The organism is Corynebacterium aquatimens (assembly GCF_030408395.1).
Classification (GTDB): domain Bacteria; phylum Actinomycetota; class Actinomycetes; order Mycobacteriales; family Mycobacteriaceae; genus Corynebacterium; species Corynebacterium aquatimens.
The window spans coordinates 1-115,343 of the sequence record NZ_CP046980.1 but is presented as its reverse complement, the minus strand read 5'-3'; the positions used below and the strand labels follow the sequence as shown (position 1 = coordinate 115,343).

The following is a 115,343-nucleotide window of genomic DNA, read 5'->3' as shown; positions in this document are numbered from 1 at the left end:
TCGAACAGGAACGCGGTCATGGCGGGCTATGGCGGGCTCAGCGGAACGGAAGCTCACCGATCGCGCGGCGCAGCTTGCGGGTGCGCAGGCGCTCGGGGTGCTTGGCCAGGCGCTCCATCGCGCGCACGGCGCAGATCACGTGCGCTTGCTTGGAATTTGAATAGAAGGCCTGGGCTGCGGCCGGCAGCTTCGGCACCGCATGCAGGGGAAGATCGGATACCGCCAGCAGGGTTCCGTAGGGCACTCGGTAGCGGTAGCCGTTGGCGGCGATCGTGCAGGATTCCATGTCCACGGCCGCGGCGGTGGAGCCGCGCAGCCACTCCCACAGCTCCTTGGGCGAGTTCCATTCCCAATTGCGGTCACCAGTAGACAGCACCGTGCCGGTGCGCATGAGTGATTCTTCTTCGTCCCCGTAGATCTTCTTCACGGATTTTTCCAGGGTGCGCTGGATCTCTGGGACAGCGGGAATCGGCAGGTCAACGGGTAGATGACTGTCCAAAACGTGGTCGTGGCGCTGGTAGGCGTTGCCGAGGATCAGATCGCCGATGCGCATGCGCGCGTCCAGTCCGGCGCAGTGGCCGATCATGATCCACGCCTCCGGGCGCAGCACCGCGAGGCAGTCCGTGATTGTCTTCGCGTTCGAGGGGCCCACACCGATGTTGATCATGGTCACCCCGTCACCGTTCGGCGTGACCAAATCGATGCGCGGCATCTGGTACTTCGACGCGATTCCCACGTCCTTGAGCTGCTGGGCATCCACGCCTTGGAGGTCCCGGGCGGTAATTTTTTGGGCGTTGGGGAGTTGCAGGGCGGTGTAGCGGGAGTCGTCGTTAAGCAATTGCTCTATGCCGAACGCAACGAATTCGCGCACGTGCATGTCGTAGTTGGTGAAGAGTATGAACTTTTGCACGGTGTCGACTGTGATGCCGGTGTAATGCTGGATGCGAGCGCAGGCGATGTCGAAGCGCTGCGGGCCGAAGTGGAAGAGTGGTTTTTCAGCGGCGTGGAAAACGTCCCAGTCACCGTCAACGATCGCGTCGTGGACCTCGTCGAGGGTTGGGCGCGGGATGCTGGCGGCACTGGACACGCTCCGGCGAACTTCCGACAGCCCCTCAACGCCGTCGATGTATTCGGGCGGGATGCGGGTGTCGGAATAGCCGACCTCGATCTCGCAGTCGTAGTTATTGGTCAGGCACTCGAGCTGTTTGCGCAGGTAGCTCTGCATCAGATCCGGCCGCGAGAGCTCCGCGGAGTACACGCCAGCCTCATCGACGTACCCGAAAGGCTCGGCGCGATCGATCGGGTGCCACTGCTTCACCGTCACGGAAATCTTGGGGTAGCGCACCTGTTCATAGTCCTCAAAGGCACCGGACTGAAGCACCTCACGCGCCTTCTCGCAAGACGCGGAATACAGAGCAATGAGCTTATCGACGGCCGCCTCAACCGAATCCGCACGTTCCATACTTTTCCACCATATACATTCGCGATAAGCTGAGTGATCGTGAAAAGACAAGGGCAGCACATTCCTCGCGCGATCGGTGCCGCGCTGCTTGCTCTCATGCTGCTTGGCGGGTGTGCTTCGACCGAGCAGGCCGCAGACCCAGCGCGCGTGGCTGCCCCGAAACCGGCGCTGGGCATCGATGCGGGCGAATTAGACGCAGCCCTGGCCAGCATCGCGCAGGAGACGAACACGACCGTGGCGCTTTCTTTATGGGACGGCACGAATGAGATCCGCGGCGGAACGTTGCGTTCACTGCCTGCGTGGTCGACGGAAAAGGTGCCGATTGCTTTGGCGGCGCAAGAGCACTGCGCGCTGGATCGGGCGATGCTGGATCAGCTGATTACGAATGCAATCACGATGTCCGATAATTCCTCAACCGATCTCTTGTACGGGTGCTTGGGTGATTCGATGACCGCGGCGCGACTGGTGGGGGAACAGGTTGGGCGAAGCGGCGCGGACGTGTACATGGACCCGATGTGGGGAGTCACGCAGTGGCCGATCTCTTCCCAGGCGCATTACGCCTACTACTTGTCCACGTTGCCTGCGGACAACCTGGTCACGGATTCAATGAGCAAGGTGGTGCCACAGCAGTCGTGGGGCTTAGGCCGCATTGAGGGAATGCACTTTAAAGGCGGGTGGAACGATTCCGAGCTGGACGGCGGGTACGACGACCGGCAGATGGGTTTTTTCACCGTCGCGGGATCGACGTATGGCGTGTCCATTGGCGCGCGCTCTGAGGCGGGGTCCATGACGGACACCGTTAAAGCGTTGAACAAGATGGCGGCGCTGATTGTTTCGTGGGACTCTTCCTTGCAGTTCAAGCACTTTGATCCGGAGTCACCGCCGTGGTGGGAGGAATTTAATGAGTGAGGCTCAATTGGAAGACCAGGCCGTTGATCTGCTCGCGCGCATGGTGCGCAACGGGTGCGTGAACGACCTGACCGCGGACTCCGGCGAGGAAGTCCGCAACGCGGAGACCTTGGAAGAGTTCTTTGCGGCTGAGATCGCCGATGGAACCGTCACTCACCAGCGCTTTGAGCCGCACCCCGGCCGCGTGACCGTGGCGTTCACCGTTAAAGGCAGCGATGACAACGCGGAACCTCTTACTCTGCTTGGTCACACAGACGTGGTTCCCGTCGATGAGCCGAAGTGGACCCGCGATCCGTTTGGCGCTGAGATCGTAGACGGCAAGATGTACGGCCGCGGCACGATGGACATGCTCTTCATTACCGCCGCGATGGCGGTGGTCACCCGCGATGTCGCACGCTCGGCGACCCCGCCTCGGGGCACGCTGACGTTCGTTGCCTGCGCCGACGAGGAAGCCCGCGGCGGCCTGGGCGCCGGCTGGCTGGCACGCAATCACCCAGAGGCGATTAGCTGGAAGAACTGCCTGTCCGAAACCGGCGGCTCCCACCTGCCCGTCAACGACGGTTCCGACGCGGTGATCGTGGTCGTGGGCGAGAAGGGCGCGGGTCAGCGGCGTCTGAGCGTTCACGGGGATGCCGGTCATGGTTCTGCGCCATACGGGCGTGAGCTCACCGTGGGAAAGATCGGGGAGGTCGCCCGGCGCGTCGCCGCGGTAGAGCCCGACGTCGTGAGCGATGACATTTGGGAAGGCTACGTCAAGGCGTTTCGCTTCGATCCGGAGACGGAAGCGCAGCTGCTCCGCGGGGAAAATTACGAGGCACTCGGAGGGCTCGCGCGGTACAGCCACGCCATGAGCCACCTGACCATCGCGCCGACGGTGTTGCAGGCAGGTGGGGCGATTAATGTGCTGCCTTCCGTCGCTAAGCTTGAGCTCGACGTTCGGCCCCTACCAGGACAGAGCCAGCAGCTTATCGACGAGGGGTTGCGTGCGGCTCTGGGGGATCTCGACGTGGAGATCGAGCATCTGATCACAGAAGACGCGACGGTTTCGCCGACCTCGGGGCCCTTGTACGACGCGATGGTGGAGACCATCCATGAGTTTTTCCCTGAGGCGACGATCGTTCCGACGATTGCTGCCGGCGGGTCTGATTTGAGGTTTGCCCGGAATTTGGGTGGTGTGGGCTACGGTTTCGCCCTGCATGAACGCGAGCGATTGTTCGGTGATGTGCTGGACCAGCTGCACTCCCATGATGAATACGTGGACGTAGCGGATGTGAAACTGACAACTCGGGCATATCGTTTCCTCCTAAAACGCTTCCTTGGGGCGTGACATCCGCGTAACATCTAGGGGCATGACTACCAGCCTGAACACTGAGACGATCACCATCAAAAGCCCGGCGACCGGCAAAGTCGTGGGCACCACCAACTACTACGACGCCGAGGTTGCGCAGCAGGCAATCGAGCGCGCCCGCGCCAAGCAAGGCGAGTGGGCGAAAACCCCGATTGCGGAGCGCAAAAAGATCTTCCTGCGCTTCCATGATTTGGTGCTCAAGCACCAGAAAGAGATGCTGGACATCATCCAGGATGAGAACGGCAAGAACCGCCGCTCCGCGTTTGAAGAGATCCTGGACACCGCGCTGACCGCGCGCCACTACGCGTACCGCACCGCGAAGCTGCTGAAGCCGAAGAGCGCAAAGGTGGCGTTGCCCATTGCAACGAAGACGCAGGTGCAGCACTCCCCCGTCGGTGTGGTGGGCATTATCGCACCGTGGAACTACCCGCTGTCCCTGGCCATTTCTGACGCGATTCCCGCGCTGCTGGCCGGCAACACGGTAGTGCTCAAGCCGGACTCCGCTACCCCGATGTCCGCGCTGCGTGCCGCTGAGCTGATGGCTGAAGCTGGGTTGCCGAAGGACGTGTTCCAGGTCATCCCGGGCTCCGGCCGCAAGGTGGGCCAGGCGCTGGTCAACGGCGTGGATTACCTGATGTTCACCGGTTCTTCCGAGACCGGTTCGCAGCTGGCCGCGCAGTGCGGTGAGCGGCTCATTGGCTTCTCCGGTGAGTTGGGCGGCAAGAACCCGCTTATCGTCACGGCTGATGCGGACCCGGAGAAGATTGTCAGTGGCGTGCGCCACGCGTGCTTCTCTAACACCGGCCAGCTCTGCATCTCCATTGAGCGCATGTACGTCCACCGTGACGTGGCGGACCAGTTCATCCCGGCGTTCATCAAGTCCGTGGAAAAAATGCGCATCGGTGCTGGCCACGACTGGGATACGGACATGGGCTCGTTGATTAGCGAGGACCACGCGGACCACGTTGAGGAGATGGTGAACGACGCGGTGGCAAAGGGCGCGACCGTTCTTACGGGTGGTAAGCGCCTCCCGGAACTGGGCCCTGCCTTCTTCGCGCCGACCGTCCTCAAAGACGTTCCGGAAGACGCCGAGCTGTACCGCGGCGAGGTCTTTGGCCCGGTCGTGTACATCGAAGTCGTGAATTCCCACGAGGAAGCTATCCGCCGTGCAAATGACACGTCCTACGGCTTGAACGCCTCCATCTTTGGCAAGCCATCCACAGCGCGCGAGATTGCGAGCCAAATTGAGGCCGGCACCGTGAACATCAATGAGGGCTACGCGGCGGGCTGGTCCTCCATCGGCGCCCCGATGGGTGGCTGGAAGCGTTCTGGTGTCGGCCGCCGCCACGCTGACGGCGGTCTGCTCAAGTACACCGAAGCCCGCACCGTCGCCGAGCAGCGCATTGTGCCGATCTCCGGCCCGACCGCGCTTGACCCGGAGAAGTGGGCTGGGCTGCTCACCGTGGCCCTGAAGTACGGCCGCGACCTCATGCGTTAACCCCGTTTACGGCGTCCACTCGTAGAGCGTCTCACCGGCGGAGTGGATGCGCACACCAGGCGCCGGAGACAGCCAGAGGTCTACCTGCATCTCATGGCCGTCGGCGTGGAGCCGGTAGCTGATTGTCTCATTGGTTTTGTCCAGCACGTCGACGGTTGCGGTGGTGAGCCATTCGTTGCGTCGGCGCAGGCCAATGAGACCTTGGTATTCGCGCTTGACCCACTGCCCTAGCGGGGACAGCTCGTCTGGGGTGGCGGGCAGAGGTGGGCGCACCGCGTCGTCCGCGGCAAAGCCTTCACCGCGAATGCCTTCGAAGCCCTGCTCATCGCCGTAGTAGATGCTGGGCATTCCGGGCAGGGTGAACAGGATCGCTGCAGCCAGGATCGCCTTGTCGTGGCCGACCTTGCTGGCGATGCGGTCCACGTCGTGGTTGCCAATGAAGGTGTTGGTCAGAAGCTGTTCGCTGACCGCCTGGTGACGGGTCAGGGCGTGGTCCAGTTCCCAGAAGTTTTCATCATTCAGCGAGCTCCAGATCGCTTTCCATAGCTCGTACTGCGTGACGGAATCAAGCGTTCCGTCGCTGGCAATCTGGGCGTAGTCGCCGTGGATGACTTCGCCCAGGAACAGCGCGTCGGGGTACTTCTCGCGGACTCGGCCGATGACGTCGCGCCAGAACTCCGGTGGCACGGAGTAGGCCACGTCCAAGCGCCACCCCGCGATGCCCTTGGCCAGCCAGAACTCCATGATGTCAACCACCATGTCTTTCACGCGCTGATCATCGTGGTGAAGGGTCGCCAGCTCACCATGACCCTCCCAGTTGGTGTTACCAGCCAGCCCCTCGGCCACAGCAGGGTGGCTGTCGGCGACGTGGTTGAACACGCCATCGAGCATCACCTTGATACCGCGGGTGTTGCATTGTTCGACCAGCCAGTCGAAGTCCTCGTTGGTGCCTAAGCGGGAATCAATTGAGTAGTGGTCAAGAGTATCGTAGCCGTGCGCTACTGACTCGAAGATCGGGGCGAGCAGCAGACCATCGCAGCCGAGTTCGATCAGGTAGTCGAGCCACGGCTCCAGTGCGCGAAGCCGGTGGTCAGAATCGCCTTCGGGCCGGTTGCGAATGGGGGCACCGGTGGCGCCGAGGGGGTAGACGTGCCACCAGATGGTTTTGTATTGAGTCATACTCAATACTCTACCGGTTTCCGGTAGGATATGCCGTATGGCATCCCGCACACGTACCCGCTTGACGGTTGAGCAACGCCGCGCAGAGATCTTAGACACCGCCGCGAGCATCTTTGACGCTGCACCGTTCAATGAGATTTCAACGACTCAGATCGCTACGCAATGCGGGATCTCCCAAGGCCTCATCTTCCACTATTTCGAATCCAAGGCGGGGCTCTACGCCGCGGTGTTGGAGCAGCGGTTCGCTCACCTGCGCGCCAGCATCGCCCAGTGTACCGAGGGCCTTCCACCGAACACGCCCGCGCGGGAAACCTTAAAGGCGGCCGTAGGGGTCTACCTGGACTACATTGCCCAACGTCCAGCGGCCTGGGTGGCGGAGACGCGGGGCAATGACATTCCGGCGGAGGCTTTGTTCGTCCGCATTGATCAACGGGATCGCAGCGTTTCCCAGTTGCGCGAGCTGCTTTCGGGCGCGATGGGACACCCGCGCGCGGAATTCGCCGTGACCGGGTTTTTCGGTTTCGTTGACGCGATCTGTGTTGATTGGGCGGACGCCGGGTGCCCCGTCGATAAGCGTCATGCCCTCATTGAGACCGCCCTGGGCGCGCTTGAGGGCGCGTTGGGCGACTGGGGCTAACCTTCTTCCTCTGAGTTCGCCATGAGCGGCTTGAGGCGCTGGGTGATGCGCTTGCGCCAATCGCGAACGGCCTGGTCATAGTTGCGGTCGTGGGGTTTGAGCCCGCGGTGGGTGACGCGAACGCGGGTGGATCCGTCGTCGGCTTCTTCCAAATCAAAGATGATGTTGGTGTCGCGCCACTCTTCATCCTCATTGGACTCGCCGGACTGCTCCACGCTCCAGACCAGGCGCTCGCCCTCGTCGGCCTCTTGCACAACGTAGAGGTTCGAACCATCCTCGGTGTCCATCTGGAACTCGGCGCCTTGCTCGTCCGCATTGCCTTCGACGGTAGAGTCCTGGTTCTCTTCATCCCACCAGTCCTTCGGGTGCGCGATCGCCTCGTAGGCATCCACGGCGGACACGGGAACGGTGAAGGATTCGGAGAAGTCTTTCACGCTTTCCGCATGCGTGCCGTCAGAGAACTGGTAGTCCGGCAGCGCGGAATCCGGGTCATAAATAGCCACGTCAAAGCCGTCCTCACGGAATTGGCGCAGGCCCTCTTTGACCAGGCGCCGCCCCGCGGGGTTGAACGACGTCACGTTCGACACATCCAGGACGAGTTTTTCACCCACCAGTTTGCGTTCCACCAGGTCATGCAGGATGTTTTCAGCGGCGGTGAAGTTGATCATGCCCTGGAGCTGGACCACGTTCGTGTCCCCGTGGCGCTCCACCGAGCGGATGCCCGGCGCGGCGTAGAAATTAGAGCTCATCATGTGCAAACCAAGGGTCTTGGACATCCGGCGGAAGATCTCGACGCCGCGAACGGAGTTCCCCTTGTCGTTGAGCCGGGGGCTCAAGCTCGCGATGCCCAGCTGGCCGGGCAGCGTGCCGATGAGGCCACCGGCCACCCCGGATTTCGCAGGGATGCCCACCGAGGACATCCACCGCCCCGAGCCGTCGTACATTCCGGATGAGGCCATCACGGCGAGAGCTAAACGGCAGGCTTCGTTGCTGAGCACGCGCTCACGGGTGATCGGTTGGATTCCACCCGATGCTAAGGTCGCGGCCATGATCGCGAGGTCTTTCACGGTCACCAGCACGGAGCACTGGAAGACGTAGGTTTCCACCGCGTCGTGGACGCTGTCGCGCAGGATGCCGTATTCCTTCAGCATGTGCGCGAGCGCCATGTTGCGGTCCGCGCTGGAGAGCTCGTCGGCCTTCACCGTCTCGTCGATACGCATTTCACGCCCCGCGAGCTGCGAGAAGTAGTCGAGGATGCGGGCCCCACGCTTCTCGACGGTCGCGTCAACGCCTGCTATCAACTGATTCACCGCGATTGCCCCAGCGTTGATCATGGGGTTTGCTGGGCGCTTCGTTTCCTCATCGAGCGACAGCTCATTAAACGCTTCACCGGAGGGTTCCACGCCCACGACCTCGTGGACGCCGAGCACCCCTACCTCGTCGAGTGCGAGCGCGTAGATGAAGGGCTTGGAAATCGACTGGATGGAGAACTCATAGCTCGTGTCCCCCACGGCGTACAGGTGGCCGCTGCGCGTACACAACGCCAAGCCGAGCTTGTCTGGGTCAGCGCTTTTCAAGGCCCCAATGTAATCGGCGACCGCACCGCTATCGTTGTCACGGACTTCATCCAAGATCGCGGAGAGGTAGGACGAAATGGGAGAGCGCATGCGAGCAAGCATACGTCCTAGGTGCGACGACGGCGCGGTGAGACCACCCTCTGGGGTTGCGGATGAGCGGCGCGGCGCGGGCCGGAGGTTTTCACCGGTTCGTGAGCCCGGCGCGCTTCAACCGCCGCGATGAGTGAGACCAGGGCACCTTGGCACACCACGGTCTTGGGGTTGTCGAGCTGGGCGACGGGCCCGATGTCTTTGAGCTTTTCCTGTAGCAGCGGAACACGGGAGGTGCCGCCAGTGAGGTACAACGCGTGGAGGTCATGCGGGGTGAGGCCGGCTTGCGCCAGTGCCGCGCGCGCGAGCCCCACCGCGCGGTCGACGCTGGGCGAAATCAGGTCCTCAAACTCACCCCGAGTGATCTGAACGCGGTGGGACTTACCGTCCACGTCAACGGGGATGACGGCCCGGTCAGTGTCGGACAACAACTCCTTGGCGTCGGTAATGCGTTGCTCAAGTTTGCGCTGCTCATCAAACGTTGCGTGCCTGCGCAGGGCGTCGAGGACATCCGGCTCATCCTCGTCCAAGTGGCGCTCCAACCAGCGACGAAGCAATTGATCAAAACTTCGCCCGCCGATGGAACCATCGCCTTCCGCAGCAAGAACGTCATACGCCCCGGGTGCGCGGCAGTTCAGCACCGCGATGTCGAGCGTGCCACCGCCGATGTCAAACACGGCGATCTTCTGGCCGGGCACTAAAGCGCGGTCCTGGGTGTAGTGCGCGATCGCTGCTTTCGGCTCGGACAACGTGGCCACAGCATTCGGCGGCATACCCGCGTCCGCCGCCGCCTTCTTCAGCACCGCGATCTCATCGGGCGACCACACCTCCGGGTGCGTGACCACGAGGTATCGCGGCGGGAGGTTATTGTGGGCGCGCGAGGCGCGACGGATGGTTTCCCGAAACACCTCGCTGACCATCGACTGCACGGCAACCTGGCCCCCGCCGAGCCACGCCGTATCCTGCCCAATGAGCCTCTTCGGTGAGCGGATGAAGCCTTCCGGAAAACCCTCCGCATTCGCTAACGCCACCGGACCAGCGGAGATTGCTCCCGTATTGCTCACCAGCACGCTGGACGCCATGGAATGGTGGTCGTCGCTCAGCGTCGCTGGCTCCACCGTGCCCTTGAACGGATTGGTGTGTGCCGCGGACGTGTTGGACGTCCCGAAGTCAATCGACAAAGCCCAGTGACTAGACATAACCCATGCTCCACGCCCCCGCTGCCACCACCAGAATCACAACCACCAGAATCACAATAACGCGCATGGTCATGTTTTTCTTCGGCTTCGCCTTCGGCACCGCTGACCGCGCCTTCACACTCGACGGAAGAGCAGCAGGCTTATCGACGCCCTCCTGCTGCTGCGCCACCACCACACGCCGCGACACGGTGGACGCTGGCGGGGCCGGGCGAGACTCCTCGACCGGTTCGGACAGTTCACGAACTGCGTGGGAGCGCGAGACCCGGCGCAGGAGCATCGCCCATTCCTCGAAACTGGGCACAGCACCGTCGGGTTCGAGCGCCCGGGTAAGCAGCGCCCTGACTTGCTCAGGGGTCTCAGCCGGGACGTCGGCGAGGTTACGCGTCACTTGATCACCGGCCAAGGTACGTAGCACGATCAGCGCGTATTTGTACTGGTCAGATTCGCGCGTGCCCTTTTCCACGAAGTCGGGGGCTTCCCAGCTCGCGGTCTCAATACTGGTTGGATTCGGGCTCACTGCGATGCTCATTGAGTCGCAGTCAAGAAAGAAGACGTCTACCCCGCCGCTGCGTGCGGTGGAAAACAACAGGTTCTTCGGGGAGACATCCCCTACCGTGACCCCGGCACCGTGCAGGATGGCGAATCCCTCCGCGATGGCTGCCAGCACTTGGTAGCGGTCTTTGACCGTCAGAGTCAATCCGATCCACTCCGCCCGGTGCGCTGGCTCAAACAGGTACTGGATGTCCCGCGGGCCTGACACGAAGCCGTCCTTGGACGGGAAGTCATGGAAGAACCGCGAGGGAATGCGCGGCATGATGAAGCCCGCGACTTCCTGGTCTGAGTTGAGCACGAGGCACGTGGGCCACGCGGAGTGGGACAAAATCCACGAGCGGACCTGCGGGGGAAACGAATACAGCGCACCGGTGAGCTTAGCCAAGTGGTTCTGGGACACGCGGGAGGGAACGGTGTGGTACTTCTTCAGCACCGCAGCCTGGCCCGTGCTCAGCGCGCCTTCAAGCTCATAGATTGCGCCTTCGCCGCCCTTGCCCAGCTGTTTGCCGGTGCCGCCCAGCGCGGATTCTTGGATCGTCTGTGTACGCCCGCCCGCCATCGCCTAGTTCTCACCCGTGTCGTAATAGACGTGCTGGGGCCAGACCGCGATCAAGCTGCGGTCATCATCGAATCCCACCTTGGTGAAGTCCACCAGGTGAGCGAAATCCAAGATGCTTGGCTTGCTGCGGTACAGCATGTCAGACAACAGCATGGTCAGCGGGCCACCGCCGCCGCCAAGAGGATCACCAATCCCGTCCGAACCAACCAACAAGACCTCATCCGCCGACGCGGTGAAAGCGTGGATTTCCAGCGACTCGGGGAGGAACGGCAGTGGGTGGACGCGGACGTTATCGATTCCTTCCTCCGATGCCTTTCCCCTGGTCACCTGCACCAGCGCGTCATCAGCACCAAGCAGCCAGGCGCCGGAATCTCCCACGGAGACCACGTGGCCAACCATGCCATCGGACGTCGCCGTGATTGCGGCGCAGATCAATGTGGTGGACAGGTCCTCTGGCGCCGCGGAGGCACGTTCGGCGCGCTGGGTGATCTCCCAGGATGCGCCCTTGACCAAGTCCCATCCATTCTTCTCATCAAAGTCCAGCGTGTAGCTTTGGGAAAGATAGGACACAGCGTACTCGGTGGCGGCCTGCGCCCCCGCGTGCGCAAACCGCGCGGAGGACACCCCATCCGCGACGGCGATGAACAACTGCTGGTCATCCTCACTGACCTTCACCGCGAACGCGTCCTGGCGCGGCTGGCCGCCGTGCCTGTGCATGCGCCCACGGATCGCTGCCGCACGAACCCCAAGAAAATCCCCGTCCCAGCCGTCCACAACGGTGTCGGGCACCTTGTTGCCCGTGCGGTAGCTGGCATGAACCGGCTGCGGCGCAACCTCCACCGCGGGTTCACCGATAACAATCCGGAAGCGGGACGCGTCCACCGTGTATGGATCCTCAGAATCAGGCTTCGCGTGAGTCATGGCTCACCTAAACCTCGTCGGCGGAAATAGCAACGAAGCCCTCTGGGATCTCCGGCTGAATCATTCCGCGGCCACTGCCAATAGCGGTTCCGGAGCTAATCACGGATTGCGTCAGGCTGCCCATAAACTCCGTGAGCATCCTGCCCGTATCCGCACCTTGCGCTGCGATGAACGCGTATCCCGGCTGCGTCGCCAGGCCGGAAATGATCTGCGGATCCGCGTCACCAATACCGAACGCTAGGATGTTCGGGCGCGCTGGTAAGGACATCAGGTCGTCGAGGGCCTCGCGCCATTCGTCGTCTTCCATGGGGTAGCCGTCGGTAAGCAAAAAGACCGTCGGCCGGTTCACGCGGTAGCCCTCCGCCTTCAACGCCGCGACGTTGTCTGGAATGACCTGTGCGAGCATGTCTAACGCCGCAGAAAAATACGTCGCCCCCTGCGCAATAAGCGACGGCATTTCACGCACGTCGCGCAGGTCAACGATGTTGAGGTACAAACGCGCCTCTTCATTAAAGCCGATGACGGAAAAGCGCACTGACGACGCCGCGAATGGCTCGCGTCGAATTTGGTCTAACAGTGAGGCCAAACCGTCCGTGAGCTGGCCCACGTCCGGCGCCATCGAACCGGACTCGTCCGCGATGAAATAGATGGGTAGAACATTTCCCCGTGGCTCAAAGTTCTGCACCTGCTGCCTCCTAACTATTCGCTCACGTTACTATCATCGTCGACAAGCTCCGTGTCTACGTGCCATTCGAACACCGTCGTTGGCGCATCTGCGGCAAACGCTGCTTCACGCGGGCCGCGAGTGACGGCCACCGTGGTGCGCGCGACGAATTCTTCATTAGACAGCATGTCTCAACACTACGGCTAACCACGCCCTACGTCACGGCTTCCTGGGTACTATTGAAGAATGCTTTTGTTTAAGAAACGATTTAGCAAGGTTCCAGCCAGCGCCGTCGAAAGTGCCTTGAGGGGAAATTATGCGGTGGTCACAGGCGCCGCCTCGGGGATCGGCAAAGAGGTTGCGTTGCAACTAGCGGCGAAGGGCTGGCGCGTGGCAATCACCGACATTAACGCCGAGGGGCTCAACGCCACCGTGAAGGAAATTCGGACCAGCCCCGGCGAGGTCATCGACGCCACACCCGTGGACATCTCCGACCATGAAGCGGTGGATACATGGGCACGCGCGCTTGAGGAACGCTTCGGCGCAGCACACACCATCCACCACGTCGGGGGCATTTCCATGTGGGGCGCGGTTGACCTGTTCCCACTGGAGAAATGGCAGAAGCTTATCGACGTCAACTTGATGGGCACCGTCCACGTCATTCGCGCGTTCACACCGTCGATGATGAAGGCCGGCCCAGTGGACAAGGACACGAAACGCGCGATTGGCCCCCGTCGATTAGCGTGTGTGTCCAGCTCCGCTGGAATCATTGGTCTGCCCTGGCACGCCGCTTACTCTGCCTCCAAAGCCGGTGTGCTGGGAATGTTAGAAGTCCTGCGCTTTGACCTCGCGCCCTACGGGATTACCGTCCATGCGGTCGCGCCCGGCGCGGTCGATTCCCAGTTGGTCCACTCCATTGACATCCACGGCATCGACCAGAGCCAAAAGCGCGTCCGCCTTGCAAAAGAGGCCTTCCAACGCCACGCGATTTCCCCCGCGAAGTGCGCAGAGATCATCTTGCGCGACGTGGACAAAGGCAAGTACCTGATTGCCACGAGCGCGGACATCAAAGTCGGCCGCTGGGCACAGGTGAACGCGCCGTTTGCGTACAAAGCCGTTCTGACCGGAATCAATAAAGCCTTCCAGTGGGCCGCGAAGGACGCGTGGATTGAAAGCCCCTAGCGGGGTTCATCCAGCGGGATGTTTAGGACGTCCATCACCGTGGCCAGCCCGTCATAGTTGGTCACCAGCAACAGCAGCGCGGTGATCTCCTTATCGCTCAAGCGGTCGGCGAGCCGCGCCCATACCTCGTCGCTCACCTGGCGGTAGCGGACAACGTCATCCGCTGCGTCAAGCACCGCTTTTGTGCGACCGTCGAAACCGTGCTCCTGGCGTTGCACCCGCGCAATTTCGTCATTGCTAAGCCCGGCTTTCTTGCCCAACTTTTTGTGATGCTCAAGCTCATACGTCGCCCCGCGCAACGCCGCGACACGCAAAATGATTAGCTCCGACTCCTTGCGCGACAAAATCCCAAACGGCATCAGCATGCCGGAGTAGAGCAACCACGGCAGGAAATTGCGCCGCGCCCGGCCGATTGCTGGAAACAAGTTCAGTGTCTTACTGCCCTGCACCAGCCCACCGATCTTGTCCGCCACCCGCGCCAACACCGCGATCTCTTTACCGCGCCCCGGGCCCGGCCGCGTTGATGAATCCACCGGCAGCTTCGCCAAAGGGAAATCCGAGCCCAAATTGTTTTGCTCAAAAAACTGCATGGGCCCACAGTACAACCATAAACAACTCAAAACAACTGTAAACAACTACAAACAACTATTCTGACCTGCACATACTGCTTCTTTTCCACTCAAAGTGTTTCATAGTTGTTGCAAGAGTTGTTTTAAACAACTTCCTGGGGTTTTGGTAGTCTTCAAACTATGAGTGAGCGGGAACTAGCAGCCATTTATGCAGCTCTTGAGGCCATTAGCGCTGGCGCGACTGGGGACAGCCAGGAATCCGAGTGCCTGGAGTTCAAAGAAGACCCAGCCGTACACCCCAACAACCGAAACCCTGACGCCATCCTCGCTGATGTTCTTGCCGATGAAGCCGTGTGCTTTTCCAACAGCGAAGGCGGGATTTCTTACATTGTCGTGGGCGTTTCCGACAAGAAGTCTGGAGCGGAGGCTTTCACCGGCACCAATCGCCGCACGGAGTGGTTTGAGAAGAAGATCTTCGATAACACGCGCCCCAGTATCAGCGTGGAAGCTACCGAGCTAACCTGGGAAAACACCCGCCTCGTGGCTCTTCGCGTTCCCCGGGGTCTTGCCCTGTACACACGACGAAAGGGGCAGGCGGGGAAACGAGTAGGTAAGAATTGTGTTTCCCTGACTGAAGAACAAAGGCGGGATATCGTATTTCGCCGTGCCAACCCGGACTTTTCTGCGTTCCCATCGGCTCGGCCAATGTCAGATATTGAACCCTAGCGGTCGATCAAGCCCGCCAGCTTCTAGCCTCCCGGAAAGCACTTTCAGGAAACGCGCTCCCCGCCCCGAACACTACAACTGAGCTTTTACATGAACTCGCGCTGCTGACTCCGGATGGGGCAATCAGCTTCGCCGGGGAAGTGCTCTTCATGAACCCTCCGCACGGACGCATCACGGTCCAACACCAGCTCCGCACAGTGCCTGGCGGCGAGCCCAAGATTTCTAGAATCTCTGCGCCGCTAGTGACTGCCTTTTTACGGCTCGGCCCTTTGATTGACACCAACGCGAGCAGGGAGGTTGCAACGATCTCCCTTTCTAACGGCCAAGAAGTCATCATCCCCGCTTTCCCTGAAAGCGCGGTTGATGAGGTAATCGCCAACGCGGCCGCCCACAGGGATTGGGATGCCACCTCCCCTATCGTGGTCGAACAATCGCCCACCGAACTCAAGGTGTGGTCTCCAGGCTCTCTCCCGGTGGGCGTGACAGTCGACAACGTTCTAACAATCCCGTCAGTACCCCGCAATCCCACGCTGATGACGGCACTTCGCATGCTCGGATTAGCAGAGCAGGCATCTCGCGGATTTGACCGAATGTGGGCGTCAATGCTGTCAACCGGCCGTACTCCACCGACAGTAAATGCGAGCGAGAACTTCGTTGAGGTTTCTCTTTCTTCCGGCAACGTCGACCGGGATTTCGTCATCGGCCTTGCGAACTTGAGAGAAGTGTATGGCCATGAGCTTTTTGACAGCGTCAACGGACTGGTAATCGCGCGTCATCTCATGCATAACCCAATCCTCACCGCGTCTACTGCAGCCCATCTCATGCAGCTCTCTCTCGATCAAGCCGAAGATGTTCTGGCGTTTTACGCCAATGCCGGATTCATTGAGCAACTGCGGGATGCCCCAGAATGGATTCTTTCTGAAACAGCCCGTGAAGAAATGAAGCCAGGTGAGGAAGGGATGATCGCTACCGTCACAATCCAAGAATGGATCGAAACCCAGCTACGAGAGGGCAAGTCTTTGTCTTCCCGTGAGGTAGCGGAAGAACTCGGAGTCGACCGGACCGACATCACCCGAATCTTGAGCCACCTTCGTGACCTGGGTCGGGCAAAAATCGACCCATCCGGGAAATCGCGTGGACCAAGCGTCCGGTGGATCGGGATTTAACAACTTCAAACAACTATCCTGACCTGCTTTTTTAGGGCCCAAAGCCAGTTAGTTGTTGTGGGAGTTGTTTTAAACAACTCTGCAGGGCCGGGAGTAAAAGAAGAAGTCCCGTGACACCGTAGGAACGATGTCACGGGACTTCCGACCGTGCCCGGGGGGGGACTTGAACCCCCACGTCCTTGCGAACACTGGCACCTGAAGCCAGCGCGTCTGCCAATTCCGCCACCCGGGCGGGCTAAATAAACATAGCACGGCGGAGTACTCAATCACCAAATCCGTCTACTACCTGGGATTTTCCTATACGTTCACAGGAGATTCGCGCCAGCGTGTAGGTGGATGTCGTTTACACCTTTATACTGTCACAGGAGTAATCCCACGGAACACGCAGAAAACGCTTCGACCCGTGGGATAACGCTGTATGCAGTTGAGGCTTATTTGGAAGGAGGTGAGGTTCGTGGCGATTATGGAGCGCCTGGCCAAGCTAGACAGTGCGATGCAGCGCGGGCTGGATAACGGCTTCGCGGCAGTGTTCGGCGGACGCGTGGTTCCTGCGGAAATCGAAGAGATCTTGAAGCAGGAGGCCCAAGACAGCATTGTCACCAATGAGTATGACGAATTGGTGGTGCCCAACGTCTACGCCGTGGGTGTTTCCAAGAAGGATCTAACCAACCTGTCCCAAGACACGAACCTTCCCTCCCACCTGGCCTCACAACTCACACGCTACGTCCGCAATCAAGGCTGGAGTCTGTATGGCCCCGCCGTGGTGCGTGTCGCGGAAGAATCCGGACTGCGAACTGGTCAGCTGCGGGTTTCTTCCTATATTGATGATGCACCTGATGTAGACAGCGGATTCGACGTAATTAATTCTGAAGCGCAGGAAGGCTCAGCTATGCAATTCCCACCGGACTCCCGCATGCCGCACGCGCCTGCGCAGCCGACTAGTGGCGGCGGCGCCAATGTGATCCTGATCCTCCAGGATGGCTCCTCGCGCAGCTACCAGGTCAAGGAAGGATCCACGATTTTAGGCCGCTCCAACGATGCGGACTTCCGCGTGCCTGACACGGGTGTCTCCCGTCACCACGCGGAGATCACCTGGGATGGTTCAGTGGCGGTGCTGGTGGATCTGCAGTCCACGAATGGCACGACGGTGAATGACCAGCAGGTGGACAACTGGATGCTCGCGGACGGGGACGTGATCTCTATGGGTCACTCAACGATCGAGGTACGGATCGTGGAACCGCGCCAGGGCCAGCCGGCACCGGCGGCGCAGCAGGCGCCAGCCGCGCCCGAAGGTGAAATCCCGGAGTTCTGGCGGTAGGCAGGAGAGACGCGTATGGATGCAGCACTAATGCTGGCCACGAGGTTTGGCCTCCTTGCCCTGCTGTGGCTGTTCATCTTCCTAGTGATGATGGCGCTGCGGAGGGACGTCAAAGCCGCTGCGGGAGCACCGCGCCAGGCGGCTCCGGTTCCCAGCCAGGTTCGTAAAGAGAAGGCGCGGGAAATCGTGGTGGTCGATGGCCCGCTGCGCGGCTCACACATGGAGATCGCGCAGCTGAACGCCTTCACCCTTGGCCGTTCGCAGGAAAATGACTTTGTGCTCGGCGATGATTTCACGTCGTCAAGCCATGCCCGCCTGTTCCGTCGCGGTTCCGATTGGTTCGTCGAAGACCTGGATTCCCGCAACGGTACGTTTGTGGCGGGTAACCGCATTGACCAGCCGGAACGGGTATCGGTGGGAACTGACATCAAGATGGGCCGCACGATCGTGAGGTTGATGCCGTGAGCGATCAGAACGTGAAATACCAGCTCAACTACGTGGCACTGTCTGACCGCGGGCTGGTCCGCGGTAACAACGAGGACTCCGCGTACGCAGGCCCGTACCTGCTTCTGTTGGCTGACGGGATGGGCGGCCATGCTGCGGGTGAGGTCGCGTCTCAGATAATGGTCGAGCGCATGGAGCACTTGGACCGCAACCCCGAGGACGCGGACCTTCAGGCGCTCCTTGGTGCCGCCGCTGATGACGCCAACGCGGCTATTGATGCAGCCATTGATGAAAACCCTGCCTACAACGGGATGGGCACGACGCTCACGGCGTTGATGTTCAACGGATCTCAGCTGTGTTTGATCCACGTTGGTGACTCGCGCGGGTACCGTCTGCGCGACGGCACGCTCAGCCAGATCACCGTGGATGACACTTTCGTGCAGTCGCTTGTCGACGAAGGGAAGCTCGCGCCCGAGGATGTGTCGACGCACCCGCAGAAATCGCTGATCTTAAAGGCGTACACCGGTCGCCCCGTAGAGCCGCACTTCGAATACTTTGATGCGCAGCCGGGCGACCGCTACCTGCTGTGCTCCGACGGGTTGTCTGACCCGGTTACCGCGGAGACCATCGAGAACACCCTGGCTGGAGGCACCCCGCGTGAGGCCGGTGAGAAGCTCATCGAACTCGCGCTTCGTTCCGGTGGGCCCGACAACGTCACGGTCGTCGTGGCGGATGTTGTGGACTCTGGCAACGATGAGAAGGCGCAGTTACCGAACAAGCCGGCACTAGCCGGGGCGCTCGCCTTGACCACTGAGGATACCCACCCGGACACGGCAGCTTCGCGCGCAGCAGCTCTCGTGCGACCACGCGCGAAGGAGGAAAAGCCGGATTCCGACGAGCCCGACAATGAGCCGGTTGAGGACGAAGCGGTCGAAGAGACCGTCGATAAGCGAACTGCTCCTCGCTGGCTGTGGCCCGCTTTGACCCTAGCTGTGGTCGTTGTGATGGTGCTTGGTGGCGCGTGGGCGTGGATGAATAGCGCGAAGGAAAACCGCTACTTCATCTCCACGAATGAGGAAAATGAGTTTGTTATTGAGCAGGGCTTTGACAGCTCTGTGCTCGGTTCTGGGACGCACACGCCAGTGCAGAAAGTGTGCATCAATAAGGACAACGAAATTCGGACTTTCAACATCGACCAGCAACCCGCGGACTGCCAGGTGTTCACCGTCGATGACCTGCCTGAATCCGCGCGCGGTGCCGTGGACAACCTCGAAAGCGGGGACTACAGCGTAGTCACGAGCCAGCTTGAGCGCATGGGCCAAGAGGCGCTTCCGGTGTGCGTGGACGGCGGTGCCGATTCCTGCCGGGAGGAAAAGTAAATGCGAAAACTTTTTACCCGCGGCCGCGAACTCTTCCTGCTGATTTTTTCCGCCGTCCTGCTTTTGATCATGCTCTTAAGTTTGGAGCTGTCCCAAGGAAATGCCCCTGGGATTGAGATTGTGTATCTTGCCGGCGGCTTCGTGGGCGTGTTCGCGATTGCGCACCTAGCGATGTGTTTCGCCGCCCCTAGCGCGGACCAGGTGTTGCTGCCGGTTGCGGCGACGCTGAACGCGATTGGGCTGGTGATTGTGTATCGCCTTGACCTGGCCCGCGATAGCGGGCTTGCGGAACGGCAGGTGCTGTGGTCGTTGGTGGGCGTGGTGCTGATGACGGCGACGTTGCTGATCGTGCGCGATCACCGTGAGCTTTCACGCTTTTCGTATCTGCTTGGGCTTTTAGGCCTCGTGCTGTTGGCGCTGCCGCTAATCGCGCCGCAACCGGCTGATGCGGATGCACGGATTTGGATCAAGCTTGGGCCGTTTTCTGTGCAACCTGGTGAGTTCTCCAAGATCTTGCTGCTGCTGTTCTTCGCGCAGCTGCTCACCCAAAAACGCGCGCTGTTCACCGTGGCGGGGTACCGGATCTTTGGGCTGACGCTGCCCCGCTTGAGAGACCTCGCGCCGATCTTGCTGGTCTGGGCGATCGCGCTGTTCATCATGGCTGCGACGAATGACTTCGGGCCGGCGCTGCTGCTGTTCACCACGGTGCTGGGCTTGGTGTACTTCGCCACCGGCCGGACAAGTTGGCTCGTGATCGGCGGTGGACTCACCGCTGTGGGTGCGTACGCGATTTACCAGATCTCCGACAAGATCCAGACCCGTGTGGCCAACTTCCTTGACCCCTTCGCGGACATCAACGGAACGGGCTACCAGGCGTCCCAGGCCCTGTTTGGTTTGAGTTGGGGCGGCGTGACCGGCACCGGCCTTGGATTCGGTTACCCGCAGGTCGTGCCCGTTGCGTGGTCGGACTACATTCTCTCCTCCATCGGTGAGGAACTCGGGCTCGTCGGCGTGGCCGCAGTGTTAGTGCTCTACGCCATCTTCATCACCCGCGGGTTTGCCACCGCGCTGACGGTGCGCGACGCATACGGCAAGTTGGTTGCCTCCGGCCTGGCCCTGACGATTGCGGTGCAGGTCTTCCTCGTCGCCGGTGGTGTCAGCGGGTTGCTGCCCATGACCGGTATGACCACCCCGTTTGTGTCCGCCGGCGGTTCGGCCGTCATGGCCAACTACATCTTGCTGGGTCTGCTGCTGCGCATCTCCAACAACGCTAACCGGCCAATCGACCACGATCCGGCGGCCAAGGCGCCGCAGCTGGAGGTGGCGCGATGAATTCGTCCATACGCGTTGGCGCCATCGGCTCCCTTCTCCTGACGCTGATCTTGCTGCTTAACTTCTCCTGGGTTCAGGTCTTCCACGAAGATGAATACGCAGGTCACCCGGAAAACCGCCGCAACAACTTTGAGGCGAAGAAAGTGGACCGCGGCAGCATCTTCTCTGGCGAGACCATCCTGGCGGAATCCCACCCGGATGAGAACGGCAACTTCCACCGCTCCTACCCCAACATGCCAGTGTCTTTCGCGCCTTTGACCGGCTACATGTCGGACATCTACGGCACGGCTGGCCTAGAGGCCGGATTCAATACAGAACTCAGCGGGGAATCTTCGCTGGCAAGCTCACGGTTCTTCCGCACGAGCAAAGAAACCCGGGTAGGTAACTCCGTTGAGCTCACCATTGATCCGCAGCTCCAAGCAACGGCCTATGACCAGTTGAGCAACTCCGGTTACAACGGTGCTGTGGTAGCGATCCGGCCGTCGTCAGGCGAAGTGCTCGCGATGGCGTCGAACCCTTCTTACGACCCCAACGCGATCTCCAGCGCGGACGACGAAGTGGCCAAGAAGGCGTGGGAAGCCACGACGAATGATCCCGGAAAACCGCTGGTGAACGTCGCGGCGCAGGACCAACTCCCGCCCGGATCAATCTTCAAAATCATCACCACCGCCGCCGCTTTAGACAACGGTTACCGCGCAGAATCCCCGGTGACCGGCGCGCCGTCGATCACGCTTCCCGGCACAAACCAGCAGCTGACCAACTATGACGGCCAAGGCTGCGGCGGCCAAACGACGACACTACGCAACGCGTTTGTGAACTCCTGCAACACGGCGTTCGTAGAGATCGAGGAGAAGATCGGCTCGGAGGAGCTTGAGAAAGCCGCGACGAAGTTTGGCGTCGGCGAGAAATACGATTTAGGCATCAACTCTTCCGCGGGTTCGCTGGGCGATCTGCAGGATCCGGCACGCGCGGCAATGTCTGCCATCGGCCAGGCTGATGTCACGATGACCGCGTTGCAAGCTGCGGTCATGGCGGCGACGGTGGCTAATGAGGGCACTCGGATGAGCCCCTACATTGTGAAACGCGTAGTCACCCCGGATTTGAAGACCTTGCGCCAGACGCGCCCGAATGAGGCGGCGAAGGCACTGAAGCCCGAGGTAGCCAAAGCAGTGACAGACCTGATGTACGGCTCCGAGTCCCAGACCTGGGGCTACGACGGCAACGGTTTCGCGTCGAAGACCGGCACCGCCGAGCACGGCGAGGGGCTTCCACCGCACGTCTGGTACGTGGCCTTCGACCCTGACAAGGACGTTGCCGTAGCAGTGGTGGTGAAAAATGGTGGCGGCCTAGGGCTCAAGGCCACCGGTGGTCAGGTCTGCTCTCCCATCGGCCGCACCATCTTGCGCGCCGCGCCCGCCGCAGAGAAGGGAGGCGACGGTGAACACCGATAACCGACACGAGCTCCAGCGCCTCATCGGCGCGGACTATCAGCTCCAGTGGGTCGTGGGTCAGGGCGGAATGTCCACGGTGTGGCTTGCCGACGACAAGGTCAACGACCGGGAAGTCGCCATCAAGGTCCTACGCCCTGAATACACAGGCCATGAGGAATTTCTCACCCGTTTCCGCAACGAGGCCATTGCGGCTGAGGGCATTGAATCCGACAACGTGGTTGCCACCTACGACTACCGCGAAGTGGACACCACTGAGGGTTTCTCCATGTGCTACATCGTCATGGAATACATCCGCGGTGAATCGCTGGCCGACATGATTGCGCGCGAAGGGCGTCTCACAGAATCCTTGGCGCTCGACGTCCTGGCGCAGGCCTCCAACGGCCTCGCGGTGATCCACCAGATGGGTCTTGTCCACAGGGATATTAAGCCCGGTAACCTCATGATCACCCAGAACGGCCAGGTCAAAATCACCGACTTCGGTATTGCCAAAGCAGCCGCGGCCGTCCCATTGACCAAAACCGGAATGGTGGTGGGCACGGCCCAGTACGTCTCCCCTGAGCAAGCGCAAGGCCTGCCGGTGACCGCAACTTCTGACGTGTACTCCCTGTCCGTCGTCGGCTACGAAATGCTGTGCGGACGCCGCCCTTTCACCGGCGAGTCCTCCGTCTCCATCGCGATGGCCCACGTCTCTCAGACACCGCCGCCGATGTCGACGGCGATTTCCGCACCGTCGCGCGAACTAATTGGCATTGGATTGCGCAAAGATCCTGCAACCCGCTACGCCAACGGCAGCGAATTCCTCCGCGCGATCCGCCAAGCCCAGGCCGGCGAGCGCCCCACCGCCCCACGCCCAACGACGACGCGGACGCCGGCCCTGCCCACCAGCGTGGCTACCGGCGAATTGCCCCGCCAGCGCCCGCCACAGCAGCAGCGCCCGCCGCAGCAGCTTCCGCCGCAGCAGCGCCCGCCACAACAGCGCCGCCCGTACCAACCGCCACCGCCACCCCCGGAAGAGAAAAGCAGCACTGGCCTGTGGATTGGTGCTGGTGTCTTGGCGTTGCTCTTGCTCGGCGGCGGTGTGTTCGCCTACTCGCAGGGGTATCTCGGCGGGACGGGTACGGAGTCGTCGACAAGCGAAATGCCCCCGGCCCCCGAACCGACGCAGGAAGAGCCGACGGTGGAGCCGGAACCCGAACCGGAACCGGAAGAACAGCCGCGCTACACGCCACCGGAGAGGCCTTCAGTGCGTGAGCCGGAGCCAGAAAGGCCGACGCCACGCGAGCGGGAATTGCCCCGCCGCACGCAGCCGGCGCCTCAGCCGGATGTCGAGGACAACCAGCCGGTGCCAACACCAAACCAGGACCCCCCTGCCATGCCATTCCCCCAGTTAAGAGAAGATGTATTGGGAATAGGTACAAAGATCGGTGTAGTGAACTTAGACCAAGGAGGAGCGTAAATGACTCTCGTTGGAGACCGCTACCAACTAGGAGACATGATTGGTACCGGCGGGATGTCGGACGTTTATGTCGCCACGGATACCCTGCTGGGGCGCGAAGTCGCCGTGAAGATGCTCAAAGTCGACATGGCCCGCGACGAGAACTTCCGCGAGCGTTTCCGCAAAGAAGCACAGAACTCTGCGCGGTTGAACCACCCCAACATCGTGGCTGTGTACGACACAGGGGCCACGGAAGTTGATGGCATTAGCGTGCCCTACATCGTGATGGAGCACATCAAGGGCCGTAACCTGCGCGACATTGTGCGCGAGGACGGTCCGCTGCGCCCGGAGGAAGCCGCGGCGTTGATGATCCCGGTGACTGCGGCGCTTCAGGCAAGCCACGACGCGGGCATCATTCACCGTGACGTGAAGCCGGCGAACATCATGGTGACTAACACCGGCGAAGTGAAGGTCATGGACTTCGGTATCGCGCGTGCGCTGGATGATTCCACCGCCGCGATGACGCAGACCTCCGCTGTGATCGGCACCGCCCAGTACCTCTCCCCGGAGCAAGCCCGCGGCAAGAACGCGGACGCACGCAGCGACATCTACGCGTTGGGCTGCGTGATGTACGAAGCCGTGACGGGCACGCCGCCGTTTTCTGGTGAGACCCCCTTCGCGGTGGCGTACCAGCACGTTCAAGAAGACGCGGAGCCGCCGAGCAGCCACATGGGGGAGCTGAACCTCACCGACACCCAGGCCGTGAACGTTGATGCGGTGATCCTTACCGCCATGGCAAAACACCCCGCTGACCGGTACCAATCAGCGGATGAAATGTCGGAAGACCTGCAACGCCTTGAGCGCGGGGCTGTAACCAAGGCCGCGCGCAACCACGTTACTGAGTCCGAGCCGACTACCCAGGTGGTTACTCCTGCTGCCACTGTCGAAGGCAGCTCAACGCGCGTGGTGAGCGCAGCCGAGCAGCCCGAGGAAAGCGATCAAGACGACTACGACGAGTACTACGACGAGAACGGGTACTACGACGAAGACGGCAATTACTACGAATACAGCGACGAGTACGACGATGAGTTCGGCGCCTACGACCCGGAGTATGACGAGTACGAAGAGGCCCCGCTAGCTAGCGGCGAATCGCGTTATTCCCAGCACCGCCTCGCGCAGAACCGCAAGAACGGCTCCATATGGAAGTGGCTGCTAGCGGTACTCGCTGCGCTGGCGATCGTGGGCGGCAGCCTGTACGCCATCAATGAATTCGGTGGCAAGGAAGAAGAGGTGGAAAATAACGTCGTCACCGTCCCCAACGTGATTGGAAAGCCACGCGAGGAGGCAATTCGATCGATTGAAGCTCTAGGCCTCCAGGTCAACATCAGCGAGAAACCATCGCCTGACGTGCCGCGCGGCGAGGTCATGGCGGTCAACCCCAACGCCGGCTCGCAGCTCAAGCCCGGCGCGCAAGTCACTCTGACCGTGTCGTCCGGCCGCGAAATCACCGACGTCCCTGACATCACCGGCAAGACGCCGCAGGAAGCGAAGGATCTACTGAAGAAAGCGGGGCTCACGCTTAACGACGACATTGAGCGCGATTCCAGCGACAACGTCGAGGAAGGCAAGATCATTTCCCAAACTCCGGTGGCAGGCTCCCAGCTGTCGAAGGGCTCCAAGGTCTCCATCAAGGTTTCGACGGGTAAAGAGAAGATCCGTATTCCGTCGTTAAGCGGCATGAAAGTGGATCAGGCCCGCGCGACCCTGTCCTCGCTTGGGTTGGAAGCGACCGTCACCGAAATCGACTCTGAAAACCCCAAGGGTGAAGTCCTCGCCGTCGCGGATGAAGGCAAGGAAGTCACCGAGGGAACGAAGGTTAACCTGCAAGTTTCCAACGGAATCCTGATGAAGATGCCGAACCTGGTGAAAATGACCAAGTCCCGCGCTGAGGAAACCCTGCGTTCCCAAGGCTGGTCCGGCAGACTCCGTGAAGGTGAGCGATTCAGCACGTTGGTGCCGGACGATCACGAGCGCATCTCCGGTTCCCGACCGGGCGCCGGTGAAACGATCCGCAAGGACCAAGACATCACCGTCGATGTTTGGGAATTAGGAGTTCGGGACTTGCTGCCCTAACTGGTAGAGTCCCAGCACAGTAACAACTACTCACAAAGGACGATAAACGTCATGCCAAAGGCAAAGGTCTCCAAAGACTCGGTCTCTACCCCGCTGACCACGTCGACGGGCACCACCCGCACCCCGGTGAAAATCAACACCGGCGGCACCCCAGTCTGGTACAAGGTCATCATGTTTGGCCTCATGCTGTTTGGCCTGCTGTGGCTGGTTGTCAACTACCTGGCGGGCCCGAACATCCCGTTCATGGTGGAGCTCGGCCCGTGGAACTACGCGATCGGCTTCGGCGGCTTCATCCTGGGGCTGCTGATGACCATGGGGTGGCGTTAGTAGCTACACTGGCGTGCATGGCTAACAACATTTCTACGCAAACAGCTACTCTGCACACCAACCACGGTGACATCGTCATCGAGCTCTTTGGCAACCACGCCCCGGAGACCGTGAACAACTTCGTGGGCCTGGCCAAGGGCGAAAAGGACTACTCCACGAAGAACGCTTCCGGTGCGAGCGAAGGCCCGTTCTACGACGGCGCAATCTTCCACCGCATCATCCCGGGCTTCATGATTCAGGGCGGTGACCCGACCGGCACCGGTACCGGTGGCCCGGGTTACCAGTTCGGCGACGAGTTCCACCCAGAGCTCTCCTTCGACCGCCCCTACCTGCTGGCCATGGCCAACGCCGGCCCAGGCACCAACGGCTCCCAGTTCTTCATCACTGTCGATGCCACCCCGTGGTTGAACAACCGCCACACCATCTTCGGCGAAGTCACCGATGAGGCCTCGAAGAAGGTCGTCGATGAAATCGCTGGCGTTCAGACCGGCCGCATGGACCGCCCAGTCGAAGACGTTGTGATCAACTCCATTTCCGTGTCTTAACGCACGACCTCCCCACGGAGACCCTCAGGTCCTGCCCAACTCCTTATCTGGGCGGACCGGTGGGTCTCCTTTTTTAGGCCCAGGCGCGCTTGACCCGATTCGCGAAATTTGTATCCAACTTTCGATAGCGCTTCTAAAACACCTGGTCACGGCCTTGCGGCTTTATGGTGATAGTTCAACAAAGCAGAATTTCGCGTATCGCCCTCAACGACGGGGCCCGCGCTGGGCCTGCGCGGGGCCCGGGCGAGCCCGCGCGGGGCTGGAACGGGTCAAGGCAAGGCGTCGAAGACTTCGCGGGCGACGGGCTCGGCGGCGGCGCGGTCGGCGGCGACGAAACCAACGCGGGTGCGGCGGTCGAGGATGTCGTCCACGCTGCGGGCGCCTTCATGGGTGACGGCGTAGGAGATCTCGGCGCGCGTGAGGTCCAGGTCCGCGACGCGGTCTGCGCCGTTAGGGATGATGCTCGCAGCCAGAACGTTGCGGGCCTCGGCGCCGTAGCGGGCAACCAGGGATTCCGGTAGTTCTTCCGCGTTCGCGCCGGTGGAGGCCCAGGCCTCGTGCGGGGAGCGTTCATAGGATGCACCGACCAAGGGAATGCGCTTGGTCTGGCACTCGGACGCGGGGGAGGTGAGGTTGGTGGAGATGGATTCGTCGTTAAGCATGGCGTCGACCGTTTGCTCCGCCATGAGTCGATATTCCGTGAGCTTGCCACCTGTAACCGTGACCACGCCATCGGTGGTGAGGATGAGGTGGTCGCGGGAGAGGTCGGAGGTTTTGATTTCTTCCTCGGCAGAGCTTTCGCCGTCCCCGAACTTCACTAGCGGGCGTAGGCCGGCGAAGGCGCCGATGACGTCGTCGCGGGTGAGTTTGGTCTCAAGGCCGCCGTTGACCACGTCCAGGATGAACGTGATGTCTTCTTCGGGGACGGAAGGTTCGTCCTCGATTGTCGCGAGGTCGTCGGTGATTCCCAGGTAGCAATGCCCCATTTGAGCTGGGAGAATGAAACAAAACCTAGTTGGTGATCCCGGCACGGCGACGGTGAGTGCGCCTGTGGGGTTGCCTACTTTTTCGGCGTCGATCACCAGGTGCGTGCCGCGGCTGGGGATGATGGTCACTTTGTTTTCAAGCTCGCCGGCCCAGACGCCGGTTGCGTTGACTACGCCGGCGGCCGCCACGTCGATGGTCGGAACGTCGATAGTGCGGTCGTCGATGTCGAGTGTGACAACCTTCGCGCCGTCGCGGCGGCCCGGGGCGACGCTAGCACGCGCGCCGAGGAGGACGTCCGCGCCGTAGCCCATGGCGGTGCGGATGACGGCGGTGACGAGGCGGGCGTCGTCGATAAGCTGGCCGTCGTAGTTAAGGAATCCCCACTTCACATCCTTGCGCACGGTGGGGCAGAGTTCTTTGACCCGCTCGGCGGAAATCACGCGGGAGCGAGGGAGCACGCTTGACGACGTCCCGGCAGCGACGCGTAACGCATCGCCGGCCGCGAAGCCGAGGCGTTGCAGCACGGCTTCTTTGTTCGCCTCGGTGAGAGGAACCACCTGCGGCAGCGCGCGGACCAGGTGGGGGGCGATGGTGTCCATGAGTTTGCCGCGTTCGATTGCGCTGCGGCGAGCCACACCCGCGCTGCCGGTGGCGAGGTACCGCAACCCGCCGTGGGCTAGTTTCGACGACCACCGCGACGTGCCAAAAGCAATGTCGCGCGCTTCAACAACCAGGATTTTTAAACCACGGCTGGCGGCGTCAAGGGCGACGCCAGCGCCGGTGATGCCGGCACCGATGACAATCAGGTCGTACTGATCCTGGCCTTTTGTGAGCGAGCTGAGGAGCTGCTCACGGTAAGCGGGAGAAAGGATGGTACGCGCGGGATCAAAGGCGGGTGTGTTTGACATAGGAACAGTCTAGGCGAAAACGGCAACGCAAAACCCCGCCGGTGCAGGACAATTAGGTCGAGCGCCAGCGGGGCTTCGTGGTGGTTTTTTAGAGGCCGGAGACAACCTCGTCGCGGGCGGCGACCATGTTGGTCAGCGACGGCTCGACCTCGGCGTAGCCGCGGGTCTTCAGGCCGCAGTCCGGGTTGACCCAGAGGCGGTCGGTCGGCACGTTTTCCAGAGCGGCCTTGATCAGCTCGACCATCTCTTCCTTGCTGGGCACGCGCGGGGAGTGGATGTCCCACACGCCCGGGCCGATTTCGGAGTGGAAGGTCTCATCGATGTCTTCCAGCAGTTCCATCTTGGAGCGCGCTGCCTCGATGGAGGTAACGTCTGCGTCCAGGCCGGCGACGGCCTCGATGATCTGGCCGAACTCGGAGTAGCAGAGGTGCGTGTGGATCTGCGTTGAAGGCTGTGCGTTCAACGCGACCAGGCGGAAGGCGCGCACGGCCCATGCCAGGTACTCCGGGCGTGCGTCGGCGCGCAGAGGCAGGAGCTCGCGCAGGGCGGGCTCGTCGATCTGGATCACCTGGATGCCAGCAGCCTCCAAGTCAGCGACCTCGTCGGCGAGAGCAACACCGATCTGGTCAGCGGAAACGGAGACCGGCACGTCATCGCGCTTGAAGGACCAGGCCAGGATGGTCACCGGGCCGGTGAGCATGCCCTTGACCGGCTTCTCGGACAGGGACTGCGCGAACGCGGACCACTCGGTGGTCATGGCGTTCGGACGGGAAACGTCGCCGACGACGATCGGCGGGCGGGTGCAGCGGGAGCCGTAGGACTGGACCCAGCCGTTCTCGGTGACCACGAAGCCGTCGAGAAGCTCGGCGAAGTACTGCACCATGTCGTTGCGCTCCGGCTCGCCGTGAACCAGAACGTCGAGGCCGAGGCGCTCCTGCAGCTCGATGACCTGCTTGACTTCCTGCTTCAGGGCCTCGGTGTACTGCTCATCATTGAGCTCACCGTTCCGGTGCGCGGCGCGGGCCTGGCGGATCTCGGTAGTCTGCGGGAAGGAACCGATCGTGGTGGTCGGCAGAGCCGGAAGGCCCAGAACCTCACCCTGGATCTTCTTGCGCTCCGCGAATTCCGGCGCACGCTTGACTTCGCCAGCAGGAAGCTTATCGACGCGAGCAACAACGTCCGCGTTGTGAATCTTCGTGGACTCGGTGCGGGTGCGAACAGCACGATCGGAACGGCCGAAGGCCTCCGGTGCGTTCTCCTCGCCAGCAACGAGGGCCTTGATCTCGCCGATCTTCTCATCGGCGAACGACAGCCAGGTAGCAACGTCGACCGGCAGGTTCTTCTCCGCGTTCAGCGTGTGCGGAACGTGCTGCAAAGAGGTGCTGGTGCTGACGGAAATCGGAGCATTTCCGTCAGCAGAAAGGGAGTTGAGGATCTCGGCCTTGGTGCGCAGGTCGGCAGCCCAGACGTTACGGCCGTCGATAAGACCAGCGACGATCGTGGTGTCGGTGCCCTCGAATGCAGCGGCCACGCGTGCCGGGTAGTCAGCATCGGCGTCAAGCGTCCACGGGGACAGGTCCACGTGCACGGCCTCCGGCTTGACCGAAGCCAGAGCCTTCAGGCCCTCGCGCGCAGAACCGTACGGCGTGGTGATGTAGACGTTCGGGCGGTTGTCGGCGCCCAGAAGCGTGGACCATGCCTGCTCGGTGTACTTAGCCAGGTCCGCGTCCGGGGTGGACAGGTCAGCAACCAGGGCCGGCTCGGCGACCTGGACCCACTCAACACCAGCGTCGGCAAGCGCGGCAAAGACGGTTGCGTAGGCGTCGACAAGCTTGTCCAGCAAGGAGAAGTCCGCGGGCTTGGACAGCGCCAGAATCGTGATCGGGCCGACCAGCACTGGGCGGACGGCGTGGCCAGCCTCGCGGGCTTCCTCAACCAGGCGAAGGACGCGCTCCGGGGCCGGGGTGATCTCGGTGACGCCCTCAAGCTCCGGAACGAGGTAGTGGTAGTTGGTGTCAAACCACTTGGTCATCTCCAGCGGCACGCGGGTGTCGTTACCGCGGGCAAGAGCGAATTCCTCGTCCAGGTCCGTGCCGCCCGGGATAAGACCCACGGTCAAGCCGGTTTCCAGAACCTGGTCGTAGTAAGCGACGTCAGCCGGGATCGCGTACTCCTCATCCAGGCCCAGGTCACGCAGGTGGTTGTAGGTGTCGATGCGCAGGGCGCGGGTGGTGGAACGGAACGTCTCAGCGTCAATACGTCCAGCCCAGTAGGACTCAAGCGCGCGCTTGAGCTCGCGGTTAGCGCCGATACGCGGGTAACCCTCGATTGTTGCTTTAGGGAAAGTAGCCATCCGGTTTCTATCCTTCTCGTGTGGTTTATTTCGGTTCGATGCCGCAGCGCGACAGGAGGTCTGCCGTTACTGCAAGATTATTGTGCGTGTAGATGTGCAGGCCGCCCACCCCGGCGTCGAGAAGCGTCTGCACGATGTCCGTAGACATCTGCATGCCTACCTCATACTCTTCTTCCGCGTCGGAGCACGCCTCGAAGGCGTCGCGCACGTGCGCAGGCACCTCGATCCCCGACAGTACGCCCATGCGCTCAACCCGTTTCAGGCTTGTCATGGGCATAATCCCGGGGATGATGGGGATCCGGACGCCCGCCATGCGGGTTTCTTGCGCAAAACGCAGGAAGTCCTCGGCGTCGAAGAAGAGCTGGGTGATCGCGAAATCCGCGCCGAGGCGCTGCTTGGACAAAAGGACGTCCAAATCCAGGTCCGGGGTCGCGGACTCCGCGTGCCCTGACGGGTAGCAGGCCACCGACAGCGCCAGCTTGCCCGCCGCCAGCCGGTAGGCGTTTTCTTCTTCGATCTCGCGGATGAGCACCAGCAGCTGCGTCGCGTACTGGAGGTATCCCTCCGGCAGATGGTCTTCGCCTTCCGGCAAGTCACCGCGCAGCGCCAAGAATCCGCGTACGCCCGAGTCAATGAGCCGGCGGATCCACTCGGACAGCTCCTCTTCGGTCCCCGCCGTGCACGCGAGGTGCGCGATCGTGGGAAAGTTCGTGGTGGTGCTCAAGCGCTCGATGAATTTCGCTGTGCCTTCCAGCCAGCCGGAACGCCGTGAGCTCGTCACCGCAAGGTAGTCGGGGTTGTAGGCCGCCAAGCCCTCGATTAGCTCGGTTAATTTCGCCTCGTCCGCGTCGTGGCGCGGGGGGATCATCTCAAAACTCAGCGCCGTGCGGGCGCGCCTTGGACGCCGGTTTGCTTCCGGCGCCTCGTCGAGGGAATCCAGTGGCGCGGAAGCTGAAAGGCGGGACAACCTCGACGATTCAGTTCCTCCTTGCACGAAGGAATCCTTTCGTCGTTAAGCGTGCTGTACTTAAAACACGCGATCGGGTGGCTGGGCTCAGCGCTTTGGGTTCAATTCAGTTACGCAATGTAACGAACGGTCCGCGGGCTTAACAAGTCACTGCCTCGCGCGGCGCTGAATCCGCAGGACATCGCTTCACGACTACGTGAATTTAAATGCCCCGTCGAAACAGAAAATGAACAGAGCTGTCCACTAAGTCCGTTCATTACCACTACGCTGGTGGCAACACGATTTCCAACGAAAGGCACCAGCATGAACCTCCGCACCGCCCGCATGGCGTACCGCCTGGCAAGCATGGCATACGGCCGCTACCGCAACCTGGACAAAGAGAAGCAGCGCGACCTGTACGAAGCTGTGCGCGCGATGGCGCTCAACGAGGGCCGCGCCCACGAGGACGAGGAACGCGCGGCACAGATCGCTGCGTTGAGCTCGCGCACGCCGAAGCGCGGCAAGAAGGCGCGTGAAGCAGCTGCTGCGCGCCGCCAGGCTGGCGCCGTGACTCGCGCCGCGCACGACCGCTTGGACGAGCGCCGTCTCGCATTCGCGCAGGCTGTGCAGGACAAGAAGGTCGCCGCCAAGCTGGAGAAGAAGGCAAGGAAGGAGCAGCGCAAGCAAAAGAGCACCAAAGTGGGCGCTGGCGTAGGCATCCTCGCCCTGTTGTCCGCGATCGCCGCGGCGGTCTACTACTTCTTCGTGCGCGATGACCGCAAAGATTCCGCGCCCAGCTCTGCGCCGACGCACGAGCGCAAGAATCTGAACCCCGCGCCTGTGAAGCCTGTGAAGAACGCGCCCGTGAAGAAGGAGCCCACCCACGGCCCGCTGAGCGAGGAGCCGGCCGAGCGCGATGAGGCCTTGCTGAGCTCCATCGAAGACCAGTTGTCCACCCTGGACACGCTCGACGATGACCAGCGTCAGGCTACCGATCCGCGCCACTAGTTTGTGCAAAGAACCAGTTAGTGGCTCAAAATCGAACTAACACTTATGGCCGCGGAAGGCTAAGTTGTAGGGCGTAGTACTAATCAACCTTGGGGAGGTTGGTCCAGTGGACCCCGTCTTACGAGTGCACGACTTGGCTGTGACCAAGACCGGCTCGTCCTACGCCTTCGATGCAGAAGAAGGCCTCAACATTTTGATCAATGACCGCGAGGCAGGCTCTTCTACGCTTGCCCTCGCTCTCGCCGGGCGTTTCCGCCCCACCGCTGGGAGCGTCGATCTGCTCGGAAGCCCGTCCACGCCCAAGGAGAGGTTTTCAGCTGTCGCTCTCGCGGGCAAGGAGCTTATCGACGACCTGGATCGGCTCGTCCCCGTCCGCGACCTAATCCGGGAACAAATCTCCTGGTCCCAGCGCTTCTTCGTGCCGGTTCCCCGCCACGATCTCCTTCAACACTCCCGCCTTGCCCCATGGGTCGAGGACCTCGAATTATCTGACTTAGACGTCAACGATAAGGTCGGCGACCTCCACCCCACCACGCGCCTGCAGCTGCGTGTCCTTTTAGCTCTGGTGGCGCGACCGGACGCGCGCCTCCTCATCGTCGACGATGTCGACCAGCTGCGCAGCCTGGAACTACGCGACCAACTTTTGGGCAACCTCTCCCGCATCGCGGAAAAAGTCCCAGTATTGGCCCTGACCGTCAACGACGTACCAAAAGAATTTCCCGGCGAAGCCCCGGTTAACGTGATCGACCTCCGCGGCCACCACTGGTCTACGGATGAAGAGGAGCTGGCATGATCAGCGGAACTTACATAGGAACACACTTCAAACGCCTGCTTCACGGCACTCTCCCACCGCTGGCATTGGTAGCCATCACGATCCTGCCACTGCTTTTCGGTGGCCTGTTCGTGTGGAGCTACTACGACCCAATCGGCAACCTGAACAAGGTCCCCGTCGCGCTGGTCAACTCCGACAAGGGCGCACCAGGCCCCGATGGGGAGATGCTGTACGCGGGAAAGGAGGTCGAAGAGAAGCTCTTAGAGGTTCAGCCCATGCACTTTGAGCTGGTCAGCCCGGAAGAAGCCAAAAAAGGCATCGCCGACGGCACGTACTACCTCGGCGTAGAAATCCCCACCGACTTCTCCGAGGCCGTCACCAGCGTGCAAGAAGACGACCCCCATCCTGCCAAACTCAACGTCACGCTGAACAACACCAACGGCTTCATCCCCACCATGCTGGGAAATCAGGTCACGCGCGTGATGACGAGTGTGATTAGTGAAACAGTCGGTGAGACAATCACCCACCAGCTCTTCGTCGGCTTCAACACCGTGGGTGAGGGCATGGATCAGGCCTCCGACGGCGCAAATAAGCTCCACGACGGCACGAGCAAAGCCAAGGACGGCGGCGTGAAACTGCGCGATGGTGCTGGCCAGCTCAACGAGGGTCTGAACACCGCGAACGACAAAATCCCGGAGCTCGTCGGCGGCATTGAGAAGCTGGACAACGGTGCTGGCCAGCTCCACGACGGCGCGGCCCGGCTTAACGACGGCCTGAGTCAGGCCTCTGACGGCGCTGACCAGCTGGCAAACGGACTCGGTGCTCTTAAGGGCGGGGCCGATCGCCTAGGTGATGGCGCAGGCCAGATCGCTGGCGGCGTGGACAAGATCGCCGGCGTCACAGACCAGCTCGCCGCCGTGGCAGGAGCTCTTGGCCAGGTCAACGTCCAGTTTGAACAGGCTCTGCGTGATCTGGAGGCCTCCCCCGTTCCGGCGGCCCAGCAGGTCGCCGCCCAGATCCGTGAACTGCAACGCCAGCTGGCTCCGAGCGGCGAGTTCGCTGCCCTCGGCCCCGACGTCTACGCGCAGGTCAAGGCGCTCCAGGACGGCACGCATGAGCTGGCGTACCAGCTGGGCGACCCGGGCAGTGACTTCCGTTCCGGCATCGCGCGGGCGGGCAACGGCGCCGACACGCTCGCTCAGGCCCTCCACCAACTCTCTGACGGCTCCGGCCAACTGCTCGCCGCAACTACGCAGCTCAAAGACGGCACGAGCCAGCTCGTCGTGGGCGCACGCACGCTTGCCGACGGCACCTCACGTCTCGCCGATGGTTCCGACCAACTGGTTGTCGGCGTGGACCAGCTCAACGACGGCTTGATTCAGCTTGACGACGGCTCCGGCGAGCTGGCTCTGAAGATCACCGAGGGCGCTGAGGAACTCCCCCGCTGGCACGGCGAACGTCTAGACAAGGCGTCTGAAGCAGCCAGCTCCCCCGTGCGGATGGTCAACACCGGTGAAGATGTCACCACCTTCGGCCAGGGTCTCTCCCCCTTCTTCCTCTCCCTGTCGCTCTGGTTCGGTGGCCTGATCACTTTCATGATCTACAATCCACTGACCCGCCGCATCATCGATTCCGGCGCGAACCCGGCGCGCATGATGATGGCCAACCTGATTCCGGCCGTCCTGATCGGCGCGGTCCAAGCATTCAACCTGTGGTGGGTGCAAACCCTCCTGCTCAAGGTGGATCCCGTCCACCCTGCAGAAATGCTGGGCATCCTAGTCTTCGTCTCCGCGGTGTTTATGACCCTGATCCTGGCGCTCAACTCCCTCCTCGGTGCCGCCATCGCCAGGTTCTTAGCAATGATCCTGATGTCTTTGCAGTTGGTCTCTTCCAACGGCCTCTATCCGCCGGAAGTCCAGCCGAAGTTCATCCAGTGGATGCACACCATCGACCCGATGCGCTTCTCCGTCGACCTTGTCCGCTTCTGCCTCTTCGGCGGCGCCGAAGGCAACCACCGTCCCCACCAGGCGTTAATCATCCTGGCCATCATCGGCGTCCTGTCCTTCATCGCCGGCAGCATTGGCTATCGCCTGCAGCGCACCGTACGCATGAAGGACATCCACCCCGAGCTGCAGGTATAACCCACAGCCCGCGGTGTACCCGCCGCTTCTCGCCGCCCAATGCCGATTTCGCTGAGTGGCCACGCCACTCAAGAGAATCAGTCGGCCACGACCTGCAGGTTTCCGTGTCGACTAGCGCTGAGTGGCACCACTCAAGGGTCTAACCCATCACGCGCTGATCGAACAAGCCGTTCACCGCGGCGATCGAGCCGTTGACCGCGGCGATCGAGCCGTTGACCGCGGCGATCGAGCCGTTGACCGCGGCGATCGAGCCGTTGACCGCGGCGATCGAGCCGTTGAACTTCCGCAAAATCTGACCTGGAGTTTTGCAGGCTACGGCTCGATCAAAAACTCAACGGCTCGATCGCCGCTTTAGAGGAATGGAGCCGGACCGGGGGGTTAAGTAGCAAAATGTGTGTCCGCTCGGCGTGTCGTGGGGCGGGCACACCGTTTGTTATTTCATGGGGCCTTTTCTGATTCCTATCGAGTGTTCGTATTCGGTTGGGATAGCGTTGTCGTAGAAGGCTGGTCGTCCTGTTTCCTGGTCGGCTTTGTTGTGGTCTTCTTCGGCAAGATCGTTGACTTTGACGAGTTGATCTTGGCCAAAATCGCACTGCCTGGCGATGTCTAGTGGGTCGTCAGGCAGTTGCTTTTTGGTGTGGAGGTACCACTCGAGCATTTTCCGTTGACGTTCTCCGGACCCGCACCTTTTCGTAGAGGTTTTTGGCGAAGTGGGTGCGACAGCGCTGCCACGACGCATCAGGCAGCACTTCAGAAATGGCGTGCTGGATGCCCTCATGAGCATCACTGGTGATAAGGAAGACCCCGCAAAGCCCGCGGGCCTTGAGGTCTTGGAAGAAGCCCTTCCACGACGCGTTGGATTCCGCAGTGGCAACGTGCATGCCGAGCATTTCCCGGTAGCCGTCGGCGTTGACCCCGGTAGCTAGCAGCACGCAGCATTTGACCACACGTCCGCCTTCACGCACTTTGATCGTGAGTGCGTCACACGACAGGTAGGCGTACCCGCCGGGGTCGAGTGGGCGGTTTTTGAAGTCTGCGACCATCTCGTCAAGTTCTTCCGACATCCGCGAGACTTGCGATTTCGACAGGTTAGAAATCCCAAGGGTTGCCACCAGATCGTTCATTCGGCGGGTGGAGACCCCTTTGAGGTAGCACGTCGCGATCACGGTCGACAGCGCGCGTTCTGCTCGTGAGCGGCGCTCTAGTAGCCAGTCGGGGAAGAACGCGTGCGTGGCGCAGTTTCGGCACTGCCACGTCGATCGTGCCGACACGGGTGTCGAGGTCGCGGTGGCGGTACCCGTTGCGGTGGTTGACCCGCTCGGTGGAAGCAACGCCGTATTCGGCGCCGCAGACGGTGTCGGCCTGGGCGGAGAGGATCTGGTTGATAAACCCTTGCAGCATCTGCCGCATCAGGTCAGGGGAGGCTTGGGCGAGCAGATCATCCAAGTAGGTTGCAGGGTGACGGGCGTTTCTTTTCGGTACCGGTAGGGCGGTATCGGGTACCGGGGTGTTGGTGGTTGCCGGTACCCGTTTTTTACCCCCGGTTACGGCTTCTGGGGTTGACGCAGCCGTTTGGGTGTGGCAGGGCCCATCCTTTCTTGTTTGATGTCGTTGCGGGTTCGCATGTCTTCTCCCGTCAGGGTGAGTTTCGAGCCGTGGTTGGCAAGACGGGACATCACCGCGTCCGCCAGTGCTGCCTCTGAGAAGACGTCGTACCAGTAATCGGGTTCGTGCTGGCTGGCGATCACGGTAGAGGCATGCTCACGCCCGACGAGCAGGTTGAACACTTGGTTCAACGCGTGCGCTGAGACATCGGTGGCGAGGAAGTCATCGATGACGACAAGTGCCGGGGCCTGCAAGTCGGCGAGGAGTTGTTTGCGGGCCTGGGGATGCTCAGCCGCAGCGTCGAAATCGTTGGCCAGGTCGTTGAGCCTGTAGTAACGGGCGGTGAGCTTTTTGCGGCACGCCGCGACGGCCAGGGCTTGAGCGAGAAAACTTTTACCGGTGCCGGTAGCTCCCACGATGATGAGGTCTTTGCCGTAGTCGACCCATTCGCAGGTGGCGAGCCGGTCGATGCGGTCTTGGGTTACACCGCGGCCGGGATAGGCATCGAAGCGCTCGAGTGCGGCGGTTGAGCCAAGGAGTTTCGCTTCACGCAACCTTGTCTGGATGACCTTGTTGTCGCGGGCGGTGAGTTGGGCTTCGAGGGCTTCTTTGATCTTGTCTTCGAAGGAGTCGTTATCGCGCGAGGGGTCGTTGACGATCTCTTGGATCGTCGCGGCGAACACGCGCATGCCGCGCAGCGAGCCGAGCTTGTCGAAATCTTCATCGGTTAACGCCATGATGCTTCTACGCCTCCTCACCGAATTCAAGCTCACTGAACTCGAACGCTGCTTTGCCCCGTACATGCGACACCTGCGCAGCTGGAGCGCGACGCGCCACCGGCCTAGTTGACGCAGCAGATGATGTTGGTGATTGCGCACCACCTGTGGCAGTGGCGGTGCGAGTTTCGAGGTCTTTGATGGTGTCGTGGACTTTGCGCACCGACGGCACCATGCGGGAAATTGCTGAGCCCGGTCGGTTGGTACCGGTGGTTTGCGTAGGTGGTACTGGTGGCTTCTGTGTTGTTGGTACTGGGGTGGCCGGCGCTGGTTGTGCGCCGGCTTGTGCGGGGTGGGTTAGTTGGTGGGGTGGCTGAGAGCTTTTCTCATGTCGTAGTCGCCTATGTCGATTCGTAGGCCTGTGTTGAGTCTGCTTACGAGGGACTCGGCTGCGATTCTGTTCGGCATGGTTTGCACCCAGTACGCGGCGGTGGATTGGGAGGCGATGATGGTCGGCAGGCGCCCGTCTCGCTCGATTACGATTTTGGTGAGGTCCTCTTGTCCACGCAGGTCGATGCTCATGGTGAGAAAGTCGTCGATGATGAGGACATCGACGTTAATGAGCTTTCTCATCAGGGCGGTGTAGTCGGGGTGTGTGGTCGGGAGGACTGCGAGCTTCGCGGTGAGTTGGTCGAGCCGGAAGTAGGCGACGCTGTGCCCGGTGTGGCAGGCTTCGACGCCGAGTGCGCAGGCGATGTAGGTTTTTCCTGCACCAGTGGGTGCGAGGATGTGTATGTTGGTGGGCTCTTCGCGCCATTTGGTGGCCGCGAGGCGTTTGAGTTGCCGCTCGTTGATGCCGCGTTCGCTTGGGCGGGAGATGTCTGCGATGGTGGCGTGCGGGTAAAACAGGTGGGCTTGGGCGATTGCTTTAGCCACGTTGCGTTGCCGGCGTTGTTCGAGTGCCTCGTCTACGGCGGCGAGGAAGATGTTTTCGGGAAGCTCGTCTGCGTTGGCGTCGTCGTTGAGGAGTGCGAAGTAGATGTCAGCGAAGGTTGACAGGCGCAGGGCCCGCAGTTTCACGCGTGTGGTCTCGTCGATGTCGATCATGGTTGGTTAGCCCTCCTTTGTGGTGTCGTAGTAGTCGGCTGGGCGGATGAACACCGAGTCGGCGACTGCGGTGATGTCGACGATTGGTGCTGCGGGTGCCGTCCCAGGATGTGCTTGATGCCGTCCATGTCGACACCAACCGCCATATAGCAGGCTTTGTTGACCACGCGGTGGCCGTCACGGATTTTCACGCGTAGCGCGTCGAGGAAGATCACCGGGTAAAACTCGTCGAGCTGACGGTTTTGTCAGATCATGACCTCGTCTAACACCGCATCGGTAATGGTGCTGATCGTATCCGGGCTCATATCCACCCCAAGGGTGGTCGCGAGGTGATGCTGGATATCGCGCACTGTCATCCCGCCGGCGTAGAGCGAGACGATCATGTCGTCGAGTTCTGTGAGCCGGTGTGCGCCCTTGGGCACCATCCGGGGAGTAAACGTGCCGGCACGATCCCTGGGCACGGTCACTTCCACCGCGCCGTAGCCAGAATTGACGGTCTTGGTGTACGACCCGTTGCGGTGATTGCTCTCCTGCGCGGTTTCCACCTGGGCTTTGGCCTTGCGGTCGGAATGGCTATAGCCCAAATGCACATCCATCTCTGCCTTAATACCAGCGTTGATCGATGCCTGCAACAAGCCTTTGACCAGCTCGCTGGCATCATCAGCAGTGGTCGACAGCTCGCTGATCAGGCTGGCGAGCTCAGGATTTTCCATCAGCTTCTCGCTGATCTCGTTGACCCTCGCCGGGTCATGGTTTTTCTTCGGTGACACCGTAGTCATTATCGGTGAAACTCCTTCTAGATCAGAGCCTCACACACAAACTTCCTGACACCCTTCAGGAATGACAGGCGAGGAGCAATCCGCGGGGACGGATAAGGCCACAGCGCGTTCAAATGTCTCACATGAGTGCAACGGTGAGGGGTGTAGAGAACGCACGGTGGGCGGTTGCGAATAAGTGACCACGCTGGCAGCCAAGAGGTACGAGCGATGAAAGATCAGCTCGAGCATTAGCGAACGTACTGACGTCGCTTTATTAGGTGTACTGACCGGGTACGTTGCGGGCACGCCGGTTCGGCGCACCGCCACAGCCGCTTGCGCCACACCAGCAGCACCGGCCGCCCCGCCGAGGGGATGTCACGCACCAGATGCTCACGCCGGCCGTGGGCCACCGCGACCACCCCGCACCGCGGGCACCCGGTCACCGACTCGGAGGTCTCCACCAACAGCTCCAGCTCACCGCCGTACTCACCGACGGCAAGCACCACCAACCCCGAGATGCCGAGCATCGCAGCGGGCAGGACGGTAGCCTCAACACTCACCTGGGACTCCTCTCGATCCGTTGCTTGGTCGCTACGAATCGTGGAGTCCCAGGCCCGTCTTCACCAGCCCAACCCGGTCAGCGCGTCGCAACCCGGCTACCACGCTTGGTGAGGAAGAGCTGCTAACGTGGTTAGGCGACGGCCCGGGCACGTCCTTGTTCCTAACCGTCGTGCGCTGGGGTCCGCGTGGACCGCTCGGCCAGCGTCCATCCAGTCAGGAGGCAGTCAGCAGATGTTCGGCGACAACGGCTCATTCCTACTCGCCATGTTCGAGTTCTTTATCTTCTTCGCATGGTTCATGTCCCTGTGGTGGATCTTCGGAGATCTCTTCCGCAGCAAGGACCTCGGCGGCTTCGCGAAGGCGCTGTGGGTGGTGTTCATCGTCGCGCTGCCGTTCATCGGAATGCTCGCGTACCTGCTTGTTCGAGGTCGGGGGATGACCGACCGCGCGGTCGAGGCGCACCAGGAGCTCCAGCAGCGGCAGGATGAGTACATCAAGTCCGTCGCCGGCGGCTCCGCCGGATCGAGCCCGACCGATGAGATCGCCTCGGCGAAGGCCCTTCTCGACTCGGGAGCGATTACCCAGCAGGAGTTCGACCAGATCAAGGCAAGGGCGCTCTCCTCGGTCTGACCCTGGTCCGCTCCCTCGCCAGCCGCAGCGTCGCGGTCCGAGGGCGGCCATCCGGCGCGGCCTAGGTATTCGCCAAGTGTGCGGCTTGCGCGCGCGAGCAGGCGCATACCGGGCAGAGGGTGTCCGATTGTTTGTGTGCGGGGGGTGGTTTACAAGTAGTCCGCGAATCGGTCGGGGTAAGCCACGGCTAGTTGGTTGATGGCTTGTTTCCACCCGGTGGCTTTCGCTCCTTCAATATAGCCGTTGCATTCAATGTCGCGCTTTGCTTTCTTCGCCCGCTGGGCGGCACGCTTGTTCGATGTTGCAGATCATCAGCCACAGCGTTTTCTGCGCCGCGGTATCGTTCGGGAATTGGCCCCTGTTGCGGGTAGCTTTACGCAGTTCAGCATTCAGCGACTCGATTGAATTGGTGGTGTAGAGCACCCGGCGTGCCGCCGGCGGAAACTGCAGAAACGGCACGAACCGCTCCCAAGCGTCGCGCCAGACTTTGACCGACTGCGGGTATTTCCGGCCCAGTTCACTGGCTTCGAACGCATCCAAGGCGGCACGGGCGGTGTCCTCGTTTGCGGCCGTGTAGACCTCACGCAGCGCCCGGGAGACACCTTTGCGGTCCTGATACGACACCCACCGGTTCGCAGCCCGAATCAGGTGCACAATGCAGGTCTGCACCATGGAATTCGGCCAGGTTGCCTCCACGGCTTCCGGCAAGCCTTTGAGCCCGTCACAGCACACAATGAACACGTCCTGGACACCGCGGTTGGCCAGATCCGCGCACACCGATGCCCAGAATGCAGCGTCTTCATTGTCGGCGATCCACAATCCCAGGATGTGCTTGATGCCGTCCATGTCGACACCAACCGCCATATAGCAGGCTTTGTTGACCACGCGGTGGCCGTCACGGATTTTCACGCGTAGCGCGTCGAGGAAGATCACCGGGTAAAACTCGTCGAGCTGACGGTTTTGTCAGATCATGACCTCGTCTAACACCGCATCGGTAATGGTGCTGATCGTATCCGGGCTCATATCCACCCCAAGGGTGGTCGCGAGGTGATGCTGGATATCGCGCACTGTCATCCCGCCGGCGTAGAGCGAGACGATCATGTCGTCGAGTTCTGTGAGCCGGTGTGCGCCCTTGGGCACCATCCGGGGAGTAAACGTGCCGGCACGATCCCTGGGCACGGTCACTTCCACCGCGCCGTAGCCAGAATTGACGGTTTTGGTGTACGACCCGTTGCGGTGATTGCTCTCCTGCGCGGTTTCCACCTGGGCTTTGGCCTTGCGGTCGGAATGGCTATAGCCCAAATGCGCATCCATCTCTGCCTTAATACCAGCGTTGATCGATGCCTGCAGCAGGCCTTTGACCAGCTCGCTGGCATCATCAGCAGTGGTCGACAGCTCGCTGATCAGGCTGGCGAGCTCAGGATTTTCCATCAGCTTCTCGCTGATCTCGTTGACCCTCGCCGGGTCATGGTTTTTCTTCGGTGACACCGTAGTCATTATCGGTGAAACTCCTTCTAGATCAGAGCCTCACACACAAACTTCCTGACACCCTCTACTGGGCATCGTGGTCTGTTTTTACTCACCCGGAAAGCACACCAACCCCCGATTAGCACATGCGAGTGCCATTCCGGTGGATTGAACACAAATCGGGCGGATATAAGGTCTTGCTGCTTATATCCGTCCGATTTACCTAGACTGATCAGCAAGAACGCCGAAACTCAGACACACATTTTGCTACTTAACCCGGACCGGGCATACGCCGTCGGGCATGCGGCAGCGGGGATGCGCCCCCAAAAGCAAAGAGCCCTGCTAGGACCAGGTCATCACCAGGTCACTAGCAGGGCTTGCGCGTTGCTATTTACTTCTTGTTCCTCGCCTGCTCGATGGCGTGGGATGACGTGAACTCCGGCTTGCCGCAGTTCTTCAGTGCCAGATCCATCATGCCCAGCACGTAGGCGATAACCGCGAAGGAGCCGAGTCCGAGGCCAATCGTGCGGCCGTCGATACCAGCAAAGAAGTTGCCCGCTGCCTCAGCCTTCCGCTGATCGTAGATGCCGACGCCGCGCTGCAGATCGTCGTTGAAGCGGCGAATGCCCTCGCTGATGAACTCCAGGCCTGGGATACGCACCTGGGACAGGATTGCCACTGGGATCAGGAACAACAGCGGAGCGAGGAGACCGATGATCGGGCCGATGCATTCGCTCCTGGAGGATTGTTCGCTGTTGACGCTGCTTCCGTTGTTGTTGATGACTTGGTTGAAGTTGTTGGTGATCTTTTTGTCGCCGCCTTCGCGCACACCGTTAATGAGCACGTAGAAGGTCACGTTGCCCTGCTTGCCCTCCTTGTAGCGGATGGTGAGCGAGCCGTCAGGGTTCTTGATCACGTCGACCAAATCGCCGCCGGTGGTGAACTCGACGTCTATCTTGCCGCCGCCCGGGTTGGTGACGGTCCAGGAGCCGTTCCCGTTGTCCTTGATTTCAACCTTGCCGGAGCCGTTGGATGGGTTCGGGGTGGGGTTCGGGTTGGGGTTGGGATTGGGGGTGGGGGTGGGTTTCGGCGCAGGTGTGTTTACCTGGGTGATGATGATCTCGTATCGCTTGACCACGACGCCCCATGGGTTGCGCTCAACCAACACCGTGGTGCCCGGGTTCTTAGCAGTGATGATGTAACCGCCGCCCGTGTTGGAGATGGACACGTTGCCGCCGCCACTTTCAACGGTGAGCGTGTGTTGGGAATCGATGTTCACGTTCACGGTGGATCCGACAGTGACCTGCTGGGACACCTTCGGTGCGTTGTACGGGGTGATGTGGAAGGTGTACTTGTGCTTGCCACCGTTGGAATCCGTCACCACGATCACGGCGGTGCCATTCGCACCATCAACCGGGCGAACGACGATCTTGCCGTTCTCCAGCTTCACGGTAACCAGATTGCTGCCCTGCGTGACCGTGTAGTTAGTGGTGTTGAAATCGATGCGGACCAGCTGGTTGGTGTAGATCGAGTACTCGTGCTCACTGCCAGTCGTCGGCGGGGTGACCACCGTGCCGCCGCCGTTGTTGCCGCCGGTGCTGCCGCCGGTGTTGACGTTCACATTGTTGTTCACGGTGACGTGGACCTGAACGGTGCTGCCGTCGGCCGCCGTACCTTCAACAACCACCACGCCGCTGGTGCCGCTGCCCGGGTTCACAACCACGTTGCCCTTGCCGTCCTGGTTCACCTGGACATTTCCACCACCATTGTTGACCACCACGAGATTGGTGACGTTCACGCCAACGTTGACAGAGACCGGTTTGTTCGGCTCCGTGGTGCCACCGTTCACGATGGTCACGGTGTTCGTGTTCGTGTTGGTGTTCGTGTTGGTGTTCGTGTTGGTGTTCGTGTTGGTGTTCGTGTTGGTGTTCGTGTTCGTGTTCGTGTTGGTGTTCGTGTTGGTGTTCGTGTTCGTGTTCGTGTTCGTGTTGTCGGTGCCGCCGCCGGTGTTGTTCCCGCCGCCAGTGATGGTGATGCCCGGCTGGTAGATGGTGATGATGCGCTGGGTCGTTTTCTTAGCGTCGCGTGGGAAGGTGGTGTAGCTCTTCGGGACGAGGACGGTGAGGTACTCGGAGGCGCCGACGTTTTTGGTCACGGAGTCGAAGTTGCGGTTCTTCACAAGCTGGTGGTTGATCGCGTAGCGGTCGCGGTCCGCCCTGGTTAGAGATTCCTTTCTGAAGATGTCGAAGCCGGTCCAGGCGCGGAACTCTTCGTAGGTGGGCTTGTCGCGGAAGGACTGCCAGCCGGGCTTGCCGTTGTGCTGGATCTCGTAGCGAAGGTTGTTGAGGTGTCCGCCCTCGTTGCCCAACAGGGCTTGGAGGGTTGCAGTCTTCTTCTTCACGCCGTCTAGGTCGCGGTTGTTGTAGTCGACCTGGAGGAGTTTCATCACAGCGATGGCGGACTTGAGAAGGTCCGGCTCGATCCTGGTGGTGCCAGGGGTGTACCAGCGGCCGGAGGCGCCGGTGAGCTTCGCGGGAACGTACTCATTGGTGCCCGGAGTGGGAACGCCGGCATCGATACACCAGCCATTGCCCAGGCCGGGGACTTCAAGAAGGTTCGAGTCGTTGACCTTGGGGGTCTGCATCAGCAGGGAGGTGTCGACGGAAGAAGGCAGGGGCTCGTAGCTGCTCAGGTCCGCGTTAGCCACGGCACTCCGCGCCGCAGCGACAGGCGTTGTGGGCCCGACGGCGACAGTGCCACTGACGGTGAGGCAGCCAGCCAGTACGGCCGCAACCAGCTTGCGCGATAGGCGCGGCGCCAGCGGCGAGGTCGATTTGCGGTTCATTTTCGGTATTCCCTTTCACTCACGTGAGCATCCCCTAGCGCATTTTATGCAGCTGTGAGGATTTTCTTACTAAACCCACATTAGGACTTAATGTTTTCTAAGTTCTGGTTAAGAATGTAGAGAATCGTCAGGGAATTTCAAAGGTCTAGGACACTCAGGGCCCGCCCGTACCGCCGGGGGCAGGCAGGGCGTCGGTCAGAGCAGAGCGAAAATGCAGGGCAGGTTGCGTAGTCGCAGGCACAAGTAATCACCAACATCTAATATGTGATTTGCCTCACATGCTGAGGTACACGGGACTTACTCAGCCAGAAGTGTGTCAAAGATCTGCTTTTCGACCGATGCAAATTCCCGGCTCGCCGTGTCTTCAATCGACCGCGGTCGCGGCAAATCCACGTCAATAATCCCGCGGATACGCGCCGGGCGCGGGCTTAACACAATCACGCGATCGGACAGCGCGACAGCCTCCCGCACATCATGCGTAATCAAGATCGCCGTCCAATCATTTTCAGCCCACACGCCCTGCAACCACGCGTGAAGCTGTTGGCGGGTCAGGGAATCCAAGGCGCCAAACGGTTCGTCGAGAAGCAAGATGCGACGATCTTGAACCACTGTGCGTAGCAGAGCCGCGCGCTGACGCATACCGCCGGAGAGCTCAAACGGATGAGCGTCCTCATAACCCTCAAGGCCGAAGCGCGGGAACCACTCGCGCACCCTCGCGCGTGCCTCCTGGCGATTCATCCCCTGCACCTCAAGGCCCAGCGCAGCATTCGCGGCGATGGTGCGCCACGGGAAAAGCAAGTCTTTTTGTGGCATGTACGCAGCGTGTTCGGTGCTGCCTGTCGCCTCCCGGCCGTCGATAAGCACGCGGCCCGACGTGGGCGTATCAAGGCCCGCGATGATGTTGAACAGCGTGGATTTGCCCGCGCCCGAGGGGCCGACGAGGGAAATGAACTCGCCCGGCGCGACATCGAAAGAGATGTCATCTAACACAAGGCGCCGCTCATGCTTATCGACGACAAACTCTCGCGTGATTCCGTCCACCCGCAGACGGGGAGTCGAACCTGTGTCAGACATTGCGCGCCCGCCTCTCTTTGATGTGCCACGGGATTGTGGCGCGTTCCAGCAGGTAAGTAGACATGTACAGCAGGATCGAGATGAACGCAGTGACCGCGACGGCTGCGAGAACAAGGTCCGTGCGGAACGCGTTTTTCTGCACGCTCATGTAGATGCCCAGGCCCCGACGCGCGCCCACATACTCCGCGAAAATCGCGCCGGTCATCGCGTAGGTAATGCCAATGCGTAACGACGTGAAGAATTGCGGCATCGCCGACGGCAAGCGCACATAGAGGAATTCCTTTATCCTTCCCGCGCCCATGGAACGCAGAAGATTAGACGATTCCGCGTCCGCGCGGCTGAAACCTTCCACCAACCCGACGGTCATGGGGAAGAACGTCACAAGCGCAACGACCAGCATCTTTGGCACGAGGCCGAAGCCGAACCAAATAATCATGAGCGGTGCGATGGCGACGACGGGAATGGTCTGCGACGCCACCAGAATCGGAATCAACCCGCGGCGCAAGGCCGGCGAGAAGTCAATGGCGATGGCGATGAGCCACGCCAAGATCAACGACAGCGTGAAACCGGCCAGGGTGACCTGGATTGTGGCGAGTGCGTGTTGGCCGATCACCTCACGCTGCGACCATCCGGCTTCCACCACGCGGCTTGGGGCAGGCATCACCTGCGGGCGCACCCCGCTTGCGCGGACGGCTATCTCCCAAATGACCAGTCCGATGGCGAGGAACACCACCGGCACAATGATGTTCGATGCCGTGTCCCCGCGCAGGATCCGGGTGCGGCTGGGCCTGGGGGCGGTTTTAGTCGGCGAGGTACTCATTGGTGAAGAAGTTCTTCCACTCCGGCTGGTTGGCCAAGGGCTTACCGTCACGGTCTACCAGCAGATTGTTGTCGTATAAGAAGGCACCCAGGTCTGCCCACTGCTTTTCGGTTTGACGGCCGAACTTGCCGTCGGCGTCTCGCATGAACTCACCGGAAAGCGTCTTTTGACTCTCAATTAATAGGTCCAGGTCTGTGAGCAACTCGGGGTTTTCCTCCTGGAGGATCTTCGCAGCGTCTTCCGGGTTGTCGATGGCGTACTGGTAGCCGCGCTGCACTGCCTGGACGAATTTTGTTGTTTCTTCTGGGTGCTGCGCCATCCAGTCCTGGTTGCCAAAGATGATGATCTGGTAGTTATCCGGGAAACCGAAGTCCGTATAGCGCCAGCCTTTCAGATCGATGCCGCGCTTTTTAGCCTCAATGGACTCCCAGGCCACGTACGGAATGGTGAAATCCACTTCCTTGTTGTACAGCGCTTCATAGGCGTTGGTGTTTAGCACCACGGAGTCGAACTCGCCCTTGCCGCCAGCGGCCTGGATGACGCCTTTGAGGATTGCTTCATCCGCGGGTTCACCGAAGCCGCCGAAGGTCTTTCCGTCCAGGTCTTTGGGGCTTTTAATATCAGCCCGGTCTGCCAAGACCGCGATCTCGGTTGCCCAATGCTGCTCAACTGCCATGACCGACTTGATGTCCGCCCCCGCAGATTTGGCAATGGTCAATCGATCCTGGGTTCCCATCCCGAACGTCGCCTGGCCGGAGTCCACCAGAACATCGGTGCCGGCTTCGTTGTACGGCAGGATCTCCACGTCGATCCCGGTGTCTTCGAAGAATCCCTTCGCCTTGGCCACGAATAACCCGGTCTGGTTCGTGTTCGGCGTCCAGTCCGGAGCGAAGAGGATCTTCTCCCCCTCGCCCGCGCCGCCGTCGCTGCACGCCGCGAGTGTTGTCGCGAGCGCCGCGACGGTGAGCAGCGCCATCACCATGGCAAAGAACTGGGATACCCGGGATCTCGTGTGAGTCATGGCTGCATCCTATCGGCCGGGGGTGACACCACCGGACACGTGCCTAAGCACTTATCCACAGGGCAGACATTTGCTCAGCAACACCCCGGGGATCTTCTGCTGCACAGATCGCGGACACCACCGCCACCGCGTGCGCTCCCGCCTGGCGAAGGCCAACGATGTCTCCGGCACCGACACCGCCAATCGCCACCGTCGGCACCGGCGCAATGCGGGTGAGCTCGCCGAATCCCTCGATGCCGAGCGCCGGCGGGTGGTTTTTCTTCGTCGCCGTCGGCCGGATAACACCAACACCGACGTAGTCCACCGTTCCGGCAGGCCAGGTGCTGATCTCAGCGAATTCCTCCCGGTTGCTCGCCGACAGGCCCACGACAGCGTCCGGCCCGAGATGCGCACGCGCCACCGTTGCGTCCTCATCGGATTGGCCTACGTGCACACCGTCGATAGGAATGCCCCGACGACGCGCTTCCACCGCAGCGTCTAAGGCGTCATTGACCACGAGCGTTGCGCGGCCATCAATTACGCCCGCCAGCTCCTCGAGTTGGCGCACAAGATCATCGCGGCCTGCATCTTTATCGCGCAGCTGTACCGTGGTCACCCCACCGTCAACGGCCAGGCGGACCGTCTCCACAACGCCACGCTCACCGCATAAAGCCTTGTCCGTGACCAGGTAAATACCTTCTGGAATATTCATTAGTTCTCACTCGTTGTCGTTGCGCTGATGCTCGTCACCGCGGCGAGGTCATCCGGGGTCACGGACGACAATTCGTCGATAAGCGCGACTGCGAACGTGCCGGGGCCGTGAGCCTTCGCCGCGGCGCGCTCCGCGACGAGCGAGTAGAACGCGTGCGTGGCCGCAACCGCCTCGAGCGCCGAAGCCTCACCGCGGGCCCCCAAAAATGCCGCGATCAGCGCGCCGAGCGCGCACCCGCCGCCCGTGACCTTGGTCAATAACTCACTACCGCCATCTACCCACACCGCGTTCTGACCATCAGTGATGAAGTCTTTCGGTCCGGACACCGCAACGACCGCGCCGGACTGCTGCGCCAAAGCGACGGCGGCCTCCACCGCGGCATCGACCTCATCGGAAGACTCCACGCCGCGGCCGCCCGCGCCCGCACCTGCAAGCGCCATGATCTCGCTGGCGTTGCCACGAATCGCCGTCGGACCAGCCGCGACCAGCTCGCGGGCGAGCTCCGTACGCACCGGCAACGCGCCGACAGCCACCGGGTCCAGCACCCACGGTGTGCCCGCCTCCGCGGCACCCGCCACTGCCTCACGCGACGCCTCCCGCTGCTCCGGCGTCGGCGTACCCAGATTGATCAGCACACCGCTAGCGATACCCGCGAACAGACCCGCCTCCCCCACGATGTCCGTCATCGCCGGCGCCGCACCCGACGCCAACAGCACGTTCGCCGTGAAATTGGTCACCACCGAGTTAGTAATGCACTGCACCAAAGGGGTCTGCTCCCGCACTGCTGCCAAAAGCTGCGCCGCACCCGCATTTGTCACCGTCATTTGCCGCTCCCATTCTTCGTTCGATTTCTTAAACGCCAACGAAGAAACGCGCGGTCAATGCACCCGAACATCCCTTCGCCAGCATTACCTGGATCAGGTTCAACGGGTATTTCTCAGCCGCACGCACAAGACCCGCGGCACCCCGTGTCCTTATAACACAGTAGCGCAGCGGGCCAACAACGAAGCGAATTACGCTCTTCTTACCTGCGGAACGGTACCTGCGCATTCATAAACAACGCACCCACACCCAACACAACCGCCAACGCCGCGACAATCCCCCCAACAATCGATAGCGTGCGCCCCAACTCTGTTGGCGTGCCATCCGCGCTGCTCAGCGCGTTCCCGCCGCCCTGGTTGCCCGTGCCGCCTTGGTTGCCCGTGCCGCCTTGGTTTCCGGTGCCGCCTGTAGGCGTGTCTTCTCGCGGCTTCGACCGATCCACCAACGTATCCATGGGCTCAATGGAGAGGCTGCCAGTTGCCTTCGCTCTGCTGTTATCGGTGTAAACAATTGTGACTTCATAGCTGGCATAGAATTGCGCCGGGTAGATCGCTTCGTTACCGAGGGTTATTTCGCCCCTCGCTTTTCCGGCAGAATATGTTTTCAACGTGAAGATGACGTTTTCTTGACTGCTCCGCTTGTCTGTGACCTCTTCAATTGCCTTGACGGACTTCCCGCCAATGCCGTCATCAACAGTGACTTCAAACGATTGAGTGACCGGTCCGGCCTTTTTGACCGAGCCATACATTGTTACTGGGTAGATCTCCGAGTACTTTTTGCTGGCAGTCGGCGTTTCGGCTGCAGCCACCCCAGGCGTAACCGGGGCAGCGGTGGTGAACGTCAGGGCCGCAGCGAGTGCGGCTGCCATAATCTTCTTCACGGTGATCCTCCACATCGGACGCGCTTCCGGGCATGCACTGCACGGGGTGCGCGCCGCCCGACTTCATACGACCTTCATAAGACATTGACTATTAAGTCGGTTCTGTCTGCTAAGTCTAAACCACCGCGTCAACCGTTACATAGACTTCATTTCGTGGGCTTCATTTGATTGGCAGTGCCAATCACGTATTTTTTTCCCGCGCGACCAGCGTGTTTCCGCGGCAACTACCGCTGATTGGCACTGCCAATCACGCAACCGCGTTGATCCCCGTGGACCGCCCCCCGAAAGTTAGACACTCACCGTGTTTAGCTAGCCAACATGGTGCAGGCCACGAATTCTTCAACTCAGCAGCGCGGCCTGCCTAGTCTCGGAAGATTTCAGCCAGGAATGCCGAGGAATCCGGAAACGCCACGTTAGGTGTCGTGCCGTGGTCAGACAGGTACCACTTCACATCCACGCGCGTGTTGCGCGGCATTCCGAAGAACTGGTTAAACCACATCTCCGTGTTCAGCAGCATCCCGATGGGGCTGGGCACATCCATGTCTTTGAGCCCGTGGCCGACAAACACCGGCTTGTCGTATCCGCTGGTGGGTGTGGCCATGAACTCACGGATGGCTTTATCCAGCCCCGGCACTGAGCGCAGCGGTTTAGTAAACGCGCGGGCCAGGTTCACACCTTGGACCCCGTCGCGGACCTCGTGGAAACAGCTCTTTTTGGCTTCGGCGAGCATGAATCGCCCTTCGTCGCTAAGCGCGGCGTCCATGTCGATCTCTGGGTGGGCTTCCTGCACCGCGGCAAGGATGTAGAGGCCAAACACCGACAAACCGCCTGGTAGAGGCATCGGCGGAAAGGTCGGGCCCGCGGCGATCACGATCTCCTCGATGTACGCGGGCGCGCCAGTAGCCACCGCCCCGCGGTAATCCAGGCCGAGTTTCTCGCTGAGCGGCGTGGCCCGGCGCGCGACGTGCAGCGCCACTCCCCCGCCCTGCGACTGGCCGACCACCGCCCACTTCTTCGACAGTTCACCGCCGAACATCTCATGCGCCGCGGCGACCGAGTCCACAACGTTCGCCGCCGACACCTTGCCGTTGAGGTAGCTGTGCAGCCCCGGCGAATCCAGACCCACGTAGTCCGTGGCCACGATCGCGTAGCCTTCATCCAGCCACTTGTTCAGGTACCGCGCGTCATTTCCCACCTGCGGGTTGATGGACGGCGCGCATTCGTCGCCAAGCCCGACGGTGCCGTGCGCCCACGCGATCACCGGCCACCCACCCGCGGGCTTTTGGCCCTTGGGCATGTACATCGCGCCCGTGCTCACCGCGGGCTGACCGTGCTGATCGACAGTCGTGTATGCGAAACGCACCTGCTCACCCGCGTTATCAAGGCCCGCGCGCGGGTCAAGCGGAACCTTCGCCAGAACTTCGCCCACGCGTGACGACGGCCCAACCTCCGGCAAATCACTCCTATATATAGGCTTGGTCCGCTGCGCGACCGGGCGCATGGACTCGCCCGTCTTCACCGATGACTGGTGTGTGAGATCCGCCGCCGACCCAAACGGCGACGGGCCCGAGCTCTGGGCTGCCGCGACTGGGGCGCCGAACCCGCTGGTCAGCGCGAGTGCGCTTAACACTGCTACTACTTGTCGTTTCCGTTCGAACCACATTGAAACTCCCGCCGATAGTATCTGTTATTTTCCTTACAAAACTAGCGGTTTGGCGGCGTTCTTGGCGTGAAATTCGATGAAAACGGACCAGTGTCGAGCCGTCGGCGTTTCGGGCCGATTCCTGTGAACGCGACCTGGGGTTTTGACGCGGCGAATATTAACGGCTCGACAGTGATCGACTAACGGCGGGTGGGCTGCTTGCCTTCGGTGACCGTGAACTTTTGCTGGACTCATAGAATCGCGCGGCGAGTACAGTCGGACCCATGCTCGACTTCGATACGCTCCTCGCCTTAGAACACCGCGGCTGGGACTCCCTGACCAATGGCACCGGCGGCACGTTCTACGGCGAACTCATGACCGAAGACGCCGTCATGATCCTGGTCAACGGCATGATCCTCGACCGCGCCACCATCGCCGCCAGCCTCAACGACGCCCCGCCGTGGGACAGCTACTCCATCACCGACGCACAGCTCATCCCCGTCAGCATTGAGACCGCCACGCTGGTTTACCACGCCACGTCCCAGCGCGGTGAAGACACCTTCGAAGCCATCATGAGCAGCACCTACACGCTTATCGACGGCTCCCCAGCACTCACGCTCTACCAACAGACAACAATCACCCACTAGACGCAGCACCTTCCTTGCCAAGACAGCGGAAACAGCGCAGCCGCCATTATTTCCTGCTAAAAGTATTAACATGGCAAGTAACGCACCCTCACAACCACTTGGCCGGTTGTTAGCAGAGACTATCCGTGATCTGCGAGCTTCTGATCCCTACAAGCCCGTGGTTGTTGTGTGCGGCCCGAAAGCCCGCGCGGACACTATCGTGGCGTTGGCTCATCAAGGCAGCTTTAGGGATGTCGCTGTGATGACCATCGACGGGTTTTTGCGGACTGCAGCGCGAACACTCGCGCCAAGGACGGTTCTTACTCGTGGGCGGATTCTCCGCGAGGTGTCGAGCATCCTTGCCAACGTGGAAACTGAGTTTTCACGCAGCGGTGTCCACACTGAAAGCGCTACGCGGCGCGCTCTTACCGACATAGTGGCCCGACTCCTCACCATCCCACCTGAACGAAGAAACATCGATGGTCTTCGGGGGTTAGCGGCTGAGTCAGCCGTCATTGCAGACTTGGTAGAGCAGCGGACTGCCGACGATCATTTCACCGTCGCGCACTGTCGCCAGCACGCAGCCAAACACTTCGCCAACGCCGCGGTGATTGCGGTGGGCAACGTCGCGCGGGACCCGCAAGATGAAATAATGCTCAGCGCCGTTGACGCCACGCACATTGACGCAGCTGTCGACACTGCGCCAGGACGGGTATCGGTGCGTTCCTACATTGACTCCAATGAAGAATTGTCGGATGTTGTCTCTTCCGTCCGGGGCATTCTTAAAGAATCACCCAATGCGCGCATTGCTATCGCGGCCTGCGATTCCACGTACCTCCCTGCCCTTAAGAAAATTCTTGATTCCGCTGGAATTCCTAATGACGCTTCAGCGCCTGTGGGGTGGAATGAGGATCCTTACATCCAATCTGTCCTCTACGCACTCAGTCTCGACCCCAATGTTCTTCCGCGGCGTGCCCTTTCCGATCTCTTGGGCATCGTGCTTCTCGACGGGGCCCCGTCGCTCTACAACTTTGACAGGCTCAGCCGAGGTGGCACTGCCACGCTGCACGATCTTTCGGATTGGCGCAAACTCGATGCCGAGGTTCTGAGCAACGAAGACAAACGGATCCAGAAGTGGGTTTTCTCCCTCGCGGACGGCCTTCACCGCGTACGGGAAAGTGAAACTTGGAAAGACACTGCTGCGGCGTTGGATACGCTTATCAAGTCAGTTGTGAAAGAACAGTTCGCTAGCAAGGACAACGACGCTGATGCCCAGGGCAGCGGTGCACGAACGAACGATGAACGAGCCTTGGCGGTAGGCGTTCTAAGAAATAGCATCGAGACACTGGCGGAGCTCGACGGCGTGCTTCCACCACCCACTCCAGAGGTAGTCGTGGATATGCTCAGCGACACTCTTCCCGCCCGCCAAACAGACGCGAAGCGAGACGGCGTTGCGGTAGGCGATCTGGTCTCCATGGTCGGTCTCCAGCTCGATTACCTGTTCATCGTCGGAGCCAACGACATTCATCTGCCCGGCACATTTGTTGCGGACGCGGCCATCAAACCTGAGCAGTCTGACCTCGACTCTGAGTGGTTCACCACGCACATCCGCCGTTTATGGGAAGGAGCTCTGAACGCAGCACACAAGGTTCGGGTGTCATTCCCTCGGTCGTCGATAAGTGGGGCAATCTCCGGTGAACCCTCGAGCTGGCTCGTGCCTTTAGTCGGTAGCTCGAAAAAAGACTGGGAACGGATACGGTTCCGCAGTGAAGAGCTGGTGCCTCCCACCGATGCTGCGATGGCGATCTTCGACGAGAGCGTGAGCACTGAAGAAACGGGCGCGACGCGACTACGGCAGTTCCGTAAGGCGGGAACCCACAACGAATTCAACGGATACGTGGACACGCCTGCTGGTAAGGAGTGGCTCGACCAGGCAGTGTCTTCGTCCTCACTCGAAGAATTCTCTGCTGCGCCCCAGAAGTTCTTCATCACCCGTATTCTCGGGCGCGCGCTTCTCGACGATAAAGGGCAAACGGCTGACCTCGATGCGTCGGGCCGCGGCACCTTGTACCACGCGATCTTCGAGGAGTGGTCGAACCGCTACCGTATCGGGCCCGATGCCCCTACCAAACTCGACAAAGAGCAGGCCGAGCCAGCGCTGGCGGAGGTCGTCGATAAGCATGTGCTCCCCACGCTAGCGCAGCTTCCGCCGCTGACTGCTGACGTTGTTAGGAGAGACTTTGCCAGGTTTACCACTGACTGGCTCAAACAGGAGTTGAAGGACGCAACGGGCGACTGGGTTGCCGTGGGTGCAGAGGCAGAATTCGGGCAAGGACGCTCTGGCAACGAGACCCCGCCATTCCCCATCGTGCTGGACGACGGATCGATCATCTACGTCAAAGGCTCGATCGACAGAGTCGATGTCAAAAGAACCGGCGATACCTTCGAGGTTAGGGTCACCGACTACAAGTCGGGCAAGGGGAAAACGTACGTCGACAAGCTTGGTGCCACAAAGAAACCAAAGGATCTTGACCTCGATGACCCGCAGCGGTTCATCGGGAAACCCCTCGATTACGAAAGTGGCACCGGTGGATATGCCCTGCAGCTCGCGATCTACGGGGAGGTCGTCCACGGCGTGCTCGAGGCCATTGCCCGTGGCGACGACCCAGAGGAAAGCCCGGCTCCGACACTCCACCGAGCACTTGTAGAGCAAGGAATCGACGGTTCTCAACCGGTGACCGTTAAGGCGCGCTACTGGATGTTTACCGACCCAGACGACTCCGTCGTCGAAATTACGGTTGGAGATGCTGCACGCAATGCCCTCAAGGATTACTTGCGCACGACCAGGGAGAGCATTCTCCGCGGCGAGTTCCCTCCGACTCACGCAAAAAAGAACTACGCCGATGCATTCACCACCGCCTTCGGACCAAACCGGAACCTCGCGATTTCACGGGCAGTGGCTGCGTGGACCCGCGACGAGGAGAGCTAAAGATGTCTAATCCAGCAGACCAAACATCGCGCGATGCGATCATTTACGACACCAATACCTCCTATTTCGTAGAAGCCGGAGCTGGCTCTGGAAAAACGGCTCTTCTGGTGGAGCGCATTCTCACGCTGCTTATCGACGAAGGGGTACCGCTTAGCTCCATCGCCGCAATCACTTTCACAGTTAAGGCCGCTGAGGAGCTGACCAACCGCTTGCGGGCGGCCTTCACCGAGATTGCCGAGCATGGGACGTTCAGCCGCTTCGGTGACGAAGTGCGCACCTTCGACCATCCCCAGGCGAAGACACGGGCTGAGCAGGCCCTCGCCGCCCTTCCGGGCGCGGCCATTGAGACGCTCCATTCTTTCTGCCTGCGTTTGATCCGCATGTACCCGCTTGAAGCCGGTGTCCCTCCGCAGATCACGACAGTCGATGAGATTGAGACCAGTTTCGCAACCGTCAACCGCGCCGATGCGGTTATTGATTTAGTGGACCGCATCGTGTCCGACGATCCGACTGCGCAGGACGCACTTGCCGAGCTCAACCTCGGGATACCGTTCGAGAACATCAAGGAATCCATCGCCATCTTGACTGAGCAGGGCCTCAAGACAGCCGACATCGAAAAGCTTGTACTCTTCATGGATCCCCTGTGGGGCGTGCTCGATGCCACTGTGGCTGCCCCCTTACCCTCGATTCAATTTCTCACCCGAGCTGACCTCGAGTCGGCTCGCAGAGAAATTCAGGAGTGGGTTGACTTGGCTCCAGGCGACGTGGTCGAAGACAAGTTATTCCAAGTGAAGGTCGATCCTCTCATCAAAGAGCTGGACAGACTCATCGCGGAAGACAAACCGAATTACGACGTACCTGCTGCGCTGGGGCTCCGCGAAGGCAATGCGGGCAACAAAACAATTTGGGGCGTGGCCCCCAAGACTTATAGGGACCGTATGAAGGAAATTGGGGCTGAGTTCGAGCGCAAGATCAACTCCCCGATCGTGCGGTCCATCTCCGTGCTTCGACGCCTTATAGCCACGATCGTGCGCGATAATGCCCAGGCCCGACGCCGGACGGGCAAGTTGGAATACCACGACATGATCTTCCTTGCCGATGAGCTGGTCCAGATCGACTATGTCCGGCAAGAGCTCTCCGAAAACTATCGGATGGTGGCCGTCGATGAGTTCCAAGACACCGACGGGGTGCAGCTGCGCATCGTGGACGCTATTACCGCTGGCAAGCCAGGCCACCGGTTCACCGTTGGAGATCCGAAGCAATCCATCTACAGATTCCGCGGTGCCAACGTCAATACCTATCTCTCTGCGCGCCAGCAGGCTGAGAAACGTGGCGAGCTCCTTCAGCTCACCGCAAACTTCCGCTCGGACCAGGAGGTCGTCGAGTCTGTAAACGCTATTTTCGGCGAGATGTTTGCGTCGGTCGAGTCGGATGAGAACGACCCGACGGCTCCTCTCACGGTGCCCTACGCACCGATGGAGGCCTCGAATTCTGACAGTGGTTTCGTTGCAATGCTGCGCCGCCCTGAGATGAATTCAGGCGCCGGGGTGCCGGAGCTCTGCGAACACGCCGACATCATTTCGGCGGTTAAGAATGCCGAAGTAGCACTCAGTGATATCGCCGTCCTCGTCGCAAAGAATGAGACTGCCCTCGGGGTCCAGAAAGCATTGCGCGAACACGGTATTCCAGCGATCACAGAAGGCGCCGAGAAAGTCTATAAGGATCCGGAGGTCGAAGAGCTCATCGCAGTTCTGCGCGCCATTGCCGACCCGGCCAACGGGTTTGTAGAGGTCGTCGCTCTTCGCGGGCTGTACTTCGGGGTGAGCGACCAAGACTTGGTGGAGAGCCACCGTGCTCGCCGCATGGGCAGCGAAATCGCCGAGGACCACCCAGCCATCGTCGCTGCGGAACACCTAAAAAAGCTACGCAAGCGGGCGGCGTCCATGAACGTCGCACAGATCGTGGAGATGGTCATCGATGAGTTGTTCATTCTCGGCCACCTTGCACGACCGGAAACGGTAGAAAAGAACCCGTCGATAAGACGCGTGCTCGACGATGCCCACGCCTTCACGAACGCTACGAACGCTGGCCTGTCATCCTTCTTGCGTTGGGCAGAGACTCAGACCGAGGGGTTCACGGGCGTTTCGGTTCCCGTGCTTGACGACGGCACCGACGCAGTGCGCATCATGACCATTCACGCATCCAAAGGCCGGGAGTTTCCCGTTGTCATTCTTGGTGGTCTGACGGGTGAAAAAGACCGGACCATTAGTCATGGACTCCATCCGGAAACCGGCGTCGTTGAGTTCGGTCTCAAAGGTATAGGCACCGACGGACTCGACGAATTTAAAGCGTTTGAGAAGCTCGCAACCATGGGGGAGAACGTCCGCAAACTCTATGTAGCGGCGACCCGCGCTAAGCACCAGCTGATCATTCCGCTAGAGGCGAAGCTGACCGGGGGTACCCCAACAAAACCGGCCACAACCTATGCGTCGACGCAGGGCAAGTACTTCTACGACTCGCTCAACCCTGATAAAGACCTGATCGATCCGCGCGAGCTGTTCTCCGCTGACGCAGTCGCCCTCCCCCACCCGCGGCCGCAGATCGACGCTGAAAGGATCCGTGCCACCTACAACAAGAACGCCAAGGACGCAGAAGCCGAACCCCCTGAGATGCGTCTGCTTACCGCCACCTACTTCGCCCACGCGGAGGAAACTGCCCAACTCGCTGCCATACGGCAACTAGGAGCAGACGAAGGATGGCTTACACAGACGACGGAGAGCTTCTTCAAGACTGATCGTGAGGCCCGCGGACAGACCTTCGGCACCGTTGTCCATGAAGTTATGGATTACTTCGCGAAACAAGGAGACCGCTCCGACACCGACACCGTCCCCGAAACCGATACAGTCCTTAATGTCGTCACAACTGTGGCCAGCATCAACGGCCTCGAACCGGACCTCATTGACGAGGCCAGCAGCATCGTCGAGACTTTCCTCAACTCAGAGATCGTCCACGCTGCCTTCGCCGCACCGCACTACAGCGAAGTGCCGATCATCGGCACGCTGGCCGACACCGCGTTCGAGGGCGTCATCGACCTTCTTTACCAAGACGAGACCACCGGGCGTTGGGTCATCGCCGACTACAAAACCGATTCCGTAGTCACCACCCAACGCATCAACGAGTACTTCACCCAGCTCCAGGTCTACGCCCACCTACTCGACATGGACGTCTGCCGTCTAGAGCTGTTGTTCGTTGATGGCGGGGTGGTGCGGTGTATCACCCGAGGTCCCAGCGACTAGCTTCCGGTTAGCGAACTACTTCACAATCGCGGCTGCGTTCTAGAGGTCATGTGCTCCCAGCTGTTTTCTTAGATCTTCGGCATGTTCGTGGAGTGTCTTTTCCCCAACCACAAAGTACTTCGAGGCTTGGCGGAAAATCGGTTGCTCTTGACCAGGCAACCCTTTAACCGCACCGATTTCTTTCATAATCAAGTTCCAAACAGCTTGCAAAGCGTATTCACCATCGAACTCACCTAAATTCGACACCTTGAGCGACTTGCTCGGAGGCGTACCTTGGTTCGTCCATGTTATCTGCATGTGCTTAGAGAGCTCAGCCAACCTTGCACGATGCTCATCCGTAAACGACGAGCTTTGCAGTTTCTCCAAAGGAAGTAGAACAGGCTCGCCTTCTGGGATCTTCCAACCACCGTCTGGAAGTCTCTTGACCAAGTATCCGGCGATGTTTTCAGATCTCCTTTGCGCCACTTTCTCTTCAGTTCTGTTGAGTTCGAGCTCCTCGACATCGGGAGCCAAACTCAGTTCCGCTTCGCCCTTCACCGGCCAAGCAACGTTGAAATGAGCAAAGAAATCGTCGCCATCTTGGTAAACGTCATATTCGATGCACGTGAAGTCAAACTTCTTAGACATCTTCTTCAACCAAATAAGTGTCGTCATCGTCTCGACCGAGAAGCTTTCGGCTACAAGGATGATCCTTGGAACACTAAACTCCTCATCTGGAGAATCTATCCCGCCCACAAAGGCCGCAATTTTGTTAAGTGATGCGTTGGACGAATTGCGATCATTGTCGTGACTTACGTCTTGATTAACTGCAGTTGATCCTTCATGTGATTCCGTAATGCCGTCAACCTCAGCATTCAGTTCTTCGTCAGTGTAATAGCTTTTGCGTAGCGGTGACCGCAACCAAGCGTCGTGTGCAGCTGCCAACTGACCGTAAGTGAAGCGAGACGCCATCGCAGCGTAGGTGATGGCTTGGAGGTGAATGTCCTTATCAGAAGCCCGTTTAAGTTCGACAACCACCAGCTCACCACTATTAGTCAAACCTAGAATGTCGAGAGTTTTCTTGGATGTTGCAGTAGTGGAACTATCTGCGGCACCTTCGAAAGCTTCCTCAACTACCGTGGACCAAGAATTAAATTGAGTAGTGATCACCATCATTTCAGTGGAGGCTGGCAAAGCCTCATTAATGATTGATGGGTTCTTGACAATCCAGGATTCTAGGTCGTTAGTCTCAGTCATTTTGCTCTTGGTCATATTAGAACTCGCAATCCGCCGAACCACTGAGTTAACTCTCTTATCTTGATTGGCCAGCTTTTCTATGGAATAAAGTGCCATTGTGCAGATCTCCCTGTAGTAGCAGCAGTACAGTTCCCATATAACCAAGGAATCTGCGTCGCCTCCGTCAATCTGGGGTAGAGCACCCACAGCTATCGCCGCCATTTGAATTTGGTCTTAACGTATTTTTGGGAATTCGCTGCATTTTGAAGGGATCCCGCCAGTTTTACTTATGCAAGTAGCGTTCCATCATTTGAATTCCGGCTACATGTTCTCGAGCCGGAAACCGACAATTCTTAGGAGCAGGTTATGTGTAGAATTTTGCAGGCTCGCGCCCGCGGGGCAATGTACGGCCAGCTTATCGGGGATAATCTCGGTGCTCTGGTGGAGTTTAGAAAGCCGTGGGAAATTGAGCAGTTATATCCGAACGGGGTGCGTGAACTTACCGGCGGTGGGCCGCACGGTGTGGTGCCGGGTCAAGCAACGGATGACTCAGAGATGGCGCTTACGTTGGCGCGGAGTCTTGTACGCAACCGCGGTTACAGCGCCGAGGATGTTCTGGAGTCATACCGTAGGTGGGCAGATTCGGACCCCTTCGACATTGGTGGGACCTGTTCAGCTGCGTTGTGGCCGCCCTACCACCGCAATTTCGAAAGTGCCGCAAACGGAGCGCTCATGCGTATCAGTCCACTCGCGATTGCTTATCACGGTAAGCCCGAGGTAGCCGCGGACTGCGCCCGCGTAGACGCGGAGATGACTCACCCGAATGATTACGCAGTGATGGTTAACGCGGTTTACACCGCGGCACTTGCAAAGGTTATAAGCGGCGAGAACCCGGTTGATGCTCTTTTAGGGTCCGCTGATGAGCTTCAACTGCAGGTGCAGGACTTCATCGAAACACCACCAGAACACGTCCATTTAGGAGATTTTGGGTGGTGCCGATACGCCTTTAACTTCACCTGCTATTACGCCGCGAATGGCTCCAATTTTGAAGACGATCTTGTAGCCATTATCGGAATGGGCGGTGACACCGACACCAACGCCGCGATTGCTGGGGCCTACCTCGGCGCGGTTTACGGTGAGGATGGCATTCCGCAGCGGTGGCGCGATGTAATTGACTCCTACCGCACGGAGCACGCCGACCGACCTGCGGAGTACTCACCAGAGGGAGCACTCTCGCTTGTCGACGACCTTTTGGCGCTCAGCTGTTAGGTGAGCCCTCTTTGGTTTGCCCCTAGAAATCGGTCTTGAACAGACTCATTCCGCGGACCGTTAGGCGCTCCCACATTTCAGCCGGGCTAACGAGGTTCGGGGAGATGAGCTTCGGGTCAAACTGTTCCGGGTGAACGAGAACAGGGCTGAGTTTGTCGCGGTCCGGAAGCCCAGTGGCAGCGAATTCCATGCCATCCTGCGAATCGTAAACGGCCACGAGACGGTCCCCGGGCAGTGCATTAAGCTCCGCCACGACCGTTGCGCAAAGCTCATCGACATTGCCCATCGTGCTTGGCCCAGGAATGCGTTCCGTGAGGTCCTCCGGTAGCCAATTGACAATGCAGCGGCTCACTTGAATCGAATCGGCAATACGCAGGTTTTCATTGAGCTCGATGGCATGACGCACAAGCTCTCGTGGTGCTTTGTAGCTGCCAGTACACAGGACAAGCGACACCAGAGCTGACTCAAGTTCATCAAGGACCTTGCGCCGGTAAACCGCATCCTCCGTGAAGCGAACGCTGTATGCGATTCGAGCTAACTGGTACGCGTAGGCGGCCGCGACGTAAAATTCCACCGAAGAGTACGGAGACTCGGGGGCGGTAGCTTTGTACACGGCATCGTTCGCGACCTTGAGAAGAGGGAAATCTCGTCGGTCGGTGGTGAACTCCACCTCAAGCAGCATGCCGGCAATGTCACGATGACTAATCGCGCGATTCGGAAGGGCATCGTCGGGGTACATAGGCACAGGGAAGACTGCGCGACCAATTGCTTGGAACTCGATGTCCTTCGCGTCCTCTGCACTCACCATGGTCACGCGAACCGCCTCGTGGTCCGGTTGGCGTGTTGCCTGGAAGTCCTCAGCGCTCTGGGTGTCGTCCACAACCATGTATCGCGGAACATCAATCGGTTCCACGAGTCGAGGCGGCAACCATGTTTCGATTCCCTCGCACAGCTGCGAGATGTTCTCGAAATTGAAGTTACCTACCCGTTCGGTGCCCCAGTGCGCCAAGGCATTAGCAGTGGAAAAGCGCGGGTCCCACTGTTCGAGGATGTCTAAGTTGGCAACCACAGTCTCCATGTAGCTCAGCACCTGGGTCGCGCTCGTGCCTTCAGAGTTCGCCGCCAGGTCAAGCGACTGGAGGGTGTTTGCCAAGACAACGTAAGCGTCCAAGGTTTCAGCGCGCGTATCAGCAACTGGCTCGTACTCAACAACGGCCTGCGCCACGGGTTCCGCGACACTGGCCAAGACGGCGCTCGCTTCCTCCTCTGTCAGGCTAGTGCTCATAGGATGCAACTCCATGTTTGCAGTGAAGTGAGTACCGTGTGCATCGATTTCAAAAGTCACAGCGTGCGAAAGTTCATCGTTAGTCATTTTCTATCTCCATTCTTTTAGGGTTGACAATTATCCCTTCAGCCAGGGTGTTCCTGCATGCCCTTGCCTACAAACAATGCGCATTTGGCAGCGCGCCGTTAGCGGTCGAGTTTCCCTCGCACCGACTGGCGGCATGAGGTTTTCGGGCATGCGGAACCTCCGACGACGTCGGGGGATCTAAAGAGGGGTTCGTGCGTGCTGGCTCGGAGCTTTCCTGGAGTTCTCTACGAGATTCGCAGACGTGTGAACAGTCATTACCTTATCATCTAGACAATAAGTTGTCAAGAGAAAAGGCAGTATCGGGACAAATACGCAGGTAATTAGTCTATCTCGCGGGCGAGGTGAGTTATCAAACGGGCCTTTGCTACGAAACAGTCTTATAGATATAGATTTTTTAAAGAGTTTTGGCCCGCACGTTCCTTGCCCAGCTCACCTGCTGAGCAATTCAGTAATTCGTCTTGAACAGGTGCATCCCGGTCGATGTCATGCGTTGCCACGCAGTGGTTGGGCTCGCTAGGCCCCGGGCGATGCACTTCGGGTCGACCTGCTCTGGATTGATACCACAGCGTCTGCCACTTTGGTGAGAACGGTACGTGCTTCTTCGTCACTCGGGACCCGGGGCTGAGGCTTCACATCGAGCAAACCCTTGATGCGAGTGGCATGCGTGCCGATTTGGTGTAGTTGGTACGGGGTGTCTGCGTAGTTGGTACTGGTTTTCCGTGTAGTTGGTACTGCTTTGGGGCAGGTTGGATTTCGGCGGCATCGCAATTCGGTGGTGCCGTGTCTTACCTGTTTTGAAGGAGGACGGCTAGATGGCCAACTTCAAAGATATTGCGGTGTTGATTTGCGAAGGCCGCAGCTATTCCTACATCACCGAAGTGGTGGGGTGTTCGCGTCGGGATGTCTCGCGTGTGCAGCGTGTTGTGAAGGAGCATTCGCTGACGAGTGAGTCGTTAGCGTTGTTGTCGCCGGGATGGTTCGATGAGATGTTTCCCGATGGGCGCAGCGATCGCTCGAAGCAGTTCGATCAGCCGGATTACCGTGCGCTGGCGCAACGGTTGAAGCACAACAAGCACCTGACCCGCCACAGATTGTGGTTGGAGTACCTCGACGAAGAGCCAGCTTCCGGGTTGGAGAAATACAAATACTCCCAGTTCTGCGACGGCTTAGCAGCGTACGTGGACGCGAGTGATCTACGCGAGGTCATTGAGCATGTCCCAGGCGAAGAGCTGTACGTGGACTGGGCCGGTGACAAGGTCGGCATTATTGACCGGGCAAGCGGCGAAGTCGGGTTGAAAGCGTCGCTGTTTGTTGCGGTGTGCCCGTATTCGGGGTTGCTGTTTGTCACCGCCGCCGCGGACGAGAAGATGGGCTCGTGGATTGATTGCCACGTCAAAGCCCTGGAGTATCTCGGGGCCTGCCCCCGGGTCATCGTGGCCGACAACGCATCCACAGCGACGTACCGGCCGGTGAAGAATCGTGCTTACCGGGCGGTGACAGCGAAGTACGCCGAGTTCGCCGAGTACTACGGGGTCACGATCGTACCGGCCCGGCCGGGCAAACCGCGCGATAAAGCCTCAGTGGAGCGTGCGGTGCAGATTGTGTATTCCCGGATCCTGGGCTATTTCGACAACGAGGGAGAGTGTCCGATTGTTTGTGTGCGGGGGCTTGGTTTACAAGTAGTCCGCGAACCGGTCGGGGTATGCCACGGCTAGTTGGTTGATGGCTTGTTTCCACCCGGTGGCTTTCGCCCCTTCAATATAGCCGTTGCACTCGGTGGCCCGCTTCGCCTTCTTCGCACGCTGCGCAGCGCGCTTGTCTTCGATGTTGCAGATCATCAACCACAGCGTCTTCAGCGCCGCAGTGTCGTTCGGGAACTGGCCCCGATTGCGGGTGGCTTTGCGCAGCTCAGCGTTGAGCGACTCGATGGAGTTCGTGGTGTAGAGCACCCGGCGGGCGGCCGGCGGGAACTGCAGAAACGGCACGAAGCGCTCCCACGCGTCTTTCCACACCTTCACCGACTGGGGGTAGCGACGCCCCAGTTCAGATGCCTCGAACGCGTCCAGGGCGGCACGCGCGGTGTCCTCGTTCGGTGCGGTGTAGACCTCCCGCAGCGCGCTGGATACGGGTTTGCGGTCCTGGTAGGACACCCACCTGTTCGCCGCCCGAATCAGATGCACGATACAGGTCTGCACCATCGAACTCGGCCACGTCGCCTCCACCGCCTCGGGCAGGCCTTTGAGCCCGTCACAGCAGACGATGAACACGTCCTGGACGCCACGGTTGGCCAGATCCGCACACACCGATGCCCAGAATGCGGCACCTTCGGTATCGGCGATCCACAAGCCCAAGATGTGCTTGATGCCGTCCATGTCCACACCAACAGCCATGTAGCAGGACTTATTGACCACGCGATGGCCGTCGCGGATCTTGACGCGTAGCGCGTCGAGGAAGATCACCGGGTAGAACTCATCTAGCTGACGGTTCTGCCACAGCATCACCTCATCGAGCACCGCGTCGGTAATCGTGCTGATTGTATCCGGGCTCATGTCCACCCCGAGGGTGGTTGCAAGGTGATGCTGGATATCACGCACGGTCATCCCGCCCGCATAGAGGGAGATGATCATGTCGTCGAGCTCGGTGAGCCTGCGCGCGCCCTTGGGCACCATCTGCGGCCGGAACGTGCCTGCCCGATCCCTGGGCATGGTCACTTCCAGCGAGCCGTAGCCAGAATCCACGGTCTTAATGTACGACCCGTTGCGGTGGTTACCACCCCCAGCAGCCTCCACCTGGGCTTTAGCTTTGCGGTCGGAGTGCTCGTAGCCCAAATGGGCATCCATCTCCGCCTGCAGGCCAGCGTTGATCGAGGCCTGCAACAGACCCTTGACCAGCTCGCTGGCGTCGTCGGTGGAGGTAGACAGCTCCCCGATGAGCTTGGCGAGCTCGGGGTTATCCATTAGCTTCTCGCTGATCGCGTTGACCCTGGACGGGTCGTAGCTTTTCTTCGGTGACACCGTAGTCATTATCGGTGAAACTCCTTTCAGATCAGAGCCTCACACACAAACTTCCTGACACCCTTCAACGAGGCGTTTTTCACACTCGACGAGCTCAACGAGGCAATCGCCGAGCGGGTCGAGGAAATCAACACCGCGTTGTCCTACCCTGACGGCACGACGCGCAGAACCCGGTACGAAACCGACGAGCTGCCGATGATGCGACCGTTGCCCAAAGACGCGTTCACCAGCGTGGAATGGAAAAGCCCGAAGGTGGATCGCAACTGGCATGTCTGCTGCGACTACCAGTACTACTCGGTGCCCTTCCAGCTCGTAGGCAAGACCCTTCGTGCGCGGTTGACCAGCACACTCGTCAGCTTGTACGACGGCGACACCCTCGTTGCCGAGCACGCCCGCTTAACCGGCTACCGCTACCGCTATTCCACCGACCCCACACACGGGCCTGCCCAGGGCCAGCACGCCCCAGCTGTGCTGAGCAATGATGAATTACTCGCATGGGCGTCCTCGTACGGGCCGGCGACGGTGGCGGTGATCACCAAGGTCTTGAATGTGCACTCGGCAGCACCAGCCCGGGGACTACACCAAGCGCGCAACATCCTGGCCAACCTCGGCAAGAAACACGACAAGACCACGTTGGAACCAGCCTGCCAATTACTGCTGGATAAACAGCTCGCCCCAACAATCAGTGTGCTCAAGCGCATCCAATCCGACGTTGCGCACAACCGGCCAGAGCCCACTGCATCACACACGGCACCCGCAGCAGCAATCGTCGACATCACCGCGGTCGCCGACTCGGTGTTCATCCGCCCAGCCGACTACTACGACACCACAAAGGAGGGCTAGTAAACCATGATCGACATCGACGAGACCACACGCGTGAAACTACGCGCCCTGCGGCTGTCAACCTTCGCCGACATCTACTTCGCCCTCCTCAACGACGACGCCAACGCAGATGAGCTTCCGGAAAACATCTTCCTCGCCGCCGTCGATGAGGCACTCGAACAACGCCGGCAACGTAACGTGGCTAAAGCAATCGCTCAAGCCCACCTGTTCTACCCGCACGCCACCATCGCAGACATCTCCCGCCCGAGCGAACGCGGTATCAACGAGCGGCAACTCAAACGCCTCGCGGCCACCAAATGGCGCGAAGAGCCCACCAACATACACATCCTCGCACCCACTGGTGCAGGAAAAACCTACATCGCCTGCGCACTCGGCGTCGAAGCCTGCCACACCGGGCACAGCGTCGCCTACTTCCGGCTCGACCAACTCACCGCGAAGCTCGCAGTCCTCCCGACCACACACCCCGACTACACCGCCTTGATGAGAAAGCTCATTAACGTCGATGTCCTCATCATCGACGACTTTCTGACCATGAGCATCGACCTGCGTGGACAAGAGGACCTCACCAAAATCGTAATCGAGCGAGACGGGCGCCTGCCGACCATCATCGCCTCACAATCCACCGCCGCCTACTGGGTGCAAACCATGCCGAACAGAATCGCGGCCGAATCCCTCGTCAGCAGACTCAACACAGGCCTACGAATCGACATCGGCGACTACGACATGAGAAAAGCTCTCAGCCGCCCCACCAACTAACCCACCCCCCACAAGCCGGCGCTCAACCAGCGCCGGCCACCCCAGTACCAACAACACAGAAGCCACCAGTACCACCTACGCAAAACACCGGTACCAACCAACCGGGCTCAGCAACCACCGCATTAACTGTTACAGAAACTTCGTTTGCTGAACAGCAGTGTCAATCGCGCAAAGTATGGGGGGGAAGTGTCGAGCCGTCGGCGTTTTGGGCTAATTCCTGTGAACGCGACCTGGGATTTCTCCGCGGTGAATTTTAACGGCTCGACACTAGTGGTTCCCGCAGTACAGAATCATCGCGTAGATAGGCCGATCGTTCTGCTTATCACTACTCAAGGACCGGCGATCGCGCGGCGAGTACAGTCGGACCCATGCTCGACCTCGACACGCTCCTCGCCTTAGAACACCGCGGCTGGGACTCCCTGACCAATGGCACCGGCGGTACGTTCTACGGCGAACTCATGACCGAAGACGCCGTCATGATCCTGGTCAACGGCATGATCCTAGACCGCGACACCATCGCCGCCAGCCTCAACGACGCCCCGCCGTGGGACAGCTACTCCATCACCGGCGCACGCCTCATCCCCGTCAGCCCTGAGGCCGCCACGCTGGTGTACCGCGCCACGTCCCAGCGCGGCGAAGACACCTTCGAAGCCATCATGAGCAGCACCTACACGCTTATCGACGGCTCCCCAGCACTCACGCTCTACCAACAGACAACAATCTCCCACTAGACGCAGCCGTTAAAACCCATTCGGACCCCGTTCATTACCAAAACTGCAACGCTTGAGTGTGGTTGCTGAATCCGCTGACACGGACAGATCTATTAGTCGATGCGCATGTTTTTGACCTGCAGTTTTACGTAGCTTCCCGCGAGGGCGTAAGCAAAGGTGTCAGCATCGTCAGGATTGCTGCTGGGCTCGGTTGAAATCACCGAGTTCGGCGGAATCAACAAAACAAGGCTCGGACCAAAACCATCGATGATGGGAATGGATCGAGCCTTGTGCTTGGGGTGGAGCATAGGAGAATCGAACTCCTGACCTTCTGCTTGCAAAGCAGATGCTCTACCAATTGAGCTAATGCCCCATGCATCAGAAGCATCAGATGCTTTTGGATGCACGCTATAGCTTACGACTACTACGCGATAACCCCAAAACGCCACAACTTCCAGCGGTTTCTGGGACACCGATGGGTTGTCAGCGGAGGTTCGTTTTCTCAGTTTCACACTTTTGTGACCTGCATTTTCATTCTTAAATGCCCAATGATGGGCCAAGACTGCGAAAGTTTTCTCACTGTGATTCTCAATTACGGCGGTAAGAGGTTGTGCGCTGGCCTTGGCCCCCGAGCATGGACAGGTGGCCGTCGATAAGCAATGGCTCGAGAGCATAACGCACTTGCGCCGCTGAAAGACCAGTCCTTAACCGCAGATCCTTCATGGTGAGGTGTTCGCCGGGGTGAAAGGCTTCGTAAACCGCTGGGACATTCTTGCCTAAGGCAGCCAAAGCATCGGGATCTGCGGCCGGTTTCTGATCCGGGGGCAACGCGGGCTCGCCGGCTATGAAATAGAGGCCGTCGTGCTGCTCAAGCACTCCAGTGTTCATGAAACGGTCCAGCATCCGTTTGCACGCCCTCTCCCCTAAAGGCGCGTACGTCTGCGTGATACTGCTCAGCGTGGCACCACCGTGGTTGCGAAGGTTGACCAGCAAATCCGCTTCGGTAGCGCTAAAACGCGACCGGCCCTCTTGGAGTTGCGCCAACCACTGCTCTTCATCATCAGTGAACCGCGAACCCCGGGGGAAAAGGACTTTGAACTCCACACCGTTGTCAATGAACCTCGGCTTTGGAAGCCTCGCCTCCCGCATCGCGGCCAGGATCTCCTGAATCCCACCGCCTTCCCCCTCAATGACGCGTTCGCCATCGGGCGTTCGTAGATACCGGGCGATCTCATACAACCGCTTGTTCACAGGAGCTTTTGTCAACGCCGGGCTTTCCAATTGCGACACCGAAAGCCCGCGGAGCCCTCCCGGACTAACCACAATCAGCATCCTGTCCGTGACGCGGATCTCCACCTTCTTCCCCACCTCAACCGACGGCCCAAGGTCCCTGTGAACAAGCGCATTAGCCAGAACCTCACGCACCGCTGATGGTGGAAACTCAGGCTCATCCACCAGGTGACCGTTTTCCGTATAACGGCTGACAGTGTCCGTGTTCTGCCGCACCCAGTCCATAGCCTCTACGAGCATCACGGGCAGCGGCCCCTCAATTTCTGTTAGGTTTTTGTGCCTTCCGGCCGCATCCCCTCGGGACAACCGCACTGCTACCGTTGCGCCCAAAGCTGGCTCAATCGACTGCGGAAGATACCCCAGCGCATACAAGCCCCCAAAACGCACATTGCCAGCGTTATCCGTGACATTGGTGATTTGAAGCAACTGCGCATCATCAACAATCCGCGCTACCCGCGGGCGCGACTGGCGTACGGACGTGATGAACCCATTGAGGACCTCCGCATCCAGCACACCGGTGTCCGTGCCGGGGACCGACTTGAAATCGAAATGGGCCTGCTGTGACTCACTAAGCGCGGAAAGCTCTAACATCTTCAGGTCGTTGGAGTTCATCGTGTAATCACCGTCCGCCTGTCGGAGGTACGGTTTCCCTCCGTACGTCGCTGGCTTTTCCGACGGAAGGAGCGGAGTCACTTCAACCACCACCACGTTCTTTCCCTCAATCACATGGTGGAAGAAGCTCAGTTGGGGCGCAGGATCCACAGCAGATCGGTTTACCTGCGTCACGGATTTTTCCATCTGCGCGGGATCTTCTACGCCAGTGACCTCAAACCCCTTACGCTCACTGACTCCCAGAATGATTGCCCCAGCCTGCGGCATGTTTGCAAAGGCGCACAGGGTTTCACCGATGTTCTCCGGCACTCCCTTGGACGCAGCCTTGCATTCAACCAACGTGGTGTCGTCCCCGAACGCGCTCATCTCTTGCAGCGTCTCACGAAGCCTGTGTTCATTCCAAGTCACGATTATGACTTTATCGCTTTATTGTCAGTTTTACTACCAGCGGTTTCGTAGTGTGATTCTCACTTTGAACCCGCAAAGTGTGAAAGCTTTATCATTTTGACACCGCACGTGCGACTTCTGGTTCTGTGAAAATTAACTCCAGCCCACGCCAATTGTTGATCCACGAAACCGGCATTCAAATTTCGACCCGCCTGCACCCTTACCGCTCAATCTCTCACTTTTGGCGGCCTCCAGATTTTCTTTCCTAGAGGAGTGAGGTTGACACCCGGCCGAATTTTCATAATGAATTCTTCGTCTTCAGGGCTTCTTGGGAGGTACTTGAAGACTAGGGGAGGATTCCGCTTCGAGATTGACATCACCGCAATCACGTTTTCGCCGTAACGATCCCCAGAAGTTAAAAGATGGGTTAAGTGACAAAATGTGTGTCTGATTTCCGGTATATCTGCTGATCAGGCTGCATAAATCGGGCTCGAATAGGGTTTTTCGCCTTATTCTGGCTCGTTTTTCGTTCAATCCACCGGAATGGCACCTTCATGTGCTAGCGGGGTGTTGGTGTGCTTTCCCGGTGACACCAAACAGACCACGATGCCCCTCATGTCATGGGGAAACAAAGAAAAACGGTCCCACTCCCAAAGGCTCCACTAGGTGGCGGTGCAAAGACTGCGGAGCCACCTTCATACGCCACCGCACCGACCAAACCCAAGCTCGGGACTTCACAGCGTTTCACGCCTACGTCACTGGCACAGCGTCACTTAACGACGTAGCTGGTACCTTGAACGTCTCCCGCCGCACGCTCGACCGCCGGTTCGCCCCGTTTTGGCTCATCGATGTTCCCAACACCCCAGACCCACACCGGGTCTACGACCAGATTTTCATCGACGGCACCTACACCGACGCTGGCTGCCTGCTGGTTGCCGCAAGCCGCGACCACGTCATCGCCTGGCACTGGGCTAAAAGCGAATCAGCCCACGCCTACACTCAACTACTAAGCGGCATCGCCGCACCGTTATGCGTCGTCCTCGACGGCGGCCAAGGCGCCTTATCCGCCATCAAAGCCTGCTGGCCCAACACGCTGATCCAGCGCTGTCTCGTCCATGCCCAACGCGTTGTCCGCCGCTACACCACAACACGCCCCCGCACCGATGCCGGCAAGGCCATCTATGCACTAGCGCTGAAACTGACCACGATCACCACCGTGGACCAAGCCCGGGAATGGACGCTGCGTCTACACGACTTCGCAGTGGTCTACAAGGCCTTCCTCAACGAGAAAACACTCCTACCCAAAGAGCGCCGCACCCTCAACCACCAATGGGAATGGACCCATATCCGTGTGCGTAGGGCTTACAACTCGCTTGTGCACCTTTCACGCAACAACTGGCTGTTCACCTACCTCCAACCCCCGACAGACGCACTCGAACCCGACCGGTGGGCAGCAACCACCAACAGTCTTGAAGGCGGGATCAACGCCCAACTCAAACGCATCGCTGACGCCCACCGCGGCAGATCAGGAGAGCGGCAACGCAAAATGCTCGAATGGTACCTGCACTCGAAAACGCAACTGCCTGACGCCCCATTACAGATCGCCAGGCAGTGCAGGTTCGGACAAGATCAACTCGCCAAAGTTCCCGATCTCGTCACTAAAGACCGAAACGAATCCGACCATCAAACAGGCCGACCAGCCTTCTACGACAACGCTATCCCAACCGACTACGAACACTCAGTAGGAATCAGAAAAGGACCCCTCAAATAACAAAAAGCGTGCCCCACCGGCGACACGCCGACCAGACACACTTTTTGTCTATTAACCCTAAAAGATCTCCAGGTATGAAAGACCCCTGTACCGCACGGTACAGGGGTCTCGGGCTGTGGAGCATAGGAGAATCGAACTCCTGACCTTCTGCTTGCAAAGCAGATGCTCTACCAATTGAGCTAATGCCCCGTTGTTCCTTTGGTGGGCCTAGCAGGAATCGAACCTGCGACCTCATCGTTATCAGCGATGCGCTCTAACCGACTGAGCTATAGGCCCGCTCGGAACTGTTAGAACATTACCCATGCCTCCGATATATTCCAAATCGCCTGGTTACACGCCATTTCATTAACCGATAATCCCCTTACTTTGGCACCCCATTTTTGGCCGAAAGTTGGGTGCCGGGGGTGACGGCTCCATACTTCGGGCCGACCATCGGGCGCTAGCTCCCACGGCTCGACACCGGGCCGAAACGAGCATGCAAAGTTGGCCCGGAATGGAAGAAACACGCGGTTTTCGGTTTTTTTCTGGTTTCCCGGCCAACTTTGCTCCCGCAACAGGGCTGACGGCTCGACACTTCGGGCTGACGGCTCGACACTTCGGGCTGACGGCTCGACACCTGGCGCCGGCAGCGCAGAATTGTCCCCAATCCGGGAGATTCGCGAAATTTTGATTTGCTGATCTGACACTGAAATCAGTCGATGCGCTGAACTGCAGTTTTGTCCGGCCTATCAAAAGCTGGATACAAATTTCGCGTATCGACGGGCGGGTGGGCGACTGCGGCGGGGGTTTGCTGGGGGGGTGGAGGGGCTCCGGCTGGCACAGGGCGCACGGGGCCCGCGGGGCCCGCGGGGGTTACAAGGCGCCTACCGGTAGTCGGTCAGCTCGATGCTGAGGCCGCCGACAAGGTCGGCAAGCGCGTTGTAAATGAACGCGGTGAGAGGGGCCATGATGGCCACGAAAATGACCCAGATCGTGCCGGTAAGCGCGGCGGCGGCCAGCACGATGCCGAAGTTCACCACCGTTTCGCCGCCGACGCCGCCGATGAGCGAATTCACGGACTCGACCACACCGGCCGAGTCGAGCACCATGTACACGCCGGAGACGGCCAGCAGCCACGCAGCGAAGCCGATGATCGCCAGCAAGATGCCCACCTTAAAGGCGGACCCGGGCCGGATGCGCGTGACGGTTACGTTGCGTGCTGCCATGGGTTACTCCTCACCGCCGTCGGAATCGTCAGCGCCAGCAGCACCGGCGGTGCCGTCAGTGTCGTCGTAGTCGTGCGTCTCACCGAGATTGTCGGAGGACACCGAGTTGACGTTCACGGGCTTGCCGGAACCAGTGACGGAACCGCTGACGGAGCTGCCGGAACCACTGCCGGAGCTCCCGGACGCCGGCGCGGCCGGGTCCTTCAGGCCGTCCTGGGCGGCTTCGAGGGTCTTTTCGCCCTTGGCCACGGCGGTGGCTTCCTCCTCGCCTTCGTCCTCGACGTTGACGTCGATGGCCAGTAGGTCAACGTCATCCGGCAGGTTCACCAGGCGCACGCCCATCGTCGCGCGAGAGGACGGGCGGATCTGGTTGACCTCGGTGCGGATCACGCCGCCGGCAGAGGTGATGGCGAAGATCTGGTCGTCTTCATCCACGGACAGGGCACCGATCAGTTTGCCGCGCTTCGGGGTGTATTTGAACGTCATCACGCCCAAGCCGCCGCGGCCTTGCTGCGAGTATTCGTCGGTGGCCGTGCGCTTGCCGTAGCCGCCGGAGGTGGCCACCAGCAGGTACTGGCCGTCGCGCACCACGGTCATGGCCAGCAGCTGGTCGTCGCCGCGGAAGCGCATGCCCTTCACGCCGGCCGTTGCGCGGCCCATCGGGCGCAGTTGCTCGTCGTCCGCGGTAAAGCGGATGGCCTGGCCTTGCTCAGACACCAGCAGGATGTCATCGTCCTCACCCACCAGCGAGGCACCGATCAGCGCGTCGCCCTCGTTGAGGTTGATGGCAATTAGGCCCGCGGAGCGCGCGGATTCGTAGTCGGTCAGGCGCGACTTCTTCACGCGTCCATCGCGGGTTGCTAGTACAAGGTACGGGGCGTCGGAGTAGCTCTGGATCTGAATGACCTGGGCGATCTTTTCCTCCGGCTGGAATTCCAGCAGGTTGGCCACGTGCTGTCCGCGCGCGGTGCGGCCCGCTTCCGGCAGCTCGTACGCCTTGAGGCGGTACACGCGCCCGAAGTTGGTGAAGAACAAAATCCAGTCGTGCGTGGAGCAGATGAAGAAGTTCTTCACCACGTCGTCCTGCTTCAGCTCAGCGCCGCGCACGCCCTTGCCGCCGCGCTTCTGCGACTTGTATGAATCCACCTTGGTGCGCTTCGCGTACCCCGTCGCCGTGATCGTTACCACGACGTTTTCGCGCGCGATCAAGTCCTCTTCGGTCACGTCGCCCGTCGCGGCCACGAGTCGCGTACGGCGGTCATCACCATGCTTATCGACGACCTCCCTCAACTCCTCGCCGATGATGACGCGCTGGCGCTCCGGCTTAGCCAGGATGTCCTTGTAGTCAGCGATCTCGGCTTCGATCGCCGCCAAATCATCAACAATCTTCTGGCGCTCTAGCGCTGCCAAGCGGCGCAGCTGCATTGCCAGAATCGCATCCGCCTGGATCTCATCAACATCCAGGAGATCGATCAGCCCGGCGCGGGCCTCGTCGACGGTCGGCGAGCGGCGGATGAGCGCAATGACCTCGTCGAGCATGTCGAGCGCTTTGACCAGACCACGCAGAATGTGGGCGCGCTTTTCCGCTTCGTCGAGGCGAAACTGGGTACGGCGGACAATGACCTCGATCTGGTGCTGCACGTAGTAGCGCAACATCTGATCCAGGCGCAGGGTCCTCGGCACCCCGTCGACAAGCGAGAGCATGTTGGCGCTGAAGTTGGATTCCAGCGCGGAGTGCTTGTACAGGTTGTTGAGCACCACTCGCGGCACCGCGTCGCGCTTTAAGGTGATCACGATGCGCATGCCGATGCGGTCCGACGACTCATCGTCGATACGCGCGATGCCCGCCATCTTGCCGCTGTTGACTTGCTCCGCGATGTTGTAGACGAAGTTATCCGGGTTGACCAGGTACGGCAGTTCCGTAATGACGATGGCCTGGCGGGAGCCGATTTCTTCGATCTCGCTCACGCCGCGCATGCGGATCGAACCGCGGCCGGTGGTGTAGGCGTCCTTGATGCCCTGGTCGCCCACGATGAGTCCCGCCGTGGGGAAGTCCGGCCCCTTCACGTACTCCATGCACGCGTCAAGGGTGGCCTTATCATCCGCGTCATGGTTGTCCAGGATCCAGTAGATCGCCTCCGCCAGCTCACGTAAGTTGTGCGGTGGAATGTTGGTGGCCATACCCACCGCGATGCCGGCCGAGCCGTTCATCAACAGGTTAGGCACGCGCGACGGCAACACGACCGGCTCCTGGGCCTTACCGTCATAGTTGGGGGCGAAATCCACCGCGTTCTCGCGGATGTCGCGCACCATCTCCATGGCCAGCGGGGACATCTTGCACTCCGTGTAACGCATCGCCGCCGGGCCGTCATTGCCGCGGGAGCCGAAGTTCCCCTGCCCGTCTACAAGCGGGTAGCGCATCACCCACGGCTGGGCGAGACGCACCAGCGTGTCATAAATCGCGGAGTCACCGTGCGGGTGGAATTGACCCATCGTGTCAGACACCGGGCGCGCGGACTTCACGTAGGAGCGCTCCGGGCGGTAGCCGGAGTCATACATCGCGTACACAATGCGGCGGTGAACCGGCTTCATGCCGTCACGCACGTCAGGCAGCGCGCGCCCAACGATCACGCTCATCGCGTAGTCGATGTAACTGGTCTGCATCTCCTCATTGATGTCAATGGGCATGATGCGGTCAAAGCCGTCGCCACTCAAGGTGTCGTCGCTCATGGATCTCCTTTAAGCCAACGCGCGCGCCATCATCGCTTCGGCGCGCACACGTACAGGGCCATTTTAGCGGGCCACGCGACACAACCCGGTGACCTGGCCCGCGTGTGAGCACAACGCTTATCGACGACTCCCCCACACCCCGCAACCCCCTCAACCATTTCAGGTTATTAAGTACACTTTGCAGCGTCTTTAATTTGTTACATACGTGACTTTAAGGCGTTACTTAGCTAGACTTCACGGTGACACGCTGTGGCTACCGCCCAGTAACCAGAACCAAATCCGTGACTGACAGCAAAAAGGATGAACCGATGAAACGCAACCGCATTGCCTTAAGAAACACCGTGGCACTGAAAACCACCGTGGCCCTGGCCACCTCCCTCTCCCTCGCCGTTGGTGCCGTCGTCGTGCCGCAGGCCACCGCGCAGGACAACCGTCCCTCCCAATCCAAACCTGCAGATGTTGACTACTGGAAGGACACCGAGTTCTACCCCGGCCAAACCAAATCCCTGTCCCCGGAGAACCTGCCAGCTGGCGCGAAAGTCGGCGGCCCGAAGGGAACCCACTACGGCTGGACGTTTACTACGGATGAGAACACCGGCGTGGTCACCGTCACCGCCCCGGCGGACCAAGGCCCGGGTTCCTCTATCACCGCAAACATGGAAGTCCACCAGCTCCAGGGAGCAAACGCGGATCAGAAGTGGGCGATCACGGCGACCGACTCTGCGAAGTTGACCATCGTGGAAAACCCGAACGCTCAAGCCAAAACGCAAACGGTGACGTACCCAGATATTGTCACCCAAAAGAATGTCCAGGGCACCTCTACCCCTCAGATCACGCCGGGCCTGGGTATGGAAGAACCGGACTACGAAATTTTCTACACCCCGAAGAACTACGCAGCTGAAGTCGTCGGCCGCACCGGCCAGCTCCGCGTGACTCCGTCCAACGAACTCGGCGTTGGTTCCTACGACTACGTCGGGGTGAAAATTATCTTCCCGGACACATCATCGACCGTGCAGTACGTGAAGGTAACGGTCTCTGACGCGGCAGGAAATACCACTCCGCTTCAGGAGCGGGAGAACACCAAGTACGAGCCGACCTACACGGCGACTGACCTCAGCGGCGACAAAGGTGCCACCGCCACCGCTACCCCATCGTGGTCCCCCGAAGCGCCCACCGGGGCAACGTACTCTAAGTACGCAACCAGCCCCTCCAACGCTGACGAGTACTTCACGATCTCCGTGGACTCTTCCACCGGCGCAATCACTGCCTCCCCCAAGCAGCCGTTAAAGGCGGGCAGCAAGCTCGTGGTGTACGTGACCGTGAAGTACAGCGACGGTTCCGAAGAGGTGAAGTCGGCCGAGTTCAACGTCACCTCCAGCGGCTCCTTCGAATCCGAGAACCCGAACCACCAGGTCTCCTACCCCATCACGACGGTGCCCGCTGACGAGCAAGCGACCATCACCCCGACCTCGGGCGCGACCCTTCCGACAGGGACGAAGTTCTCCACCGTGAAGCCGGAGGATGTCCCCGCAGGCTGGACGATCACGGTCGATGACACCTCCGGCGTGCTCACCGTCAAGGCCCCGACAAACTCCCCTGGCGGTATCTCCACGTCCATTCCGGTCACCGTCACGTTCCCGGACGGCTCCCGCCAGAACGTCCTCGCGCGGTTTAACACCTCTGCCCCGACTAAGACCCAGGCCGTCACCACCACCGTCACCTACGATGCCATCGACACCACTGTCGGCAGCACCGTCACCGTGAAACCGACAGCCGAACCCGCCGACGCCCTTGACGGCGCCCAGTTCTTCGGACCGAGTGGCTCCAACGAGGCTGGCTGGACCTACAGCACGAACATGAACACCGGCGAGTTCACTCTCACCCCCACCACTGCCGGCACCGTCCAGGACGGGATCAGCATCAAAGTCGTGTTCAAGGACGGGTCCCAGAAGCAGGTCACCATCCCTGTCACGGTGAAGGCGGCGCCAACCACCAGCGCACAACCGACCACCAGCGCACAGCCAACCACCAGCGCACAGCCGACCACCAGCGCACAGCCGACCACCAGCGCGCCTGCCCCGTCGACCTCTACCCCCGCGACCACCACGCCGACCACCAGCACCCCGGCTACGGCCACCAGCGCCGTGCCAACCTCCCCCACTACGCCGGGCAACAACGGCGGCAACACGTCCACCCCTGCGTCCACCACACCGGGCAACAACGGTGGCAACACGTCCACCGCCGCGACGACCACATCGGTTGCGTCCACCACGCCGGGCAACAACAGCGGCGGTAACGGCTCCACAACCCCGAACAGCACCCCGGCCACTAGCACCCCAGGTAACAACGGTGGCGGTGCCGGCGGCAACACGTCCACCACCGCTACGACGACCACATCGGTTGCGTCCACCACGCCGGGCAACAACGGTGGTAACGGCACGGTGACCGTCACCGAAACGCCTATGCCGACCACTACGGACAAGAGCTCCCAGTCCTCCCAGAAGAAGGACGACAAATCCAGCACGGGCCAGATCATTGGTTTGATCGTCGGTATCCTTGCGCTCCTCGGCCTCATCGGCGGTGGCGCTTTCGCGGTGCAGAACGGATGGATCCGCTTGCCGTTCTAATGCGGATTTACTAACCCATCCTTATGCGGGAACTGGTCACTGCACCGGTTCCCGTTCTTTGTTCACGGTGCTAGGGTCCTAAAGTTATGGGCATGAAGAGGATCACTGCTGCCGTGGCTGCCGCGTCGCTAACGATGTCGCTGGTCGTAGCCCCCGCGTACGCCGAGGACACCGCGCCCACGCCAGTTGTCGCAGTTGAGAATGACCCCACCAAGTCCGAGATGCCAGTGGATGATACCGCTCCGACACCTGTTGACATGGACACCCCGGGACCCATCACCAAGGAAAAGCCCGAGCGAGGCGAGTGCGGGGGTGGATCGTCGGCTAAGAACTGCGTCCCCGATGATTACGAAAAGCCGAAGGACCCGCCGCTATGGTGGGCATACTCAGGCGTAGCGACGATCTCCGTCCCCCTGTTCTTCCTCGCCATTGGTGCAGTAGGCAAGTTCATCTACGACAACTTCTTCGCCCCGGGCGCAAAGGGCATCGGCCCCATCAAACCGGTACGCCGATAGGTCGGCAAGGCCAGCATCGCCTGCATCGATCCTTTGGACGGCCTTCACCAGACCGCTTTTACGGGCTCTTCGTGATTGGGAGTGCGTTGGTCGTTTCTTGGGGTGCTGGGGTGTTGCACAAGATGTGGGGGTCCTTGCTGGGTTAAGGATTTAGGTGTTCAAGCCAATCCACAACCCAACAAGGACCCTGGTATGCAGCCTAGTTCCAACATCGTCGCCGACACCATTTGCCGCACCGCGGAGCTTGGGTTGGCGATCACCAATGCCGCGCACAACGACGAGTGCACCGTTATCGACTGTGAAACGCTCGACCCGATCAATGCCTGCCCGTCGTGTCAGCAACCGGGCTTGTTGCGCGATCACACCTACCGGCAACTGGTGGATCTGCCGGTGGTCGGGTTTCCCACCCGGCTGCGGGTGCGGGTGCCGCGGTATCTATGCAGCAACGATTCCTGCGCCCAGCAGATTTTCCGGGCTTCGCTTTCCTGCGCTGATGACCGCTCGAAGGTCACCCACCGGGTGGTGCGCTGGATCCTGCAGCGCTTAGCGATCGACCGGATGAGCGTTGCCGCCACCGCCAAAGCACTCGGGATTAGCTGGCAGCTGACATGCGATCTCGCATTGTCCATGGCCAGAGCCCTCGTCGCCGACCCCGACCACTTGGCCGGGGTGCGCGTCATCGGGGTTGACGAGCACAAGTGGGCCCACAACCGCAAGGCTGCCGGCGGCGGGTTCGTCACCGTGATCGTGGACATGACTTACCAGCACACCGGCCAACCGGCCAGGTTGCTTGATGTCATCCCGGGCAGAAGCGCCGAAGTGCTCACCCGCTGGATCAACCAACGTCCGAAAATCTTCCGCGACCAGGTGGAGGTGATCACCATGGACGGGTTTCAGGGTTACGCCACCGCAGCCGATGAAGCCCTGCCTCAGGCCAGGCGGGTGATGGACCCGTTTCACGTGGTGCGTCTTGCCGGCGACAAAGTCACCGCGTGTCGGCAGCGGCTGCAGCGTGAAACCTACGGCAGGCGCGGCAGAACCAACGACCCGTTATATAAAAACCGCCGCACCATGCTCACCCGCATCGATTTTTTAACCGGTGAGCAGCAGCACCGCCTGGATGTGTTGTTCAACTACGACGACGACTACGCCGTGCTGCAAGAAACGTGGCTGGTGTACCAGGAGATCATCGACTGCTACGAAGACCCGAACAAGACCCGCGCGAAAACGAAGATGCGCCGGTTGATCAACCGGCTGCGCGGGCTACGACAAGCCGGGCTTGATGAACTCGCCCAACTCGGTCGTACCCTGCACAAACGCCGCGCCGACATCCTCGCGTTCTTCGACATCGGCGCCTCCAACGGCCCGGTCGAAGCCATCAACGGCCGCCTCGAGCACCTCCGCGGCATCGCCCTCGGATTCCGCAACATCAACCACTACATCTTGCGGTGCCTAATCCACTCCGGAGGCCTCCAACCCAAGATCAACGCACTCTAAAACACGAAGAGCCCTTTTACGGCGGGTCGGCTCAACCGCACACATCACACGCCGAGCCGACAGGCACCCCTCCGAGACGGTCCAGGCACCCATCCCGGGAGGTTCCGGCACCCCTCCGAGACGGTCCAGGCACCCATTCCGGGAGGTTCCGGCACCCCTACGTGAGTGGCCCGGCCAATCACGAAACAGCATCTATACTGCTTGGGCTTCCTCCCCGCAGTCCCTTCGAGCAATGACTCAGCTATCCGGGCATCTCTGCGAATTCGAGCAGAGCCCCGGTTAGTCACACGGGCTCAGCCGACAGCGACCTAGACTACCCCTTCAACGAAGAAACGCTGGCGAAATCCCCCAGAACAGAGCGTGGATGAATCATGACACCGCCAGTGGAGTGATTTTCTGAATTTCATCGTGGGACTTTTCTTCGGCCAGCTCCAACTCATAACGAGTTTGGAGGTTTAGCCAGAACTGCGGCTCTACACCGAAATAGCGCCCCAAGCGTAGTGCTGAATCCGCTGAGATGCCACGTTTGCCTAGGACAATTTCATTAATCCGGCGTGGGGGTACACCAATGGAAACCGCAAGTTTGTGCTGAGTGAGATTAAAGCCCTCGATAAAATCCTCAAGCAGCACTTCTCCCGGGTGAATCGGGGGATAGAGTTTCTCGTCCATTACGCACCTCAGTGATAGTCCTCGATCGTTACGTTCGCAGGCCCATTCTCCGTCCAGCGAAACGTAATTCTCCATTGCCGGTTTATTCGAATGCTATAGGTTCCTTGGCGACTCCCCTTGAGTGCTTCCAAGCGGTTACCTGGAGGAACTCGAAGAGAATCAAGGGAAACAGCAGCATCCAGCTGGTGTAATTTCCTGTTTGCGGTCTTGTGAATAGTTGGATCCAACCCCGGAACCGGCAAACGCTCCCACAAGCGCTCAGTTTCACGGTTGCCGAAGGATTGGATCATGCTAAAAGACTATGGAACATAACGGAATCCGTCAATAACGGGCTACGGTCAACGGTGCCAGGAGGCGAGGCGCTCCCGCAGGATCTCCTGCGAGTCCTGGTAGGCGTCGCGGTTACCGTCAGCGGTGCCGCCCAGCGCCAGCTGCCAGCCGTTGGGCAGCGCGGCGGCGTCCTCGAAGAACACGTGGCCGGCGTCGGGGTAGATGTGAGCCTCGATGCGCGGGTTCTGCTCGGCGAGGGCACGGGCGGCCACGTCGGAGGGCCACATGCGGTCCCCGGTCCCGGCAAAGAGCAGCACGTTTCCGTTGAATCCACTCAGGTCGATCCGGGCGTCGTCAGGCGCTTTCGCCGCGGCCTCCTCGTAGGTCTTCCGGTACGACACCGGGTGCGCGGTGATCCCTTCCCACATCGCGCGGAACCCGGTGGCGGGATCGGCGTCGCGGAAAGACGCGTGGGGTATAGGCGCACCCCGCAGTGTGAAGGACGGCTGGTCATCGCGTGAGGAGAAATCCAGCCCACTGTAGGAATAATGCGCCGGGGCAAACGCAACTACGTTGTCCACGCCAAAACCGTGCTGCGCCAGCAGCGCAGCGAACTCGGCGCCCTTCGACGCGCCGATCACAGTCACGGGCGTTGCATCAGCAACATTGTCGGCGATGTAGCTAGTCACCTCATCGAACTGCTCCAGCGGCACGTTCGCCAGCGTCGGTTTCTGGTTGTCGGCGCCGAAGAAATATAGGGCGAGGACTTCGTACCCGTCGTCGTAAAGCGAGCGTGCGGTGTCGTACGCGGGGGAGCCCTCGGACCCGCCGTAGGTGACCACGACGCCGCGGTGGGTCTTCTCGTGAGGGCGGAAGTGAAAGCCGTTCAGGTACTCGCCGGAGATCGCGGTGATGCGGTCGGTGGTCTCGTACGCCTCCTCCTCGCCCGCGCCGAAGGGGTATGTGTGCTGGTTGTAGGCACGCAGGCCCACGATAACCAACACGAAAACAAGGAACAGCGCGACGAACGCGAGGAGGATTTTTCCGAGAGCTTTCATGGCATGCGCTTATCGACGAACTCAATGAACCTGTCCCCGACGATTTCCGGCTCGCGGGCCCATTTGTTGTGGCCGAGCCAGCCAGCGAGCTCCTCGGCTTTGCGGGGGGCCTTTGGCATGTGGCCCAGCAAGAACTCGCACGAGGCCATGGTGCATTCGGGGTCGTTGGCGAAGCGGGTGAGAAGGACCGGAACGTCGACCTGTTTGAGTGCCTCGGTGTAATCCTGGTCCTGGCCGGCCAGGTTGGCAAAGGTGTTCATGCGGTTGAGCAGCGACCACTCGTACAGGTGCGTGCCGGACTGGCGGCCATAGCCCGCAAAATCGAGCGCGCCGCCGGGCCAGTAACCCTTGTGTTTGGCAATCTGCCCCATCATCTGCCCACCGAGGAGCGCACGCACGTGCGCCTTGCCGATAAACCCGCGGTGGTACGGGCTCCCCGAGCCGACGCCCATCATGCCCTGCACGTTAAGCTCCTTCGCCTCAGGCCGCGAGAGGAACAGCGATCCAATCTGGCCGCCCATGGAGTGCGTGAGCAGGTACGTCGGGTGATCGACAGGTAGGCCCAGCACCCGCTTGGCCTCGCGGATCGCCTCCGGGTAATCCTGCGAGGCGAGTTTGTGGTAGCCCCACTTGTTGCTGGGGGTCGCCTTCGCCGTCGACGTGCCCTGGCCGTGCAGCTCACCGATAGCCACCGGGAAACCGCGCTCCGCCAAATAATGGGCCAGCGGACGGTAGTAGCGCGCGCCCATGCCGAAGCCGGGCCACATCATCACCAGCGGGGCTTCACCGGAGGCGGCGGACACGACTGCCGCGTCCTCCCCCGGCGCGAAGCAGTACACGGTGCTTACGGAGTTATCCGGCAGGTGGGTTTGCCCAAAAAGTTCACTGACAGCCTTAACCATGTGGTCCATCTTAGGTTCCTCTAGAGGCCAAGGAGAGCCAATGGCATGACAATGATCCCGTCACTACGTACGTAGGCCTGGCTGCCCGTGGTGAGCACCATGAGGTTTACCACGCGGTCAGGTAATTGTTCGCGCAGCCACGTAAGATGCCGGACATCCGAGTCATTAATCGCGGCAGCCAGCTTCACCTCAACGCCGAGGATTTCGCGGTTGGGTCCTTCGACGATGAAGTCGACCTCGCGCTGCCCGGAGTTAGTACGCAAGTGGTAGACATTCGCGCGGCACGCCTGCGCAAGGACCCGCAGGCTCAAAGCGCACAATGATTCAAAGAGCGGTCCCATCATGTGCGCCCCGGAAGGGCTGTACAGGCTCGACGCGATTAAGCCCAGCAACCTCGCAGCAAGCGCTGGGTCGGTGAGGTGGTGTTTCGGACTTTGTTGGAGCCGCTTAATCTCATTATTTTCTGTTACCCACCCTGGCACCGGGTCGAGCAGCCAGATCTTCGAAAGATGCTCCCTGTATGCGGACGTAGTTCGTTGGTTCGGCTGAGATCCGTCACCACCAGTCGTGGCATCCAGAAGCCGTGAGTAGGAAGTCGTGGTCGATGTGGCCGCGGCGTACGCACGCATCCACCGTCGGAGTGCGACTGGTCGGCGGACTTCCAAACCTTGTTCATTGATATCCCGGTCGATTACCCGCTCAAGGTAGGAGTCCAGCATCAGCTCTTGGAGCAACGGATCCTGCGGCGCAATCGCGGGGAAACCACTACCAACGATGAGGCCGGCGTAGTCAGCAACCCGTAGCGACGTTGCGCCGCCGATTTCTTTCTCACCGCGGAAGATGCCCTTAAAGCTGCACGTTGGTTCTGTGACCCCGCGCTCGTGTACCGCCATCGGCCTCATGCGCAGGGAAATAATCCGTCCCGCACCCGAATGCGTCCCCATGGCATCAACCGGCGTCGCCGACCCCGTCAGGAGAAATCGCCCAGCAGACGCACCGTTGTCCACACCACGTCGGACTGAGTCCCAAACCTGTGGCAACCGCTGCCATTCGTCAATAAGCAACGTTCCTTCACCGGCCCCAGACAGGCTGAAATCCGCGGCAACTACGGCACGCACATCCGCGTCATCGAGGTACCACGCCGTGTCCGCTCTCCGCTGCGCAGTGCCGGTCTTGCCCACGCCTTTTGGGCCATCAATCGCGATTGCCGGTACGTGCTTCAGCAGGAAGTCAAGCTCTGTGTCCACCGTTCGGCGCAAGTATTCCATGACCGCGATTGTACTGCGCGAATGGTCCTACTGCACCATTTTCACGCTTCCTAGTACATCATTTTCAGAGCTTCTACTACACCATTTTCACCAGTTCTACTGCATCATTTTCCTAAAAGGCAGATACGAACACCAGAAAGTTCCGGTACCGTGGGCGCGTGACACGGGGTGCCGCCCGCTGAGGCCCGCTGAGATCAGACCCGTTGAACTTGCCCGAATTAGCATTCGCGAAAGGAATGTCGCTATGGAAAACCAGACCAACACATCCGTCAACACAACCGCCCGCTTCACCGACGAGCTGCGCGAAACACACCGTGAGACGTGGGACGCCGCGGTGGGTCACCGCTTCGTACGTGAGCTTTTTGACGGCACGATCGATGACGGCGTCATGGCTTCCTACTTGGTCCAGGACTACCGCTTCTTGGATAGCTTCTTGCAGCTGCTGGGTGCGGCGATGTCCACCGCGGATGAGCTTGCGCCGCGCCTGCGCCTGTCCCAGTTCATCGGTGAGGTCGCTGGTGATGAGAACACGTACTTCCTTCGCTCCTTCGAAGCCCTTGGCGTCACCGAGGAAATGCGCGCTAACACTCCCGACTCCGCACCCACCGCTGGGTTCACGGGTCTCATGCGGGAGGCCGCCGGGACCCGCTCGTATGCCGCGGCGCTAGGCGTTCTTGTCGTGGCGGAATGGCTGTACCTCGACTGGGCCATCAAAGCCCCGGCCGACCGCCCGCAGAACTTCGTCCACAACGAGTGGATTGAGCTCCACGACTACCCCGCGTTCCACGATCTAGTCGCGTTCCTCCGCAGTGAGGTCGACCGTCTGGGCCAGGCCAGCGAGGACAACCGTGCGATCATAACCGAGTACTTCGGCCGCGCCGTCGCTTTGGAGCTGGAGTTCTTCGACGCCGCCTACGCGGAGCCGCTCCAGCTTTAGGCGCGAGCATTCGCTTATCGACGAGAAAAGGGCGACCACCTTTCGGTGATCGCCCTTTTGTTGTGCTCAGGAGGGGTTACTTGGTTGAGGAACCCGAGGACGAGCCGTCCTGGGCACCGTCAGCCGAACCAGACTCGCCGGACTTCTCCCTGAAGAGGTTCTTGCCGCCCCTCTTTTCGAAATCAACGGAGGTCTTGGCCTTGCCCACGTCGTTGGAGCACCAGTCGTAGAGCAGACCAATCAGCGCACCCAGTGCAACGGCTGCACCGATCGCCTGGCCGATCTGCTCAGCAGCAGGACCGACCATTCCGCGGAACTGGGCGTTGATCGCAGCAACCTGCTCATTGATCTGGCGGAACGGATCATTACCACCATGGCCACCACGGCCCGGGTTCGGCAGGTTCTGCTGGATCTGGCGGTTAATTGCGTCGATCTGCGCACCGAACTGGCCCGCGATCGGCTCAACAGCCTTACCAACAACCACACCGACCAGCGCCAGCGGCAGCAGCCAGGCGATCGGCGACTGCAGGGCGTTACCGAAGCAACGCTCCGCAATCAGCTTCGCCTGCGCGGACGAGCCGTCGTTAGGCGCGGGCACGCTCGGCGTGACCGTTTCCGTCACCGTCGCGGTAGCGGTAGCAGTAGCCGTCGGCGGCGTGCTGGTACGCGGCGTGTACGTTGCGCGGACCCGCAGCTTCTGCTCCACACCATCGTTGTCGGTGTAGATGAAGTCCTGCTCTACCTCACCCACGAAGTCCGGTTCCGGCTCGAAGGTAACCACGTCGGTGTCCGGGTTGACCCGCCACTGACCCTTGCCCGCCACGGCCTTGGTACGTGCACCGTTCGGCAGTTTCACCGAACCCTTCTGCTTGTCCGGCTCGTCGAAGGTGACGGCCAGTGCTTCGCCCTGGACCTGCTCCACAGCCACGGTCTTGCCATCAAATCCGCCGATAGGCATGCGCACCGTGGTGGTCACCGTCGTCGGCACGCTGACGCTGGTGGTCTCCGTTGCAGTTGCAGTAGCGGTCTGCGTGACCGGAAGCTGGTACTTAAGATTCACCTTCGCCGGGGACATCGCCTTGATGCCGCCGAGAGTCTCAGCAACATAGGACACCGGCGTTGGGTCACCGTTAAAGCCCTCATCCGGGGTGAAGGTGACTCGGCCGTCGGAATCAACAGTCCACGTACCCTCACCAACGACCTTGAGAACCTGCACCTCGCGGCCCGAGCCGTCGATGAAGCGGACAGTGTCCTTCTTCACCTGCGCCGGGTAGTTCGGTACAAACTCAACCTTGCCACCGGAGGTAGCGACCTTCTCAATGTCGGAGAGCGTGAACAGCGTCACCGTCGTCGACACAGACGTGGTGAAGGTGGTAGGCACCGTCGTCGTCAGCGTCGTCGGAACAGTGGTGGACACGGTCGTCGGGATACCCGTGGTCACGGTGACCGGCTCGGTGGTCACGATCGTCGTCGGCACCGTGGTGGGCACCTCACGCACCGTGGTTTCGGTCGTGCGCTCAGTTGTCGTTTCGGTCGTGCGCTCCGTGGTCTTCTCAGTAGTCGTCGCGACGGTCGTCTGCGTCTGCGTGACCGGCAGCTGGTACCTGACGCTGACCTTCGCCGGGGACACAGCCTTGGTACCACCCAGCGTTTCAGCGGTGTACTGCACCGGCGTCGGGTTGCCGGAGAAACCATCCTCAGGCGTAAACGCGATGCGACCATCAGAATCAACAGTCCACGTACCCTCACCATTGACCTTGAGCACCTGCACCTCACGGCCGGCACCATCAATGAAGCGGACAGCGTCCTTCTTCACCTGCGCCGGGTAGTTCGGTGCAAACTCCACCTTGCCGCCGGTAGTAGCAACCTTCTCAATGTCGGACAGCGTGAACAGCGTCACCGTCGTGGACACGGTGGTGGGCACCGTCGTCGGGATACCCGTGGTCACGGTCGTCGGCACCAGCTCAGTCGTCGTGGTCGGCACCGTCGTCACAACGGTCGTCGGCACGCTGCTGACAACAGTGGTCGGCTGCACCGTCGTGATCGTCGTCGGCACCTGCGTGGTCACAACCTGCGTCTGCGTCACCGGCAGCTGGTAGCTGACAGTCACCGTACCGTTGTTTTGAGCCTTGACACCATCGCGGGTCTGCGCGGTGTAGGCAATCGGATCCGGGTTACCCGTGAAACCGTTCTCCGGCGTGAAGGTGAACTCACCCGTACCACCGTTGACCGTCCACGTACCCTGACCCGGGACCTGAACCGTCGTGGCCTCATTACCCGCCGGGTCGATCAGGCGAATCGACGCACGATCAACCGTGTCCGAGTAGTTCGGCGTGACCTTCACTACACCCGGCTTGTCCGACACCGTCCGCGCATCCGGCAGGTGCAGGAACGTCTGCGTGTTCGTCACCGTCGCCGTCGCGGTCGCCGTGGTGGTGTTGTTCCGCGTCTCGGTTGCCGTGATCGTGGTCGGAACAACCGTCGGCACTTCAGTGGTCTTCGTGATCGTCGTCGGCGTACCAGCAACCGTGGTCGTGTTCACCACTGTCGTCGGCACCTGCGTCGTCACAGTGGAAGTAACCGGCAGCTGGTAGCGCACCGAGATCTTCGCCGGTGCGGACGCCTTCGCGCCACCCACCGTCGACGCGGTGTAGGCCACCGGCGTCGGATCACCCGTGAAACCATTCTCCGGAATGAAGGTGATCTCACCGTTACCATCCACATTCCAACGACCCTGGCCCGGAACAACCAGCACGTTGACCTCGCCACCGTTGCCGTCAAGGAACCGGACGGTATCCCGCTTCACCTGCGCCGGGTAATCCGGCAGGAACGAGACCTGACCAGTCTTCGTAGCCACCCGCTGCAGATCCGGCAGCATGAACACCGTCGAAGTCTCGCGCACCGTCGTCGGAACCACAGTCGGCACCGTCGTCGTAATCGTGGTCGGAACACCATCCGCACTCGTCGTCACCGTCGTCGGTACCGCAGTGGTCACCGTCGTTGGCACGTTGTTTACAACCGTCGTCGGGACAAACGCAGTCGTCGTCGCCGTCGCCGTTGCCGTCTCTGTAGCCGTAGCAGTCGTCGTATTGGTCGTGGTCACCGGCAGGTGACGGCTGATCTGAATCTGCGCTGGCTCAACAGCCTTCACACCATCGCGCGTCGACGCCGTGTACGACACCGCCGCCGGCAAACCAGTGAAACCATCCACCGGAGTGAACGTCACCTCACCGTTGTCCAGAACAGTCCACCGACCCTGGCCAACAACATCAAGGACGTTGACTTCCTTGCCAGTGCCATCGATGAATCGAACCGTCTTCGGATCCACATTCGACGGGTACTTCGGCGTAAACGTCACCGGGCCGTTCTCACGAACAGTGTGCTCAATGTTCGGCAACGTGAAGATGTTATTAACCGCCGTAGTAGTCGACGTCGCCGTCTCCGTTAGCGTCGTCGGAACCACGGTCGGAACCGTCGTCGTAATCGTGGTCGGAACACCATCCGCAGTCGTGGTCACCGTCGTCGGAACCACAGTCGGAACCGTCGTCGTCGCCGTCTCACGCTCCGTCGTCGTCGCCGTGTGCGTCGTCGTCACCGGCAACTGGTAGCGAACAGCGATCTTGCCCGGCTCATTCACCGAAGACTTCACGCCGTCGTTGGTGGTAGCGACGTAAGAAACCGGAGTCGGGTTACCCGTGAACCCGTCAACAGGCGTGAACGTAATGCTGCCGTTGTCATCCTTCGTCCACGTACCCTGACCAGCCACAACAAGAGCGTCAACCTCGTTCTTGTTCCCATCAAGGAACTTAATCGAACCCGGCTTCATGTTGTTCGGGTACTCCGGCGTGAACTCAACCCTGCCCGCCTGCGTGGCAACGTGCTCGAGCTTCGGCGCAATGAAGACCGTGTTCGTCGTGGTGATCGTGGTCGGCGTACCTGCAACAGTCGTCGTCACCGTGGAGGTCTCACGCACCGTCGTCGGCACCTGCTCGGTAGCGGTCGTCGTGGCGGTAGTGGTATCCGGCATCTGGTAGCGAATAGCAACCGTGCCCGGCTCCTCGATGCGAGCCTTCGTACCGTCCACCCGCTCAGCGATGTACAGAACCGGCGTCGGATCTGCACTGAATCCTGCCTCCGGCGTGAAGGTGATCTCGCCGTTCTGCGCGACCCGCCACGTTCCCTGACCATCAATCTGCAACTGCTTGACCGGCTGCTTGTTGCCGTCCAGGAACTGGATCGAACCAGGAACGATGGTCTCCAGGTACTTCGGCGTGAACTTCACCTCGCCCGGATTGTTCGAGACATGCTCGATGACCGGCGGGATGAAGTACTTCTCCGTCACCGTCGTCGGAACCACAGTCGGAACCGTCGTCGTAATCGTGGTCGGAACACCATCCGCAGTCGTCGTCACCGTAGTAGGAACCGCAGTAGTCACCGTCGTCGGAACCACGGTCGGAACCGTCGTCGTCGCCGTCTCAAGCTGCGTCGTCGTCGTCGTGTTCGTCGTAGTCACCGGCAGCTGGTACTTCACAGACACCTTCGCCGGTGCGGACGCCTTCACCCCATCAACCGTCGACGCGGTGTACGCAACCGGCGTCGGATCACCCGTGAAACCATCCTCCGGAATGAAGGTGATCTCACCGTTACCATCCACATTCCAACGACCCTGGCCCGGAACAACCAGCACGTTGACCTCGCCACCGTTGCCGTCAAGGAACCGGACGGTATCGCGCTTCACCTGCGCCGGGTAATCCGGCAGGAAGGAGACCTGACCCGCCTTCGTAGCCACCCGCTGCAAGTCCGGCAGCATGAACACCGTCGAAGTCTCGCGCACCGTCGTCGGAACCACAGTCGGCACCGTCGTGGTGATCGTGGTCGGAACACCATCCGCAGTCGTCGTCACCGTAGTAGGAACCGCAGTAGTCACCGTCGTCGGAACCACAGTCGGAACCGTCGTCGTCGCCGTCTCACGCTCCGTCGTCGTGTTCGTCGTAGTCACCGGCAGGTGACGGCTGATCTGGATCTGCGCAGGCTCAACGGCCTTCACACCATCACGCGTCGACGCAATGTACGACACCGCCGCCGGCAAACCAGTGAAACCATCAACCGGAGTAAACGTCACCTCACCGTTATCGGTAACAGTCCACTTGCCCTGGCCAACGACTTCAAGAACATTGACCTCCTTGCCAGCACCATCAATAAAGCGAACCGACTTCGGATCCACATTCGACGGGTACTTCGGCGTAAACGTCACCGGACCATCCTCACGAACAGTGTGCTCAATGTTCGGCAACGTGAAGATGTTATTAACCGCCGTAGTAGTCGACGTCGCCGTCTCCGTCGTCGTCGCCGTCGTCGGCACCACAGTCGGAACCGTCGTCGTAATCGTGGTCGGAACACCATCAGCAGTCGTCGTCACCGTCGTCGGCACCACAGTCGGAACCGTCGTCGTCGCCGTCTCACGCTGCGTCGTCGTCGCCGTGTTCGTCGTCGTCACCGGCAGCTGGTAACGCAGAGCAATCCTGCCCGGGTTCTCCACCGACGACTTCACACCACCAGTAGACGTCGCAACATACGACACCGGAGTCGGGTTACCCGTAAACCCATCAACAGGCGTAAACGTAATGCTGCCGTTGGCGTCCTTCGTCCACGTACCCTGACCCGCAACAACAAGCGCATCAACCTCGTTCTTGTTCCCATCCAAGAACTTAATCGAACCAGGAACCATGTTGCTCGGATAATCCGGCGTAAACGTCACCGCACCCGACTTATCAGACACATACTCCAAACGCGGCGCACTAAACACCGTCGACGTCACCGTCGTCGGCACCGTAGTCACAACCGTCGTCGGAACACCATCAGCAGTCGTCGTCACCGTGGTAGGCACCTGCGACACCACAGTCGTCGGCACCGTGGTCGGAACCGTCGTCGGCACATTACTAACCACAGTCGTCGGCACCGTGGTAGGCACCTGCGACACCACAGTCGTCGGCACCTGCGTCGTCTCCGTCTTCGTGGAGGTAGCCGTTGCCGTAGCAGTAGCCGTCTGCGTCGTCGTGTTCGTTGCCGTCGTCGTGTTCGTCGTAGTGACCGGCAACTGGTAGCGAACAGCGATCTTGCCCGGCTCATTCACCGAAGACTTCACGCCGTCGTTGGTGGTAGCGACGTAAGAAACCGGAGTCGGGTTACCCGTGAACCCGTCAACAGGCGTGAACGTAATGCTGCCGTTGTCATCCTTCGTCCACGTACCCTGACCAGCCACAACAAGAGCGTCAACCTCGTTCTTGTTCCCATCAAGGAACTTAATCGAACCCGGCTTCATGTTGTTCGGGTACTCCGGCGTGAACTCAACCCTGCCCGCCTGCGTGGCAACGTGCTCGAGCTTCGGCGCAATGAAGACCGTGTTCGTCGTGGTGATCGTGGTCGGCGTACCTGCAACAGTCGTCGTCACCGTGGAGGTCTCACGCACCGTCGTCGGCACCTGCTCGGTAGCGGTCGTCGTGGCGGTAGTGGTATCCGGCATCTGGTAGCGAATAGCAACCGTGCCCGGCTCCTCGATGCGAGCCTTCGTACCGTCCACCCGCTCAGCGATGTACAGAACCGGCGTCGGATCTGCACTGAATCCTGCCTCCGGCGTGAAGGTGATCTCGCCGTTCTGCGCGACCCGCCACGTTCCCTGACCATCAATCTGCAACTGCTTGACCGGCTGCTTGTTGCCGTCCAGGAACTGGATCGAACCAGGAACGATGGTCTCCAGGTACTTCGGCGTGAACTTCACCTCGCCCGGATTGTTCGAGACATGCTCGATGACCGGCGGGATGAAGTACTTCTCCGTCACCGTCGTCGGAACCGTCGTTGGCACGGCATTGGTCACGGTGACCGTCGTCGGCGTTCCGTCAACAGTGGTGGTGGTCACCACCGTTTCCTTCACCGTGGTCGGGACCTCAGTGGTCACCGTCTCCGTCCGAACATCCGTCTCCGTCGTCGTCGCGGTCTGAACCTGCGTCGTCGGCACCTGTGTCGTCGCGGTAGTGGTAGCCGTCGTCGTGTTCGTCGTGGTGACCGGCAACTGGTAACGCAGTGCAATCTTGCCTGGGTTATCCACCGAAGACTTCACACCGTCATTGGTCGTGGCGACGTAAGAAACCGGAGTCGGGTTACCCGTGAACCCATCAACAGGCGTAAACGTAATAGACCCGTTGTCATCCTTTGTCCAGGTACCCTGACCCGCAACGACAAGCGCGTCAACCTCGTTCTTATTCCCATCAAGGAACTTAATCGAACCCGGCTTCATGTTGCTCGGATAATCCGGCGTAAACGTCACCGCACCCGACTTATCGGACACGTACTCCAAACGTGGCGCATTAAACACCGTCGACGTCACCGTCGCCGGAACCGTTTCCGTCCTCGTCACCGTCGTCGGCTCACCATTGACCGTCGTGGTCTCAACGACCGTCGTCGGCACACTGCTGACCACCGTCGTCGGAACGTTGTTGACCACCGTCGTCGGCACCTGAGTCGTCGCAGTCGTGGTCGTCGTAGCCGTCGTCGTGTTCGGTGCCTGGTAAGTCAGAGCAACCTTGCCCGGCTGAGTAGCAGAACCATTGTCGGCGGAGGCGGTGTACGAAACCGCCGTCGGCTGACCCGTAAAGCCAGACTCCGGCGTAAACGTCAGCACACCATAGCCGTTAACCCGCCACGTACCTTCACCAGGAACAACAAGCACATCGACAGGGTTATTGCCGCCGTCTAGGAACTTGACGGTATCCCGCACAACCCAATCCGGGTACGCAGGCGTAAACGTCACCGGCTTACCAGGCTCGTTCGACACCTTCTCCAGGTTCGGCAGAGTCCGAACAGTCGCAGTGTTCGTGATCGTCGTCGGCACCTCAGTAGTCCGCGTGACCGTCGACGGCTCACCATTGACCGTCGTGGTCTCAACGACCGTCGTTGGCACACTGCTGACCACCGTCGTCGGAACGTTGTTTACCACCGTCGTCGGAACCTGCGTCGTCGCAGTCGTGGTCGTCGTAGCCGTCGTCGTGTTTGGTGCCTGGTACGTCAGAGCAACCTTGCCCGGCTGAGTAGCAGAACCATTGTCGGCGGAGGCGGTGTACGAAACCGCCGTCGGCTGACCCGTAAAGCCAGACTCCGGCGTAAACGTCAGCACACCATAGCCGTTAACCCGCCACGTACCTTCACCAGGAACAACAAGCACATCGACAGGGTTATTGCTGCCGTCTAGGAACTTGACGGTATCCCGCACAACCCAATCCGGGTACGCAGGCGTAAACGTCACCGGCTTACCAGGCTCGTTCGACACCTTCTCCAGGTTCGGCAGAGTCCGAACAGTCGCAGTGTTCGTGACCGTCGTCGGCACCTCAGTAGTCCGCGTGACCGTCGACGGCTCACCATTGATCGTCGTGGTCTCAACGACCGTCGTCGGCACACTGCTGACCACCGTCGTCGGAACGTTGTTTACCACCGTCGTTGGAACCTGAGTCGTCTCCGTTGCCGTGGCGGTTTCAGTGAGCTTTTCCGTCGTAACGGTCGTCGTCGGAACGGTCGTCGGAACCTGAGCTGTCGTGGTAGCCGTCTGCGTCGTCGTGTTCGTAGTGGTCACCGGCAGCTGGTAACGCAAAGCAATCCTGCCCGGCTCGTTCACCGACGACTTCACACCACCAGTAGACGTCGCAACATACGACACCGGAGTCGGGTTACCCGTAAACCCATCAACAGGCGTAAACGTAATGCTGCCGTTGGCGTCCTTCGTCCACGTACCCTGACCCGCCACAACAAGCGCATCAACCTCGGTCTTGTTCCCATCCAAGAACTTAATCGAACCAGGCACCATGTTGCTCGGATAATCCGGCGTAAACGTCACCACACCCGACTTCTCAGACACATACTCCAAACGCGGCGCACTAAACACCGTCGACGTCACCGTCGTCGGCACCGTAGTCACAACCGTCGTCGGAACACCATCAGCAGTCGTCGTCACCGTAGTAGGTACCGCAGTAGTCACCGTCGTCGGCACCAACGCCGTCGCCGTCGTCGTCGCGGTCTCACGCTGCGTCGTCGTGTTCGTCGTAGTCACCGGCAACTGGTACGTCACCGCAAACTTACCGGGGTTGTCCACTGCGGCCTTGAGACCGCTAGCGGTTTTAGCCACATAAGAGACCGGAGTTGGGTTACCCGTGAAGCCTTGTTCCGGCGTGAAGGTCACCTCGCCGTTCGAATCGACCTTCCACGTACCCTGGCCAACAACAACAAGTTCATTGACCTCGTTCTTGTTGCCGTCAAGGAAACGGATGCTCCCCGGGACCATGTTGCTCGGGTAATCCGGCTGGAACGTAACCGTTCCGGCCTCCGAAGCAACATGCTTGATCAACGGTGGGATGAAGATTCCTTCAGGCGTCGCGGTCTCGGGTTTCTTCGTACCGACCTTGATGATGTGGTCCCGAGGCGGAGTCGTTGTTTCAGTGCCGTTAGTGTGGTGAACAATCGTGCCCGGAACACCTTCCTGAGCAACCACATACTTTCCGGCCTCGAGGTTCGGGTCCTCCTCAACCTTAACGGCGTACGGGGTTTCCTCAGTCCATTCCACACCGTCCGCCGGCTTGGTGCCGACGCGAACGACTTCCTGGACAGGTTCTTTCACCGTTTTAACGGTTGGAACGCCATTGGTGACAGTGACCTTTACCTGACCATTCTGGCCAGCGACGTCCACAACTCGATCACCTGGTTGGAGGGTCGGATCGTAGACGATCTTGGTCGTAAACGGGATATCTACTAGCTGCTCACCAATCGTGGGCGTAGTCTTCGTACCCACGCGGATGACAGCATCCTGCTTCTCGGTCACCGTGGTGGTCGTGACGACCGGGTTGCCGGAGGGCTTACCGTCGACAAGCTTCTGCGTGCTCGTGACCTTCTCCTCGCCGACAACGCCCTGCGTATCGACGACCTGCTTACCCGCCTCGAGAGTGTCGTCGTAGACGATCTTCGTCTCGAACGGGATCGGGCGGGTGGTCTGGGTCACCAACTGCTGGTCCGCCAGGCGCGGGCCGTACTCGATGATCTCCTCGACCGGCTCCTTCTTGACCTCGGACTCCACGACGGACGCCTGGTCACCGGCAGCAGTGAACTTCGCGGTGTACGTGCGCTCACCGTTCACACCCTGCTGCACAACCTTCGTCTCACCCGGAGCGAGCGCCGGGTTCGGGCGAGTGGTGGTGCTATACGGAATCGGCACCGTCCACGTCACATCCTCGGACGCTTCAGCCTGCTTGGTACCGACGTGCACGACCTCGTTGGTCGGCGCAGTGGTCTGCTCCCACGTGCCGTCGCGCTTCTGCTTCTCCTCACCTGCCACACCCTTCGTGACAGTCCTGTACTCGCCGGCAGGAATCGTGTCGTCGTAGACATATTCCACTCCGAACGGCACCGGACGTGTCGGAACGTCAACAACGTTCACGACGGCCGTAGCGATGTCCGTCGAGCCATCTTCGTAGGTCACCGTGACGGGAATCTCGACCTGGCTACCCGGCACGGCATCCGCCGGTGCGGTTGCAGTGATCTTGCCGTCGTTGTCGATGTTGACAGTCCAACCCGGGGGAATAGCGCCCAACTCGTACTTTGCGACGTTGACGTTGGCCGGCTTCTGCAGGGTGACTGGCAGCGTTGCCGTCTGACCCGGGTACACCGTCTCCGCCGGGTAACTCGGTTCCGCCTCCCAGCTGTTAGTCAGCTTCACCACGGTGGTCACCGGCACCTTCGAGGTGGAGCCGTTCGGGGTCACCACATCAACGTTGATGGTCTTCTTGTCACCCGGCTTAGAGCCTGCCGGCGGCGTGGAAGAAACGACACCGGTCATCGGGTCGATCGTGTACTCCCAGCCGTCTTCGGTTGTCATCACGGTGAGCGGCGAGCCGTCAGGTTTCTTGCCGAAGGAGAACGTCGACCCCTTCGGGGCGTCCTGCACCTGGTGGTCCACAGCCTTATTCGGGCCGGTGGACTCAACGGAGTAGACCGGTGAGATATCGCCCTTGAGCACGACGACGGTGCCCTTGATCCGCTGCGGCGCCTGTCCAGTTGCAGCGCTGTAGTGCGCAAGGACCGGGATGTTGAGCTTGTAGCCCTCAGGTGCGGTCGTCGGGATGGTCGTGGTGATCTCGCCAGTGTTCTGGTCGATCTTGACGGTCCACGTACCGCTGTCGTCAGTGTGGGTGTACTCCGTTTCGCCGCCGTCGAAGGTGTAGCGGGTCGGCGCCGCATCGCTGGAGTTACCGGTCAGACCAACCGCCGGGACCTTGGGCGTCAGTGTCACCTTGGTGCCCGGCTTGTTAGTCACCGTGTCGTAATCGGGAATCTTGATGTTCACAATGGCCTGGAACTGGACCTCGACCACGTCGTCAGTGCCATCCTTATATTTAGCAGTCACCTTCGGAGTGATGATGGTGCCCGGTGCGACGGTGCTGTCAGCGGTTGCCGTGACCTTGCCAGTGTTATCGACGGTGACGGTCCACCCCGCGGGGACGGTGGACTGATCCACCTCAAACGTCGCCGGGGCGACCGGGGCGTAACCATCAAGTATGGGCGTGATGGCGATCTGAGAGGTGATCGCCTTATTGACCTCACCCTTAGCAACACCCGGGCGCACCAGATCCGTGATCTGGGTGTGGTTCGGCTCCACGATCACGAGGAGGCCCAGCTCATCCGTCGAGCCGTTGGAGTACTCCACAACGACCCTGGGCTGCGCGAAGGTACCGGGCTCAGGATTCGCTGGGGAGGTGACGGTGACGTCGTAGGTCACCGGATCCATATCGGCGGTCCAGCCCGCGAATACGTATCGCTTGTCCAGTTTAACCTTGGCATTGAAGCCACCGGCGCCCTTATCTTTCACCAGGTCCCGGATCAAGTCGGGGACCTGCTTGAAGATGACCTGCTGCGGCTGGTCCGTCAGACTGCCGTTAGTGTCGATGCCGGACGTGATTGTTAGCTCGCTCTTTTTGTACTGCGGGTCGTGGAATTCCGTGTCGTCCAGGGAGAACGACGTCGAGCCGATGACGTTCGCCTTGTTGTAGCGCGTCAGTGAATTCGAGCTGTCGTAGACATTGCCTTTGCCTTCGGTGTTATGCTCAGTGGCAGCTCGGAGCTGGTCAACGGTACGTGGCTTCGCCAGAACGGAGAAGTTCACGTTCTTGTCGGTCGCCAGGTCGGTGCCGCGGTACTCAGGCCAGGTGAAGAAGATCTCGCCGGTCGTTTCGTCGATACGCAGGTTCTGCGTACCCCCGGAGGCTTCTGGGTCCGTGGTGCCGATGAACTTGCCGTTGCCGTCGTAGGCTTCCACGACCATGCGGGACATCGAGTCGTCCGTACCGCCGTTCTTCAAAGCAGGAACCTTGATCGTACCGACCTTGGTTTCCTCACCAGGGACGATCACATGCTTCTCGGACACCTCGGCAGTCTCCCACGACACCTTGATCGGGTTACATTCGATGTTCTCGCTCGGCCACGGGTTTACAGTAGCGCCAAAAGACGCACTGCCCCCCTGGGTGGCTTTCGCCGGCCCCTTATCGTTGTCCTGCTTGTAGTTGCTTTGCCAGGCGTAACGCACAGGGTTTTTGTCGGAGGCCGAAGCGAACTGCTTGACTTTCTCATCGGTCAGCTGTGCGTAGAGATTCAAGTTTATCGTAGAGCGACCACTAGCAGTAATCTTGATGATTTCGTCGGCCTTGTGAGTGACCCTCTTGCCATCGAAGGTCTGGCCGGCCTCCATGGAAGGCACTTCGCCGGTATCCAAAACGTTCTTAAGGGACCCCGTATTGTAAAAGTACCAATCGGCGAATGTGCGGTCCTTCGAGTTATCAAAGGAGACGCTCAGACCCCAAGCTTTCTTGTCGGGGCTGCCCCCACCCGGCTCCAGGGTGTTCCAGCTGAAACCAGCCTGGCTGCCGCTGGGCTCCTCGCTTTCAACAACACACGAACCCGCCGGCAGGGCGGACGGCTTCTGCGCGTCCTCCTCCACCGCGCCGGACTTGTCGCGGATGCCGCCGGTGAATGCAGCGGCGGTGGCCTGGGAAGCCAACGGCCCCGGTCCCACGATGCTCAGGCCACCGAGCGCTAACGCGATGGTGGACACGGTGGCGATGCCAGCGCGAGATGATTTTTTTAGACGCTGAGATGATTCAGTCACTTCTACTCCTGTTTGATAGTCACGGACCAAACCACTGCTACACAGGCTGTGAACCGCAAACACCATGACCCATCCAAGGCCATGGCGATTATTTGAATAAACTTGCCAGTTTCATGGCAGACGTCCCGATTTTCCCATGTAGTTAGGTTCACCGTCAAGTTTCTAGCTGCACTTATGCAGGAAGGAGCAGCATATATTCAGGCCCTTGAAAATATGAGTTTCTAATCGGAATCATAAGACAGCACCAACAGTGCAAACGGGCCACAATGTGATCTAAAACCCTGTACTTGGATTTGTGATTATCCACACCTTTTCAAGCGCAGAACTATTCGTCGATAAGCGAAAATGCGTTAGATATCGAGGAAGCGGACGTCCTTTGCCTTGCGCGTGATGAACGAGCGGCGGGCGGCGACATCATCGCCCATGAGGACGGAGAAGAGCTCGTCGGCACGCTGGGCATCCTCGAGCTCCACGCGGCGCAGGATGCGGTTCTCCGGGTCGAGGGTGGTCTCCCAGAGCTCACCCGCGTTCATTTCACCGAGGGGTTAAGTGACAAAATGTGTGTCTGATTTCCGGTATATCTGCTGATCAGGCTGCATAAATCGGGCTCGAATAGGGTTTTTCGCCTTATTCTGGCTCGTTTTTCGTTCAATCCACCGGAATGGCACCTTCATGTGCTAGCGGGGTGTTGGTGTGCTTTCCCGGTGACACCAAACAGACCACGATGCCCCTCATGTCATGGGGAAACAAAGAAAAACGGTCCCACTCCCAAAGGCTCCACTAGGTGGCGGTGCAAAGACTGCGGAGCCACCTTCATACGCCACCGCACCGACCAAACCCAAGCTCGGGACTTCACAGCGTTTCACGCCTACGTCACTGGCACAGCGTCACTTAACGACGTAGCTGGTACCTTGAACGTCTCCCGCCGCACGCTCGACCGCCGGTTCGCCCCGTTTTGGCTCATCGATGTTCCCAACACCCCAGACCCACACCGGGTCTACGACCAGATTTTCATCGACGGCACCTACACCGACGCTGGCTGCCTGCTGGTTGCCGCAAGCCGCGACCACGTCATCGCCTGGCACTGGGCTAAAAGCGAATCAGCCCACGCCTACACTCAACTACTAAGCGGCATCGCCGCACCGTTATGCGTCGTCCTCGACGGCGGCCAAGGCGCCTTATCCGCCATCAAAGCCTGCTGGCCCAACACGCTGATCCAGCGCTGTCTCGTCCATGCCCAACGCGTTGTCCGCCGCTACACCACAACACGCCCCCGCACCGATGCCGGCAAGGCCATCTATGCACTAGCGCTGAAACTGACCACGATCACCACCGTGGACCAAGCCCGGGAATGGACGCTGCGTCTACACGACTTCGCAGTGGTCTACAAGGCCTTCCTCAACGAGAAAACACTCCTACCCAAAGAGCGCCGCACCCTCAACCACCAATGGGAATGGACCCATATCCGTGTGCGTAGGGCTTACAACTCGCTTGTGCACCTTTCACGCAACAACTGGCTGTTCACCTACCTCCAACCCCCGACAGACGCACTCGAACCCGACCGGTGGGCAGCAACCACCAACAGTCTTGAAGGCGGGATCAACGCCCAACTCAAACGCATCGCTGACGCCCACCGCGGCAGATCAGGAGAGCGGCAACGCAAAATGCTCGAATGGTACCTGCACTCGAAAACGCAACTGCCTGACGCCCCATTACAGATCGCCAGGCAGTGCAGGTTCGGACAAGATCAACTCGCCAAAGTTCCCGATCTCGTCACTAAAGACCGAAACGAATCCGACCATCAAACAGGCCGACCAGCCTTCTACGACAACGCTATCCCAACCGACTACGAACACTCAGTAGGAATCAGAAAAGGACCCCTCAAATAACAAAAAGCGTGCCCCACCGGCGACACGCCGACCAGACACACTTTTTGTCTATTAACCCTCACCGAGACCCTTGTAGCGCTGAATGCCGTCGTCCGTGTTGATCTTGCGGCCCTCGTTCAAGCCGGCTTCCAGCTCAGCAGCGGACGGTAGTACCGCGCGCCCATGCCGAACCCGGGCCACATCATCACCAGTGGAGCCTCACCGACCTGGGCGGTGTCCTCCGCCGGCGCGAAGCAGTACACGGTGCTCATGGAATTATCCGGCGGGTGGGATTGACCAAACAGTTCGGTGACAGCATTGACCTTGGTGACCATGTGGTCCATAGGTACTTCCATAGCCGCTCAAGAAAAAGAGGGCGCCACCTGACTGGTGGTCGCCCTCCTTTATTGTGCGGGTGCTAGCTAGTTCGAGGAACCGCCCTGCTGGTTTCCGCCCTTGGTGGAACTGCCCTCGCCGTCCTGGAAGACGTTCTTGCCGCCGCGCTTGGAGAAGTCGATCGACGTCTTCGCCTGACCAACCTCAGCGGAGCACCAGTCGTAAAGCAGACCAATCAGGGCACCCAGCGCAAGCGCGCCACCGATGACCTTGCCCACCATCTGCACCGTCGGGTTCGAAGCGAACGCTTGGAACTGACCATTAATGTAAGCGATCTGCTCGTTCAGCTGGTCGTTGCCACCGTGTCCACCGTGCCCGTGCTTCGGAAGGTTCTGCTGGATCTGACGGTTGATCGCGTCGAACTGCGCGTTGATCTGACCCATGTAGGGCTCAATCAGCTTACCGACGACCACACTAAGCAACGCCACCGGCAGCAGCCACGCGATCGGCGACTGCAGAGCGTTTCCGAAGCACTGCTTGGCGATCTGGTTCGCCTTCTCCGAGGAGGAGTCGTTACCGCCCGGGACCGACGGCTTTGCCGTGGCCTTGACCTTGGCGTAAGTGCCGTACTCCGCGCCGGTGTCAGCGTCGGTCGCGATCACCGGGATGTCCACCGTGTCTCCATCCTTGACCGTGGGGCCAGGGGTGACCGTGAGCTCACCGGTGCTCTCGTTGATAGTCGCGGTCCAGCCCTCCGGCACCTCGCCAAGGCGGTACGTGAGACCAGGCTTGGAGGTGTTGGCCTTGACCTTCACCTGCTTTTCCACCGGGGTCTCCGTCGCGGGGTAGCCCAGCGGGGTCTGCGTACCGATCTTGATGATCTGGTCGACGGGCTCATTGACCACGGTCTCCGTGGTGCCCACAACCTTGACCAGTCCGACCTTGCCCGGCTGAACCACCTTGACCTCGCCTGCAGGCAGAGTCGGGTCGGTTTCGACCTTGACCTTGTACGGCGTCTCGTAGGTGTACTCAACGTCGTCGGCCGGCTTCGTACCCACGCGGACAACCTCTTGGACAGGCTCCTTGACGGTGCTGACCTCAGCGCGGCCGTTGATCACCGTGACCTTCACCTTGCCTGGCTGACCAGGGGTGTCGACGACCCTCTCGCCCGGCTTGAGCGTCGGGTCGTAGACGATCTTCGTGGTGAACGGAAGCTCGACATCCTGAGTGATCTCCGGCTCCGGTTCAGGCGCACCCGGCTTCTTGGTACCGATACGGATCACCGCGTTCTTCGGCGCCTTGGTCTGCTCGGTCGTGACAACCGGATTACCGGACGGCTTACCGTCCACAATCTTCTGGGTCGTGGTAACAACCTCCTCACCGAGCTCACCCTGGGTGATGACCTGCTTTCCCTCTTCAAGAGTCTCGTCGTAAATGACGCTTGTCTTGAACTCGATCGGGCGGGTCACCTGGGACGAGATCTGATCATCGTCTGGGCCAGGTCCGTATTCGATGATGCGGTTGACCGGCTCGACGCGCTGGTTCGTGTTTTCAACCGTGGCAGATTCGCCGTTGGCCTTGAACCCGATCTTGTAGGTGGCCTCACCGTCCTTACCTTCCTGGACGACCTTTGTCTCGCCCGGCTTGAGCGCAGGGTTCTCGCGGAACTCGGTCGTGAACGGAATCGGCTCCGTCCAGGTGACATTCTCGCCAGCCTCCGGCTGCTTGGTGCCGACCTTGATCACCTTCGGCTTCGCCTCGGTGAGGACCTTCTCCTCCACGACAGGCTCACCAGTCGGCTGACCGTTGACCATCTTGCGGGTGACGGTGACTTCCTTCTCACCATCGACACCCGGGTTGTTCGGATCCTCCTGGTACGTGCCAGCCGGCAACGAATCGTCGTACACGATCCGCACGGGTGCCGGGATCGGGGCCTTGAAGGTGCTCTTCACCGAGTCAGCATTCTTCGTGCCGACCTTGATGATGTGGTCCTTGGCCGGTGTCTTAGTCTCTGTGCCGTCGGCGTGGTGAACCGTCTTACCCGGGACACCTTCCTGAGCAACCACATACTTTCCGGCCTCGAGGTTCGGGTCCTCCTCAACCTTAACGGCGTACGGGGTTTCCTCAGTCCATTCCACACCGTCCGCCGGCTTGGTGCCGACGCGAACGACTTCCTGGACAGGTTCTTTCACCGTTTTAACGGTTGGAACGCCATTGGTGACAGTGACCTTTACCTGACCATTCTGGCCAGCGACGTCCACAACTCGATCACCTGGTTGGAGGGTCGGATCGTAGACGATCTTGGTCGTAAACGGGATATCTACTAGCTGCTCACCAATCGTGGGCGTAGTCTTCGTACCCACGCGGATGACAGCATCTTGCTTCGGCTTTGTGGTATCGGTCGTAACCACCGGCTCGCCGGAGGGCTTACCGTCGACAAGCTTCTGCGTGCTCGTGACCTTCTCCTCGCCGACAACGCCTTCCTTATCGACGACCTGCTTACCCGCCTCGAGAGTGTCGTCATAGACGATCGTCGTATCGAACGGGATCGGGCGGGTGGTCTGGGTCACCAACTGCTGGTCCGCCAGGCGCGGGCCGTACTCGATGATCTCCTCGACCGGCTCCTTCTTGACCTCGGACTCCACGACGGACGCCTGGTCACCGGCAGCAGTGAACTTCGCGGTGTACGTGCGCTCACCGTTCACACCCTGCTGCACAACCTTCGTCTCACCCGGAGCGAGCGCCGGGTTCGGGCGAGTGGTGGTGCTATACGGAATCGGCACCGTCCACGTCACATCCTCGGACGCTTCAGCCTGCTTGGTACCGACGTGCACGACCTCGTTGGTCGGCGCAGTGGTCTGCTCCCACGTGCCGTCGCGCTTCTGCTTCTCCTCACCTGCCACACCCTTCGTGACAGTCCTGTACTCGCCGGCAGGAATCGTGTCGTCGTAGACATATTCCACTCCAAACGGCACCGGGCGCTTAGGGTTGTCTTTTACCGCGATCGGGGCAGTCACGTCATCCGTGGAGCCGTCGGAGTAGGTGACCTTTACAGGCACGTTGATCTTATCGCCCGGCTTCGCGGTTTTTGGTGCGGTGGCGACGACGTTGCCCTTGTCATCGAGGCCGACGATCCATTCGCCGTTTTCGGTTGTCACCGTGTAGGTGGGGTTACCGAACTCGTTGTTCTCACCGGTAGCTGTGTAGCCCTCCGCGGGCTGGATGACATACGGGTTCTCCTTCGCCACCTCGACGCCCTCCGGCTTCTGGATGGTCAGCGGCGAGGTTGCCGTCTCACCCGGGTACACCGTCTCCGCCGGGTAACTCGGTTCCGCCTCCCAGCTGTTAGTCAGCTTCACCACGGTGGTCACCGGCACCTTCGAGGTGGAGCCGTTCGGGGTCACCACATCGACGGTGATGGTCTTCTTGTCGCCCGGCTTGGCGTCAGCCGGCGGGGTGGAAGTAACGACACCGGTGTCCGGATCAATAGTGTACTTCCAACCATCTTCAGTTGTCATCTCGGTGATCGGCGTGCCGTTTGGGTTCTTGCCGAAGGAGAACGTCGACCCCTTCGGGGCGTCCTGCACCTGGTGGTCCACAGCCTTATTCGGGCCGGTGGACTCAACGGAGTAGACCGGTGCGATATCGCCCTTGAGCACGACGACGGAGCCCTTGACCTGCTGCGGCTTGTCGGCGTTGTCGTAGTGCGTGAGAACCGGGACGTTCAGGATGTAGCCCTCGGGTGCGGTCTGTGGAATGGTCGTGGTGATCTCGCCAGTGTTCTCGTCGATCTTGACGGTCCACGTGCCGCTGTCGTCAGTGTGGGTGTACTCCGTTTCGCCGTCCTCGAAGGTGTAGCGCTTCGGGGCTTCATCGGTCGTGTTGCCGCTCAGGCCACGCTCGGGAACAGTCGGCGTCAGGCTCACCTCGGTGCCCGGCTTATTGGTCACTGTGTCATAAGTCGGGATCTTAATATCGACGATCGCCTGGAACTGGGTCTCGACGTCATCGGTAGTGCCATCCGGATAAGTGGCAGTCACTTTCGGAGTGATGATGGTGCCCGGTGCGACGGTATCGTCTGCCTTGGCGGTGACCTTGCCGGTGTTATCGACGGTGACGGTCCACCCCGCGGGGACGGTGGACTGATCCACTTCAAACGTCTTCGGGGCGACCGGGTCGTAGCCATCCAAAATGGACGTGGTGGTGATCTGGGCGGTGATGGGATCATTCACCTTGCCCTTGGAGAGGTCTGGGCGCACCAGATCGGTGACCTGGGTGTGGTTCGGGTCGACAACCACGAGGAGGCTCAGCTCATCCTTCGAACCGTTGGAGTACTCCACAACGACCCTGGGCTGCGCGAAGGTGCCCGGGCGCGGGTTCTCCGGAGCGATGACGGTGACGTTGTAGTCCTCGTCCATCTCGACGGTCCAGCCCTCGTAGACGTACTTCTCATCTAGGGTGACCTTGGCTTCGAAGCCGCCAGCGCCCTTCTTCTTCTCCAGGTCCTTGATCAGGTCCGGAACTTGCTTGAACACGACCTCTTGCGGCTGATCGGTCAGATTGCCGTTCGAATCGACACCGGAGATGATCGTAGCGTCCGTCTTGTCGTACTGCGGGTCGTGGTACTTGGTGTCATCCAGGGAGAACGCCTTGGAGTCGATGACGTTCGCCTTGTTGTAGCGCGTCAGCGAGTTCGAGCTGTCGAAGGCCTTGCCTGCCTTTTCATAGGTGTTGTTGTCAGAGGCAGCCTGGAGCTGGGCAACGGTACGCGGCTTCGCCAGAACGGAGAAGTTCACGTTCTTGTCGGTCGCCAGGGCAGTACCGCGGTATTCAGGCCAGGTGAAGAAGATATTGCCATCTTCGTCGATGCGCAGGAGCTGCTCACCGCCGGAGACGGACGGATCCGTGGTGCCGATGAACTTGCCGTTGCCGTCGTAGGCTTCCACGACCATGCGGGACATCGAGTCGTCCGTCTTGCCGTCAGACAGTGCAGGAACGTTGATCGTGCCGACCTTGGTTTCCTCACCAGGGACGATCACATGCTTCTCGGATACCTCGGCAGTCTCCCACGACACCGTGATCGGGTTACATTCGATGTTCTCGCTCGGCCACGGGTTTACAGTAGCGCCAAAAGACGCACTGCCCCCCTGGGTGGCATACGGACCATTAGGATTGTCCTTCGTGTAGTTGCTTTGCCAGGCGTAACGCACAGGGTTATCGGCGGAGGCCGAAGCGAACTCCTTGACTTCCTCGTCGGTCAGATTTGCTTCGAGATTCAAGTTCCGTAGAGCGCGACCACTAGGAGTAATCTTGATGATTTCGTCGGCCTTGTGAGTGACGCTCTTGCCGTCGGCCTCCATAGAAGACACCTGCCCGACATCCAAGACATTGCCAAGCCCCCCCGTATTGAAGAAGTTCCAATCGGCGAATGTGCGGTCCTTCGAGTTATCAAAGGAGACGCTCAGACCCCACAGGGTTTTCGAGGGGCTAGTCCCACTCGGCTCCAGGGTGCTCCAGCGGAAACCTGCCTGGTTTCCGCTCGTCTCACCGCTTTTAACAACACACGAACCGGCCGGCAGGTCGGACGCCTGCTGGGCGCCCTCCTCCACCGCGCCGGACTTCTCACGGATGCCACCAGAGAGTTCTGCTGCAGCAGCCTCCGTGGCAACGGGGCCGGGGCCGACGACAGCGAATGCGCCGAGAGCCAATGAAACGACGGATGCAGCGGCTATACCGGAACGGGTAGCCGTGCGTGTACGTCGGGTTGATTTAGTCACGTTTACTCCTGTTTGATAATCACGGTCCCAAGCGCTGCTACACAGACGGTGAACCGCGAACACTACGAGCCATCCATGGCCGTAGTGATTAATAGAATTAGCTTGCCATTCTCTTGGCAGACGCTTCCGGTCTACCACGCAGTAGGTGTACCGTCAACATTCTTATCTGCGCCTTAGCAAAATTCACGGCATATACGTAGGCCCCTGAAAATATTTATTTCTGGAGGGGGCAACAGCTATTCGTCGATAAGCGAAACTGCGCTAAATATCGAGGAAGCGGACGTCCTTTGCCTTGCGCGTGATGAACGAGCGGCGGGCGGCGACATCATCGCCCATGAGGACGGAAAAGAGCTCGTCCGCACGCTGGGCATCCTCGAGCTCCACACGGCGCAGGATGCGGTTCTCCGGGTCGAGGGTGGTCTCCCAGAGCTCACCCGCGTTCATCTCGCCCAGACCCTTGTAGCGCTGAATGCCGTCGTCCGTGTTGATCTTGCGGCCCTCGTTCAGGCCGGCCTCCAGCTCAGCGTCGCGCTCAGCGTCACTGAAGGCGTAGCCCGGCTCGCCCTTGGCCCACTTCAGCTTGTACAACGGCGGGTTAGCCAAGAAGACATGGCCCTGTTCCACTAGGTCCGGCATGAAGCGGAACAACAAGGTGAGCAAAAGCGTCGCAATATGCTGGCCGTCCACATCCGCGTCCGCCATCAGCACGATCTTGTCGTAGCGGAGCTTGGAAATATCAAACTCGTCATGAATGCCCGTGCCCAGCGCAGTGATGATCGCCTGGACCTCAGCGTTTTTCAGCACTCGGTCCATGCGGGCCTTCTCCACATTCAAGATCTTTCCGCGCAGCGGCAGAATCGCTTGGAAGGCCGAGTCACGGCCCTGCTTGGCCGAACCGCCCGCGGAGTCACCCTCCACGATGAACAGCTCGGAGACCTTGGGGTCCTTCGAACGGCAGTCGGCGAGCTTACCCGGCAGGCCACCAAGATCGTTCGCGGACTTGCGGCGGACTAAATCACGGGCCTTTCGCGCAGCCTGACGGGCCTGCGAAGACGACACTGCCTTATTGATGATCGCCTTGGCCTCAGCCGGGTTCGCATCAAACCAGTCAGACAGGTTCTCATTCACCGCGCGCTGGACAAAGCCCTTGATCTCCGTGTTACCAAGTTTGGTTTTGGTTTGGCCCTCGAACTGCGGGTCAGACACACGTACAGAGACAATGGCGGCGAGGCCCTCGCGGCAGTCATCACCGGTGAGGTTCGGCTCCTTGTCTTTCAGCAGCTTGTGGTCACGCGCATAGCGGTTCATCAGCGAGGTGAGCGCCGCGCGGAAACCCTCCTCGTGGGTGCCGCCCTCGTGCGTGTTGATGGTGTTGGCGAAGGTGTGGACCGACTCGGAGAAGCCACTGTTCCACTGCATGGCTACCTCAGCCTCATGATCCTTGCCCTTCGACTCGAAACCGATGACCGTCGGGTGGATCTCCGTCTTCGACTTGTTGAGGTGTTCCACGTAGTCAATCAAGCCGTTCGGGTAGTAGAAGGTCTGCTTCTTCTCGCGTTTGCGTCGCGCCTCCGGCTTGACATCCGCTTCCGCCGGCGTGACGGTTTCGTCTCCGTCTGCACTACTCTCGCTGCCGTCGACAACCTCGATGGAATCGTCGAAACTGTCGCCGTCGATAAGCTGTGCCGTGTCGCCCTCTTCTGCGAGAGCCTCAAGCTCGAGCTCCTCGTCGCTCACGCGCTCGTCCTTGAGCACGATGGTCAGCCCCTTGTTGAGGAACGCCATCTCTTGGAGGCGACGGGCGATCGTGTCGTAGTTGAACTCGACCGTCTCAAAGATCTCCGGGTCCGGCCAGAAGCGAATCGTGGTGCCGGTGCCGCGGGCGTTATCGCCCTCAATGAGCGGGTCCGGCACCGCCATCTCAAAGTTCTGGAGCCAGTGCTTGCCGTCACGCTTGATGTCCGCCTCGACGCGCGTGGACAGCGCGTTGACCACGGAAATACCCACGCCGTGGAGACCACCGGAGACCGCATAAGACTCCGAGTCGAACTTACCGCCGGCGTGCAGCTGGGTCATGACCACCTGCACCGTCGGGGCACCCGAGGGGTGCATCTCCACCGGGATACCGCGGCCGTTATCGATGACCTGCACCCCACCGTCGCCAAGCAGGGTGACCTCGACCTTGTCCGCGTGGCCCGCCATCGCCTCATCGACGGAGTTGTCCACAACCTCCCACACCAGGTGGTGCAGGCCGCGCACACCTGTGGAACCGATGTACATACCGGGGCGCTTACGCACCGCCTCGAGGCCCTCAAGGATGGTGATCGATGACGCGTCGTATTGGTGCTCGTTGGAAGCCACGGGTGATAGGTCTCCTAAATCGATGCTAGAGCCGAGTTCACGGCAGGTTAACCGTAGTCATTTTACATGGCTGGTAGGACAAACCGGGTAGCGGCAGCGCGGCGTGGGAACCAGGACGGGACGCAATGTGGGAACTACGCTCCCAAGACGCCGAGCGGAATGACATGGACGCCACTGGGCAGCGTGTACGCGTATTCGGTGCCCGTGATGACGGCTAGGAACGCGGGCGCCCCGACCTTCTCGGTAACGTTTCTATATCCCACTTTGCAATTTCTACCCATAGGTGTCCCGTGGCCCGCGGCCTTTGACGTGAAGGGGGCCGTAGCGCCAACTTTTGGTTTTCGGGGGGTAGATGTGCAGCGTGGTGATCACGTCGGGGCCGATTTTGTCCGCGATGGCGGCGAGGATCGTGCCCTGCATGTACTTCAGGTTTGTGGCCCACGCGGTTTGGTCACAGGAGATGAACACGGTGCCCTCTTTGATCATCTCCACCCGCGTGTGCTGCGCGATCTTCGCCCCCACCAGCGATTCCCAGTTGCCCATCACCCAGCCGTGCGCGACCTTTTCCGTCCACTCGCGGTCGCGGATCTCCTTGCTCACCAGCGCGGAAAAGCCACTCACTGCGTAGCTACGTTGCGGGGCGCGCCCATCGGGGCCACTGGGCCGCCCTACCAGTGGCCGCGGTTTTTTCCCGTGCGGTTCTAGGTCCACTCCGGGCACGCGGATCCCGGCGCGGGCATCTTTGCTTAACGACGAGGTGCCTTGCGCCCCCGGGTTTCTCCTCCTGCCCAGTTCCGGGACGCGTCCGTTGCGGCGCTTGGTGGTGGCACGCAGGTTATGGAACGTGGCGGAGACCGGGTCCGTGCTGTCGCCGTGGTCACTCGGGCCGGCTGGCTGGGTGGTGCTCACTGGGCCTCCTTAAAGATGCGAGACACGCGGGTGGTATTCCCTGGCTCTTCGCTCTCCATCGTGACGGTGTACCGGGCGCTGACGTGGGTGTCCAGGTTGGCGGGCAGGTCGTCGCCGACTGCGGCGGTGATGAGCACCTGCTCCGCAGTTTCGGCGACCGCGACGAGGCGCTCGCGGCGCTTGGCGTCGAGCTCGGCGAAGACGTCGTCGAGGATGAGCACCGGGGCGCTGCCCTCACCCGAGAGCAGGGCGTACTCGGCGAGGTGCAGAGCGAGAGCGAACGACCAGGTCTCCCCGTGGCTGGCGTACCCCTTCGCCGGTTGGTCGCCGAGCGTGAGTAGCAGGTCATCGCGGTGGGGGCCCACCAAGGTGGTGCCGCGTTCAATCTCCTCCTTGCGGCGACGGCCCAGCTCGCTGAGGAACGCAGCCTCGATGACCTCGGGCGGGATGGCTTCACTGCCCGCAGGGTTGCTACGGCCGGTGCCGGGGTTTTCGTGCGGGTCGATGCCCATGAGCTCTGCGATCGTGGCATCGAGCTTGGAGGAATACCTGATCGCCGCCGGGCGCGATTCCGGGGCGACGGAGGCATAGGCCTCCCGCACAGGGTCGGCGAGTAGATTCACCAGGTCCATGCGGCCGGCGATGACCTGGGCGCCCAGCGCAGCAAGCCGGGCGTCCCACACGTCGAGGGTGGTCAGCGCTGAGGCACCATCCTCATCGTCATACCCGCGCCGCAACGCACCGTAGGAGTTGCGCAGCAGGGCGTTGCGCTGCCTCAGCACCTTGTCGTAGTCCGCCTTGGCCCCGCCCAGGCGCGGAATGCGCAGCGCAGCCAAGTCATCGAGGAAGCGGCGGCGCTGCTGAGGCTCCCCCACCACCAGCGCCAGGTCCTCCGGCGCGAAGACGACGGTGCGCAGCACGCCCAGCATCTCCCTGGGGGACTTCAGCTTCGTGCGGTTGATCTGCGCCTGGTTGGACTCGTTCGGCCGGATCAAAAGGTGCGTGGTCAACTCGCGGCCCTGGTTCACCGTGGTCGCCGAAATACGCGCCGAGGTTGCCCCGGAGCGCACCAGCGGCGCGTCGGTGGACACGCGGTGGCTGGACAGTGCCGCCGAGTAGATCACGGCCTCCACGATGTTGGTTTTACCGTGTCCGTTGCGGCCAGAAAACACCGTGGCACCGGGGTCTAAGTCCACGTGCAGCTCCGGCCAGGAGCGGAAATCGCGGAGATCCAGTTCGCGCAGGTACACGGTGTTCTACCTTCGGTCGTCGCTAAGCCTGTGCGTGCGTACGGCAGGGGCTATGGCCGGGCTTAACCCGGTAGGCGCACGGGCATGAGGAGATAGGTGAAATTCGTCGCCGGGGTGTCAAAGGATCCGTCCGGGCCGGCTTCGGGGAGCTCTTCGGGCTCAGGGATCATGATTGCCGGACGCGATGCCTCCGTGAAACCAAAGACCACACGGTTGGTCGGGATCACGCTCAAACCGTCACGCAAGTAGCCGGAGTTGAATGCGATAAGGAGCTCATCCGCACCGGTGAACGCGCACTCAAGGGTTTCACTTGCCTCACCATTCTCCGCGCCCGAGGCATGGAGAGTGACCTGGCCGGGCTGGAAGTGCATGCGCAACTGCGCGTTGCGGTCCGCCACCAAGCTGACGCGCCGAATAGCTTCGACCAGCGGAGCGATTTCCACCGACGCGATAGAGGTGTGGGTCTTTGGCAACAGCGGCTGGATGTTGGGGAAATCCGCATCAAGCATGCGGGTAGTGGTTTCACGGTTGCCTGTGTGCAGGCCAAAAAGACCTTCACCGCCAACGTTGTCCCCGGAGCCCACAGCGATCTCTACCGGTTCCTCGATGTGAGTGTCCAACGTGCGGGCATTGTCCTGGAGTGTCTTCGCTGGGATGAGCAGCTTGGCTTCGATGCCATCGGTGACCGGATCCCATTCCAGGGAGCGAAGCGCCAGGCGGAAGCGGTCCGTGGCAGCTAGCTGGATGTGTGTCCCGGATACTTCCATGTGAATACCCGTGAGCATGGGCAGCGTGTCATCGCGGCCAGCTGCTGAAGCAACCTGGCTCACGGCATCAACAAAAGTCTTGGTGGAGATGCGGCCAGTGACTTCCGGCAACGTGGGCAGCTGCGGGTAGTCATCCAACGGCATGAGCGGCAGTTCAAATCGGGCTGAACCGCCCTTGAGCAGCAGGCGGGAATTATCAGTGCTGACCTCTACGGGCTTCGCCGGCATGTTGGAGACGATGTCCGCGAGCAGCTTACCTGTCACAGCGACGCGCCCTGGCGAAGAAACCTCCGCGGGAATGCGCACGCGGGACGAAACTTCGTAGTCAAAGCCAGCAAATTCCAAACCGGAATCATCAGCGTTGATCACTACAGCGCGGAGGATCGGCTGAGTGTTCTTGGTAGGCAAGCTGCGGGCAACCCATGCGACAGCTTCCGACAAATCATCCTTGTGAACGCGGAATGACACGTTGTTCTCATCCATGCCCTGCTCCTTACCGCTTTGTTAGCTTGCTCCGATGAACCACTTTAAACGTCGGGCCCGACACTCGCATCCATGGCCCTGTTCTGCTCGGAGACCGTGTGGGGTTCTTTTAAGGGCTGTCCCCACGCTCTATTTCTCTTAGTTAATTACAAAGAAAAGAAATGGTAGTAACAGTAAGTCTTGTGAGTTGTGTGGATGGCGGGGGTCACGTGCAGGTGAACACGATATTTCGGGTGTGGGTAGGAAGTGTGGAATTCCTGTGGGGAACGTGGCGTGGTTGTGGAAAACTTTTCGCCGGCGTGCGTGCTCCACATGATCGGGGAATTTCTCCACCGATAAATCACATGTTTGACGTACTTCTCCACAGGGGGTGCTGAGGGGTTGGGTTTCGCGCGCATATGCGTGGCGAAGAAAATGACATGCATGAAATTACACAGATGTGAATAACTCTGTGGATAACCGAAAAACCCGGGCCAGCGCGGGGCTGCCCGGGTGGTGAGTGTGGGTGTGGTGAATGCGAAGTCGCGCTATTGGGTGCGGACGCGGTTTTTGATCAGCTGGGTGAGTTGCTGGATCTCATCGTACGTTTCGCGGTTCTCGGTCATTTCAGAACGAATCTTGCGGTTGGCGTACATGACGGTGGTGTGGTCCTTGCCGCCGAATTCCTGGCCGATCTTCGGCAGTGACATATCGGTCAGTTCACGGCACAGGTACATCGCCAGCTGACGTGCGTGGGCGACGGCGCGTGTTTTCCCGGCACCAACCAGTGCATCAACGGTGAGCTGGAAGTAATCAGCGGTGGTTTCCTTGATCGTGTCGGCCGTGATGAGGAGGTCGCCTTCATCCGGCAGGATGTCCCGTAGCGCAACTTGCGCCACATCCATCGTGATCGGCTCGTTGATCAGCGAGGAGTACGCGGAGACTCTGATCAAGGCACCTTCGAGCTCGCGTATGGACGACTCGAATTGCGAAGCAATCAGTTCCAGCACTGAGTGGTCTACCTCTGTGCCGTCGGCAGCAGCTTTCTTCATCAAAATCGCAATACGGGTTTCCAAGTCCGGTGGCTGAATATCCGTGATCAGGCCGCCTTCGAAGCGGGTACGCAGGCGATCTTCCAGTGTGGTCAATTGGCGCGGCGGTCGGTCCGAAGACAAGATGATCTGCTTGTTTGCTTGGTGCAAAGCGTTGAAGGTGTGGAAGAACTCTTCCTGGGTTCCTTCTTTACCCTCCAAGAACTGGATGTCATCCACCATCAAGATGTCCAAGTTGCGGTAGCGCCGCTTGAATGATTCCTGCCGGTCATCGCGCACGGAGTTGATGTAGTCATTGGTGAACTCTTCCGAGGACACGTACTTGATGCGAAGGTCTGGCTGCAGAATGCGCGCGTAGTTGCCTGCAGCGTGAAGGAGGTGGGTTTTGCCCAGGCCTGAGCCACCCCAGATGAATAGTGGGTTGTAGGCCTTCGCGGGGTTTTCGGCCACGGCGACGGCGGCGCCGTTGGCAAATCGGTTCGACGAACCGATGACGAAGTTTTCAAACGTGTATTTCGGGTTCAGGCTGGTTTCCCTGTTCGGGTCGTGCGCGGGTTTTTCACGCGGGATCCGGTGGGGTGCCGGAACCGTGGGGTGCGCGTTCGCAGCGGCACGCTCCGCCTGTTGCTGGGAGTGCAACCGGGCCAACTCATCAAGACCCATGGGGATCTGCTCCCCCACCGCCGGGGATGCCGTTGGGGTATCGGCGTCCGAGAAAGTGGTGAACCATTCGCGTGGGCGTGTCGGTTGTGCCGGCGCCACCACTGCAACTGGGGTTTCGGGGTATTCAGGGGTCTGCGGGTATGTAGCGGGTTCAGGGGGTTCAACAGGTTGAGCTGCATGAACCTGCGGCTGGCTGGGTGCCGGGTTCGGCTGGGATGCGGGTTCTTCCCCTGGTGCCGGAATAGAGACCGCTAGGGCGCATGGTTTGCCTAGGTGGCGGCTTAAAAGATTGCTGATGTGTGGACCCAAGGTGTCTTCCACCACCGCCTTAGCAGTGGCATGGGGTGCAGAGACCAACGCAAACCCATCCACAAGCATGACGGGTTTAACCAAGAGGAGGTAGGCGCGCTCCTTGTGCGTGAACGTGGGGACGCTGGAGTTGGGTCGCTCAGAGAGGCTGAGTAGCTCCGCCACGATGTCATCCCACAGAGCATCAAGCGATTGTTGATCCAACGCCAT

The 115,343-nt window shown here is 60.3% G+C and carries 81 protein-coding genes, 4 tRNA genes, 5 pseudogenes and 1 riboswitch (1 of these 91 running past the window's edge); of the genes and pseudogenes, 34 read left to right on the top strand and 56 right to left on the bottom strand.

Going from position 1 to position 115,343, the window contains the following annotated elements:
- Together CAQUA_RS00455 and amn are read right to left on the bottom strand one after the other, a co-directional pair.
- A protein-coding gene (locus CAQUA_RS00455) for an HAD family hydrolase (protein ID WP_196824987.1) crosses the window boundary here: on the bottom strand, positions 1-20 show its 5' end (the start). 352 nt of this gene lie to the left of the window's left edge; the window shows 20 of its 372 coding nt (coding positions 1-20); the start codon lies at positions 18-20; its stop codon lies off the left edge, out of view.
- Between the two features lie 17 nt (positions 21-37).
- Positions 38-1,462, bottom strand: a complete 1,425-nt coding sequence (gene amn, locus CAQUA_RS00450; protein WP_196824988.1) for an AMP nucleosidase — start codon at positions 1,460-1,462, stop codon at positions 38-40.
- Between the two features lie 39 nt (positions 1,463-1,501).
- On the opposite strand from amn, the gene CAQUA_RS00445 reads away from it, so the two are divergent.
- Genes CAQUA_RS00445 through CAQUA_RS00435 form a run of 3 tightly spaced genes read left to right on the top strand, consistent with a single transcriptional unit; the run spans position 1,502 to position 5,217 of the window.
- Positions 1,502-2,371 (top strand): serine hydrolase, encoded by an 870-nt coding sequence (locus CAQUA_RS00445; RefSeq protein ID WP_196824989.1) that lies wholly within the window; start codon positions 1,502-1,504, stop codon positions 2,369-2,371.
- A complete protein-coding gene (locus CAQUA_RS00440; protein WP_196824990.1) occupies positions 2,364-3,698 on the top strand; it encodes a M20/M25/M40 family metallo-hydrolase in 1,335 nt (444 codons plus the stop codon). Before CAQUA_RS00445 ends, CAQUA_RS00440 begins: the two co-directional genes overlap by 8 nt.
- Before the next feature lie 22 nt (positions 3,699-3,720).
- The gene (locus CAQUA_RS00435) at positions 3,721-5,217 is read left to right on the top strand and encodes a succinic semialdehyde dehydrogenase (protein ID WP_196824991.1); all 1,497 of its coding nucleotides are present in this window, start codon (positions 3,721-3,723) and stop codon (positions 5,215-5,217) included.
- A gap of 6 nt (positions 5,218-5,223) precedes the next feature.
- Here the strand turns inward: CAQUA_RS00435 and CAQUA_RS00430 are convergent, their stop codons facing one another.
- The gene (locus CAQUA_RS00430; RefSeq protein ID WP_196824992.1) at positions 5,224-6,396 is read right to left on the bottom strand and encodes an alpha-amylase family protein; all 1,173 of its coding nucleotides are present in this window, start codon (positions 6,394-6,396) and stop codon (positions 5,224-5,226) included.
- A gap of 37 nt (positions 6,397-6,433) precedes the next feature.
- Between CAQUA_RS00430 and CAQUA_RS00425 the strand changes: the two genes are divergently transcribed.
- Positions 6,434-7,033, top strand: coding sequence for a TetR/AcrR family transcriptional regulator (locus CAQUA_RS00425; protein WP_196824993.1), 600 nt, complete (start codon positions 6,434-6,436; stop codon positions 7,031-7,033).
- On the opposite strand, the gene CAQUA_RS00415 is transcribed toward CAQUA_RS00425, so the two are convergent.
- Genes CAQUA_RS00415 through CAQUA_RS00390 form a run of 6 tightly spaced genes read right to left on the bottom strand, consistent with a single transcriptional unit; the run spans position 7,030 to position 12,783 of the window.
- The gene (locus CAQUA_RS00415) at positions 7,030-8,700 is read right to left on the bottom strand and encodes a glutaminase (protein ID WP_196824994.1); all 1,671 of its coding nucleotides are present in this window, start codon (positions 8,698-8,700) and stop codon (positions 7,030-7,032) included. The two genes, CAQUA_RS00425 and CAQUA_RS00415, sit on opposite strands and share 4 nt — an antisense overlap.
- A gap of 17 nt (positions 8,701-8,717) precedes the next feature.
- Positions 8,718-9,899 (bottom strand): Hsp70 family protein, encoded by a 1,182-nt coding sequence (locus CAQUA_RS00410; RefSeq protein ID WP_196824995.1) that lies wholly within the window; start codon positions 9,897-9,899, stop codon positions 8,718-8,720.
- Positions 9,892-11,010 carry a hypothetical protein gene (locus CAQUA_RS00405; protein ID WP_196824996.1) on the bottom strand — a complete coding sequence of 373 codons (1,119 nt, stop codon included), beginning with the start codon at positions 11,008-11,010 and terminating at the stop codon, positions 9,892-9,894. Before CAQUA_RS00405 ends, CAQUA_RS00410 begins: the two co-directional genes overlap by 8 nt.
- Positions 11,011-11,013: 3 nt before the next feature.
- A complete protein-coding gene (locus CAQUA_RS00400; protein ID WP_196824997.1) occupies positions 11,014-11,931 on the bottom strand; it encodes a protein phosphatase 2C domain-containing protein in 918 nt (305 codons plus the stop codon).
- A 7-nt stretch (positions 11,932-11,938) separates the two neighbouring features.
- Positions 11,939-12,616, bottom strand: a complete 678-nt coding sequence (locus CAQUA_RS00395; RefSeq protein WP_196824998.1) for a vWA domain-containing protein — start codon at positions 12,614-12,616, stop codon at positions 11,939-11,941.
- A 14-nt stretch (positions 12,617-12,630) separates the two neighbouring features.
- A complete protein-coding gene (locus tag CAQUA_RS00390; protein ID WP_196824999.1) occupies positions 12,631-12,783 on the bottom strand; it encodes a hypothetical protein in 153 nt (50 codons plus the stop codon).
- A 133-nt stretch (positions 12,784-12,916) separates the two neighbouring features.
- Between CAQUA_RS00390 and CAQUA_RS00385 the strand changes: the two genes are divergently transcribed.
- A complete protein-coding gene (locus tag CAQUA_RS00385) occupies positions 12,917-13,777 on the top strand; it encodes an SDR family oxidoreductase (RefSeq protein WP_435383917.1) in 861 nt (286 codons plus the stop codon).
- Here the strand turns inward: CAQUA_RS00385 and CAQUA_RS00380 are convergent.
- On the bottom strand, positions 13,774-14,367 hold the full coding sequence (locus tag CAQUA_RS00380) for a carboxymuconolactone decarboxylase family protein (RefSeq protein ID WP_196825001.1): 594 nt from the start codon (positions 14,365-14,367) through the stop codon (positions 13,774-13,776). The two genes, CAQUA_RS00385 and CAQUA_RS00380, sit on opposite strands and share 4 nt — an antisense overlap.
- Positions 14,368-14,526: 159 nt before the next feature.
- Here CAQUA_RS00380 and CAQUA_RS00375 point away from each other — a divergent pair, with 159 nt between their 5' ends.
- A complete protein-coding gene (locus CAQUA_RS00375; RefSeq protein ID WP_196825002.1) occupies positions 14,527-15,072 on the top strand; it encodes an AlbA family DNA-binding domain-containing protein in 546 nt (181 codons plus the stop codon).
- 242 nt (positions 15,073-15,314) lie between these two features.
- Positions 15,315-16,238, top strand: coding sequence for an ATP-binding protein (locus CAQUA_RS00370; protein WP_196825003.1), 924 nt, complete (start codon positions 15,315-15,317; stop codon positions 16,236-16,238).
- Between the two features lie 148 nt (positions 16,239-16,386).
- Here the strand turns inward: CAQUA_RS00370 and CAQUA_RS00365 are convergent.
- Positions 16,387-16,470: transfer RNA gene (locus CAQUA_RS00365), tRNA-Leu, on the bottom strand.
- A gap of 222 nt (positions 16,471-16,692) precedes the next feature.
- Here CAQUA_RS00365 and CAQUA_RS00360 point away from each other — a divergent pair.
- Genes CAQUA_RS00360 through CAQUA_RS00320 form a run of 9 tightly spaced genes read left to right on the top strand, consistent with a single transcriptional unit; the run spans position 16,693 to position 26,602 of the window.
- Entirely contained in the window at positions 16,693-17,556 is an 864-nt protein-coding gene (locus CAQUA_RS00360; protein ID WP_290178448.1) for an FHA domain-containing protein, read from the top strand.
- 15 nt (positions 17,557-17,571) lie between these two features.
- Complete coding sequence (locus CAQUA_RS00355) at positions 17,572-18,021, top strand: FHA domain-containing protein FhaB/FipA (protein ID WP_196825005.1); 450 nt, start codon at positions 17,572-17,574, stop codon at positions 18,019-18,021.
- Positions 18,018-19,379, top strand: coding sequence for a PP2C family protein-serine/threonine phosphatase (locus CAQUA_RS00350; RefSeq protein ID WP_290178445.1), 1,362 nt, complete (start codon positions 18,018-18,020; stop codon positions 19,377-19,379). The genes CAQUA_RS00355 and CAQUA_RS00350 overlap by 4 nt, the downstream gene beginning before the upstream one ends.
- Positions 19,380-20,711, top strand: a complete 1,332-nt coding sequence (locus CAQUA_RS00345; RefSeq protein ID WP_196825006.1) for an FtsW/RodA/SpoVE family cell cycle protein — start codon at positions 19,380-19,382, stop codon at positions 20,709-20,711.
- Positions 20,708-22,162 carry a penicillin-binding transpeptidase domain-containing protein gene (locus tag CAQUA_RS00340; protein ID WP_196825007.1) on the top strand — a complete coding sequence of 485 codons (1,455 nt, stop codon included), beginning with the start codon at positions 20,708-20,710 and terminating at the stop codon, positions 22,160-22,162. Before CAQUA_RS00345 ends, CAQUA_RS00340 begins: the two co-directional genes overlap by 4 nt.
- The gene (locus tag CAQUA_RS00335) at positions 22,149-23,618 is read left to right on the top strand and encodes a serine/threonine-protein kinase (RefSeq protein ID WP_196825008.1); all 1,470 of its coding nucleotides are present in this window, start codon (positions 22,149-22,151) and stop codon (positions 23,616-23,618) included. The genes CAQUA_RS00340 and CAQUA_RS00335 overlap by 14 nt, the downstream gene beginning before the upstream one ends.
- A complete protein-coding gene (gene pknB / locus CAQUA_RS00330; RefSeq protein ID WP_196825009.1) occupies positions 23,619-25,730 on the top strand; it encodes a Stk1 family PASTA domain-containing Ser/Thr kinase in 2,112 nt (703 codons plus the stop codon).
- Between the two features lie 51 nt (positions 25,731-25,781).
- The gene (gene crgA, locus CAQUA_RS00325) at positions 25,782-26,057 is read left to right on the top strand and encodes a cell division protein CrgA (protein ID WP_196825010.1); all 276 of its coding nucleotides are present in this window, start codon (positions 25,782-25,784) and stop codon (positions 26,055-26,057) included.
- 17 nt (positions 26,058-26,074) lie between these two features.
- Positions 26,075-26,602 carry a peptidylprolyl isomerase gene (locus tag CAQUA_RS00320; RefSeq protein WP_196825011.1) on the top strand — a complete coding sequence of 176 codons (528 nt, stop codon included), beginning with the start codon at positions 26,075-26,077 and terminating at the stop codon, positions 26,600-26,602.
- Positions 26,603-26,871: 269 nt separating this feature from the next.
- Here the strand turns inward: CAQUA_RS00320 and CAQUA_RS00315 are convergent, their stop codons facing one another.
- The 3 genes from CAQUA_RS00315 to CAQUA_RS00305 all read right to left on the bottom strand — a co-directional run bounded on the left by CAQUA_RS00315 (position 26,872) and on the right by CAQUA_RS00305 (position 31,844).
- On the bottom strand, positions 26,872-28,497 hold the full coding sequence (locus CAQUA_RS00315) for a glycerol-3-phosphate dehydrogenase/oxidase (protein WP_196825012.1): 1,626 nt from the start codon (positions 28,495-28,497) through the stop codon (positions 26,872-26,874).
- Positions 28,498-28,585: 88 nt separating this feature from the next.
- Complete coding sequence (gene metE / locus CAQUA_RS00310; RefSeq protein ID WP_196825013.1) at positions 28,586-30,850, bottom strand: 5-methyltetrahydropteroyltriglutamate--homocysteine S-methyltransferase; 2,265 nt, start codon at positions 30,848-30,850, stop codon at positions 28,586-28,588.
- Between the two features lie 25 nt (positions 30,851-30,875).
- The gene (locus CAQUA_RS00305; protein ID WP_196825014.1) at positions 30,876-31,844 is read right to left on the bottom strand and encodes a methylenetetrahydrofolate reductase; all 969 of its coding nucleotides are present in this window, start codon (positions 31,842-31,844) and stop codon (positions 30,876-30,878) included.
- A 276-nt stretch (positions 31,845-32,120) separates the two neighbouring features.
- Here CAQUA_RS00305 and CAQUA_RS00300 point away from each other — a divergent pair, with 276 nt between their 5' ends.
- From CAQUA_RS00300 to CAQUA_RS00290, 3 genes are all read left to right on the top strand, one after another.
- Positions 32,121-32,804 (top strand): hypothetical protein, encoded by a 684-nt coding sequence (locus CAQUA_RS00300; RefSeq protein WP_196825015.1) that lies wholly within the window; start codon positions 32,121-32,123, stop codon positions 32,802-32,804.
- Positions 32,805-32,910: 106 nt separating this feature from the next.
- The gene (locus CAQUA_RS00295; protein ID WP_196825016.1) at positions 32,911-33,597 is read left to right on the top strand and encodes a hypothetical protein; all 687 of its coding nucleotides are present in this window, start codon (positions 32,911-32,913) and stop codon (positions 33,595-33,597) included.
- Positions 33,594-35,717, top strand: coding sequence for a YhgE/Pip domain-containing protein (locus tag CAQUA_RS00290; RefSeq protein ID WP_231375514.1), 2,124 nt, complete (start codon positions 33,594-33,596; stop codon positions 35,715-35,717). The genes CAQUA_RS00295 and CAQUA_RS00290 overlap by 4 nt, the downstream gene beginning before the upstream one ends.
- A gap of 139 nt (positions 35,718-35,856) precedes the next feature.
- On the opposite strand, the gene CAQUA_RS00285 is transcribed toward CAQUA_RS00290, so the two are convergent.
- From CAQUA_RS00285 to CAQUA_RS00250, 8 genes and pseudogenes are all read right to left on the bottom strand, one after another.
- Positions 35,857-36,006 (bottom strand): hypothetical protein, encoded by a 150-nt coding sequence (locus tag CAQUA_RS00285; protein ID WP_196825017.1) that lies wholly within the window; start codon positions 36,004-36,006, stop codon positions 35,857-35,859.
- Between the two features lie 144 nt (positions 36,007-36,150).
- A pseudogene (locus CAQUA_RS00280) lies at positions 36,151-36,396 on the bottom strand (IS1249 family transposase); the annotation flags it as partial.
- Positions 36,397-36,412: 16 nt separating this feature from the next.
- A pseudogene (locus CAQUA_RS00275) lies at positions 36,413-37,163 on the bottom strand (IS256 family transposase); the annotation flags it as partial.
- A 98-nt stretch (positions 37,164-37,261) separates the two neighbouring features.
- Positions 37,262-38,059, bottom strand: coding sequence for an ATP-binding protein (locus CAQUA_RS00270; RefSeq protein WP_196825018.1), 798 nt, complete (start codon positions 38,057-38,059; stop codon positions 37,262-37,264).
- A gap of 7 nt (positions 38,060-38,066) precedes the next feature.
- Positions 38,067-38,273, bottom strand: coding sequence for a hypothetical protein (locus CAQUA_RS00265; protein WP_196825019.1), 207 nt, complete (start codon positions 38,271-38,273; stop codon positions 38,067-38,069).
- A gap of 122 nt (positions 38,274-38,395) precedes the next feature.
- Positions 38,396-39,145 carry an ATP-binding protein gene (locus CAQUA_RS00260; protein WP_196825020.1) on the bottom strand — a complete coding sequence of 250 codons (750 nt, stop codon included), beginning with the start codon at positions 39,143-39,145 and terminating at the stop codon, positions 38,396-38,398.
- A gap of 101 nt (positions 39,146-39,246) precedes the next feature.
- Positions 39,247-39,924, bottom strand: a pseudogene (locus CAQUA_RS00255) (IS256 family transposase); the annotation flags it as partial.
- Between the two features lie 227 nt (positions 39,925-40,151).
- Positions 40,152-40,463 (bottom strand): transposase family protein, encoded by a 312-nt coding sequence (locus tag CAQUA_RS00250; protein WP_010189373.1) that lies wholly within the window; start codon positions 40,461-40,463, stop codon positions 40,152-40,154.
- Positions 40,464-40,590: 127 nt separating this feature from the next.
- On the opposite strand from CAQUA_RS00250, the gene CAQUA_RS00245 reads away from it, so the two are divergent.
- The gene (locus tag CAQUA_RS00245; protein ID WP_290178435.1) at positions 40,591-41,094 is read left to right on the top strand and encodes an SHOCT domain-containing protein; all 504 of its coding nucleotides are present in this window, start codon (positions 40,591-40,593) and stop codon (positions 41,092-41,094) included.
- 149 nt (positions 41,095-41,243) lie between these two features.
- Here the strand turns inward: CAQUA_RS00245 and CAQUA_RS00240 are convergent.
- The 9 genes and pseudogenes from CAQUA_RS00240 to CAQUA_RS00200 form a co-directional block, all read right to left on the bottom strand.
- Positions 41,244-42,591 (bottom strand): annotated as a pseudogene (locus CAQUA_RS00240) (IS256 family transposase).
- 361 nt (positions 42,592-42,952) lie between these two features.
- Positions 42,953-45,406, bottom strand: coding sequence for a hypothetical protein (locus CAQUA_RS00235; RefSeq protein ID WP_196825021.1), 2,454 nt, complete (start codon positions 45,404-45,406; stop codon positions 42,953-42,955).
- Between the two features lie 297 nt (positions 45,407-45,703).
- A complete protein-coding gene (locus CAQUA_RS00230; protein WP_196825022.1) occupies positions 45,704-46,480 on the bottom strand; it encodes an ABC transporter ATP-binding protein in 777 nt (258 codons plus the stop codon).
- Positions 46,473-47,300: an ABC transporter permease gene (locus tag CAQUA_RS00225; RefSeq protein ID WP_196825023.1), complete on the bottom strand. Its 828-nt coding sequence runs from the start codon at positions 47,298-47,300 to the stop codon at positions 46,473-46,475. Before CAQUA_RS00225 ends, CAQUA_RS00230 begins: the two co-directional genes overlap by 8 nt.
- Positions 47,281-48,321: an ABC transporter substrate-binding protein gene (locus tag CAQUA_RS00220; RefSeq protein WP_196825024.1), complete on the bottom strand. Its 1,041-nt coding sequence runs from the start codon at positions 48,319-48,321 to the stop codon at positions 47,281-47,283. The genes CAQUA_RS00225 and CAQUA_RS00220 overlap by 20 nt, the downstream gene beginning before the upstream one ends.
- A 43-nt stretch (positions 48,322-48,364) precedes the next feature.
- The gene (gene thiE / locus CAQUA_RS00215; protein WP_196825025.1) at positions 48,365-49,012 is read right to left on the bottom strand and encodes a thiamine phosphate synthase; all 648 of its coding nucleotides are present in this window, start codon (positions 49,010-49,012) and stop codon (positions 48,365-48,367) included.
- On the bottom strand, positions 49,012-49,836 hold the full coding sequence (gene thiM / locus CAQUA_RS00210) for a hydroxyethylthiazole kinase (RefSeq protein ID WP_196825026.1): 825 nt from the start codon (positions 49,834-49,836) through the stop codon (positions 49,012-49,014). The genes thiE and thiM overlap by 1 nt, the downstream gene beginning before the upstream one ends.
- 53 nt (positions 49,837-49,889) lie before the next feature.
- Positions 49,890-49,991: riboswitch (TPP riboswitch) on the bottom strand.
- Positions 49,992-50,036: 45 nt separating this feature from the next.
- A complete protein-coding gene (locus CAQUA_RS00205) occupies positions 50,037-50,714 on the bottom strand; it encodes a hypothetical protein (RefSeq protein WP_196825027.1) in 678 nt (225 codons plus the stop codon).
- Between the two features lie 361 nt (positions 50,715-51,075).
- The gene (locus CAQUA_RS00200) at positions 51,076-52,344 is read right to left on the bottom strand and encodes a lipase family protein (RefSeq protein ID WP_290178434.1); all 1,269 of its coding nucleotides are present in this window, start codon (positions 52,342-52,344) and stop codon (positions 51,076-51,078) included.
- Between the two features lie 296 nt (positions 52,345-52,640).
- On the opposite strand from CAQUA_RS00200, the gene CAQUA_RS00195 reads away from it, so the two are divergent.
- The 3 genes from CAQUA_RS00195 (at position 52,641) to CAQUA_RS00185 (ending at position 59,267) form a co-directional block, all read left to right on the top strand.
- Entirely contained in the window at positions 52,641-53,003 is a 363-nt protein-coding gene (locus CAQUA_RS00195; RefSeq protein WP_196825029.1) for a nuclear transport factor 2 family protein, read from the top strand.
- 70 nt (positions 53,004-53,073) lie between these two features.
- Positions 53,074-55,971, top strand: coding sequence for a PD-(D/E)XK nuclease family protein (locus tag CAQUA_RS00190; protein ID WP_196825030.1), 2,898 nt, complete (start codon positions 53,074-53,076; stop codon positions 55,969-55,971).
- 2 nt (positions 55,972-55,973) lie between these two features.
- On the top strand, positions 55,974-59,267 hold the full coding sequence (locus CAQUA_RS00185; protein ID WP_196825031.1) for a UvrD-helicase domain-containing protein: 3,294 nt from the start codon (positions 55,974-55,976) through the stop codon (positions 59,265-59,267).
- 39 nt (positions 59,268-59,306) lie between these two features.
- Here the strand turns inward: CAQUA_RS00185 and CAQUA_RS00180 are convergent, their stop codons facing one another.
- Positions 59,307-60,599 carry a hypothetical protein gene (locus CAQUA_RS00180; RefSeq protein WP_196825032.1) on the bottom strand — a complete coding sequence of 431 codons (1,293 nt, stop codon included), beginning with the start codon at positions 60,597-60,599 and terminating at the stop codon, positions 59,307-59,309.
- Between the two features lie 249 nt (positions 60,600-60,848).
- On the opposite strand from CAQUA_RS00180, the gene CAQUA_RS00175 reads away from it, so the two are divergent.
- Positions 60,849-61,751 carry an ADP-ribosylglycohydrolase family protein gene (locus CAQUA_RS00175; protein WP_196825033.1) on the top strand — a complete coding sequence of 301 codons (903 nt, stop codon included), beginning with the start codon at positions 60,849-60,851 and terminating at the stop codon, positions 61,749-61,751.
- Between the two features lie 22 nt (positions 61,752-61,773).
- Here the strand turns inward: CAQUA_RS00175 and CAQUA_RS00170 are convergent, their stop codons facing one another.
- Entirely contained in the window at positions 61,774-63,036 is a 1,263-nt protein-coding gene (locus CAQUA_RS00170) for a hypothetical protein (protein ID WP_196825034.1), read from the bottom strand.
- 899 nt (positions 63,037-63,935) lie between these two features.
- Between CAQUA_RS00170 and CAQUA_RS00165 the strand changes: the two genes are divergently transcribed.
- Positions 63,936-64,838, top strand: a complete 903-nt coding sequence (locus CAQUA_RS00165; RefSeq protein ID WP_231375517.1) for a DDE-type integrase/transposase/recombinase — start codon at positions 63,936-63,938, stop codon at positions 64,836-64,838.
- Here the strand turns inward: CAQUA_RS00165 and CAQUA_RS00160 are convergent.
- Positions 64,797-66,146: an IS256 family transposase gene (locus CAQUA_RS00160; protein ID WP_196825035.1), complete on the bottom strand. Its 1,350-nt coding sequence runs from the start codon at positions 66,144-66,146 to the stop codon at positions 64,797-64,799. The two genes, CAQUA_RS00165 and CAQUA_RS00160, sit on opposite strands and share 42 nt — an antisense overlap.
- A 129-nt stretch (positions 66,147-66,275) precedes the next feature.
- Here CAQUA_RS00160 and CAQUA_RS00155 point away from each other — a divergent pair, with 129 nt between their 5' ends.
- The 3 genes from CAQUA_RS00155 to CAQUA_RS00145 all read left to right on the top strand — a co-directional run bounded on the left by CAQUA_RS00155 (position 66,276) and on the right by CAQUA_RS00145 (position 68,467).
- Entirely contained in the window at positions 66,276-66,980 is a 705-nt protein-coding gene (locus tag CAQUA_RS00155) for a Mu transposase domain-containing protein (protein ID WP_196825036.1), read from the top strand.
- A 6-nt stretch (positions 66,981-66,986) separates the two neighbouring features.
- Positions 66,987-67,736: an ATP-binding protein gene (locus tag CAQUA_RS00150; RefSeq protein WP_196823926.1), complete on the top strand. Its 750-nt coding sequence runs from the start codon at positions 66,987-66,989 to the stop codon at positions 67,734-67,736.
- Positions 67,737-68,104: 368 nt separating this feature from the next.
- A complete protein-coding gene (locus tag CAQUA_RS00145) occupies positions 68,105-68,467 on the top strand; it encodes a nuclear transport factor 2 family protein (protein WP_196825037.1) in 363 nt (120 codons plus the stop codon).
- A gap of 92 nt (positions 68,468-68,559) precedes the next feature.
- Here the strand turns inward: CAQUA_RS00145 and CAQUA_RS00140 are convergent, their stop codons facing one another.
- From CAQUA_RS00140 to CAQUA_RS00130, 3 genes are all read right to left on the bottom strand, one after another.
- Positions 68,560-68,754, bottom strand: coding sequence for a hypothetical protein (locus CAQUA_RS00140; RefSeq protein WP_196825038.1), 195 nt, complete (start codon positions 68,752-68,754; stop codon positions 68,560-68,562).
- Positions 68,747-68,819: transfer RNA gene (locus CAQUA_RS00135), tRNA-Ala, on the bottom strand. The genes CAQUA_RS00140 and CAQUA_RS00135 overlap by 8 nt, the downstream gene beginning before the upstream one ends.
- A 215-nt stretch (positions 68,820-69,034) precedes the next feature.
- A complete protein-coding gene (locus CAQUA_RS00130) occupies positions 69,035-70,756 on the bottom strand; it encodes an ATP-binding protein (RefSeq protein WP_290178433.1) in 1,722 nt (573 codons plus the stop codon).
- 565 nt (positions 70,757-71,321) lie between these two features.
- On the opposite strand from CAQUA_RS00130, the gene CAQUA_RS00125 reads away from it, so the two are divergent.
- A complete protein-coding gene (locus CAQUA_RS00125; RefSeq protein ID WP_196824321.1) occupies positions 71,322-72,506 on the top strand; it encodes an IS1249 family transposase in 1,185 nt (394 codons plus the stop codon).
- Positions 72,507-72,622: 116 nt separating this feature from the next.
- Here CAQUA_RS00125 and CAQUA_RS00120 read toward each other — a convergent pair.
- The 4 genes from CAQUA_RS00120 to gyrA form a co-directional block, all read right to left on the bottom strand.
- A tRNA-Ala gene (locus tag CAQUA_RS00120) sits at positions 72,623-72,695 on the bottom strand.
- A 10-nt stretch (positions 72,696-72,705) separates the two neighbouring features.
- Positions 72,706-72,782, bottom strand: a tRNA-Ile gene (locus CAQUA_RS00115).
- 587 nt (positions 72,783-73,369) lie between these two features.
- Entirely contained in the window at positions 73,370-73,711 is a 342-nt protein-coding gene (locus CAQUA_RS00110; protein WP_196825039.1) for a DUF3566 domain-containing protein, read from the bottom strand.
- 3 nt (positions 73,712-73,714) lie between these two features.
- Positions 73,715-76,441: a DNA gyrase subunit A gene (gyrA, locus tag CAQUA_RS00105; RefSeq protein ID WP_196825040.1), complete on the bottom strand. Its 2,727-nt coding sequence runs from the start codon at positions 76,439-76,441 to the stop codon at positions 73,715-73,717.
- A gap of 281 nt (positions 76,442-76,722) precedes the next feature.
- Between gyrA and CAQUA_RS00100 the strand changes: the two genes are divergently transcribed.
- The 3 genes from CAQUA_RS00100 (at position 76,723) to CAQUA_RS00090 (ending at position 81,080) form a co-directional block, all read left to right on the top strand.
- Complete coding sequence (locus CAQUA_RS00100; RefSeq protein ID WP_290178432.1) at positions 76,723-79,068, top strand: Rib/alpha-like domain-containing protein; 2,346 nt, start codon at positions 76,723-76,725, stop codon at positions 79,066-79,068.
- 92 nt (positions 79,069-79,160) lie between these two features.
- Positions 79,161-79,583, top strand: coding sequence for a hypothetical protein (locus CAQUA_RS00095; RefSeq protein WP_196825042.1), 423 nt, complete (start codon positions 79,161-79,163; stop codon positions 79,581-79,583).
- Positions 79,584-79,775: 192 nt separating this feature from the next.
- Positions 79,776-81,080, top strand: coding sequence for an ISL3 family transposase (locus CAQUA_RS00090; protein WP_196823808.1), 1,305 nt, complete (start codon positions 79,776-79,778; stop codon positions 81,078-81,080).
- Between the two features lie 369 nt (positions 81,081-81,449).
- On the opposite strand, the gene CAQUA_RS00085 is transcribed toward CAQUA_RS00090, so the two are convergent.
- The 5 genes from CAQUA_RS00085 to CAQUA_RS00065 are packed head-to-tail and all read right to left on the bottom strand — an operon-like array spanning position 81,450 to position 85,247.
- On the bottom strand, positions 81,450-81,749 hold the full coding sequence (locus CAQUA_RS00085) for a HigA family addiction module antitoxin (protein WP_196825043.1): 300 nt from the start codon (positions 81,747-81,749) through the stop codon (positions 81,450-81,452).
- A gap of 8 nt (positions 81,750-81,757) precedes the next feature.
- Positions 81,758-82,039: a type II toxin-antitoxin system RelE/ParE family toxin gene (locus CAQUA_RS00080; protein ID WP_196825044.1), complete on the bottom strand. Its 282-nt coding sequence runs from the start codon at positions 82,037-82,039 to the stop codon at positions 81,758-81,760.
- Between the two features lie 48 nt (positions 82,040-82,087).
- Positions 82,088-83,077: a dienelactone hydrolase family protein gene (locus CAQUA_RS00075; protein ID WP_196825045.1), complete on the bottom strand. Its 990-nt coding sequence runs from the start codon at positions 83,075-83,077 to the stop codon at positions 82,088-82,090.
- On the bottom strand, positions 83,074-83,988 hold the full coding sequence (locus CAQUA_RS00070; protein WP_231375519.1) for an alpha/beta fold hydrolase: 915 nt from the start codon (positions 83,986-83,988) through the stop codon (positions 83,074-83,076). Before CAQUA_RS00070 ends, CAQUA_RS00075 begins: the two co-directional genes overlap by 4 nt.
- 11 nt (positions 83,989-83,999) lie before the next feature.
- Complete coding sequence (locus tag CAQUA_RS00065) at positions 84,000-85,247, bottom strand: ATP-binding protein (protein ID WP_196825046.1); 1,248 nt, start codon at positions 85,245-85,247, stop codon at positions 84,000-84,002.
- Between the two features lie 244 nt (positions 85,248-85,491).
- On the opposite strand from CAQUA_RS00065, the gene CAQUA_RS00060 reads away from it, so the two are divergent.
- Positions 85,492-86,184: a TenA family protein gene (locus CAQUA_RS00060; RefSeq protein WP_196825047.1), complete on the top strand. Its 693-nt coding sequence runs from the start codon at positions 85,492-85,494 to the stop codon at positions 86,182-86,184.
- 76 nt (positions 86,185-86,260) lie between these two features.
- Here CAQUA_RS00060 and CAQUA_RS00055 read toward each other — a convergent pair whose 3' ends face one another.
- Complete coding sequence (locus CAQUA_RS00055; protein WP_290178431.1) at positions 86,261-99,379, bottom strand: adhesin domain containing protein; 13,119 nt, start codon at positions 99,377-99,379, stop codon at positions 86,261-86,263.
- Positions 99,380-99,729: 350 nt separating this feature from the next.
- Positions 99,730-99,921: pseudogene (locus CAQUA_RS00050) on the bottom strand (hypothetical protein); the annotation flags it as partial.
- Positions 99,922-100,083: 162 nt separating this feature from the next.
- On the opposite strand from CAQUA_RS00050, the gene CAQUA_RS00045 reads away from it, so the two are divergent.
- Positions 100,084-101,268 carry an IS1249 family transposase gene (locus CAQUA_RS00045; protein ID WP_196824321.1) on the top strand — a complete coding sequence of 395 codons (1,185 nt, stop codon included), beginning with the start codon at positions 100,084-100,086 and terminating at the stop codon, positions 101,266-101,268.
- Positions 101,269-101,384: 116 nt separating this feature from the next.
- Here the strand turns inward: CAQUA_RS00045 and CAQUA_RS00040 are convergent, their stop codons facing one another.
- The 8 genes from CAQUA_RS00040 to dnaA all read right to left on the bottom strand — a co-directional run bounded on the left by CAQUA_RS00040 (position 101,385) and on the right by dnaA (position 115,343).
- Entirely contained in the window at positions 101,385-101,591 is a 207-nt protein-coding gene (locus CAQUA_RS00040; RefSeq protein ID WP_196825049.1) for a hypothetical protein, read from the bottom strand.
- Positions 101,592-101,669: 78 nt separating this feature from the next.
- On the bottom strand, positions 101,670-107,360 hold the full coding sequence (locus CAQUA_RS00035; protein WP_196825050.1) for a G5 domain-containing protein: 5,691 nt from the start codon (positions 107,358-107,360) through the stop codon (positions 101,670-101,672).
- 261 nt (positions 107,361-107,621) lie between these two features.
- Positions 107,622-109,721: a DNA topoisomerase (ATP-hydrolyzing) subunit B gene (gene gyrB / locus CAQUA_RS00030; protein ID WP_196825051.1), complete on the bottom strand. Its 2,100-nt coding sequence runs from the start codon at positions 109,719-109,721 to the stop codon at positions 107,622-107,624.
- Positions 109,722-109,855: 134 nt separating this feature from the next.
- Entirely contained in the window at positions 109,856-109,984 is a 129-nt protein-coding gene (locus CAQUA_RS00025) for a hypothetical protein (RefSeq protein WP_269208580.1), read from the bottom strand.
- Positions 109,985-109,994: 10 nt separating this feature from the next.
- Positions 109,995-110,630, bottom strand: a complete 636-nt coding sequence (locus CAQUA_RS00020) for a DciA family protein (protein ID WP_196825052.1) — start codon at positions 110,628-110,630, stop codon at positions 109,995-109,997.
- Complete coding sequence (gene recF / locus CAQUA_RS00015; RefSeq protein WP_196825053.1) at positions 110,627-111,880, bottom strand: DNA replication/repair protein RecF; 1,254 nt, start codon at positions 111,878-111,880, stop codon at positions 110,627-110,629. Before recF ends, CAQUA_RS00020 begins: the two co-directional genes overlap by 4 nt.
- Positions 111,881-111,942: 62 nt before the next feature.
- Positions 111,943-113,130, bottom strand: a complete 1,188-nt coding sequence (gene dnaN / locus CAQUA_RS00010) for a DNA polymerase III subunit beta (RefSeq protein WP_196825054.1) — start codon at positions 113,128-113,130, stop codon at positions 111,943-111,945.
- Between the two features lie 527 nt (positions 113,131-113,657).
- The gene (gene dnaA / locus CAQUA_RS00005) at positions 113,658-115,343 is read right to left on the bottom strand and encodes a chromosomal replication initiator protein DnaA (protein WP_196825055.1); all 1,686 of its coding nucleotides are present in this window, start codon (positions 115,341-115,343) and stop codon (positions 113,658-113,660) included.

What these genes read in the sequence shown, in the direction of transcription:
- CAQUA_RS00340 (WP_196825007.1), top strand. Translation starts at nt 20,708, where the DNA reads ATGAATTCGTCCATACGCGTTGGCGCCATCGGCTCCCTTCTCCTGACG.
- CAQUA_RS00380 (WP_196825001.1), bottom strand. Translation starts at nt 14,367, where the DNA reads ATGCAGTTTTTTGAGCAAAACAATTTGGGCTCGGATTTCCCTTTGGCG.
- crgA (WP_196825010.1), top strand. Translation starts at nt 25,782, where the DNA reads ATGCCAAAGGCAAAGGTCTCCAAAGACTCGGTCTCTACCCCGCTGACC.
- amn (WP_196824988.1), bottom strand. Translation starts at nt 1,462, where the DNA reads ATGGAACGTGCGGATTCGGTTGAGGCGGCCGTCGATAAGCTCATTGCT.
- CAQUA_RS00425 (WP_196824993.1), top strand. Translation starts at nt 6,434, where the DNA reads ATGGCATCCCGCACACGTACCCGCTTGACGGTTGAGCAACGCCGCGCA.
- CAQUA_RS00265 (WP_196825019.1), bottom strand. Translation starts at nt 38,273, where the DNA reads ATGGTGCCGTCGGTGCGCAAAGTCCACGACACCATCAAAGACCTCGAA.
- CAQUA_RS00145 (WP_196825037.1), top strand. Translation starts at nt 68,105, where the DNA reads ATGCTCGACCTCGACACGCTCCTCGCCTTAGAACACCGCGGCTGGGAC.
- CAQUA_RS00150 (WP_196823926.1), top strand. Translation starts at nt 66,987, where the DNA reads ATGATCGACATCGACGAGACCACACGCGTGAAACTACGCGCCCTGCGG.
- pknB (WP_196825009.1), top strand. Translation starts at nt 23,619, where the DNA reads ATGACTCTCGTTGGAGACCGCTACCAACTAGGAGACATGATTGGTACC.
- CAQUA_RS00315 (WP_196825012.1), bottom strand. Translation starts at nt 28,497, where the DNA reads ATGTCAAACACACCCGCCTTTGATCCCGCGCGTACCATCCTTTCTCCC.
- dnaA (WP_196825055.1), bottom strand. Translation starts at nt 115,343, where the DNA reads ATGGCGTTGGATCAACAATCGCTTGATGCTCTGTGGGATGACATCGTG.
- CAQUA_RS00165 (WP_231375517.1), top strand. Translation starts at nt 63,936, where the DNA reads ATGGCCAACTTCAAAGATATTGCGGTGTTGATTTGCGAAGGCCGCAGC.
- CAQUA_RS00065 (WP_196825046.1), bottom strand. Translation starts at nt 85,247, where the DNA reads ATGGAATACTTGCGCCGAACGGTGGACACAGAGCTTGACTTCCTGCTG.
- CAQUA_RS00400 (WP_196824997.1), bottom strand. Translation starts at nt 11,931, where the DNA reads ATGACTCACGCGAAGCCTGATTCTGAGGATCCATACACGGTGGACGCG.
- CAQUA_RS00345 (WP_196825006.1), top strand. Translation starts at nt 19,380, where the DNA reads ATGCGAAAACTTTTTACCCGCGGCCGCGAACTCTTCCTGCTGATTTTT.
- CAQUA_RS00230 (WP_196825022.1), bottom strand. Translation starts at nt 46,480, where the DNA reads ATGTCTGACACAGGTTCGACTCCCCGTCTGCGGGTGGACGGAATCACG.
- CAQUA_RS00270 (WP_196825018.1), bottom strand. Translation starts at nt 38,059, where the DNA reads ATGGCGTTAACCGATGAAGATTTCGACAAGCTCGGCTCGCTGCGCGGC.
- dnaN (WP_196825054.1), bottom strand. Translation starts at nt 113,130, where the DNA reads ATGGATGAGAACAACGTGTCATTCCGCGTTCACAAGGATGATTTGTCG.
- CAQUA_RS00375 (WP_196825002.1), top strand. Translation starts at nt 14,527, where the DNA reads ATGAGTGAGCGGGAACTAGCAGCCATTTATGCAGCTCTTGAGGCCATT.
- CAQUA_RS00430 (WP_196824992.1), bottom strand. Translation starts at nt 6,396, where the DNA reads ATGACTCAATACAAAACCATCTGGTGGCACGTCTACCCCCTCGGCGCC.
- CAQUA_RS00110 (WP_196825039.1), bottom strand. Translation starts at nt 73,711, where the DNA reads ATGGCAGCACGCAACGTAACCGTCACGCGCATCCGGCCCGGGTCCGCC.
- CAQUA_RS00080 (WP_196825044.1), bottom strand. Translation starts at nt 82,039, where the DNA reads ATGATCCAATCCTTCGGCAACCGTGAAACTGAGCGCTTGTGGGAGCGT.
- metE (WP_196825013.1), bottom strand. Translation starts at nt 30,850, where the DNA reads ATGGCTACTTTCCCTAAAGCAACAATCGAGGGTTACCCGCGTATCGGC.
- CAQUA_RS00075 (WP_196825045.1), bottom strand. Translation starts at nt 83,077, where the DNA reads ATGAAAGCTCTCGGAAAAATCCTCCTCGCGTTCGTCGCGCTGTTCCTT.
- CAQUA_RS00095 (WP_196825042.1), top strand. Translation starts at nt 79,161, where the DNA reads ATGAAGAGGATCACTGCTGCCGTGGCTGCCGCGTCGCTAACGATGTCG.
- CAQUA_RS00320 (WP_196825011.1), top strand. Translation starts at nt 26,075, where the DNA reads ATGGCTAACAACATTTCTACGCAAACAGCTACTCTGCACACCAACCAC.
- CAQUA_RS00435 (WP_196824991.1), top strand. Translation starts at nt 3,721, where the DNA reads ATGACTACCAGCCTGAACACTGAGACGATCACCATCAAAAGCCCGGCG.
- CAQUA_RS00180 (WP_196825032.1), bottom strand. Translation starts at nt 60,599, where the DNA reads ATGGCACTTTATTCCATAGAAAAGCTGGCCAATCAAGATAAGAGAGTT.
- gyrA (WP_196825040.1), bottom strand. Translation starts at nt 76,441, where the DNA reads ATGAGCGACGACACCTTGAGTGGCGACGGCTTTGACCGCATCATGCCC.
- CAQUA_RS00185 (WP_196825031.1), top strand. Translation starts at nt 55,974, where the DNA reads ATGTCTAATCCAGCAGACCAAACATCGCGCGATGCGATCATTTACGAC.
- CAQUA_RS00260 (WP_196825020.1), bottom strand. Translation starts at nt 39,145, where the DNA reads ATGATCGACATCGACGAGACCACACGCGTGAAACTGCGGGCCCTGCGC.
- CAQUA_RS00410 (WP_196824995.1), bottom strand. Translation starts at nt 9,899, where the DNA reads ATGTCTAGTCACTGGGCTTTGTCGATTGACTTCGGGACGTCCAACACG.
- CAQUA_RS00440 (WP_196824990.1), top strand. Translation starts at nt 2,364, where the DNA reads ATGAGTGAGGCTCAATTGGAAGACCAGGCCGTTGATCTGCTCGCGCGC.
- CAQUA_RS00040 (WP_196825049.1), bottom strand. Translation starts at nt 101,591, where the DNA reads ATGGACCACATGGTCACCAAGGTCAATGCTGTCACCGAACTGTTTGGT.
- CAQUA_RS00085 (WP_196825043.1), bottom strand. Translation starts at nt 81,749, where the DNA reads ATGGACGAGAAACTCTATCCCCCGATTCACCCGGGAGAAGTGCTGCTT.
- CAQUA_RS00190 (WP_196825030.1), top strand. Translation starts at nt 53,074, where the DNA reads ATGGCAAGTAACGCACCCTCACAACCACTTGGCCGGTTGTTAGCAGAG.
- CAQUA_RS00175 (WP_196825033.1), top strand. Translation starts at nt 60,849, where the DNA reads ATGTGTAGAATTTTGCAGGCTCGCGCCCGCGGGGCAATGTACGGCCAG.
- CAQUA_RS00355 (WP_196825005.1), top strand. Translation starts at nt 17,572, where the DNA reads ATGGATGCAGCACTAATGCTGGCCACGAGGTTTGGCCTCCTTGCCCTG.
- CAQUA_RS00415 (WP_196824994.1), bottom strand. Translation starts at nt 8,700, where the DNA reads ATGCGCTCTCCCATTTCGTCCTACCTCTCCGCGATCTTGGATGAAGTC.
- thiE (WP_196825025.1), bottom strand. Translation starts at nt 49,012, where the DNA reads ATGAATATTCCAGAAGGTATTTACCTGGTCACGGACAAGGCTTTATGC.
- CAQUA_RS00300 (WP_196825015.1), top strand. Translation starts at nt 32,121, where the DNA reads ATGAACCTCCGCACCGCCCGCATGGCGTACCGCCTGGCAAGCATGGCA.
- CAQUA_RS00090 (WP_196823808.1), top strand. Translation starts at nt 79,776, where the DNA reads ATGCAGCCTAGTTCCAACATCGTCGCCGACACCATTTGCCGCACCGCG.
- CAQUA_RS00060 (WP_196825047.1), top strand. Translation starts at nt 85,492, where the DNA reads ATGGAAAACCAGACCAACACATCCGTCAACACAACCGCCCGCTTCACC.
- CAQUA_RS00290 (WP_231375514.1), top strand. Translation starts at nt 33,594, where the DNA reads ATGATCAGCGGAACTTACATAGGAACACACTTCAAACGCCTGCTTCAC.
- CAQUA_RS00070 (WP_231375519.1), bottom strand. Translation starts at nt 83,988, where the DNA reads ATGGACCACATGGTTAAGGCTGTCAGTGAACTTTTTGGGCAAACCCAC.
- CAQUA_RS00170 (WP_196825034.1), bottom strand. Translation starts at nt 63,036, where the DNA reads ATGAGCACTAGCCTGACAGAGGAGGAAGCGAGCGCCGTCTTGGCCAGT.
- CAQUA_RS00235 (WP_196825021.1), bottom strand. Translation starts at nt 45,406, where the DNA reads ATGAACCGCAAATCGACCTCGCCGCTGGCGCCGCGCCTATCGCGCAAG.
- CAQUA_RS00220 (WP_196825024.1), bottom strand. Translation starts at nt 48,321, where the DNA reads ATGACTCACACGAGATCCCGGGTATCCCAGTTCTTTGCCATGGTGATG.
- CAQUA_RS00195 (WP_196825029.1), top strand. Translation starts at nt 52,641, where the DNA reads ATGCTCGACTTCGATACGCTCCTCGCCTTAGAACACCGCGGCTGGGAC.
- thiM (WP_196825026.1), bottom strand. Translation starts at nt 49,836, where the DNA reads ATGACGGTGACAAATGCGGGTGCGGCGCAGCTTTTGGCAGCAGTGCGG.
- CAQUA_RS00405 (WP_196824996.1), bottom strand. Translation starts at nt 11,010, where the DNA reads ATGGCGGGCGGGCGTACACAGACGATCCAAGAATCCGCGCTGGGCGGC.
- CAQUA_RS00225 (WP_196825023.1), bottom strand. Translation starts at nt 47,300, where the DNA reads ATGAGTACCTCGCCGACTAAAACCGCCCCCAGGCCCAGCCGCACCCGG.
- CAQUA_RS00140 (WP_196825038.1), bottom strand. Translation starts at nt 68,754, where the DNA reads ATGCTCCACCCCAAGCACAAGGCTCGATCCATTCCCATCATCGATGGT.
- CAQUA_RS00160 (WP_196825035.1), bottom strand. Translation starts at nt 66,146, where the DNA reads ATGACTACGGTGTCACCGAAGAAAAGCTACGACCCGTCCAGGGTCAAC.
- CAQUA_RS00390 (WP_196824999.1), bottom strand. Translation starts at nt 12,783, where the DNA reads ATGCTGTCTAATGAAGAATTCGTCGCGCGCACCACGGTGGCCGTCACT.